This is a genomic window from Paenibacillus sp. LHD-117 (assembly GCF_030929555.1).
Classification (GTDB): domain Bacteria; phylum Bacillota; class Bacilli; order Paenibacillales; family Paenibacillaceae; genus Pristimantibacillus.
On the sequence record NZ_JAVFVT010000033.1, the window covers coordinates 1 to 84714 of the forward strand.

Consider the following 84714-nt stretch of genomic DNA (forward strand, 5'->3'; position numbering starts at 1 on the left):
TTTGGTGGCGATGGCGGAGGGGAACCACGCGTTCCCATACCGAACACGACCGTTAAGCCCTCCAGCGCCAATGGTACTTGGACCGCAGGGTCCTGGGAGAGTAGGACGTCGCCAAGCACGAATAACCTGTCGCAGAATACTGCGGCAGGTTTTTTGTGCGTTCGGGGAACTTTGGGATTGACGTAGTCCTCCATCCCAAAGTCCCCGGGCGACGTTCCTCTCCCGTCTGGGAGAGTGTCTAACCCGTTTGATCGAAGCAATTCGACGATGTGGGACCCGGCCTTTAGAGGAAGGGTTAGACGCCGACCGGGGATGAATATGCTTCGTAGCTTATTCATCCCCGGTGCGGAATGGACGTCGCTACTCACGGAAGCCAGGATACAAGCAAAGATACAAGCAAGGATACAAGCAAAGATACAAGCAAAGATAAACAAGACCTGCCGTTTTTGTCACGGACGATCTTGTTTTTTTTATTTCGCAGCTTAGCTTCACTCCCCCTTCGGGAGAGTATCTGACGCTCCGGCAGTATTGCTTTACAGGTAAAGTTCAAATAAAACGATTGTGTTATTGCTACCATTATGTGGTCATGTTAAAGTATCGGGTATATCGAATATGGCTGAGGAGGATGGATATGGAGCAGAATATACGCATCGACCGACTGGAGATGGACCGGTTCGAAGAGGGCATGGAACTGGCGCAGTTTGCGTTTCAATTCGTAAGATCGCCGCAAGAGCTGGAGGAGATCAGGAAGAGGACAGAGGACGAGCCTTCCGATCGGTGGGCCGTATTCGTAGAGGATCGGCTCGCGGCACAGGCCGTGGTGCTGGAGCTGGAGACGTACATAGCGGGCAAAGCTTTTGCGATGGGAGGCGTCGCGGCCGTGGCGACTTGGCCGGAGTACAGGCGGCAAGGGTTTGTCGGGAAGCTGCTGGTCCATGCTCTCGCCGAGATGAATAAGAAGGGGCAAACATTGTCGTTTCTACACCCGTTCGCGTTCGGTTTTTATCAGAAATTTGGCTGGGCACCTTACACGGAGAATAAGTTGTATACGCTGATGCCCCAGCAGTTGCCTCCGCGCACGGCGAGCCCAGGGCGCATCGAACGGGTGATCGGCTACGATTCGTTGTATGAGCCGTACGAAACTTTCGCCGCACGTTACAATGGCACGTTGAAGAGAACGGAGAAATGGTGGAACTACCGCATCAACGTACAGAAGCCGGCGAAGATTGCGGCTTATCGTGACAGCCAAGATATTGTGCAAGGTTATATCATATATGAAGTATCGAAGAAGGAGTTGAAGGTGGATGAGCTTGTCTACCTTAACGAAGAGGCTAGAACCGCCCTGTGGACTTTCATTGCGCAGCACGATTCAATGGTCGAGAAGGTGACGTTAACGGCGCCGATCGACGATACGCTGATTGATCATCTGCCGGATCCTCGGATCAAGCAGGAGGTGGTACCGTATTTCATGGCGCGCATCGTGGATGTGAAAGGGTTCCTTGAGCAATATCCGTTCTTGCCTCAAGATGAAGCGACAGAGTTCGCCGTTCAAGTGGCGGATGAGCATGCCCCATGGAACAACCAAACGTTCCGCGTGAAGATCCCGTCGTCCGGCCAGGCGTCGGTTACGGCGAATGAGCTGGACACTGGCGGGTTCGGCGAAAATTCCATTCTTCGGACGGATATCGGCGCATTAACGATGCTGATGTTAAGCTACCGTTCCGGAGTCCAATTATCGGGTTCAAAGCGGATTCAAGGCGATCCCGAAACAATAAATCGCTTACAAGCGCGAATACCCGAACGAACGACGTACCTCCCTGATTTTTTCTGAAGATTGGGAACTTTCCGTATTCGGAAAAAGGGTGGAAAAGTGGGATTTATCGCCTTCCAACCAGCCTTGACAGCCCCTACCCCCTCTGCTAATATTGCAATAATATATTTGAGAGGCACTGAAAATAAGGGAGGAAATTACTCGTGTGGGAAACGAAATTCGCTAAAGAAGGGCTTACGTTCGACGACGTATTGCTTGTTCCGCGCAAATCAGAGGTACTGCCTAGAGAAGTCAACATCTCCGCTCGTTTAAGCGCAGGCATCAAGCTCAACATCCCGCTCATCAGCGCAGGCATGGATACCGTAACGGAAGCCGCTTTGGCGATTGCGATTGCTCGTGAAGGCGGAGTCGGCATCATTCATAAGAACATGTCCGTGGCGCAGCAAGCGGAAGAGGTCGACCGCGTGAAACGTTCGGAGAGCGGCGTTATCACGAATCCATTCTCGCTCACTCCGAATCATCATGTCTATGATGCCGAAGAGCTTATGGGCAAATACCGCATTTCCGGCGTACCGATCGTGGATCAGGACAAGAAGCTCGTCGGCATTCTGACCAACCGCGATTTGCGCTTCGTCCATGACTATTCGATCAAGATCAGCGAAGTCATGACACGCGAGAACCTTGTTACGGCGCCAGTCGGAACAACGCTGCAAGAGGCGGAAGGCATTCTTCAGCAGCACAAGATCGAGAAGCTTCCGCTCGTGGATGAGGAGAACACGCTTAAGGGTCTCATCACGATCAAGGATATCGAGAAAGCCATTCAATTCCCGAATGCCGCGAAAGATACGCAAGGCAGATTGCTTTGCGGCGCAGCGGTTGGCATTTCGAAGGACACGATGGATCGCGCGGAAGCGCTAGTGAATGCCGGCATCGACGTACTGGTCGTCGACTCCGCTCACGGCCATCATATCAATATTATCGAAGCGGTTCGCAAAATTCGCGCGTCTTATCCGGATCTGACGATCATCGCGGGCAACGTGGCGACGGGCGAAGCGACGCGCGACCTGATCGAAGCAGGCGCTTCGGTCGTCAAAGTCGGCATCGGGCCGGGCTCCATCTGTACGACCCGCGTTATCGCGGGAATCGGCGTTCCGCAGATTACGGCGATCTACGATTGCGCATCCGTAGCTCGGGAGTATAACATTCCGATTATCGCGGACGGCGGCATTAAGTACTCCGGCGATATCACGAAGGCGATCGCGGCGGGCGCGAGCGCGATCATGATCGGCAGCTTGTTCGCCGGCACGGCGGAGAGCCCGGGCGAGACGGAAATTTTCCAAGGCCGCAGCTTCAAGGTATACCGCGGCATGGGCTCCATCGGCGCGATGAAGGAAGGCAGCAAGGACCGTTACTTCCAAGAGAACGAGAGCAAGCTTGTTCCGGAAGGCATCGAAGGACGCGTTCCTTACAAAGGACCGCTCGCCGATACCGTTCATCAGCTTCTTGGCGGACTTCGTTCCGGCATGGGTTATTGCGGCACGGCTTCGCTCGAAGAGCTGAAGAACGATACGCAGTTCGTGCGCATTACCGGTTCCGGGCTGCGCGAGAGCCATCCACATGACGTTCAAATCACGAAGGAAGCGCCAAACTACTCTTTGTAGTACCCATTTAAGAGAAAACCCGTCGAACGGGATTCGAAACCAGACAGAGCTAGCCGGCAACGGCTGCGATGTCTGGTTTTATTTTGCAAAGCCCTAAAATTGGATGAAGGAATCCTCATCCGGCTCCAGGCATAAGAGGTTTAATTGTGCCTCTCTCCTATGTTACAATTATGAGCGGATAAACCAATGGGGAAATGGGGAAACGAGTGTGAAAGTAATGGGAAGGCCGGTTCGGTTGTTATCAGTCATCGCTGCTTGCCTTGCAGTATGGGTAACGGTGTCGTCGCTTGGCGCATCCACTGCGCTTGCTGTAGGTTTCGACAATAGGCCAAGCACGGAGAATTCACTGGGACTGCAAGTCAAATCCGCGATACTTATCGAAGCGGAATCCGGTCAAGTGTTGTTCGAGGTCAATCCGGATCAACCTTTGCCGATTGCAAGCATGACGAAGCTCATGACGGAGTACATTGTTCTTGAAGAAATCTCTTCGGGACGACTGACGTGGGAACAGGTTATTTCGGTGAGTCCGGAAGCTGCGGATACCGATCCATCCGAGTCGCAGATTTATCTTGCGGAGGGCGATCAGCATTCCGTTAAGGACTTATATATAGCAATGGCGGTTGGCTCGGCCAACGACGCAACAAAAGCGCTGGCTTCTTACATCGGCGGCAGCTTGGATGCCTTCATCCAGAAGATGAACGAAACAGCGGACAAACTCGGCCTGAAGAGCGCCGTGTTCACGAGCGTAACGGGCTTTGAGGACACGACGGTGATGTCCGCGGGCGATATGGCGAAGCTGGCTCGAATTATTTTGCAGGAGCATCCTGAGTTCTTGGAGTATTCCAGCATTCAGGATTACAAGTTCCGCGAACGCGACGAAAAGCCGATGATCAACTTTAACTACATGCTTGGTGCGAATGTAAACAATGATAGCTTGAGGTTCCTAGCCTACGAAGGCGTGGATGGCATGAAAACCGGATTTATCGATGCTGCCGGCTACAATTTTACCGGAACGGTGAAACGCGGCGATTTGCGCTACATTAGCGTCGTGATGGATACGAGCACAAAAAATACGCGTTTCCACGAAACGGCGAAGCTGTATAATTACGCATTTGCCACTTTTGAGAAGAAAACGGTTCTTCCGCCAAAATCCGTGGTAGAAACGCTCGAAACGGTCAAGATTAAGAAAGGCGTTCAAAAGTCGGTTCCCGTCGTGACGGAGAAAGACATTACGTTCATGGTGCAGAAGGGCGTCGAACCGGAGATCTCTATGACGAAGTCGGAGCTATTGCCGGAGAGCGAGTTGGTGGCTCCGATCGCGGCCGGTACGAAGGTCGGCACGGTGACGTACACGTACAAGGATAAGCTGACCGGCAAGGATTTGAACTACACGGTTAATCTGGTCACGACAGAGGAAGCGGAAAAAGCGGGCTGGTTCAAGCTGTTCTTCCGCGCCATCGGTGCTTTCTTCTCGAATCTGTTCAACAGCATTCTTGATCTGTTCTAATTCATTTTGGTTATCATTAATCCGACCTATTCGCAAGGATTATAGGCTTGTCGATTGAACGGCATTCCTGTAAAATAAGTGGTTAGTACTACTTCGGTATCATACATTCCAGAATGGATGACTAATAGGAGGAAGAAACAGATGGAGACAGGTACATCGCGCGTAAAACGCGGTATGGCAGAGATGCAAAAAGGCGGCGTCATCATGGACGTTATGAACGCCGAGCAAGCGAAAATAGCGGAAGCGGCAGGCGCGACGGCGGTTATGGCGCTTGAGCGCGTGCCTTCGGATATTCGCGCGGCAGGCGGCGTTGCCCGTATGGCCGACCCGACAATCGTGGAAGAGGTCATGAAGGTCGTTTCCATCCCGGTCATGGCGAAAGCGCGTATCGGCCACATTGTCGAGGCGAGAGTTCTCGAATCGATGGGCGTTGACTACATCGACGAGAGCGAAGTGCTTACCCCTGCGGATGAAGTGTTCCACATTAGCAAAAACGAATTTACGATTCCGTTCGTATGCGGAGCCAAGGACCTGGGCGAAGCGCTCCGCCGGATCCAGGAAGGCGCGGCCATGCTTCGCACGAAAGGCGAACCGGGAACGGGCAACATCGTGGAAGCCGTTCGCCATCTCCGTCTGATCAATGGTCAAATTCGCAAGGTACAAGCGTTGTCGAAGGACGAGCTGTACCACGAAGCGAAAGTGCTTGGCGTTCCTTACGAGCTGCTGCTCGGCGTTCACGAGAGCGGCAAGCTGCCGGTCGTTAACTTCGCAGCGGGCGGCGTAGCGACGCCATCCGACGCGGCGCTTATGATGGAGCTGGGCGCTGACGGCGTATTCGTAGGATCCGGCATCTTCAAGTCGGACAGCCCCGAGAAGTTCGCTCGCGCGATCGTCGAAGCGACAACTCATTATCAAGACTACAAGCTGATCGCGGAAGTGTCGAAAAACCTCGGCACGCCGATGAAAGGCATCGAAATTTCCAAACTGGATGCCGCTTCCCGTATGCAGGACCGCGGAATCTAATCACTATGCAGCCGGCCAAGCCCTTGAGGCTTGGCCGGTCCTTTAAAGGAAGGCGAATCAGAGATGAGAATCGGTGTTCTAGCGCTGCAAGGCGCTGTTGCGGAGCATATTCGCAGCTTGGAAGCGGCCGGCGCGGAAGCGGTAGCCGTCAAGCGAACCGAGGAGCTTGACGAGCTGCAAGGCCTGGTTATTCCGGGCGGAGAAAGCACGACGATCGGCAAGCTAATGCGTAAGTACGGCTTCATGGAAGCCATCAGGTCTTTCTCTGCCCAGGGCAAACCGATCTTCGGTACTTGCGCGGGGCTAATCGTGCTTGCGGATCAGATCGAAGGGCAAGAAGAAGCCCATCTGAAGCTGATGGATATGACGGTAGCGCGCAATGCGTTCGGCCGTCAACGCGAAAGCTTCGAGACGGATCTGCCCGTGAAAGGGATCGACGAGACCGTACGCGCCGTCTTCATCCGCGCGCCGCTGATCAAGTCGGTCGGACCGCAGGTAGACGTCTTGTCCACCTATAACGACGAGATCGTTACGGCAAGGCAAGGTACGCTGCTCGCGGCATCTTACCATCCCGAGCTGACGGATGATTACCGGCTGCATGCCTACTTCGTGGATATGGTGAAGGAAGCCGCTGCCGCGGGTTCGAAGGCGTAAGCGAAACCGGATTCGAAAAGAAACGATAGACGAGACTACTCCTTATGAGGGGAGCAACGGAACGTGTTAGATGTTAAAGTATTGCGTTCGGACCTTGCCAAGGTCGAACAAGCATTGAAGAACCGTGGCGCATCGCTTGAGCTTGTAGCGGGATTCACCGAGCTTGATGTGAAGCGCCGGGAGATGATCGGCGAGACCGAGCAGCTGAAGAACCGCCGCAACGTCGTCTCCGGGGAAGTCGCCAAGCTAAAGAAGTCCGGCGGCGACGCCGAAGCGCTAATTCTGGAGATGCGCGAAGTCGGCGACCGGATCAAAGCGATCGACGACGAGCTGCGCGAGCTGGAGACTGCGGTAGAGCAGATCCTGCTGTCGATTCCGAACATACCTCACGAGAGCGTACCTGTCGGCGGATCGGAAGAAGAGAATGTGGAGATTCGCCGCGTTGGCGATCTGCCGGCGTTCGGCTTCGAGCCTAAAGCCCATTATGACATTGCTACCGAGCTCGGTATCCTGGACTTCGAGCGCGCTGGCAAAGTAACGGGCTCACGATTCACGTTCTACCGCGGCTTAGGCGCCCGTCTGGAGCGCGCCTTGATCAGCTTCATGATGGACCTGCATAGTGACAACCATGGCTATGAAGAGGTACTGCCTCCTTATATCGTCAACCGGGACAGTCTGGTTGGCACCGGTCAGCTGCCGAAGTTCGAAGAGGATCTGTTCAAGCTGAAGGATACTGAATATTATTTGATCCCGACGGCGGAAGTGCCGGTTACGAACATCCATCGCGACGAGATCCTCGACGCCGAAGATCTTCCGAAAAACTTCGTTGCTTATAGCGCGTGTTTCCGCTCCGAGGCGGGCGCGGCCGGTCGCGATACGCGCGGTCTGATCCGCCAGCACCAATTCAACAAGGTTGAACTTGTTAAGCTGGTGAAGCCGGAGGATTCGTACGACGAGCTCGAGAAGCTGACGAATGAAGCCGAGAAGGTGCTGCAGCTGCTTGGCTTGCCTTATCGCGTGCTTGCGCTCTGCACGGGCGATATGGGCTTCACGTCGGCAAAGACCTATGACATCGAAGTATGGATTCCAAGCGCGAACACGTACCGCGAAATTTCCTCGTGCTCGAACTTTGAGGACTTCCAGGCGCGCCGCGCCGCGATTCGCTTCCGCAGGGAAGCGAAGAGCAAGCCGGAATTGGTCCATACGCTGAATGGCTCCGGTCTGGCGGTAGGCCGCACGGTCGCGGCTATTCTGGAGAACTTCCAGCAAGAGGACGGCTCCGTCGCGATCCCTGAGGCGCTTCGGCCTTACATGGGCGGCGTATCGGTCATTTCGGCGAAATAAAGATTCAAGGAATGGTTAAGCGTACCATGGGGCAAAATAGAAGTTGCTTATCAATTTTGTCCTATGGTACAATGATTTCTGTTACGCTTACATGTGGAGAGGTACCGAAGCGGTCATAACGGGGCGGTCTTGAAAACCGTTAGGGCGCAAGCCCACGTGGGTTCGAGTCCCACCCTCTCCGCCAGTTATGAATAATCTACCATTAAGGCGCGAGGTGGGATGAGAACGGGCCGTTAAGCGAACATGCCAAAAGGCATGTTCGTAGGCCCCGGCGTGATAGTCGCATTCCCGTGACCGTTCATTAGGTCACGGTGCGACGGAGCGAGTCCCACCCTCTCCGCCAGTTTATTTCAAACGAGATCCGTCAGGGCAGCAGCTGCCTTGACGGTTTTTTTGCGTCCTCGCGCAGAATAAAAGAAGGCTTTCCTTCGCATCTTAAGCTTGTGGAGGTGCTATCAGTGATGGCCAAATCAGATGAGCTTCGTATCGATCCGCAGCAGCTTGCGGAGGCATGGCATCGCACGCTTCCGGAGACCATGAACGCCTCCGACCGATGCGACGTGCAGAAGGACGAATCGGACCCTGACGCTCTGCGAGTGACGATTCATTCGGCAGGGCATCAGATGTATGAGTTTGATTTTAAAGTAACGTATGTGGATAGCCGGGAAGTGGCCGTGGAATTGATCGACGTGGAGAAGGATAATGTCGCGATCGACGAGCGGACGGATCCGATTCAGCAGCTTATCCATGATTATAAGCGGCATATTCATGAATGCGCTCAGGCGTTGCAGTCGCTAACACACGCATAGGAGTGAAGGGACATGACCAAAGCGAAAGGCTCTGCGGATAAAAACCTGTCGAACGTCGTTGAAGCGTTGGATGTGGAGCCGGTAAACAGCCATCATGCGCAGCAACTGCAGCAGGACAAAAACGACCGCCGACATAAGGACTCGCTCAATTTCGACCAACCGTCGGATTTGGAGCATCAGCGAAGTTAATTTTGGGAGGAAGCAGCGATGTCAAAACCAGAAAGATATCCGGTACCGGATAGCGTACCCCATAATCAGAAAAATCGTCAGGATCGCGATGGGAACGGCGTGCAAGCGCCTTTGTCAGGCTCCAAGAAGACGAAGCAGCATAATCATGTAAGCCATAACAACCGGCAAGGGTAGTAGGCGGCTAAAAGGCGAAAGCCCGGTTCAGCAAACGATGCTGGATCGGGCTTTGCTTATGCGCGGGCTTCGCGCTCCAGGATGATTAACGCGCGGTGGAACAATCTGCTGACGAACCGATTCGGCTTGTCTACTTCTAATGCTCCTAAATTTCGTATAAAATGGAGGTGCTGACAAAAAAATAAATGGAGGGGAATCATGAAACAAGCTGGGCGTTTGGGGTTTATCGCACTTATTTTACTTACGCTAATCATTGCCGGATGTACGAACAATACGCCGCCGAAAGCGGCGCTGCAGGAAGCCATGATGAAGACAATGGAGGCGGACTCCTATAAGCTGGCCATGAACATTCAGCTTGACGAGCTGGAATTGCCTGCGGTACCGGAGGCCGAAGCGAGCGGTCTGCCGATGGCAAGCCTGACTGGCATGTTCCAAGACGCGATCATTAACGTGGATGCGGTCTATGCGAAGGATCCAATGCGCATGGATATGAATATGGAGCTCGTATTGCCGGGAATGATGGAGATGAAGGTTGCCATTCCGATGATCATGACCAAAGATATGCTGTACGTGAAGCCGCCGGAAATCCCGATGCTTCCGCTGCCGGAAGAAACAAAAGGGAAGTACGTCGCGATCGATCTGAAGGAGCTTGCCAAGCAGCAAGGCGCGGAGCTGAACATTGATCCGGGCGCGCAGCAGAAGCTTGCTCAGGAGCTGTCCAAGGCGGTCCTGGAGCATTTTGACGAGAAAACGTACTTCAGTGAAGTGAAGGCCGCCGATGCAGGCTTGCCGGAAGGCATGAAGGCCGATCAAATCGTGAAGTTCGCCATTACCGAGGAGAACTATCCGCAGACGGTGGAGACGATCGTGAACGACGTTCTGCCGCAAGTGCTGGACATTCTGCTCGCGAACGAAGCCTACCTGGAGGCGCTGCAGGTGCAGAAGGCCGATCTGGAGAAGGCGAAGGCGGACTGGGAGACCAACAAGACGGAGCTGCTTAACGTCCTGCAAAATGACCTGAAAGTGAACGCGCTCGAGATGACGGGCGCGATCAAGGACAAATACATGGTGTATCAGAGTGGGAAGCTTGGTCTTGAAATGACAGATGCGGAAAGCGGTCAGAAGACAAAGCTTGGCGTCTCGTTCTCGGGGGAATATTCGGAGATCGGCAAGTCGCCGGCGTTCGAGGAGCTGCCGACGGATACCATAACGCTGGAACAATTGATGGGCTTGTTCAGCGCCCCTGCGGGCATGTAATCCACGAGAGGTAGCGAATCGATTACAAACAACACCCCCGCCGTGCAGCAGTTGCTGCGCGGCGGGGTTGTTTGCGTTTGAAAGCCTGCGGAGCAGGGCGGGTGGTTAAGCGACAATCATGGATTGTTTTAATAGTTCTTTCATCATCTGGGCGGCCTTCACCTTCACGTCTAGGCAAGGCGAAATATCGAGGCTGTATCGCCCGGCGCGGATCAGTGCCCGCAGCTCCTCCGCCGTCTCGCAGCGCTCGTGCAGCCGATTAATCACGCTGCCGAACTGCAGCGGCTGATGCGAATCGCTGCCGGCCGTGACGGGCAGGCCAAGCGCGCTCGCCAGCTCCCTTACTTCATCGGCCATACCGTTGCCATATTCGTACAGATCCTTGGCGTTGACGTCGAAGCTGTCCAATCGGCGGAGCAGCTCCGGCGCATGATGCGTAAGCGGCGTGCTCTCACGCTTCGGATGGGCGCCGATGCGAAGCAGAGGCATGCCTTCGGTACGGTCCAGCAGCTCGGCGAGGGGGATGAAACGGTCTTTCTCTACGTGGTCCTCCAGCCCGAAGCGAAGCGAACGGATGAGCTCGCGGTTGCCGATCATGAGAATATGTCCGCGATCCCGCACGTCGATTTCCATGCCGCTGAATACTTTAAGCCCCTCCACGAGGTAGTAGTCCCCTTGATAATCGAAGCTGGCGTCGAGCTGATCCAACATATCGAAGAAGTTTCGCGTATTAAAATGCTCCGTCAGCGCAACGGCATCAAGACGGTTGTCCTTCGCTTCCCGCACCATCGACAGGAAGTAGTCGAGCGAGAACTCGGTTTTTTTGGATAACTTGCCGTGAGTATGCAGATCGATGTTCATTGTCATCATGTCAGGCTCTCCGTTTCTGTTTATTGGATCGTGAAATAATGTCCGAGCACAAACAATCCGGCCATGTAATGAACGGTAAACCCGAGGAACGCGTAGTCGGATGCGGTCACCCGCAAATAGGCGAGCTTGAGTCGTTTCGCCTCTTGGCTGACGAGCGAATACGTGAATCCGCGGACCTCAAGCGCTTCAACTGTCGTCCGCGTCCGTTTCGCCGTATTGAGGATGAGTGGATAGAAGGCGATGATGGACAGCCGAATCATGTACAAGATCGAACGCCAGCGCAGAAAACCTTTGTTCTCCGGCGACTTGCCTCTAAGACGATAGGAATGGATCAAGTTGTGATACTCCTCGATCAGAATCGGCAGCATCCGGTAGCCGTAGGAGACGCCGAAGCTGAATTGCGCGGGCATGCCGAGGCTCAGCATCGCGTCGCTCAGCTTCTCGGGATCCATGCTAGAGAAGACGGCGACGCTGGCGAGCGTGATGACGAGAATTTTCATCGTCAAAGCGAGCATGGAGAACACGCCTCCCAGACTGCCGCCGAACAAGAGCGAGGTCAGCACGATATACATCGTTTCGCTGAGCAGGCCGATGCCCATAATGATGAGCACGAGCGGGCTTACTTTGGAAGAGAGAGTGAGTACGATCATCGGCAGAAGCATCCCGAGCAGGATGACCTTATTGTGGATGAACCATGGCGCGACGGCGAAGAAGCTGTACCAAAGGATCAGCATGCGCGGATCGAAGCGGGACAGGAAGGTGGACTGGCGGCCGAAGGCGGTCCGCATCAGCTCCAGCTTCACTTGCTCGACGCTGAGCTTATCGAGCATCGATCGTTTTAAGGCTTCCATACGGCAACTCTCCTTTCCATGCATCGGTTGGTTTGGCGCTCGATGCCCGCATTGGCGATAAACAGTCGACGAACTGATCGACGGAGAGCGGCACCGGATGTATGCCGAGCTCGCAAGCCAATGTCGTAATCTGCGGCGGGACAAGCCCGGCTCGCTGAAGCAACGCGGAATTTCCAAATAACGTCTGCGGGTCCGCGTCCATGATGACGGTGCCTTGATGCAGCACGATGACGCGAGTCGCCCATTCCGCGACAAGCTGCATATCATGCGTCGCAATGACGCTAAGCTTGACGCGGCCTTGAAGCTCCGTCAGCATTGCGCCGAGCTCTCTGCGGCTGGCAGCGTCCAGGCTGGCGGTCGGCTCGTCGAGCAGCATCACCTCTGGCAGCATCGCAAGGCCGATCGCAAGCGTCGCGCGGCGCTGCTGTCCGCCACTGAGGAGGCGGCCGTCCCTCTCTTGCAGGCCGGTTAGGCGCATGCGCGACATGATTTCGTCAATGAATGTCGGGTCATTTAGCGACTTCCGCGCTTTCAAAAAATATTCCACGTCCTTGCGGACGGTATCTTCAATAAACATTTCCTCCGGATTCTGGTGAATATAGGCCACGAAGTCCGCGAGTTTCTCCGGCGTAACTCGGGCCGTGGGATGGCCGCACACCGTTAATTGCCCTTCATTCGGCTTGCGAAGCCCGGAGATGAGCCGCAGCAGCGTCGACTTGCCGGCGCCGTTGTTGCCGACGAGGGCCACGCGGTCGCCAACATTTAGCTGCAGCGATAATTGGCGGATGACAGGATGCCGCTCTCTCGTAATGGTTTTGTAGCCGTAAGAGACGTTGTCGATCTGGACAAGCGCATGGCTGGTCTTATCGGGATTGCTATCGTCGTCGGCGGTCGGCGGGTTGTCGTGAGGCTCTTCCTCGCTGATAATCCTAAGCCGAACATTCGCATCGAAGCGTGCCTTGTGCTGGCGGAAGTAGTCGACGCCTTCCCGAAGCGTGACGGGGTGAAGCCGAGCTTGCGGATTTACGGCATACGCGGCCAGCGTGACCTGCGGTGGCAGGATATGGAGCGCGGCCAGCTCCTCCACGGCGGACAACGATTCGCTTACGGGCTTCATCCATCTGACTTCGCCGCCGTCCATAAGGACGACTTTGCTGCAATAATCGGCGATGAACTCGGTATGATGTTCGATGACGATAATCGTTTTGCCGTGGCGTTCGTTCAGCAGCTTCAGCTTCTCATAGATCAGGCGCGCGTGGTAAGGATCCAGCTGCGCGACGGGTTCGTCGACGATCAGGATGTCCGGATCCAGCGACATTGCGCCGGCCAATGCCGTGAGATGTTTCTGACCGCCGCTCAGCTGCCAGATCCACTGGTGTTTCAAATGTTCGAGCCCTAGCATGGCCAAAGCTCTCTCGCCGCGATCCTTGTAATCCGGATAACCGAAGTTGAGGGGAGCGAAGATCGCTTCGTCGTAGACGGTCGGGCGGACCAGCTGATTCTCGAAATCCTGGAAGACGTAAGAGACCTTCCTCGACAACGTTGAGACGGATTCCATGCCTGCCGATAACCCGGCAACTTCGATATCGCCTTCCAGGTCGCCTACGTAATAGTGGGGGATGAGGCCGTTCAACGTTTTGCACAGGGTAGACTTGCCGCTCCCGTTCGTGCCCGCGATTGCAATGAATTCCCCTGCCTCGATCGCGAGATTCACGTTCCGCAAGGAAGGATTCTCCGCACCCGGGTAACGGAAGCTTACATTCCGCAAACGGATGATGGGAGCCGCCGCCGGCGGCTCCTCCGTCGCAAACATTTGCCGATCCGGTGATTCGATCATTGCTTCACGTCCCGGGGGGCGGAGACGGCTTGCTTCTTGCCGCGCGTCATGGCGATCAAGGTGACGACGAACACGAGCAGTGCCGCCCCGATGGATACCCAGATGAAACCTCCGCCGAATTGCTCTAAGAACTCCGGCTCCCAGACGGCGAAGTTGATGTCGGATTCCGACATGAATTCCGCGGCGGTGGCCAAAGCCATGAGCAGGATGACCGTGATGACGAGCCGCGGACGCAGCACCTCTCCGAACTTGATGGGGATGCGGCCGTCTCGAGGCTTCATGCCGAGAAGCGGCTCGATTTTACCATAAAGGCGCGGTACGAGATACAGAACAGGCAGAAGGGAGAAGAAAACGCCCGTTATGGCCATCGCGTTCAGGAAGCCGATGCCTTCGATGAGCAGGATGCTCTCCGGAATGCCGGGCAGCGTCTCGAGATCTTCGATGCCGACCCACACTTTGCCCATATCGACGAGAGCGCCCAGCAGCTGGCAGATGCCGACCGCTGCGAATGAAGCGATGGCAAGCTGCTTCCGGTTGCACGGATCGCTGACCAGCATTCCGGCTATGTACATGCCAAGCGTGAACACGATGAATTTCTCCAGCTCGCCCAGACCGCCGAACTGTCCAAGCAGCAGCTCGCCGAAGATGACTTCGCCGAAGGAGGCGCCGATCGCGGCATAGAGCGGGTGGAATAGGATGCAGAGCGTGAGGGGGATGAAAGCAAAATACTCCACTTTGAGCTCGATCGGTCCCACTTGAATGGAAGGGATAAGCTCGGAGAACATGTTGGAGATGCCGTATAGCGACATCGACAAGATGAACACCATCAGTTTCTGGGATTGCGTAAGTTCGTATCGGCGCTTCTGCGCAGAAAGCATTGGATTTCCTCCCTAATCTAGGTTCACTTCTCCTTCAATATAGGGGTGAACTGTTAGGGCATCGTTAACGCGATTTGTGACTATTGTAAATTAAATTGCAAATATGAAATTATGCAAAATATCTTTCATGTCCTTTCATCGCGTGATATACTGGCACCAATCCAGGACGATGGACCACGAACGAAAGCGGAGACGGAGGGGGTCGCATGCAGATGACGGGATTTCAATTTCAAATGGACGTAAGCGGCTTATCGAGGAGCCAGCAGGCGATCGCCAACTATATTGCAGGTGCGCTTCAGCGTATTCCATATTGCACGGATGAAGAGATCGCGGAGAAGGTCGGCGTCAGCACGGCAACCGTGTCCCGATTCTGGCGCGCGATCGGCTATCAGAACTTAAAGGATTTCAAGAAAGCGTTGCAGCAGGCCGGGCAGAGCGGCCAGGCAACGCCCGCGCGCAAGATGGAGCATATTCTGAACAAGGTCGAGCATATCGAAGCCGACATCGTGGGCGAATTAATCGAAATCGCATCCTCGAACCTGGCCGAGACGGCGAAGCGGGTTGAGCGAGGTCAATTCGTCGGAGCGTCGGAGGCGCTTCACGCCGCGCGGAAGATCTACTTGCATGGCGGAGGGGCAGCTTCTTTCTTGACGGAGCTGCTTGCCTTCCGACTGGAGCGCATCGGCTTGGAGACGCAGCGGTTGGCGGCGAGCGGTAGCGAACTGCTGGAGGGGCTCATGCACGCGGGATCCGAGGACTGCGTCGTACTCTTCGGGTTCGTGAAGCGGACGCCGGAGCTGACTGTCCTGCTGGACCATCGGCGGGAAGCGGGGTATCGTACGGTGCTCATCACGGATCTGCTCCTCTCGGATATGCTGGAGGAGAGCGATTACGTGCTGCAGCTGGATCGGGGCAAGCTGGAGGGTTTCCATTCCATGACGGCCCCGGTAGCGATCGTCGAAGCGTTGACGGTGGCCGTCACCCAGCGTCGCGGCAGAGAAGGCATGGATAAGCTGGAGAAGCTGCATGCGCTGCGGAAGCGGTATGCGGCGCAGCTGCCGAAGTAGCGGGCAGGCTCGGCGGCAAGGCCGTGCGCATAACAGTAGAGCAGGCTGTCTCGAACGCGGGACAGCCTGCTTGCGTTGTTTATTTGAAGAATCGAATGGTGAGCGGATAGCGGTAGAAGCTTCCTTCGTTCGCGCGGACCGAAGCGATGATGACGACGATGAGCCAGAAGATGCCGATGGCGGCTAGCAGGAAGAAGCCGATAATCACGAAGCAGAGAATGCCTGCGATGATGCCATAGATGAAGATGCTGATCTGGAAGTTCAGCGATTCCTTGCCATGCGCATCGACGTAAGGCGACTGGTCTTTCTTGATGAGCCAGATGACGAGCGGACCGAGCACGGAGCCGAGCGGAATGATGAACGTGCTGAACGCTAGCAGGTGGCATAGCATGCCGTAGGTTTTTTCTTCTTTTGACGGACCGGAATAGTGATGCATCAGGAATTCCTCCTTGAATCATGGGTTAGGTGCGGCGGCAGTCCCGACAAGCGGAGGCCGACGCCGTGGCTACTTCATAATATATGCGACGGGATAATCATGAAAGTCCTAAACATAGGCCAGAGTAGTTCAAAAGTTCCGTTTCTTGAAATTGGATACAAAGTCCCACTAACAAAGCGCAATTATCTTTTATAATAGATTCAAATAGTTCGACATTTTCCTACATAATCCTTGAAAAGGTGATGATAACCTATGATTTCCCCTTTTTTTCGTAAGAAGGGTACCCAGGAAAGTCAGGAGGATCGGTCGCAAGAACTAGCGAAGCAGGAACCGGCTTCAGCAGGTCCTACGGAGCCGTCCGCCGAGACGGCCCAATCACCTCAGGAATCGATTTTCATCCAAAAGTCCAGAATGGACAAAAAGTCTCTCGACCTGGTGCTCGCCGTAGAACAAATGATTCAGGCCAAACAGCATACGGAGATGCAGAATGGCGAGCTTCAAGATCGGCTTGCGCATGCGGGGGGCAATATCGATCGCTTGAATCGCGACGTCAAACATTTGACGAAGGTGATCGATGAGCGGGAGAAGAGCATTCTCGAGCTGGAGCAGAAGATCGTCGACAAAAACATGAAGGTCGATCAAGTCGCGGAGGACTACAGAGAGCTGGAGAGAAGACTGACCGCAGAAATCGAAGACCTGAAGAGCGTCATCGAGCTGGAGAAGCAAAAGTATGAATCGCTGCAAGGCAAACATAACGATGCTTTGGCGGACAAGAACAAGCGGATTCATGAACTCGAGGAGAAGATCGGCAGACAAGACGTCGAACACCAGCATCTGAAGCAGAAGTACGAGACGACGCATCAAGAGAAGGTCTATCTCGCGAACATGATCAGCGACTTCACGAACCGGATGTCCGCGCCGATCGGAAGAGAAGGCTAACGATGAGGGCCGATTCCTTGCAGACGATTGAGCTGCTGGCGCTAGAGGACAAGCAGGGCCGCTACATCATCAAAGTTGGCGTGGAGCGGGATGGCGGACAAGCCGGCAAGCTGCGGGAGCTCGAAGTCGAGCTAGATGAAGAGACGTATCTTCAGCTGTCGAAGCTGAATCCCTTATCGGCAGAGCGCGTACGGTTATCTCCTTATGCGAAATACGATCCGTTCCGGCGTACATATTACAGCTCGCTCGTTAAGTTGAATAAAACGAGCAGTGAAAACTATTACTTCGATTGTTCCGTCGCCTACGAAACGATGCTTGGCGAATGGAGACGCGGGGAAGCCGTTGGCGCAACGGCCGAACAAGAAGCGGCTGCACCTCGGCTGGCGGCTAGCGGCGTGGCAGCCGTGGCAGCGGCATCGTTCCGGATTCCGCTTGGCTCCATCGGCGAGATGGGGACGGCTCTTCGCTTGCGCTCCGGCCGTTATGCGATCGGCACGCTTCGGCTTCTCATGTTGACGTGCATGTTCCTTCTCGTATGGTTCGAGGTCGAAGGGCAGCTCTATATCGACGACGCGAAAGCGCTCAGCGAGCATCAAGTTATCGTCAGCGAAGGAGCGGGAGCCGGCGCGAAGCAGGGCGGCGCGGTTTCTTCGTCGCCTGACTCTGCTTCGGGAACCGCAGCGAATACGGTGTCGGCCAATGAAATCGATGCGGTGATTCCGCAGACTCCAGCGGATGGAATAGCCGATGCGACCGCGGCCAAGCAGCCGGCAGACGTCGAGACGCTTGTAGAGTCCATTACGCTGGACGGCGAAGCGCCTCTCTATAGTTTGCCGGAAGGTTACGTGGCCTTGACGTTCGACGACGGTCCTTCGGATTATACGAAGGCGATCGTCGATCTGCTCCGGGAACGCGGCGTGGCGGGCACGTTCTTGTTCGTCGGCAAACACGTTGAGCGTTATCCCGCGGAAGCGGGCTACGCGGCCGAGCAAGGGATGGCCGTCGGCAATCATTCCTGGGATCATAACAATCTTGCGCACGCGAAGATGGAAGACATGTCCGCGAATATCGCAAAAGCGAACGAAGCGATAGCGAAGATCAGCACCGCGCAGATCTCCGTCTTCCGGCCACCGTATGGCGCCATGAACGACGAGCTAGAAATTGCGACGACGGAGCTGGGCATGAAGATGCTCATGTGGAACCGCGATCCGCAGGACTGGAAGGCGGAGACGCCCGATGACATCGTCCGCTACTTCAAGGAGCTGGGCGCATCCGGCGGCATCTACGTCATGCACGAGAAGAAGGCAACGCTAGACGCGCTGCCTGACATCATCGATTATTTGAAGGAACAGCAGCTGAAGTTTGCGGTATTTCAATAACGGACGGTCCCGAAGGGCGATGGGTAGCGCTCTTGGGACCGTTTTTTGAAATATAAGAAAGTATAAGTTTTCACTATACTGGGCTTCTATTTCTCGGAATGAAACGCGCCACGCCACCAAAGGACGGCGATAGCCGTTTCACCTTGGTTGTCCTCGGTTTGGTTCTTCGGGCTACTCCCCGTCCTTGAGCATCTTCTCCTTGCGGAAATCGTTCGGCGTCATCTGCGTCAGCTTCTTGAAGACGCGGCTGAAATATTTTTCGTCGTGGTACCCGATCATCTGCGCGATTTGCGTCATGCGCAAATGCGGATTCAGGAGCAGGATCTTCGCCTTCTCGACTCGGATGCGATTGACGTAATCGATAAGCGTTTCTTGGAACTCGCTTTTGAATTTACGCGATATATATTCTCGATTCAGATGAAACCGTGCCGAAATATCTTGCAGCGTAATGTCCTGCGTATAATGCGCCTCGATATAACGGGCAATTTCGCGCATCGGGTTGCTGCTCAGCGTTTGCATGGAAACAAACATTTTCGAGAGCTCGATCAAGCTGTCGGCGAACACCTGCTGGAGGAGGGGTAAAGAAAGCCGGCCGGACGCATCCAGAGGAACGATGAACGGACGATTCTCCGTAGGCTGCGGCTGCGCGCCGTCGTATCCAAGGAAAAATTCCTCGACCCAGCCGGCCCGCGCCGCATTAAATTCATCCCACCACATCTTCAGCTGTTCCATCGAGATATGATTCATCTCGCCAATCGCTTGAAACCACTCCCCGAGCACATGCCGGATTTGATCCGGATTACCGCTGCGTACGGCTAGCCGTATTTTTTCCTCGTGTTTGCCGAAACGAATCGTGCCGATCCGCCAAGGCGACGACGGATTGTATTCGTGAATACGCTGGCCAGATTCGAGCAAATTACGTTTGCCCAGCGCGTCGGACGCTTGGGTGTACGACTTATGAAGCTCGCTCAGGACCGAGCCGGACGTACTTAAGCCAAATTCCACGGTGCTTTGCAGCGTCCTTTCGATTCCGTTCGCGATCTTCCGAAGCCAATCCGGCGCGGTATCGGGCTCGTCCCATAGGAGAATGACGATTTCGAACGGCCGGTTCCAATTGCGGAAAGCAATGCCCCGACCTGCGGGCTGCAGAAAGTCGCTGCAAATATTGAGCAGGGAAAAGAAAAGCAGATCCAGGCTGGCGGCGTATTTGTCGCGGATCGGCTGCTGCAGCGTATTCAGGTCGAGAACGGCAACCCGGCAAGACCGAATGCCGATGAGCTGCGGAAATTCGCGCATATACGATTCTCCGGGAGCCGGCGCATTGCCCGCAGCCGCGTCCGACAACAGCCGGGACAACAGCTTGTCGCGGTACATGGGCCTCATCTCGTTAACCTCAATATTCTTCTCCTGATACTGGAGCCGTTCCCGGTTCGTTTCCTTCCAGCTTAAGACCGCCTTGTTCACGGCATCATGCAGCTGCTTGCGATCGATTGGCTTGAGCAAGTAGTCGATTCCCCCGAATTTGACCGTATGCCGAACGAACTCGAAATCGTTGAAGCCGCTGATGACGATTTTTTTGCAATCGACGGCATTCTGCTCCATCCATTCCATAAGCTCGATTCCCGATTTCATCGGCATCATCATGTCCGTTATGACAAGCTGGGGCTGATGCTCCTGAATGAGCGCGACGGCCTCGGAGCCGTCTTCGGCTTCCAGTACGGTCTGAAACCCGAACGCCTCCCAATCGACGAGCTTAAGAACGGTTTTTCGGACATGCTTTTCATCATCGACGATTAATGCTTTCATGGCGTCATCTCCTCCTGCTGCGGAATAGGCAAAGTCATCGTTATTCGGAGACCGCGAGGTTCGTTCTGCTCGAGCTGCAGGGCGGCTTGTTCTCCGTAGTGCAAGTGAAGCCGGTACATGACGTTCATCAAGCCGATCCGGTCGCCGCTATCGGCGGATTCGTGCCGGATCCCGGACAGATCGGTTTGGATGGCGCCGAGCCGCTCTTCGGAGATGCCGCTGCCGTTATCTTCGACCGTAATGCGCAGCATGCCGTTCGTTATTGTCGTAGCGATTCTCAGCATGCCGGTATTTTGCGAAATGTGAAAGCCATGCTTGAAGTAGTTTTCGACGAGCGGTTGAATGATCATCTTCGGGATCGGAACCGATCCCGCCCCTTCGTCAAGCGCATACTCGATTTTCAATTTTTCGTCGAAGCGCTGCTGCTGCAGCAGCAAATAATGATGGACGTAATCGAGCTCCTGCGACAAGGGGACGATCATTTCTTTCGTATTCATGCTGTAGTGCATCATCTGCCCAAGGGAGGAGACAAGGTTGTATACTTCCGGAGCGTCGTTATCCAGAGCGGAAGCACCAATGGACTGCAGCGCGTTGTTGATGAAATGCGGATTGATTTGCGCCTGCAGCATTTTGAGCTGCGTCGTCTTGTTGGCCAAGTTCAGCTTGTACTCCCGGAAAATCAACTCATTGATCGTATTCATCATCGTACGGAAACGCGTGGCCAAGATGCCGAATTCATCGTTCCGGACAATGTCGATCGGCTCCTCAAGCTGGCCGGTTTGGATTTTGTTGATGCTGCGGATCAATTGTTTGATCGGGTTCGTGAACCGGATCGAGACAATGAGAACGGCCACGGTCGCCACGGATAAGAACAGCACGGCAATGACGGTATTGATCATCGTCAGTTTATTCGCCTGCGCGGACAGGTATTGGTCGGGAATACGTTTGACGATTGTCCAGTCCAAGTAAGGCGTTTGAATTTGATCGTAAAGAAGGATGCCGTCGTAGCCGGATTTGTCCTTCTCCATGCTGCCCGAGGCCGCTTCTCTTTCGAAGATGCGATCGATCCATGCGTGTTCCGGCCGCTCGCCGATAGCTTCGCCGTCCGAAGCGAAAATAATGGTGCCATCGCCGTCGATAATGTAGAGGTCTTCCTGCTGTGGATTATAAAGCTGCGCAGTCAGTTCGCGAAGAGCCTCCACTTGCACGTCGATCGCCAGCAATCCGATCCGCTCGGAGGTCGGAACGCGGAACAGTGGGCGGTAAATCGAAAAAACAAGCTCCTCCTTGTTCGGCTTGATTTGCTGCACGCCGTAATTGTTGCTCGGGTGAGTCGGTATCGTAATGGCGCCGTAAGGGGAAATATCCGTTATATTCGGCAGCGCTTCGGCATGCCCGTATGCGAAATTGTTGGCATTCATCAAGAAGCCGTTTTGCCCGTTATCGAGAAACAGATAAACCTGATAAATATTGTTCGCCGCTTTGGATACAAGCTGGAGCGCCGTATAGACGTAAGATCGGTCTTTATTGTCGGCGACGCCTTTCGCTAAGATGTTTTCCATCGTCGTATTGGAATACAGAGTCAACGAAGCGTTGCTCACCACGTCCAGGTAATTGGAGATGTTCGTTTTGCCCTCGGAGATGAGCCGGGTGTTCTCTTCGATCGACCGTTCCTTCACCGATTCCTTCGTATACACGTGCGTGACGATGATCGATGCGGCAATGGGTACCACTATGGAAATCAGCATTAGCGCAATCAGTTTGTAGCGCACGCTTGTTGTCAGCAATCGCATTCCGATCCCGCCTCTCTCTTGTTAGCGTTTTCATATTCTAACATCGCCGAGTCAAAATCGTCCACCTATCTTCTCAAATTAGGGAGTGGGAATCGTTTCATGCCCTCTATACAATAAAGGTACTTCACACATCCTAGATAGGAGGAAGCTTGTTATGAAAAGATGGTTGACCTCTGAGCCGATCCAACAGTCGGTGTTTGTAGGTCCTGCCCTGTTGGTGTATGCCATCGTCATGGTGCTCCCGTTCTTGCTCGGTATTTATTATTCATTCTCCGATTGGAACGGCGTATCCAGCCAGATTGATTGGGTCGGACTGAAGAATTACAAGACGATACTGACGGACGACCCCGACTTTGGACGTTCCTTCTGGTTTACGGCCCGGTTCACCGTTGCCGTCGTGCTTCTTAGTAATGTGATCGGCTTTATTATCGCCTATTTATTGTCGAAGCCGCTGAAATCGCGGAACATGCTGCGGACGATCTTTTTTATGCCGAACGTGCTTGGCGGTTTGTTATTGGGTTTCATATGGCAGTTTATCTTCACGCGAAGCTTCTCCGCGATCGGACAAGCAAGCGATATCGGATTTTTTAACCTATTCTGGCTCGGAACGGAGACGACGGCTTTCTGGGGGCTCGTTATCGTCAGCGTATGGCAGGGGGCCGGCTATTTGATGGTCATCTACATCGCCGGGCTGACGAACGTGCCGAGCGATATGATGGAAGCGGCCGCGATCGACGGTGCGTCGGGGCTGCAAATTTTGCGCCATATCGTGCTGCCGCTGATTATGCCCGCAGTGACGATCTGCTTGTTCCTCAGCATTTCTTGGGCGTTCAAGTCGTTCGACCTAAACTTCTCGCTAACACAGGGCGGACCGTACAAGTCGACCGAATCGGTCGCCATGAACATTTACTACGAGGCATTCAAGAGCAACCGATATGGACTCGGTACGGCGAAAGCGGTCATATTCTTCGTGGTCGTTACGGTTATTACGATGGTCCAAGTCTCGATCACGAAGAAGAAGGAGGTGGAGATGTAATGGGAGAGCGATCGTACGGCATCAAGTGGTTTTCGGTCGAAATCGTCGTTCTGCTGCTGGCGCTACTATTCCTTGCACCCTTTTACTTCGTCCTCGCGAACTCGTTCAAAGGTTTCGCCGAGCTGCTCGCGGATACGTCGGGCTTGCCGCAGAGCTTCACCTGGGACAACTACAAGCGAGCCTGGGAGGTGTTGAATTTCCCGCGTGCCTTCCGAAACTCGCTTCTGATTACATTGTTTAGCGACCTGTGCATGATCGTCGTGGCTTCGATGGCGGCCTACCGGCTGCTGCGCCGTCCGACGAGGATCAACCGGTTATTGTTCTCCTTGTTCGTCGCGGCGATGGTCGTTCCGTTCCAGGCGGTCATGATCCCGCTCGTGAAGGTCGGCAACTGGCTTCATTTCCTGAACAGCATCCCCGGTATTATTTTGTGTTACACCGGTCTTGGCGTTTCCTTCTCGATCTTCCTGTATCATGGATTCATGAAATCGATTCCGCTCGAGGTCGAAGAAGCGGCGCTCATGGACGGCTGCAACCCGTACGGCATCTTCTGGCGGATCGTCTTCCCGCTGCTGAAGCCGATGACGATTACCGTGATGGTGCTGCAAAGCTTGTGGATGTGGAACGACTTCCTGCTTCCACTGCTCATTCTGCAGAAGCCGGAGCTTCAGACGATCCAACTCGCGACGAACTCGCTGTTCGGGCAATACTTGAAGCAGTGGGACTTGGCCCTTGCGGCGTTGGTCATGGGCATGATACCGATTCTGGCTTTCTTCCTGGTTCTGCAAAAACACGTCATTCAAGGCATTACCGCCGGCGCGGTAAAAGGGTGATTGGATGCGCCGGCAGTTGACCGGCAGTCCACCGGCAGAGCAAATTTGTCCACCTAAACAGTCAATGCGATGAGTGTCGGAGCGTTGGACCGCTGAACTACAATTGGGCTTGTAACCAAACAAACGATAAAGGGGAGGCAAGGCAGGATGAAAAAATGGCTAACGGCAATTAGCGCGGTGGCGCTGGCAAGCTCCTTATTGGCGGGCTGCGGCGGCGGCAATGAAGAGTCTGGGAATGACGCGGCAAGCGGGGAGAAGCCGGCGGGCGAAGTAGTGACGATCAAGATTATGAACTTCAAGGTCGAGATCGCCGAGCAATTCAACAAGCTGAAGGAAGAATACGAAAAAGAGCATCCCGGCGTCAAGCTTCAAATCGATACCCTCTTGGGCGGAGACGACTACAATACGCAATTGAAAGCGCGTTTCGCTTCGGGCGAAATGCCGGATATATTCAACAACGAAGGTTACAACCAGATGGACGCATGGGTCGAATATTTGGAGGACTTGTCCGATCAGCCTTGGGTGGAGCACGAGATCGCTATCGCGAAAGAACCGACGACAAGAGACGGCAAAGTTTACGGCATGCCGGTCGGACTTGAAGGGCTAGGCTTCCTGTACAACAAGGACTTGTTCGCCAAGGCGGGCATTACCGAGCTGCCGAAGACGCTGTCGGAGCTCGAAGCGGTTTCACAGAAGCTCCAGGCGGCAGACGTGGAGCCGTTCGTCAACACGTTCGACACGTGGTTCGGACTGGGCTTCCACAATTTGAACAACGCGTTCGCGAAGCAGTCGGATCCGAACGCCTTCATCAAGGGCTTGGACGAAGGTACGGCAACGATCGCCGATAACGCCGTCTTCCAAGATTGGACGAATCTGTTCGACGTCTTGATCAAATACGGCAACAAGAACGCGTTGACGACGGATTACAATACGCAATCCACGCTGTTCGCCACCGGCAAAGCGGCGATGAGCCAAGGCGGCAACTGGCTGCAGCCCGTGCTGGACAAGCTGAATCCGGGAATGAACGTGGGCATCCTGCCGATGCCGATCAACGAAGACGGCGCGGCAAACGACAAATTGTTTGTGGGACCTGCCAACAACTGGGTGATCTACAAAGACTCTCCGGTGAAGAAGGAAGCGAAGGAGTTTCTGAACTGGCTTGTCTCCTCGGAAACCGGCCAGAAGTATTTGACCAAGGAATTCAAATTCATTCCGGCGTTCTCGAATATTAAGACGGATCCCGCGGATCTCGGCGCCGTCGGCGCGGAAGTGCTGAAATATATTGAAGAAGACAAGGTTCTGGGCTGGCATTGGGCCAAGTACCCGGACGGGGCGGCGCCGGAATTCGGTTCGTCGATGCAGAAGTACATTTCCGGCAAAATCGACAAGGACGCGATGCTGGGCGAGTTCCAGGCTGCATGGGACAAAATGAAATCCAGATAACATCGGCATAAGGAAGCTTCAAAATCATTTTTAATTATTTTAGGAGGTCATATCGATGAGCTTACAAATTGGATTGCAACTTTATTCCGTACGGGACGAGCTGGAGAAGGATTACTGGGGAACGCTGGAGAAGCTTGCCGCTATCGGCTATCGCAATTTGGAGATCGCGAATCACAACGCGGATGCGGGCCTCGAGCCGAACCCGACCGAGCTTCGGAAACGGCTGGATGCGCTGGGGATGAAGGTTGTATCGAGCCATATCCATCCGCTTGACCGTTACGAGGAAATTATCGCTTACAACAAGGAGCTTGGCAGCACGGCTATCGCGCTCGGCATCGCCTTCTTCAAGAACAAGCAAGAAGTGCTGGAATGCTGCGAATTGCTGAACCGCCATGGCGAAGCTTACAAAAAAGGCGGACTGGACTTCTACTATCATAACCATTTCCAAGAATTCCAAAAGTTCGACGGCGAATATGTGATGGACATTATTCTGAACAATACAGACAAGGATCTCGTCAAAGTCGAATTCGATACGTATTGGGCCGTACGGGGCGGCGTCGATCCGATCGCTTACCTGAAGAAGCTTGGCGACCGCTGCGATCTTATTCATCAGAAGGACTTGCCGGCAACGGCCAAACCGGCGAACTTGCTGGAAGTGACAGGCGAAGACGCCGACATTACGTTCGATCGGTTCCTGGAGCTGCAGCAAGCCGACCAGTTCTCGGAAGTGGGCGAGGGCTCGCTCGATATCGCGGGAATCATCGGCGCGGCTCGCGAGATCGGAGCTGCCAAGTATATCTTTGTCGAACAGGATCTAACGACTCGCAACCAACTGGAAAGCGTGGAAATCAGTTACCGTAACATATCAAGACTGTTCGAAGCTTAAGCGGATAGATAGGAGGAGAGAGTTGCATGAGGAAAGTGAAAGTAGGCATCATCGGCTGCGGCAACATCAGCCCGATTTATTTCGAAGCGGGGAGCAAATTCGACATTATCGAAATCGCAGCTTGCGCCGATTTGGACCTTGCGAGAGCGAAGGAGCGGGCGGAACAGTACGGCGTGCCGAAAGCGTGTACGGTCGACGAGCTGCTCGCCGATCCGGAGATCGAGATCGTCGTGAATCTGACGATTCCTCACGCCCATGCGGAAATTCATCTCCGGGCACTCGAAGCAGGCAAGCACACGTACGGGGAGAAGCCGCTTGCGGTTACGATGGAAGACGGGCAGCGCATTCTGGCACTCGCAAAGGAGAAGAACCTGCTTGTTGGTTCCGCCCCGGACACGTTCCTCGGCGGAGGCATCCAAACCTGCCGCAAGCTGATCGACGACGGCTGGATCGGCAAGCCAATCGCCGCAACCGCGTTCATGTTATATTCGGGACCGGAGAGCTGGCATCCGAATCCGGGTTTTCTGTACGAAGTCGGCGCAGGACCGATGTTCGACATGGGGCCTTATTATTTGACAGCCCTGGTCAACCTGATCGGACCGGTCCGCCGCGTATCGGGTTCGGCTCAGATGACATATCCGGAGCGTACGATCACGAACGACATTGACTACGGCAAAAAAATTCCGGTCGAAGTTCCGACCTATATCGCGGGCACGCTCGACTTCGAGAACGGGGCGGTTGGCACCATCATTACGAGCTTCGACGTCTGGGGATCGAAGCTGCCGCACATGGAAATTTACGGTTCGAAAGGTACTTTAATCGTTCCCGATCCGAATACGTTCGACGGACCGGTCTACGTGAAACGGCATAACCAAACCGAGTTCATGGAAGTGCCGCTGACGCACGGCTTCACGGAGAACAGCCGCGGACTGGGCCTTATGGATATGGCTTACGCGATCATCAATGGAAGAGAGCATCGCGCGAACGGCGAGATGGCCTATCATGTACTCGAGCTGATGCACGGCATCCACATCTCCTCGGAGCGGGGCATGCACTACACTGTCGAAAGCGGCTGCATGCAACCTGCTGCGCTGCCGACCGATCTGCCGAGGAACGGGCTAGACGGCTAACTCTGATTTTAAGATGGATAAGCTTTGAACCGGAAGGCAGGGTTCCGTACGCTCGCGGCGGAAATCCTGTCTTTTGTTTTGGATAGGAGGGGGATATTGGTGGCTCAGAGGTATGCGGTATTGCTGGTTGTCATCGCATCCGTATGCTACGGACTGCTTGCGACCTTAACGAAGCTGGGGCTTGCGGGCGGACTGCATGTGGGTCAAATCAATGGCGTTCAGTTCATCTTCGGCACGATTCTGCTTTGGGGAACGGCCATATGGAAGCATCGGCATTGGCAGAAGCCATCGTCTCGGGCGATCTTGAAGCTGCTTGCGGTCGGCACGCTTATGGGGATGACAAGCGCGTTCTACAATGCGGCCATTCAGTTCGTGCCGGCTTCCATCGCCGTTGTTCTGCTGTTTCAATTCGTCTGGATCGGCGTGTTGTATGAGTGGATCTTTCGGCGCGTTGCGCCGAATGGTCAAACGCTCGTTTCCATTGCGATCTCAATCGTAGGGGCTTTGTTCGCCGCCGATGTGTTCCACGGAAAGCTCCTCCAGATTTCGCCTGCAGGGGTATTGCTGGGCCTTGGAGCAGCATTCTCATACGCGGGGACGCTCTACACAAGCGGGAAAGTCGCGATGGAAGTGAGCTCCTGGCTGCGCGGACCGATCATCGCGACGGGGGGATTGGCATTCATTTTGTTGCTTTATCCGCCTGTTGACCTTTTTAAGGGGGCGGCATGGGGCGGGTTTTGGCCGTTGGCCGGATTGCTTGCTCTTCTGGGCATGCTGGTGCCGACGCTGTGCCTGATGTTCGGCACGCCGCCGATCAGCACCGGACTGACTACCGTGCTGGGATCGGCGCAGCTGCCGGTATCGGTCTTCATGGCATGGACGATATTCGCTGAGCGGGTGTCCGGGCCGCAATGGCTCGGTGTTGGTCTGATCATCGCGGGAATCGTCGTCGCGCAGTGGAATCGAGAGGCTGGGGGGAAGCCGGCGGGCGGAAGCTCCTTACGAATGTAAAGGCGATACTTGGAATAAGGCAATTAAGTTAGGAAAAAGACCGGTCCGAAGGGCATTTGACTGCCCTTCGGACCGGCTTCCTTTTCCCGATATGATTTATCGCTCGATGGTTTGCTCCTTGGCTGTTCTGCTAAGACGCTTTAGCTCCAGCCGCTTGCAATGCCTGAACAAGCTCGTCAAGTTCTCTCCACTTTGCAAGGTATAACAGGCGATCAAGCAAATCTTGCGATAACACGCTGAGATCGGCACCGTGTTCTACAAGCGCCGCCACGTTCTTCATGGCCACCATATCCGGATTCCAGCTCGCCACTTCGCTTGCGGTGACGAGAATAGGAACGTAGTGTTCGCCATGTTTTTCGCGGATCGTATCATCTAACGATAAGTCATAGAATTGAATATTCGTTCCGGATACGAATACCCGTTGGAATACGATAGCATTGGGGTCAAATCCGCTTTCTAATAGAAATAATACGACTTCATGATTAAAAAAGGAGTACTTCACGGCATTGGCCAGAATATCCGGCGTCTTCTCGGCTCCGTAATCGAGCAGCAATTGAACGATTTCGAGATCTACCGGCTTATCGACTTTAACGCTGTTGCCAGCCGCATCGAATGCGGACACTTTCCAATTCTCCGTACTGAACAGCAACGGCATATCCTTTAGAAGCGTGGCATTCGGCGAAACCCCTAACTTCAACAGAGCCTCGACCGCGTATTTATGGCGATGGGAGATCGCGTTCATCAAAGTAAAGTCGGAAGCGGAGCCAGCAGCGATAATAACGTCGATAATCGCATTAGAACGATTGTATTGAAGAGCCAAGAGTAACGCGTAATCGCTATTTTGAGGATTCAACAAAGGTTTTAATTGCTCTGGCGTCACATCGGACCGGGCAATCACTTTCTTAAGATCGCCTTCAACGGCTTTCGCCGTTTTCACGATAACCGTTCTGGAAACGGAATCCCATTCGACCATGCCCCCGAGCGATTCGCTCACGAAACGCGCCGATACATAGGTGACGCCCTTCTCTACAAAAGGCGTTTGGGCCATGACCGTGTCTTCCCCGTCAATCTTGGCATTCTTGGAGCCGATTTGCAAAATAACGGTCGTCTGATCTTTGGTTGCCGTAATCGTCTTGGTTGCCGGATCATATTGAATGGTTGCCCCGAGCGCTTCGAAAAGATTGCGGAATGGCACCATGACCGAACCGTTCTTCATGACTGGCGCGGACGAGAAGGATTGTTTCTTTCCGTCGATGGTAACAGCGATGCCGGGCACTGACGGAGCCGCTGCGGAAACGGATGCTCCGCTTACTAGCAGCAGCAAAGAGATTACCAAACATAGTGTTCTTTTCAAATTCAAATCTCCTGACTCTAGTTGGAATAGGTTGTGATGTCGAATAATCACCTATTATGCATTATACTGTCGCAGGAATATTTAAGTAAATAGTGGATATTTTTAGGGAGATCAAGATCGCTAGAGTTGTTGTTTCGCCTTTTTAGGCCACAGGCTGAAGCTGAAGCTATACAGGAAATCGAGACCGACAACCAGCGACCATAGCCGGAGCGTGCCGAGCAGGTTCTCCGTCCGTCCGGCGTCGTCGACATACCAGATCATGCCTAGCAGCACAAGGCAGCCGATCGTCCAAGCGAGCAAGTGATGGAACCACATGCGCCGTTCGTAAGCGGCATGTTCGGCTCCGTGTTTGGGCTTCGGAGTCGGAGCAGGCCCGCCCGCGAACCGGTGAGCGAACCGTGCGTCAGCCCATGCAATCATTTTGTGGCCGTAGGCGATGGACACGCCGATATAGATGGCCGAGAGGCCGTGGATCGGCGTGGCGGTCGCTCCGCCTCGCAGGTCGAGGACCGTGGCAATGATCAGGATCAAATCGACAATCGGCGTCAGGATGAGCAGCGTTGCTCCCAGCGTCTTTTGGCGAAGCAAGTAGCGACATGCAAGTCCGGCGAGCACGAGTACCCAAAACCCGATCTCGCACCCAATAATAAAAGCGGTAATCATCAGCGTCGTTCCTTTCGTGATTCCATTTTTAATAATACAACTGTACTATAAAAATCGTTGATTTCATTTTCGCACAACTGTATTAAAAAAGCAATCCATGATACACTAAGGACATGCCAAAAATCGTGAATCATGATCAACGCAGGGAACAACTCGCGGAAGCGGCTTGGCGCGTGATACGCCGGGAAGGATTGGAAGGAGTATCCGTGCGTAGCGTCGCGGAAGAAGCGGGGATGTCCCTCGGTTCGCTGCGACATTATTTCGTCACGCAATCCGAGCTGCTTGCTTTCTCCATGCGGCTTGTTTCCGAGCGTGTAGAGAAGAGAATACGGAACCGCGTAAGGAGCGAGGATCTGCGACAGGATATCGAGGCCATCATACGGGAGTTGGTGCCGCTCGACGAGGAACGTCTGGCCGAATGCGAAGTGTGGCTCGCGTTCATCGGAAGCACGCTTGCATATCCGAGCTTGCGCGCTTTAAGCGAAGAGGTGCACGACGCGTTATACCATTTGTTTCGCGAAATCGTAGACGCCCTCATCCATTTGAAGCTGGCGAAGCCGGGCCTCGACGCGGGCCTCGAAGCGATGCGGCTGCACGCCTTGGTGGACGGACTCGTCGTTCACGGCGTGATGCGCGCGCGGAAGGTGACGCCCGATGAGATTACGCGGACCGTGGCGTATCATTTGGATAGCATAATGAAATAAGAACCCACCTTCGGCGGTCAACCTTAGGGCGGGTTCTTGCTTTTCTGCTCACGTTATTTGACTTTCATGAACGACGCCGAACATGCCGGTCATTCCTTCATGCTTATTGAAACCGAATCGATTATAAAATGACTCTTTCCCGCTGGATGAAAACAATCCAATAAATGATTTTTCCGGTGCGTTGCTCTTTAAGAAATTAGTGATTTCAATCATGATTAAATTTCCAATCCCCTTATTTTGATGCGAAGGAACAACGGCTACGTCTTGAATATAGAAGTAGATTTTTCCGTCCCCAATTACTCTGCCCATACCAACGATTTCATCATCCAATAGGATAACCACACCAAATAACGATTGCTTTAATGATTCTTCCGCAACGTCAAAGTTCATGAAGTCTCTCCAGCCAACAGCGCAACAAACGGTTTCATATTCGGCTAGAGTCGGCATTCTTAAAACGGCTTTGTATTCGTTGTTCATATCGTTCACCTGCTTTAATTTAGTTCAATTATTTTATATTCGGTTATGTTTTGATCCAAAAACGAGGCTTCTATTTTCGAGGGAAGCTCGTCTATGCCAATCTTCACGATCAGCTCCTCTTTTACTTCTTCGTCGCTAACCGCCATGTCGAGGCTGTCGATTCATTGTGAACAATTTGATTTTCTGCTTGATGGGAATTCAGGTTGGTAAGTGGGGGCTTTCCACCCGCTTCTAACGGTTGCCAGTGCGCTTATTTCGTCTTAAACGCCATTCCCAAAATTGTAAGGGTTGCCAGCGAGCTTATTTCATCGAAATCAGCCCCATTATGCCGTTTTAGTGCCAAATAAGCTCCACCACAACCGTTATAATTTCAAACCAGCCCAAAAGACGCATTTAGCCTCACTGACAACCGTTACAGAATCTAACACACGACTCGTGGCCACTACCACGACGATTGGAGTCGACACGTGTTGTCCACATTAAATCGACAGCCTCATGTCGCTTGTTATTTCCACTAACAGTTTTCCTTTATCTTTTCTAATCTCGGCTACAGGATACGTATACATGCCTGATTTGCTTAGATTCGAATAGAGAATTACATGGTTATCATCCTGAATAAAATAGATATTCGGTTCAATAAGCTGTTTAATGGTTTGTTGCACCTGGGGGGTTAATTCCTCGAAAGTCGTTTGTTCGTAATTGATCTTGCTTGATTGATTATGAACGATGAGATACGAAATAAAAACAATAGATAGTAGGATGAGGACGACAAGCGAGACGACGCTTCTTTTCATTGGTTTCCCCACTTATTCCACATTATTTTTGTTGTAGATTCTTTCCATCCAATTCCAAGTCCAAAATCCAAATGGTATTCCAACAATCGAAAAAATGATTAATGAAGTAAAAAGCGAATTCATAAGTTCTTTGTTGAAAATAATTGCATCATTATCCAAGTATGATGTCAGTAATGTAAATAAAATTGCAGTAGGAATCCCCCATCCCAAAATTCCATTTACAATAATATAATTTCTTTTTCCTTTAGCTCTTATTTTGGCCCATTTGTTTTTTTGATTTTCTTTCACTTTTAAAATCCTCGCTTTCGTCTGCGTGAATACCACGGGATCTTGGTTATAACCCGAATTATAATGAGCGCCGTAAGGGAAAACAAGATCGGAAGGCGGTCAAATGACGGTCATCTCAAAATAAATTGCCCCGACGATCAAACCGATTTGACGGCTCGTTCGTTACCTCCAATGGAAACGCAAAATACGAAGGAGGTAATGATTTATGAAAGCCAAAAAAATAATGCTCGCTTTCTCTGCCATCGTCCTATGTTTGAGCTTCATTCTCGCATTGGGCGCATCAGCCGAGGAACAGACTGCAAGAACCGTGAAGACCGATGCCGAAACCGCCGCAGAGCTTGGCCTGCTGCTGGGCGACGGGAATGGCGTGAACGAAACGTACTTAGCCAAAAAATCAAACAGAATGCAAGCCGCCATCATATCTCTTCGACTACAAGGCCTGCTGGATGAAGCCATGGCCTACACCGGCACCGGCAATTTCTCTGACGCAAACAAGGTCAGCAAAACCAATCAGGCTATTCTCGCCTACCTGAAAAACCATCCGGAGCTCGGCTGGTCCGGCATCGGCAACGGCAAATTCGATCCGCTTGCAGGCATAAGCTCCAAACAATTGTACAAGGTACTGCTCGAGATCGCGGGTTACAAATCGGAGAAAAACTTCCTCTATGCGGAGACGGAGACGTTCGCCGGGGAGAAGGGTTTGCAGCAAATTGCGGGCACGGCATCCCTGACGAATGCCCATATCGCAACAGCGCTCGTCGAAGCGCTGAACGTTGCTACGTCCGGCGGAACATCGCTGTTCGCAGAATTGCAGGAGAGAGGCGTAATCGCGGAAACCGCCGCGCTGCCCGACGATCAAATTCGGCTTGCAAAGAGCGACAAGGTGGGGACGTACTTCACCGACCAGAATGGGCGTGCGCTTTATTTCTTCACGAAGGATGCCGAGGACCCGAATTCCTGCCAAGGTCAATGTCTCGTGAACTGGCCCGTATTTTACGCAGAGAATCTCCAAATTCCGGGTCAATTGAATCCGGACGACTTCTCGGTGCTCACGCGCTCCGACGGAACCAAGCAAACGGCCTACAAAGGCTGGCCTTTGTACTACTTTGTAAAAGATGCGGCAGCAGGCGATACGCTAGGCGAAGCTGTCGGCGGGGTATGGTTCGTGGCCAAATCCGACTATGCCGTTATGCTCGGCACCTCCGTGGAGCTAGGTAATTACTTGACGGACGATCAAGGACGCACGCTGTACTACTTTGATAAAGATACGCCGCAAACGAGCGTGTGCGAAGGGACATGCCTTGCAAACTGGCCGGCCTACGAGGCAGCTGGAGCAAGCGCCATATCGACATTGCCGGCTTCCGATATCGGCTCCATCACTCGCCCCGACGGGTCCAAACAAACGACGTACAAAGGGTATCCGCTGTATTATTTCGTCAAGGACACGAAGCGCGGCGATATACTGGGCCAAAATGTAAACGACGTGTGGTTCGTCGTCGACCCGGCCAAATTTACCGGAACGACCGCGCCGCAGGTCAAAACATACCGCATCGATATTAAAGAATTTTCGTTCGGAACGGAGCCGCTGACGGTTGAAGCCGGATCCCAAATCATCTTCACGAATTTCGACGATATGAAGCATAACGCTGTCGCGCTGGACGGCGCCTTCGAAACCCCGCTGCTCGCCAAAGGAGAATCTTTTACGATTAAACTGGATAAAGCCGGAACGTACAATTATTACTGCGAGCCGCATGCGAAATTTATGACCGGTCAAATCATCGTGAAATAATTGGAGGTCCTATATGCGAAGACAGACTCGGGTATTCACGCTTCTCCTCCTTGGCTTGTCCTGTCTCGTCATCTTGTCAGCTTGCGGATCGAATGCGCCTGAAGAGCAGCAAGCGAATACGGCTTCGGCATCTCCCGTTATTTCTTCGGAGCCGACGCCGGCAGAAACGCAGGAAGCGACAATCGCGCCTACTGATTCTCCCACACCGGATAAAACGGCTTCGCCGACAGCCAAGCCTTCCGGCAATGCGCATGAGGGCGGACATTCATCCGGCAATGATGCCGGCGCAAAAAATACAGAGGCGCCGCCTAAGCAAACGGCAACCCCGAAGCCGAAGCCTTCGGCAACACAGCCGGCGAAGGAAACGCCATCCGCTAAGCCGGAAGGACAGGTGCATATCGTGGAAATTGTCGATTTTGCCTACTCGCCAGCAGAGCTGACCGTCAAACCCGGGGACAGCGTCAAGTTTATGAATAAGGATCAAATCGGCCACACCGCTACCGCTGATGACAAAACCTTCGATACCGGATCTCTCGACCTGGATGAGTCCAAGGTAATTTCCTTCACCGAAGAGGGCGAATTTTCGTATTATTGCCTGCCGCATCCGGGGATGAAGGGGACGATCATCGTCGAAGCCGAATAATCGAGCTGAGGGAAACCGTTTACGGTTTCCCTTTATTTTAGTAAGATGAGATTTATTTAAGCCTGTTCTGGAGGCCGACTGGTATGCGGGATCTATCCGATTATGAGCTTATGCTGCTCATCAAGAAAAAACAACATAAAGCGCTCGCTATTTTATATGACCGATATGCGACACTTATCTATTCCTTTGCCATGAAAGCGCTGAAGGATGAGCAGGCGGCCAGAGATACCGTCCAATCGGTGTTCATGCGGCTATGGACGACCGAATCGGACTACAATCCCGACAAGGGCCGGTTCTCCAGCTGGCTGCTGACGATAACCCGCAACTTGACGATTGACTGGCAGCGGAAGGAAAGGCGGGAAAATGCGGGGCTTGTCCCTCTCGAGCCGGAGCAGTTGGAGCGAATACCGGATGAATTCGCGGTATCCCCGGAAGAAAGCGCCATGAAAGGTACGCAGAGGGAGAACATTCGCAGCGCTTACCGGCATTTGTCCAAGCAGCAAATTATGCTTCTTGAACATTTTTATTGGCAGGGCTTCAGCTTAAGCGAACTGGCAACGATCTATAATCAGCCGCTCGGAACGGTCAAGAACCGTCTGCATCAGACATTAAAAATATTACGAAGACATCTTCTGGCGGAAGGGGAGGGAACATGATGCGTGACAATGGGCAAACACAAGTCTGCGACATGTGCCTGGATTATATATCCGGCGTATGCTCTGACGAAGATAAACGAGCATTCGAGCGCCATCTTCCTGACTGCGCCGACTGCCGAGCTGACATCGAAGAGCTTCGTCTTGTATGGGAGGCGTTCCCGGATCATATGGAACGAATCGAACCGCCGAAGGATTTGAAGAAACAAGTGATGGATGCCGCACTAGCCGCGGACGGGAATCGGAAGCCAGCAAGCAGACGGTCCTCTGCGAAGCGTCGGATGACCCGAGCATTCGTCGCTGCTGCCGCGCTTATTTTTATCGTAGGCTCTGTCTGGAATTATGGCTTGTACCGGGAACGGATGGCGGCTCCGCTTCCTATAGAGCAAGCCTTAAACATTCCCGCAGCGCAAATCGAACAATTGGTTTCGCTGAAAGCAGAGGATTCGGAGCCCGCCCGTGCCTATGGCGTCGCCTGCATCGTCAACAACGGACAAAGTAAGCAGTTCATCGTCTATGTATTCGGAGCGCAGGCTACGGTCGACTCGCAAGCTTATCAGGTGTGGCTGCTGCAGGATGGTCAGAAAAGGAGCGCAGGCACCTTCCGCGTTGACGAGAAGGGCATCGGCGTATTGGCAATGCCGATCGCGTCAAGCAGCCTGACCTTTGATTCGATCGGCATCACCCTCGAACCGGATGACCGCGGCGACCAGCCTCGCGGCGACAAAAAGTTCGGCTCCGTCTAATGGATAAGCACCCAATCGCAGAAGCAGCCCCTTCAGGTTTATGACCTTTGGGGGCTGCTTCTCTGTTTTATTCCGCTTCTTGCACTTTTCAGGGGCCTCAACGGCATACAGTTCTTTCAGCAGGGAAACTTATGTCAGCTTGATCGAGACGACGCGTTCGCCGCCATTGTCTTCCAGCTTCATAAAGGATTCGGGCCCGGCTTCAAGCTCGAATGAAGCGACTTCGTCATACTCGCGTCTGAAATCCAGCAGGTAACGTGTCCCGCCGAACCGGTAGGCAACCTTGAAGCCAGGCCAGTCGGAAGGCACGCATGGATTCAAGATCAGCTTGTCGCCTTGCTTGCGAATGCCGAGAATCCATTCGATGCCGCTCTGATACATCCAGCTGGATGCGCCGGTATACCAGGTCCAGCCCGCATGTCCCTGATGCGGCTCGGCCGTGTACACATCTGCGGCCATGACGTATGGCTCGCCATAGTAGGTTCGTACCTCGCGGTCGGTTCGCGTATGGTTGATGGGATTCAGCATGCGGAACAGCTCGAAAGCCTTGTCGCCGCGGCCTAGCTTGCTCCAAGCGACGATGCTCCAGATGACGCCGTGCGTATACTGCGCGCCGTTCTCGCGAATGCCCGGCGGATACCCCTGGATATAGCCGGGACTCGGCTCGGTCCGGTCGAACGGCGGCGTCAGCAGCCTCGCGACAGCCATCTCGCGATCGACCAGCTCGCGGTCGAATGACTGCATCGCTTGCAGCGCCCGATCCTCGGGCGCAGCGCCGGAGATGACGGACCAGGACTGCGCGATGGCGTCTATTCGGCATTCCTCATTATAGAGCGAGCCGAGCCAGGCGCCTGCGTCCGTGAATGCTCTACGGTACCATTGTCCATCCCAGCCATGCTTATGGATGGCGTCTGCAAGCTGGTTCCGTTCGCGCAAATATTGCTCACCTCGCGCTTCATCCCCGCGCATTAAGCACAACGGCTCAAGCCGGCGCAGCACTTCGCACAGAAACCAGCCCAGCCAGACGCTTTCGCCGCGGCCTTCGTCGCCGACAAGATTCATACCGTCGTTCCAGTCGCCGACGCCGATATGAGGCAAGCCATGCTCGCCGATCCGCGACAATGATTTGTCAACGGCTCTCATGCAATGCTCGTAGACGGTTCCGCTATGTTGCGATCGGATTGTCTCCTCGTAGCGTTCGTGCTCGCCTTCCCTTAATGTGTCGCTTGTAATGTAAGGGGCAATCTCGTCCAGAATCGAAGCGTCTCCCGTATGCTCGATGTATCGGCTGACGGTGTACGGCAGCCAGAGCAGATCGTCCGAGAACAAGGTGCGGATGCCGCGGCTTGTCTCCTCATGCCACCAGTGCTGCACGTCTCCTTCCTCGTACTGGTGGGACGCGCTGAGCAGAATTTGTTTTCTTGTCAGCTCCGGTCTGGTGTGGAGAATGGCGAGGGAATCCTGCAGCTGGTCCCGGAAGCCGAAAGCGCCGCCCGCTTGATAGAAGGCCGTGCGCGCCCACATCCTGCAAGCGAGCGATTGATACAGCAGCCAGCCGTTCAGCAGAATGTTTGTCTCCTGGGAAGGCGTGTCGACGACGATCTGGCCAAGCGTCTCCTCCCAATATCGCGAAGTCTCCTGCCAAGCTTCGTCACAACTGCTGGCGATGGCGTAGCGCCTGGCGAGCTCGGCGGCGTGATTACGGGAGGTGCCGCATCCAAGCAATACAATCACCTCTGTCTTCTCGCCTGCCTGCAGGATCAGCTTGCGCTGAACGGCTCCGCAGCTGGCGTAGTGAACTCCGGCTTGCTTATCCAGTCGGGTGCGTGACAGTGCGGCTGGCTGGAGCACGCTGCCGTTGCGACCGATGAAGCCGAGCTGATCGGATGTCCAAGACACTTCCTGATCGTCGTCATCGCCCTGTTCCGTGAAGACGCCTAGGAAAGGAGTCGCTTCCCGGAAAATTTCCTGATAGCGGTTCTGCGCAGTCAAGATTTCGGCATCCTCGTCCCATTCGCTGGAGATGAAGGAGGCGTTGCTCTGTCGCTGCACGCCGATCACCCATTCCGCGTAATACGTAACCGACAACTTCCTAGCCGCTCCGGAATCGTTTCGCAGCTTGAGGCGCATGATTTTGACGGGATCCTCCATTGGCACGAACATCGAGAGCTCATGACGGATGCCCCCGCGAACATGCTCGAAGACGGTGCTGCCAAGGCCATGCGTGACGAGATACGGCGCTGGATCCTCTCCGGCTGATGGCGTCAGCGCCCACGCTTGTCCTGTATCTTCGTCTCTTAGGAAACCGAGCTCGCCGGGCGGGTCGAGCACAGGATCGTTCGACCACGGAGTCAGCTTGCACTCCCGGCTGTTGCGCCAGAATGTATAACCCGTGCCAAGCTCCGATACGATGGCTCCGAAGCCTGGATTGGACAACACATTGATCCATGGAGCGGGAAGATGATTACCGCCTTTGATCAAGAGCTTGTATTGCTTGCCGTCCGGCGTGAATCCGCCCCATCCGTTGTAGAACAAGACGTCCCGGGGATTGAGGGAGACGCTGCCGGATGTCCCCACAAGATTCCGTGAATGGTCTTCGGGAGTCCGGAGAAGCGCATGCTCCGTATTTTCGGCTGCTGCTGTGCCGGCGCGAGCCTTCCTGCTCGGTCCACGCTCCGCTGCTCGCTTCAGTCCCCGCACCCCTTCGCCCGCCTCGCCGCTGCGCCGAAGCAGCTTCAACTGGACAGCCAAGGACGGTCCGTTCGCCCTCAATGTCAATCGAGCGACGGCAAGAATAAGCGTCAGATTGTCTGCCGACAGCTGCATGGCCGGGATGACCACAATGCTGCCATGACCAGCTCCGAATCGGTCTATGCCATGCTCCACAGCTCGGCTGAGCGCATCCTGCAGTTCCTGTTCATAACCTTCCTCTGATCCATTGAGGAGAGCAAGGTCGAAGCGAATGCCGAGTCTGCGCAAATATTCATGTCCCGCCAGCAGCTTCATGATGAAGGGCATCCGACTGCGGTTGTCGATCTCCGCGGCGACGAGCGGTCTGTCGCCAGAGATGCCGAACGCCCACAGCCCTGGCTGCCCTTTGACATTCGCTTCTATCCGCAAGCTTCGGTCGCCGCTGAGGGGAGGCGTATAGAGCACCTGAGCTGCTAGCCGCTGGAAGACGAAGGCGTCCGCCAGCTCCAGACCGAGGCTGCGGAGCTCGATGCGGCTGCGAGTCCATGCGAGCTGGAAGGCTCGCTCCACGGCCTGCGGCTTCGTCAGGCTCGCTGCCGCCTCCAACGCGACTTCTCTGGTCGAAGCCACAGAGGTAACCGCGTAGAGAACGGCTTGACGTCCCGGTTCAATCCCTACTCGCCTGCGCATGACGAATGCGGGATCGGCGACGGAGCCTGTTTTCCCCTTGAGGCGAGACCGAATGCTCTGAGGCTCCTCTAGGCGGTAGCCGCGTCCAATGAATGCCGCACGATCGGTCTCGAACTCCAGCCCGCCGACCGTCGCTCCTTCCGCGGAGAGGGAGTGGGCTGCCCATAGCGCTTGATCCTTCGCCTCGCGCGTGCGGCGGCTGGCAACGAGACAGCCGCTGCGCTCTTCATATGCTGTACGAATGAACAGCTTGCTGAACGCAGTGTGGGCATCATCCGCGATGGGATTCGCCAGGGCGAGCTCCACGAAGGTGGTCACTTCCAGCAGCTTGGGCTCGTTGCTGTTGTTCGTCAGCGTAATGCGCCGGATCTCCGCATCGCTCTCAGGCGACACGCATATTTCCATGCGAGCCGACACGTCATCGAAGCTTTGTTCGAATGTCGCTTTGTCAGGCTCGAACCGGACGCGCAGATGCTGAGTTTCAATGCGGCTTGGCTGGAAGGAGGGGGACCATAAGCTGCCTGTCGAGACATCTCGAATATAGATGAAGGAGCCCCAAGAATCCCGCACAGGATCCTCTCTCCAGCGCGATACCGACAGGCCTTCGTAGCTGCTGTAGCCGCTGCCGCTTGCCGTTATGACGGTACTGAAGCGTCCGTTGGATAATAGGCATGCCTCCGGCGTGGCCGTATGCGGCGAGGTGAACTCGCGAACCGCTTCAGTCGTCGGCTCGTTCTTCTCGCGCTCCTCCTGCAGCCGATGCAGCGCGGGATGGCGAATCAACTTGGTACGCACCGGGATCCGCTCTTGCAGCAGCAGTTCGGCGGCGCGCACCTCCTTGTTCCGGTGAAAGCGGTCAATCATGGAATGAGGCAATAGCAGGTTGGCCAAGGTGAGCATGCTCATGCCTTGATGATGCGCCATGAAGCTCTGAATGACGGCATGCTTGCCGTCTTGCTTCAGCCGGCGGGAAGTGAAGTCCAGCGCTTCATAATAGCCGTATCGGCCGCGTCCTCCCATCTTCTCCATCTGATTAAGCGCGTTCATCCCTTCGACGCGCGCGTAAGGAAGGGCCATAATCGTAGCGTACGGAGCGAGGACGAGATCCTGCTCCAGCCCGCGCTTGAAGCCTAGTCCCGGTACGCCGAATGCGCGGTATTGATAGTTCAATTGATGATCGAATGCGTAGTAACCCGACTCGGAGATGCCGAACGGTACGCGCCGCTCTCTGGCGTATTGAATCTGACGGTCGACCACGGCCTTGTAGGTACTGTCCCAGACGGTATTCCGATAGGTGCGCATAAGCAGCCAAGGCATCATATATTCGAACATCGTGCCGGACCAGGAGAGCAAGGCGGGCTTGCCGGCAACCTTGGTCATCGTCCTGCCAAGCGCGTTCCAATGCGAGACGGGCACCTGTCCCATGGCGATGGCGACGAAGCTCGCTTGCCGCGCTTCTGAAGCCAGCAGGTCATACAACACCTCGTCGCGCTCGCGCCTGGCGACGTGATAGCCGAGCGAGAACAGGTTGCTTCGCGAATCGTGAAGCGGACGGAAGTCGGGATTCCGCACCAGCGCGTCGATGCGGCCCAACAAGCGATTGCCGCGGTTCATAAGCTCTGAACCGCCTCGCGAACCAAGCTCGTCGGCGAACGCGACCTCGAAGCGGCCGCCTCCGTAGCGGTTCGGCCCGTCTTCACGGGTACTGCCGGCGCTGCCGCCCCAGTCGACTCGCATCCACTCCAGCAGGCCTTCCTTGACCGCTATAAGCGAGGCGACCAGATTGCCGGAATCGACCGTCGAGACATACACGGGCAGGAGGGGAGCAAGAGATTCGGTATCGTACCAATTGTAGAGATGGCCTTCCCACTTCTCCAATCGTTCTATTGTCTCGATCGTCCGATCCAGACGTTCCACGAGCCCCGCCGTATCGATAAAGCCGAAGTCTCTGGCTGCGACCGCGCACAGCGCGTACATCCCGATATTGGTAGGGGATGTACGGTGGGCGACGCCTCGGTCCGGTTCAAACTGGACATTGTCCGGCGGAAGCCAATTGTTCCTCTCCGTCACGTAATCCTCATAGAAGGACCAAATGTCGCCAGCTAGCTTGTGAAGCTCCTCACGCTGTTCCTGAGAGAATTCGGATTCGACTCGCTCGGGGGACCTATCAAGCCATTTCACTGCAAGCGGAGCAACACACCATAGCAAAGCCAGAACGAGTCCGATCGTCGTTACTGCTGTCGATATCCCAGGCATCAGAAGAACGCTTGCCGCCAGGAGCGCGGTTAACAGATAGCCTCCAGGCAGTCCCGACAGGGGCGGCGCTCCCTTGCTGTCCGCAAGCCTCTCGACCTCAGCCTGGTTCGTCCATTCCAGCAGCCGGCGCCTTGACAACAGCAGCCGATACAGTGTCCGCATAATGGCGTCGAGCAGCATGGCGCTTTGGAAGGGGAGCGTCAGAAGGGTGAGGCAGACATGGGCGGCTGTTCGCAATAGAGAGGAAGGACGGCGAATCCAGTGCGAGACGGCCAGCAGCGCGCGAAATACCGGAAGCAGCATCGTTAGCAGCATGATGACATACCATGCCATGGCCGAACCGGGGAGCGATCCCGCAAGCAGCAGCATAGCCAGCAACGCGGGCTGCAACAAGCTTCGGCGCATATTGTCGGCAATCTGCCAGCGCGTCATGAGCGACAAGACGGTCGGGATGCGCTTTCCGCGAGCGTTGCGCGCAGACTTGGCAAGCCACGGCAGCAGCTGCCAATCTCCTCGCGTCCAGCGATGGAGCCTCTTCTGCTGCGATAGGAACGTCGGCGGATGATCGTCGATCAGCTCGATATCCGACAGCAGGCCCGCCCGGAGGAAGCCGCCTTCCAGCAGGTCGTGGCTGAGCACTGCGTTCTCCGGGATTCGTCCCCCCAGCACGCAGTGGAAGACATTCACGTCAAATATGCCTTTGCCCGTGAAGATGCCTTGACCGATGGCGTCCTGATAAGGGTCCGACACTGCAAAGGCGTAAGGGTCGAGCCCAGGCTCCGAGGCGAACAACGCCGTCAATCTGGACTTGCGCGCGCTCTCGTACGTCATTCCGATCCGCGGCTGAAGCACCCCGTAGCCTTCAACGACCTTCTGGCCGCTTTCATCGAGACGCGCTCGGTTATAGGGCAAGTGAATCGCGCCGATCATGCGGCGCGCGCTTTCCAGCGGGAGTCTCGTATCTCCATCGAGCGTGATGACGTACTTAATATCGCCTAGCTGACTTTCGTCGCCAGTTACGGCATCGAAGCTGGTATGCCGGTCGCCTCTCAGCAGCTTGGTGAATTCCTCCAGCTTGCCTCGCTTGCGTTCCCAGCCCATCCATGTCCGTTCCGACGGGTTCCACAATCTCTTGCGGTGGAAGAGATGGAAGGAGGCGTCGGGGTATTCCCGATTGAGCCGCTCGATACCCGATTCAGCGGCGCGAATCAGCTCGTCATCCTCCGGCAGCTTCTCCGTCTCGGCGTCCTGGAGATCGCTTAATATGCCGAAGCGTACATGAGGTTCCCGGTTGGCCAGATAGTGCAGCTCCAGCCTGTCCAGCGTTGCCGCAATATGGTCTACCCGACTCCAAATGACGGGGATGACAACCATCGTGGCCGCGTCTGCCGGCACACCCTTAGAGAAGTCGTAGCGAAGCAGCCGATCGGGTCTGGTGACGCGTTCGATCAGCCAATGCACGGCTGTTACCGCCCACTCGCTGGCGGGAATGAGAAGCACCGCGATGGCAAGCGCCAGACTGCCGGCAGTAACGGGCGCATCCAAGCCGCCGACGGTGATCGCTAGAGAAGCGGCCAGCGCGGTCAAAGTGCCTAGCGCGATGAGCTGCATGTATAAGCCCGAAGCACGCCGCTTGAAGCCTGCCTGCGGCAGGGCGCCGGTCTTGCCGCATAGCTTGAGAGCAGCCTGAAGCAGCCGCATTCCGCGTGAGTCTAGCAAATAATAGGCAGCGAAGCATTGTCTTGGCGGCAGCTGCATCGCCTCAGACTCCACGGCAGCCTCCGCTTCATGAACCGAGCTGGCCTCATTGGCCAGTCTTACGGCTTCTGACGCTACCAGATTCTCCGGCACGGCCATCCTGCGGGCGAGGAGCTCAACGCGATAGCGCAGCGTGTGGCGGCTTCCGCCGTCCAGCCGGGGATAATCCCCCGCATGTTCGGTACGAAGCGTCCGTTCAATGATGCTGATGCGCTCGAAGAGCTCGCTGAAGTCCCAGCGGGAGAGCTTCCTTAAGCTGCTTATGACATTGCCGGCGCTGACTTGGTACTCGGCTTGCAGTCTGTATTCGTATGAAAGGATGGAGTCCAGATCTTCAGGCGAGTTCTCCAGCTTGCAGACCAGCCATTCCCCGACATGGGCGGTATCTTCCGCATGTTCACGCAAATGTTTGATCAGATGGACGATCATTGCTCCGGAGAGAGGCAGCTCCAAGCGTTCCGCGTCAAGGGCGGCTTTGAACGTCTCAGGTGTCAATTCGGAAGCGGATATGCCCGCCAGCATTCTGTCCACCTGAGCGCAGACCGCGCGTCGTTCCTGAAGCGGCTCCACGATAGAAGACAGCCTGCGAATGAGCTCCATCTTGAGGAAGAGCGGCAGAGACCAAGCTTCTGCCGCCGTAAGGACGGAGATCTCCTGATAAGCGTCCAGATAATCGGCGAACAAACTTTCGTCCAGCACTCCGTCAACGTATTCCAGATAAGATTCGCAGAGGGAAGCCGTCCGAGTTCTGGCGCCTGCTCCCAGCGTCGGCAGCCGCTTGGCTGGCAACTCCGTCAGCGCTTCTTGGATTTCTCCAAGCTCGGCTTCGAGAAACTCGGAATGGTCGAGGAGCCACTCATCTGCAGGTTGTCCGCAGACAGCGTTCCCGTCATTTAATTCGGCGATATATGCGCGAAGCTCCCGTATATCTTCCTCCATTCGGTTCCACAGCGCTGCCGAAGAGATCCTTTTGCCACTGGGATCATGCTCCAGAGCGAGCTTGTGGGCGTGCTCCCGCATTTTTTCCAGATTCATTCCCATTTTTTGTAATCCCCCATGGGTGTCATTGTCTATAATTTCACTTCATTACCATTCCGCTAATTGGCGAAATTTATAAGTCGATATGGAGAAAGAGTTTCATATTTTTGCTAGCCGAAATATCGCTTGACAAGTAGCAAGAATAGGAAAAACAGCAGCAGCTTAAGAAGCGACATGTTTCGGTAAGCGCTCGAGGTGTAAGATTGTTCTCAATAGCCGGCATAGACTGAATAGGAAATTGTCTCGGTCGGTGTACCGATTGACGGAAGCGAAATAAGTATGGCGGAGGGATGGCAAGATGAGAGAACGAACCGAAGAAGACAAGTTGGCGTTCTACGATAAAGTGATGGGCATGGACGTATTCGACACGCATTCGCACCTGGTCGGGGATACGCTCGGTGCGCGCAGAGATCAGGCATAACCTCGATGCCTACAAGGAGTCGGGCTGCCCGGGCATTATGAACACTTTTCCGGCATATGCCGCAAGCGTCAATCGCCGCTACACGATTGGTCCAGGCAGCAGCGGGGACGAAATTTTGATGGAGCTGCTGCATGAAGTATGCGCCGGAGCCGCGCGGAACGGCTTGTTCGTCCAGTTCTTTCTGGGAGTCGAACGTTCCTGGTGCGGGGAGGCCGTACCGGCGAACGATACGCAGCGGATTCTGAAGCTGTCGGCACTATTCGACACCTACCGCTGCGCATTCGAGCTAGTACCGGCCTCGAATCTGAACAATCTGGATGCGGTGCAAGCCGCCTGGGATTTCCCGAACGTCACGTCGGGGGGGGGGGATGTGGTGGTTTAATTTTCGCAGAAGCACATATCGGGACAGTATGCAGTATCGGCTGTGAGGCGCTTCCCGCCAGTCAAAGCTCCATCGTCGTATCGGATGCGTGCAACATCGAATGGTGCTTCGGCAAGGTATGGGCGATCAAGCGGATTGCGGCAGAGTTTTTGTGGGAGCAGATGGAGTCGGGCTGGTTAGACGAAGAGACGGCGCTTCATACGGCGGAGGAGTGGCTGTACCGGAGCGCCGCCCGAAGGTACGGCTGCGAAGGCCATTCGTCCACGTAAGCGGACCCGGAAGATCATCGCGATGTTGCAAGATGATAATAACGATGGGGAGAAGAAAAGAGCAACGCGATTGAAGGCGATAATGGTCGGGCTCGGAAGCTCGGGCTTCAGCTGGTATAAGAGGCTGAGGGATAGAGGCTTGCTTCTTGCCGTCGTGGAAACGGGCCACGCCATGAAGGAGAAGATGGGGAACGATCCTTTTCCATTCTAAACGTCTCGGAAGGATGTTCTCGATCGGGAGATGCGGATTTTCTTGTCAACGCTACGTCTCTCCCGCCGCGCATACGCCTGTCAATTATGCGGCATTCGACAATCCCCACGCATTCTGTAAATCCGAATGATGTCCGAAGCAGAATGCGTCTAGCTTCTTCATCCAAGCGTAAAGCTGACGGCGATTAATTGTGGTTGGCTTTGCACCAATGGGTTGCCTTCTGGCCACTTGCACGGAACGCCTTGATCTGCACTTCCCATTTCATTCGAATCTCGTCTCTACCCATAGAAAAATCCTCCTCTGATTGGCTTCTGAGGAGGATTATCTCATAGCGACTGCGCGATTCGAAGGTGGGGAAGATTTGACGCTTACTTTAATAAAACTGGCTGTAATTAAAAGGGCAAGATATCCTAAGACCGAATGTATTCTTCTACCCAGCTTGCATCTGGGTAGAAGAAACAGAGCAGTCGGCTTAAGACCACTCTGTTCCTCAAAGGTATAGGGTCTATTTATCACCATTATGTTCCGAAATAGGCGGATTCCAAGTGAGCATATCGAAGACGACCCATTTTCCATCCGGGTTTATAATCGTAATCTTAAATTGATGTTCCCCCGATTCTGCCGCTTGTTTTCCTCCAAACTTAAAATCGACTACATAACTTTCGTAAAGCTCCTCAACTACATACTCAGTAGGCTCTCCATCAATATATTTCGCATGGTTTTTTTCTCGTTGTTCTCTTTCTGCTTGTGTTTCTTCTACCCCTTCAGGAGAAAAAACATCTTTCTCAGTCCAATTGTTTTCTTCAATTACTTTTTTCCAATATTCTTGATTGAGTCGTACAGATTCTTCGTAAGAAATTTCTTTACCCGTACTTTTCTCAATCATTTTTGCTTTATGGTCTGGTGCCGGTATCTTTGTGAATTCATAATCTACATTCTGCCAAGCATTTTCTCCAAAAAGGGATACGACCGAATCATGTTGATATTTATAAAATGGAGTAAAATCTAGTTCGGCATGATTTTGTGGAGGAATTTTATCGGGTAGTGTGCCTGCCTCATTGGGATCAGACTCTGTGTTGCCTGCACTCGCATTTGGCCATAGCTCCCGCATTTCAGAGTATTTCTCCTGCTCCATGAGTGAAAGATAGGTTTTTACAACTTCATCGCGAGGATCCTTGCTGGCAGGCGATTCAGTAACCGAAGAACCAGGTGTTGTAGTATCGATTGCGCTTGGTTGATTTGAATTCGTATAAATCGTAATGACATAAAATAAGGCAGCCACCAAAACGAATAATAATAGAATTGGCACAGTTAGTTTAAGAGTTAATTTTTTCATAAGTACACCTCTTCATCTGTAATTTAGTTACGGACCAAATTGAGCAGTGTCATATCCCGGTTGACGCTGAAGATGCAACCAATAAGAACCGTCACGTGGCATTGTCTCAATTTCGTACCCTCCAGATTTTCCATTTGACACTCTAGTTCTCCAGTATGAAGTGCCTACAGCAATGGGAGTACTGCTTGTATATTTGAATTCATTATATACACTGTTGTATAAGCTTTGTCCGCCAGCGTCGAATGCACGTCCACGCATGTGAAAACTTCTGTCCCATGAACCATCCGTTGTACTATTATTTTTCCATGAACGGAATGCACTAGACACAGACATGGATGAGTTCCCATTATAGTGGAATCTTACGTTCTCCAGAGACTGTAACTGATTCACAGAAAACTTTAGTTGTCTGTGATAAGCAGTTCCACTTGTATAGGCAGATGTACACCATACTTCATTAACTTTAAAATTATCTGAAAGTTGTGTAGTTCCGAGGGAAGTCGTCCAGTTGGTGATCCATGGTCCACCTACAATATAATGATTAGAATCAGCGAAAGGAGTAGTGCTATTAACTCTGAAATCAAAAACCTTTACTTGATCTGATGCAGAATCATAGTGGATAACCAAGGAACCTAATTGAAACGCTGCTGCCGTCAATCGAACATAACGAACGCCATCAATCATTTGTGCAGCCTTTTCTGTGGTGCCGGACCAAGTTAACGTGTTAGTTTTATTAGTGCTGGTGGCAGGATAATTTATTGTATACTGATTTTCGGTTGTGAAGGATGTTGATCCATTAACAAACCTGATAATCTGTCCATTACGGGTAATCTTCCATGTGTTTCCACTGGATTCGGATGTAAAAGTTGCACCTAAGATTTGAACTAGATCATCGACTTTGACCATAGTATACCCATCAACATTCTTCCCAGTTCTAAGCACGGTGTTTGATGTGGCTGGAACCTCCCCTGTCCCCCCTCCGACATTAGAAAATAATATTGTTTGATTGGTCGTTGCTGCGTGAACTGAGTCTTGTGAAAAGAAGAAAAAGGCTATTCCCAAGACAGCGCTGATTAAAAAAACGGTTCCGTGTTTGACGAGTGGCTTAAGACACATTCACAATACCTCCATTAATAGAATGTAGGATCATATGTCCGCATAAGAAATATTACCTACTTATGGCAAGAATAGCATGCATTTCTTTTTTTGTAAATGAATATTTAATATATAAAGATAGTGTATATCAAAATGATTGTGCCTAAACTGTCGGCTGGATTTGGAGAAAAAATAGATATAGAACAACTTTCAAAAATATCGAATTCACTGTGATGTCTTCGTACAAAAAGTATGAGGTGATTCGCGTATTATTATGAAGTGGAACTCCCCTTCTGATGAAGGATGGATTGAATAAGCCGAAGGAGAAAAAGGTAGCGAGTTGCTTGTGAAGCCTCCTTTTTTGCTGTGGCGTGATGACTAAATGCGAAATCAACTGCATATCACTCGACAATTTATTATTAAGAACCTCTAACCCTAATCGGTATAATTTATTGTCTCGAATGGCACGCTGTCATTATTTTGAGCGATTTCTAAAACGACAGTTGCCTCTGTAGTGATAGGTCTTGAGTCGAACTCATCTTGAGGCTGCCTATACAATAAACACTTCCTTTCTTGATTTTGTTGCCATATTACAAAAAAATATTTTGTAGCCCAGTTACTTCTAATCATGGACATGTTTCCTTTGTCCTCCTGCTGTCCTACCGAACAACAATGGACAACCGTCCCTACAAGTCCCTCCCGCGCACACGCCTACAAAAACAAAAAAAGAACCGCACACCAGTGCGGTTCTTGAATGTTTATATATGGCGCGCCCGATACGATTCGAACGTACGACCTGCAGTTTAGGAAACTGTCGCTCTATCCTGCTGAGCTACGGGCGCGCAACATTAGTTATTTTAACACGAGTCTTTCTGGACGTGCAACCCGCAACCGCCGCAACTGCTGGCGCAGCTTCAAAGATATGCCGATAGATTATTCCACCCTCGGCTTCGCCGGATCGCAGTCCGGCTCCTTGATGTCCCCGTTTTCGAACAGCTTCCGCAAGTAATAACATTCCTCTCGGAACATATGGTTGGGCATAAGCGGGTCGATGCGGCTGAGCAGCTCTTCGGTGAGCTCCAGCTCTTCGATCTCCTTCAGGAACGTCATGAACACCGCCATCTCCAGATTGACGTCGGAATGGAATTTGCGAAGCGCGGGGTATTGCTCCCGCATGGTGCGGAAGTACCCCGCGAGCTCGATTGCCTTCAGATAATATTGGTTAAAATGTTTCTCGAACTTCTGGCTCTGCTCGATCAGCCTTTTCTCGACGCCGTCGAGGTCCGCCGCGATCGCTCCGGCATGGCCGGCCGCGTCCGGCAGCCATAACAGATCGTGATGCAGGGAAGGGAACGTCGGAACGCCTTTCCCCTCCAGCAGGGAATTCAAGACGCGCAAATACTCTTCCAGCTCGTTGACCATATGGTTAAAGAACGAGGGCGACATGGCGACGGTGACTTTCCCCAGCAGCTGCCGATCCAGCAATTCAAGCTTGAACGCGCGGAGCTGCGTCGCCGCCTCCAACCCTTTGCCGTTCATTTCGGAAAGAGAGACGGACTGTTCTCTGGCTTGCTTCAGCAGCGTGTCGAACATGGTGATGAACTGCGCGGCTCTCCGGATATCGATTAATTCTTTCGGCGACAAGGCGTTATAGATGAATCTCGAGTGGTCGCCCAATATTTGCAGCCAGAACCGATGTTCGAACCAGGCTTTCTCGTCCATGCGCAGCATCCCTCCGCAAAGCTGTTGTTTATTTTAAGCTATGGGAGGGGGGCTTGTCTTATGTCATCGGATTTGTCCAAGGTGAAACTTATACTTTCTTATATTTCAAAAAAAGCCCTCGACGCCTAAACGTCGATGGCTTTTAATTGTTTGCCGGATAAGGTAATCGACTTCTCCACCAATACTTGCATGGCGTCGACGCTGACTTCGGCCGATTGGCGGCTGAGCTTGATGCAGGATAACTCGGTGCAGGCAAGGATGACGCAGCGGCAGCCTTGGTTCACGACCAACTCGTCGATCAAAGCTTCGAGTTCATCCGGGGAGAAGTCCATGTTGCTCTTCACGTTTGTATAAATGATTTTCATCGTCTGTTCTTGGATTCGATCGTCATGCACATGAAGCTCCATGCCGTATTGCTCGCACACCTTGGCGTAGATGCCACTGCGGATCGTGCCGTTCGTAGCCAGGATGCCGATGCGGCTGCCCTTGCCGTACTGATCGTGGATGAGCTTGATCGTCTCCTCTACCATGTGAATGATAGGGACGCTCGTCATGGCTTGCATTTCGTCATAAAAGTAATGGGATGTATTGCAAGGTATCGCGATATGGGATACGCCGGCCAGCTCCAGCAGCTTCAAGTCCTTCGCCACCGCTTCCAGGAACAGCTCGCCTCTGCCTTCGAGGATGACGGTCGTGCGGTCCGGAGCGGTTGCATGGTTCAGGATGATCATGTCGAGATGTTCCTGGTCGCGGTCGGCGGCCGTGTTCTCGATGACTTTGTCGAAGAAGACGGCGGTCGCCTTGGGGCCCATCCCCCCGATCACGCCTAAGCTTTTATGTTCCATATGTGTGATGACCTACTTTTTCTTCAAAATAGTTGCGAAGCGCCGGCAACAAAAGCAGCCGCCGGTTAGGCTTGGCTGCTCATAATTTCGCTGACGATCTCCGCTTCGTTGAACGGGATCTCCGTCTTGCCGATCACTTGCGTCGTCTCGTGGCCTTTGCCGGCGATGAGGATGACGTCATCCTTCTCGCTCATGGCAATGGCGAATTCGATTGCTTCGCGGCGGTCCACGATGCCTCGGTACTTGCCGCCCGCGGCTTCCACCGCGGCGGATACTTCGGCGATGATCGCGTCGGGATCCTGATTCTTCGGATTGTCTGAAGTGACGACGCAGAAGTCGGCATGCTCCGCCGCCACTTTGCCCATCGCCTCGCGTTTGCCGCTGCCATCCTTGCCGGGCGCGGCGTAGACGCCGAAGACGAGGATGAGCCGGCCTTTGGTAAACGGCCTAAGCGTCGCGAGCGCCTTCTCGAGACTGTCTTCCGTATGGGCGAAGTCGATGACGATTTTGCGGTCCGCGTCCTGGTAGACAACCTCCAGCCGCCCTTTGATGCGCTCTACGGCGCGAATGCCCGCGGCGATCTGCTCCAGAGAAACGCCTTCGCAATACGCGCATGCGACTGCGGCCAAGCTATTGTACACATAGATGAGTCCTGGGAGGTTCACTCGAATGTCTACCTTGCCAGCAGGCGTGTGGGCTACGTAAGTCGTATGATCGGCCTCGTACCGGATATTCGTCGCAAACACATCTGCCAATGCCGAGGATGAGCCGTCCCCGATGCCGTATGTCATCAGTTTGGTGTCGTAATGGCGAACCTTGTCCGCCAGCCGGCGGCCATACTCGTCGTCGATGTTGACGACGTTATAATCGCTCGTCAGGTCGAAGAGCATCGCCTTCGCCTCGTAATATTCCTCCATCGTCCGGTGAAGCTCCAGGTGGTCGGGCGTCAGATTCGTGAAGACGCCGATGCGGAAGCGGGAAGCCGCGGCCCTCTGCAAGCTAAGCGCATGCGAGGAGACTTCCATAACGCAGTAGTCGACATCCGACAGGGCCATGTCCGCGAACATATGCTGGAGATGGAGCGATTCCGGCGTCGTCGGCGTCGTCGACTTCGTCGATAACGTTCGGTCGCCGATCATGGCGCCGATCGTGCCGATGACGCCGACAGAACGTTTCGTCCCTTCGAGAATCGATTTGATAAAATAAGTCGTCGACGTCTTCCCGTTCGTCCCGGTAATGCCGATCAAGCTCAGCTTCTCGGTAGGTTCGCCGTAGAACTTGGCTGCGGTAAGCGCCAGCGCCTTGCGCGTATCCGGCACTTTCAGCACCGTGACGGAGGCAGGCACGCCTTGAAGCGCGATGTCTCGTTCGACGATGATCGCGGCGGCGCCGTTCTCCATCGCTTTGGCTACATAGTCGTGTCCGTCTACGGTAAACCCCGCAATCGCGACGAACAGACCATTTTCGGCCACTTCACGGGAATCGAAGGCGATCGACATAATGTCGACGTCAAGCTCGCCCTGCAGGGCGACAAAATCCAGCTTTTCCATTAAGGAACGCAGCAGCATGCCATCAGCCCCTTCTCTTCTATTAGCTTATTTACGAATCAGCTTGCTCATGACTTTGCCGCCAATGATAGAAGCGTAGGCAAGGCCTGGCTTCGGGTCGCTCCAGCGCCAGATGGCATTCGCCTTCGGCTTGAACAGGGAACGGAACACTTGCCCCGGCGTCAGCTGCTTCGTCTTGATATAGTCGCGTACCGCGAGCATATCCTCGTAGAAGTACCAGAACACGCGTCCCGTATTCTTCGTGATCGCTTTCGGCTCAACCGGCGAGCCGGTCAGCTCCCTATACGTGATGTACGGGAAATTAAGGCCTACTTCATATAATAAATTGTTTAAGTTCGTAATCCGAACGTTAATTTCGATCAAATAATACTGTCCCGTCTCCGCGTCCTTCTTGAATTCGATCTCGGCGAAGCCCTTCCAGCCGATCGCCTCCAGGAACGGAGCGCCGATCTCGAACAACTCGGGCACATGGCGCTGGCCTGTATAGACCGAGGCGCCGAAGTTGATCGGATATTGACGGAACTTCTGGCAAGTGAGCCAGTGCGTCACTTTGGAATCCTGATTCAAATAGGCGTCGAACGTGTACATATGGTCATCGAAGCCCGGAATGATTCGCTGGACGATCACTTCGAGTCCGGCTTTCTTCGCCTTCTCCAGCGCTTCGTTCAATTCTGCGTGGTTATGCACCTTGAACAGCTTGCGTCTGAACTTGGCTACGAAGGAGGGCGAGTCCGTCGGCTTCACGACGCAAGGGAATTTAATCATGGCATCGATCTTCTGGGCGAAATCTTCTTCGCCGACGCGGACCGTCTCCGGCACGTTCACGCCATGCTCCTGCGCCATGCGGTGGAGCACTTCCTTGTTCATGGCTTTCGTATACAGCCCTTGCTCCGTCTGCGGGATCAAGTAAAGCTCGCGAAGCTCGTCCAGATACTCGTCGATCACCTCGACATAGGAGTCGTGGCAAGGAATCAGCACGGGCTTGGCCGACTGTTTCTTCGCGTAATCCTTCAGAAATGCGATGAACGCGCTCGTCTCGTCCTTATAATGAGGGGAGATGAGGCGTTCGGATGTATATTTCGACAGCGCGCCGTAAGCTTGTTTCTCCGAATAATCGACAGCGACGGTATGTATGCCATGTTCGCCGAGACACCGGATGGTGCTGAGGCCGATGTAATAATTGCAACCTAGAATAACCGCTTTATTGTTCACAAGAGATCAACCCGCTATCCATTAGTATATGAAGACATTTTACTGCATCGCTTCTTATATTACAATTGCGGTCGGATGCCGCCGGAGATCGGGAAGAGAGAGGTGTAGGTCTATGGATCTACGAAAAAGGAATATATGCCCGCAGCTGTCGAAACATGCCTGAAAATTATAGCCATTCGTCGACAAGTTTTTACAAACTCTTCGGTTATGACGGAGTATAATGGAACTATTCCTAACACGTCTGCCAGATAAGGAGTGTGCCTCGAAGCGATTATGGATAAACAACACCTGCTGACTCAGTTGCAATCGCTTAGGCTCAAGCTTCACGAAATCGCCGAGGCGCGAGGCAGTTTGACAGACCCGGCCGTACTCGCAATCAGCGAAGAGGCCGACCAGCTCATCGTCGCGCTGCAATATTTGCAACGCGAGGAATTCGAGCATTCGTCCAATCTAAGAGATACAAAAAAATAGATGCTTCTCAACGATTTCGTAACTTTCGGAAAAATCGGGTAAGCAGCATAGCGCATTCCGCTTGCAGGACGCCGCTTGTGAGCTCCGTTTCGTGATTGAAACGGGGCTCTTGTAGTAGGTTCATAAGCGTTCCGGCGCAGCCGGCCTTCGGATCGACCGTGCCGTAGACGACGCGCTTCACGCGGGATTGGACAATGGCGCCGGCGCACATGGGACAAGGCTCCAGCGTGACGTACAGTGTACAATCGAGCAGCCGCCAGGCGCCGATCCGGTCGCAGGCGTCGCGGATGGCGACCAGCTCCGCGTGAGCGGTGGGGTCATGCGTGGTCTCCCGGAGATTGTGTCCGCGCCCAATGATTTCATTGTCCCGGACGATGACCGCGCCGATGGGAACTTCGCCGATCGCTTCGGCTTTCTCGGCTTCTGCGATCGCTTCCAGCATCCAATCGCGATCTTCTTGCTCTCTTCTCATAGTTGGGCTCCTATTCTAGCGATAGATTGATTTATTCAACGAACAAATATTCCGATGTTAACATGCAGTGGATAAATCTGTGGATAACTTTCGGATTATCAACAAAGTTACACACAATCCATCCACGTTTGTGTATAATGTATGTGGGTAGTGTGAATGGAATGTGGATAGTCATAAAGTCGCAAGTCTCCCCGATCATCTCGCGAAGGATGTGTCGTTCATTGTCGATTAAGTCCAAGCTGACGGCGGCAATCTCGCTCATGCTGGTATCCGTTGTCATTCTGTACCACTTGGTAAGCGAATATTCCATGGTACAAGGTTTCAAGCAATTGATGGCCGAGTCCATGCGCAATTCCGCCGAGCAAGCGGAGCAAGCCGTAGCCGATTACGTGAACCGGACGAACGCGTACGGTGAAAACAGTCTTCCCGGCCTAGAGGCCATGTTCCGGCAAATTCGCAGGGTTAATCCAATGATTAAGGAAATCACGGTATTTCGGGAAGATTCGAACGATATCGCTTTCGGTACATACGCTTATATCGATGCTAACAACGATCCCTTCATCGCGCAAGCGCTGCAGGGCAATTCCTTCGAGTATAAGGAAACCAAGTATAACGGCGATCCTCATTTCCGCAGCTACTATTCGAGTGGAAAGTTACAGGGCTACGTCGTCAGCATCGTGTACGACCAGTCGATCATGAACCAGATGGTCGGAATGAAACGAAATAACGCCCTCCTCTTCACGGGATTGTTCCTGCTGCTGATGATGGTATTGATTTACGTGTTGGTCGGGTTCATGATCCGGCCGCTTAAGGATATTTTGTGGAAGGTTAACGAAGTATCTTCCGTTCGGTTCCATAAGCCGATCCAAATCAAGCGCAAGGACGAATTCGGCTTGCTCGCGCTGAAGATTAACGCAATGTCCCAGAATCTTAGCATCTATATGAGCAAGCTCCGGAAGGCGTTCGAAGAGAACCGGCGGATGAAGGAACATCTGGAGTCGTTCATTAACCATTCCTACGATGCGATTCATCTGATGGATTTGGACGGCAAAGTGATCCAAATCAACCGAGCGTTCGAGCAGCTGTTCGGATACGAAGAGTCCGAGGTGCTTGGGATGCGGTTCCCCACCGTGCCCGATACGCACAGGATGGAGAAACGCCAAATGATCGGCCTTCTGCTCGCGGGCAAGAAGCTTCCCGCCCAAGAGACCGTACGCATGACCAAGTCCGGCGAAATCATTCCCGTCAGCGTCATGGTGTCTCCGATTCGGGATTCGGACGGTACGATCCGGGCGTTCGCGAGCATTTGCCGCGATATGCGCAGCCGCAACCGAATGGAGGAGCTGCTTCGCCGTTCGGAGAAGCTGACGACGGTAGGCCAGCTCGCCGCGGGGGTCGCGCACGAAATTCGTAATCCGCTCACGACGCTTCGCGGATTCCTGCAGCTGCAGCAGCAGAGCCAGAAGCTGAATGTGTCTCACGTCAATCTAATGTTATCGGAGCTCGACCGCATTAACCTGATCGTCGGCGAATTTCTGATCTTGGCGAAGCCGCAAGCGACGAAATTCGTGACGAAAGACGTGAGGGACGTCCTGAACGACGTGCTTGTGTTCCTCGACAGCGAGGCGCATCTGCATAACATCGAGTTCAGGACCGTCATTACGGAAGAAGAATGCCGAATCTCCTGCGAGGAGAACCAATTGAAGCAAGTGTTCATCAATCTTCTTAAGAACGCGATCGAAGCGATGCCCGGAGGCGGCTCCGTTCATATCTCGATCCAGCGGAAGAGCGATCGCATCGCGATTTCCATTACGGACGAAGGCGTCGGCATCCCGGAAGAGCTCATCTCGAAGATCGGAGATCCGTTCTTCACGGCGAAGGAGACGGGCACGGGGCTAGGCATCATGGTGAGCCAGCGCATTATTAACAGCCATCAGGGCACGCTCGATATTCAGAGCCAGGTGAATGTCGGCACATCCGTAAAGGTGACGCTGCCTGCGCAGAAGCCGGAACGGAAAGAAGATCTCCCGGCAGCGCAATAAGCAAACTTGCCATTAAGCGGCGTAAATATAGCAGCTCTAGCTCATAAAGAGAAGGAGAGGGTCAAGTATGGGGCGAAGAGCGATCATTGCCGGTGCGACAGGATTGGTGGGCGGAGAGCTGGTCAAGCTTCTGCTTGGACAGAAAGGGTATGACGGAATTACGGTGCTTGTGCGTAGAAGAATCAACATCGCGCATCCGAGACTGACCCAGCTTGTCGTCGATTACGAGCAGCTCGGCGCGTTGCCGGCGGAGCTGTTCACGGGAGCCGATGTTTACTGCGCGCTGGGCACGACAATGAAGAAAGCGGGATCCAAGGCGAATTTCGAGCGGGTCGATTACCATTATCCGATGGAGCTGGCCAAGCTGGCGAAGCGCGCAGGCGCGGAGAAGTTGTTGGTCGTAACGGCGGCGGGGGCGGATACGGGCTCCATGTTCTTCTATAGCAAGGTGAAAGGAAGGCTGGAGACCGATCTCCAATCGCTGTCGTTTCGTTCGCTCCATCTCTTCCGCCCGTCCCTTATCCTCGGCGACAGAAGTGAATTCCGACTGGGCGAGCGCGTGGCATCACGATTAATGGGCTCTGGTTCCTTCTTATTCGCGGGTCCGGCACGCAAGTACAAGCCCGTTCGCGCGGAGATCATTGCCCAGGCAATGGCGTCGGTGGCGCTGGCGACGCGGGATATCCCGACAGTGATTCCGTCCCACGAGCTGGAACCGATGGCCGCGATGTTGCGGAAATAAACAAGTTAGTGTAGCATACGCTACAGCGAGGTGAGACAGCGGTGAGAATCAATAAATTTATAAGCGAGACCGGCTTCTGCTCCCGCCGGGAGGCGGACAAGCTAGTCGAAAGCGGTAAAGTAACCATTAACGGCGAGATTGCCATATTAGGCAGCCAGGCCGAACAAGGCGACGACGTTCGCGTGAACGGCAGGCGCATCGGCGAACAGCGGCGTCATGTCTATATCGCATTAAACAAGCCTGTTGGCATTACGAGTACGTCGGAGAGCCATATCAAAGGAAATATCGTGGGTTTTGTCGGCCATGCCGAACGAATCTTCCCCATAGGACGGCTCGACAAGGATTCGGAAGGGTTGATCCTGCTCACGAACGACGGGGATGTCGTCAACCCGATTCTTCGGTCCGAAGGGAAACACGAGAAGGAATATATCGTCACGGTGGACAAGCCGCTCACGGACGCCTTCGTGAAGGGCATGTCCCAAGGCGTCAAAATACTCGGAAGCCTGACGCTGCCTTGCAAGGTGACGCGAGCCGGCGAGCGGATGTTCCGGATCATCTTGACGGAAGGCCGCAATCGGCAAATTCGGAGAATGTGCGAAGCGTTCGGATATCACGTCCGCAAGCTGAAGCGCGTTCGGATCATGAACATCCATCTAGGCGAGCTGCCGGTGGGCAAGTGGCGCGATTTGACGGAGGACGAACGCAGGGAGCTGTTCGGTTTGCTCCAATACAGTCCGCAGTAAGCAACCGAATACGAGCGCGAGCTCACAAGCAAACAACCCGGCATCAAGTATGCCGGGTTGTTTGCTGTATCTATGCACTTCCGCTATTGAGCCGCAGTGCCGTCTACCTTCAAGGTTTGCGGGTTCGCTTGATTCACGTACGTATGGAGGATCGAAACTTCGACGCGGCGGTTCTTCGCCTTGCCCGCCGCCGTATCGTTCCCCGCGACCGGATGGTATTCGCCGTAGCCGATCGCGCTGAATCGTTTCGGATCCAGCTTCTTGTTCTCCAGCATGACATCCATGAAACGAACGGCGCGCATGGAGCTCAGATCCCAGTTGGAGCGGAACTGAAAGTTGTTGATCGGCGTATCGTCCGTATGGCCGGCGACGATGACGTCGTAATTCGGATATTGCGTCAGCATTGTCGCGATGGCGGTCGCAAGCTCCTTGGATTCCGGCTTGATGCTCGCTTGCGCCGGAGCGAACAAGGCGTTGTCGCTGATCGTAATGAGCAGCTGCGACATGTTCAGCTTCGTCTCCAGATCGGAGGTTAGGCCATTCTTATCGATATAATCGTCGATCTTTTTCTTCAGATCCTCAAGCTCGGCTTGCTCTTGCTTAATGAGCTCGTTCATCTGAGCCTCGGATTCCTGATTTTTCTCATCTTTTTTATCGTCGCCGGTCTTCTCTTTCTTGGTCGGATCTTCGCCTTCCTGCACGATGGAGGGTAGCTCGAGCACGCCGCTGCCGTTGCTGAGCGCGATGCTGAAGGCTTGCGACATCTCTTCGAATTTCTTCACGTCGATGGAATTCATGGAATACAACACGATGAAGAGCGCAAGTAGCAAAGTCAGCAAGTCGGCATAAGGAATGAGCCATGATTCGTCCACATGCTCTTCGTGATCGTCGTGCTTACGCTTTTTGCTCAACGGCCCCTTCCTCCTTCTCTCTTAACTGCTGACGCTCCGTCGGCGTGAGGAAGACGGACAGCTTCTGATTAATCGCGATGGTGGAGACGCCGGATTGAATGGACAGCAGCCCTTCCAGCATCATCAGCCGGATTTGAATCTCTTGTTTGGAGATACGTTTCAGCTTATTGGCAATCGGATGCCACAATACATAACCTGTGAATATACCTAGTAGAGTTGCGATAAAGGCGCCGGCGATCGCATGCGCGAGCTTATCCATGTCGCTCATCTCGGAGAGCGCGGCGACAAGGCCGACAACGGCTCCGAGTACTCCGAGCGTAGGGGCGTAGGTTCCGGCTTGCGTGAAAATTAATGCGCCTGCTTTGTGGCGATCTTCCGTCGCCGCGATATCTTCGAGCAAGACGTCGCGTACGAGATCCTGGTCATTGCCGTCGATGATCATGCGCATGCCGTTGCGGAGAAACGCGTCTTCGATTTCGTCGACTCGTGCTTCGAGGGCAAGCAAGCCTTCGCGGCGCGTGATGGACGCCCATTCCATGAAGCGGCTGATCAGCTCTTCGCGGGAGGTCAGCTTTTGCTCCGAGAACACGATTTTGAACAATTTCCCGACCTTCTTCAGCTCGGACATCGGGAAAGCAACCATGACGGCGGCGACCGTGCCTAGGATAATAATCATATAGGCAGCAGGATTAAGGAGCGACGACAAGTGTGCGCCTTTCAGCACCATCCCGCCCAACACTGCGACTAAACCTAACACAAGACCAATAATTGTTGAGTTTTTCATCATGCACCCCGTCCAGTATGTTTTCTATATTACGCTTGTCTACTTCTATTTATATCGTCAAAAGGGTATTCTGAGATTATAGTAATCGACAGCGAACCATAATTTAAGGAGATGTGTGGAACAATGGGAGTACGTCACGCGCGCGAATACGCGGATATATTGAAGGATTTGACGAATGCTGTAGGCGATATCGAAGGCAGCTATACGTTCTTCGAGATGGAGCCGGACGAATGGGAGGCGCTGCCGCCGACCGACCGGCACGAGGTGATGGAGGCGCTGGCGGACGATGTATTCTTCGGTCTCGGGGAGAATCCCGCGATTAAGGTGGGACAAGGCGAGATCGTATACAACAACAAACATCATATTATAGAAGTGATGCAAGGTGACAACGTCATTCACATCATCCGATTGATCTGACGCTCTTTGGCAAATGTGACAAATTCGAATCGAATTCTGTCGAATCTTTACAACGTTAAAGCTCTCCATTAGAATAGAACCAAATCTATATGGCATTTTAGCTGACATGCACATGACACTGGGGAGAGTAACATGATAGGTTCTCATTCGGCTGGCCCGTTGCCGCAAGCGCTTCGATTGGACGGGGAATCCATAGCGGCTTTCTATCAGCCCATCATCGCGCTCGATACGCGGAGGATTGAAGGTTACGAAGTTCTCGGGAGAGCGGTAGGGAAGGAGTCTCTGCGCAGTCTGGGCCCCTTCTTCGGCGATGGTTCCATCCCGATGGAGGATCATCTGCTGGTGGACCGTCTGCTGCGGGAGCAGGCAATCGCGAAGCATGCACTCGTGCGTAATCCCCCGCTTCTCTTCCTGAACCTGAAGCCGGCTTGGATTTATCAGCAGGGACAGACGGGCGAGCTGTTTACGCTGGATCTCCTGAGCAGATATAACGCGGACCCATCGCGGATCGTCATCGAAATTACGGAGGAGAGCTTTCAGGGCTCGATGGATGTCCTTCGGTCGGTCATCGACCGCTATCGGTCGCAAGGCTGCTTGATCGCGATCGACGACGTCGGAAGCGGATTCAGCAGCGCCGACCGTATCGCGCAGATTCAGCCGAACTTGCTGAAGATCGATATGCACATGGTGAAACGAAGCGCGACGCATAACGGCTATTATGGCGTGCTTCGATCCTTCTCCGAGCTTGCCGAACAGATCGGGGCATCGTTGTTGTTCGAAGGCGTGGAGACAACAGAGGATTTGGAGCGGGCGATTAGGTCCGGAGCGAGGTACGTGCAGGGTTATCTCTTCGCGCGAGCCGGTGCTGATTTCCTTGAAGCATCCAGCTTCGCGCCCGTCATCGAAAACGAGCTGGACCGGCATTTGAAGCGGTTCGCCATGACGGAGAGAAGATGGCAGCAGCAAGCGGAACGGCTGGCAGAGCAGCTGCAAGCGATCGTTCGGGACGCCGAAACGCCGGAGGCGGCCGACGAATGGCTGGAATCGCTGCTTCCGAATTTGGGGCCGGAATGCTCGAAGGTCTATATCTGCAATGAAGAGGGCATTCAGCTGTCCGCCAACTTCGGCCGCGCTGAGAATGGCGGGTGGCAGCGCGAAGAAGAGTATCGGCATGCCAACTGGAGCTGGCGGCCGTACTTCGTGCCGAATTTGGTGCAGTTGAACGATAGCCGCCGAGCGATCGTATCCCGCTCATACACCGATCTGGATTCGAGAGCCTGGATCCGTACCATCTCGGTGCTCGTCCGGCCCGGTCTCATCTTGTTCGCGGACAGCAAAGACGAGGAGAGCCCAGGGCTTGAAGATTAGGACGGATCGAAGACCATGCAGTGGAAGAACTCCATTCGCTCTTCTCCGGGCATCGGGCGCAAGTACGTATCGGCAATGGCGAAGCCGGCCTTCTCGTAGGCGCGAATCGCACGCGTATTCCAGACTTGCACTTCCAGGTCGATCTCGCACCCGGGCGAGCGCATGAGCGCTTCTTCCGCCATGCGGCGGACGGCGGCGGGGCCTAAACCCAGGCCGCATAGATCGGGACGCAGTCCCAGTCCGAGCCTTGTAACGTTACCCATCGGGAAGAACTGGGCATAACCGATGAGCGTAAGCCGTTCGTCCAGAAATGCGCCATATTGCTCCATCCGCAGGACGGGATCGCCGAATTCGATTTCGTCCTTTTGCATCTGTTCCCAGCTTGGCCAGTTGAAGCGTTCATAGGGAGGCTCGTACTTCCATTCGCAAACTTGAGCGGCATGAACCGGTTCCAGCGGCACGATAGTCAGCGCGGACGGATTTGGTTTATAATAAGTAGGGTTTGGTTGGTTATCTGAATGGTTCATCATTATTTGATTATAACAGACGGACGCTGCCTAGTGCGTACATAGGGTAAGGGGAATCGGCAACGTGAAGAAGCTGCTATGGATCGGTTGTTTATCGTATCTCGTCATTGGCATCGCCCACGTGGTGGGCGGATCGATATTGGAGCAGTTGATCGATTATTACGGCGTTACCTACAAGGATGGCGGACAATGGATCATGAACCAGTTCCTCGGCTTCATGGTGGGTGTCCTATTGGCGCCGACATTGACCTCGCGCATCGGGAAGCGCGGCGCCGTCCTGCTGGCCATGGGCTTGCTGACCGTAAGCGAGGCGGCTTATAGCTTGCTGCTCCCTTGGGGCTGGATGCTGGCGTTCGCGCCGCTCGCGGGGATCGGCTTCGGGATGACGGAGGCGATCGTCGGAGCGGCGGTCATCGATCTGATGAAAGGGAAAGCATCGGCGATGAGCCGGCTGGAGACGTTTTTCGGAATCGGCGCCCTCATTATCCCAGTAACGGCGGCATACTTGATTGGGCAGCATGTATGGCAGCTGTCGTTCCCGATTCTCGCCGCCATGGCGGGCATCACGTTCGTATTATGGCTGACCATGTCCTTCGGCGAATTAGACGGCCAGCTAGGCATGACTGTGAAGAGAAGCGATGCGGATGCGGACCGCGAAGGGGTTATAGGCATAAGCGGAAGCGTTGGTTCGCCTGTTGACGTCGAACAAAGCAATGCGAGAACGTTGGGCAAACGCGGCGGGCGGGGCTTGCTTGGCTATTCGGGCCAAATGCTGCCCTTCCTCGCGCTCAGCGCCTTGTTCTTCCTTATCTATGTCGGCATGGAGATGAGCTTCTCCAATTATCTTCCTTCGATCCTGATAACCAGATCGGGTATGGGGGAAGCGGGAGCGGCCGCGTCGCTCAGTCTCTTCTGGGGTACCGTCGTGCTCGGCCGCTTATTCGCGGGCATCATTGCCGACCGGATCGGTTACGCCAAATATTTGACGATTGCCACGATAGGCGCGGCTGCGGTGTTCGGCATGATGACGCTGTTCGGCGGAACGTTCTGGATGCTCGCGTTAATCGCGCTCAGCGGCTTATGTTTCTCCGGTATCTTCGGCATCGCGCTCGTGTACGCCAACGGGCTGCTGCCAGGCATGACGGAGCGTACGACCAGCTTGCTTGTCGCATTCGGCGGCATCGGCGGGGCGTTGTTCCCGCGGATCACCGGCTGGCTGATGGATCGTTACGACGTGGAGCTAACGGTCGGATACTTGGCTTCCCTCGTTGTCGTCATGCTGCTCCTGCTGGGGGCGATGCTCATGCAAGGACGCCGGTTGCTCAAGCTCTCCCCGCCTGCGCAGACCGAACCTCGTTAACGAATTCTCTGCAGGCAAGTAAGAAGCCGCTCCGACGAGGATTGTTCCTCCGTTCGGGAGCGGCTTTTCGTTCAAATATAAGAAAACTTGCTGCTTAAGTGATAAAAGAAGGCTGCCTGCCCGATATGCCATATCGGAGAGGCAGCCTTGCTTTGATTACCACATCAGAAAGTTTAAGTTCTTTATAGCGATAAAGCGTAAAAGAAGTTCTTTCTGATTGGCGATAAAAACTTCCGCTTAAACGCGGTCGCACATCCTCGAATTACTCCGATAGGAGTTTTTCTCATTTGGCGTCGACAGCGTAGGACTCGTATTCTTTTGCGTCCATCACGCGACGCGCGGTTACGAAGCGCGATTTGTAATAAGAACCGTTCAAGGCTTCGATCGTAACGCCGTATCTCGTGGAAGTGTGGGCGAAGTTGCCGTCGCCGACGTAGATGCCAACATGAGAAATGCCGCCGTCCACTTTGCCGCTTGTGTCGAAGAAGACCAGATCGCCCGGTTGAAGATCCGCCTTGGCGACTTTCGTGCCTACTGTTGCTTGGTCTACGGATCTGCGAGGAAGGTTGATGCCCATCTTCTCGAAGACGTAGCCGGTAAATCCGGAGCAGTCAAAACCTCTTGCGGTAGTGCCGCCGTACGAGTAAGGCGTTCCGACAACACCATCGATGATGCCGTCCATCTCGGAGCTTGCGAATGCGCTTCCTGCCTGGAATGCCAGCAGAAGCACAAGCCCCAGCAAAACAGAGCTAATCTTCTTCTTCAACTTGTGTTACTCCTTCCGGTGCCGACGAGGTTAGCTGTGGGGTTCGGTTGAAGGTTCCCTATGACTTCACAGGCGCTGTAGAAAACCAGACGTCGAAGTCAATTCACCCAGAGTGGTTCCCCCGTTTCCCTAGCGGGAATTAGGCAATATAATCCAAGCTTCTTTTCTAAGCAATATATTAATAGGAAAATGTAGATTCGTGTTGAATATGAGAAGATATTAATAATAGATTGATAGAATTGTGCAGCAGCCTGAAAATCATATCGAATCAAACGCTTCCAATGCGTGTAATTCTGGCGAATTTTGTGTATGATAAAGAGATAAAAACATAGTGTGGAAGGGGTAGGTCGCGAGTGGAGAACGCGCTGGAGAACAAAACATCATCCTCAAATTTTATAAAAAATATCGTCGTGGAAGATTTGAAGAGCGGCCGCGTGCAGGAGATTATTACTCGCTTCCCGCCGGAGCCGAACGGTTATTTGCATATTGGCCACGCCAAGTCGATCTGCCTGAACTTCGAGCTGGCGGACGAATTCAAAGGAAAAACGAACTTGCGCTTCGACGACACGAACCCCGTCAAGGAAGATACGGAATATGTCGACGCGATCCAAGAAGATGTGCGGTGGCTCGGCTTCGATTGGGAGGAGCTGCGGTTCGCGTCGGATTATTTCGAAGAGTTGTATAACCGCGCGGTACTGCTGATCAAGAAGGGCAAGGCTTACGTCTGCGACTTGACCGCGGAAGAGATGCGCGAGACGAGGGGCACGCTTACGGAACCGGGCAAGGAAAGTCCTTACCGGAGCCGCAGCGTGGAGGAGAACCTGGATCTGTTCGCCCGGATGCGCGCCGGCGAATTCAAGGACGGCGAGCGCGTCCTGCGTGCGAAGATCGACATGGCATCGCCGAACATCACGATGCGCGATCCGGTGCTCTACCGAATCTCCCATTCGCATCATCACCGTACGGGCGACGCTTGGTGCATTTATCCGATGTACGACTACGCCCATCCGCTCAGCGACGCGATCGAAGGCATCACGCATTCGATCTGCACGCTGGAATTCGAAGATCATCGCCCGCTCTACGATTGGGCGATCGCGGAATGCGAGATGGAGAGTACGCCTCGCCAATACGAGTTCGCCAGGCTGAACATTACCAATACGGTCATGAGCAAGCGGTACCTGAAGCAGCTCGTGGACGAAGGCGTCGTGGACGGCTGGGACGATCCGCGGATGCCGACCATTAGCGGCATGCGCCGCCGCGGCTATACACCGGAGGCGATTCGCGCGTTCTGCCGCGAGATCGGGGTGGCGAAGAGCAACAGCGTCGTGGATGAGCGGAACCTGGAGCATTTTATCCGGGAAGATCTGAAGCTGAAGGCGCTGCGCACGATGGCGGTGCTGCGGCCGCTCAAAGTTATGATCACCAACTATCCGGAAGGACAGACGGAGCTGCTGGACGCGGAGAACAACTCGGAGAACGAAGAGATGGGCACGCGCCAAATTCCGTTCTCCCGTGAAATTTATATCGAACGCGACGATTTCATGGAGAATCCGCCGAGCAAGTATTTCCGCTTGTTCCCCGGCAACGAGGTACGCCTCAAGCATGCGTATTTCATCACTTGCCAAGAGGTCGTGAAGGATGAGAACGGCGAAGTCGTCGAGCTGCGCTGCACGTACGATCCGAAGACGAAGAGCGGAAGCGGATTTACCGAGCGGAAGGTGAAGGGGACGATCCATTGGGTCGAAGCGTCGCAAGCGGTGCCCGCGGACTTCCGGCTGTTCGAGCCGCTGATCACGGACGAAGCACAATCTTCGGACAAATCGTTCCTGGAATGCATCAATCCAGATTCGCTGCAGGTGGAGCGCGGATACGTCGAGCCGAATATGAAGGATGCGGCGGGGGGAGACAAGTTCCAATTTTTCCGCCATGGCTACTTCAGCGTGGATCCGAAGGATTCTTCGGACGGGAAGCTGGCTTTTAACCGGATCGTGTCGCTCAAGAGCTCATTCGATCCGTCCAAAGCATAGAAGCGAGCGTCGGCATAAGCCTGTCAAGCCTCCCCGCTTGGCAGGTTTTTTTGGATAGGGGTGTGCGGCTCGCTACAACTGACAACTATCGCCCGGCATTCCTGCAAAAATACATGATTCTCGCACGAATGAGCTCGCTATTACCAACTTTCCTGCAATTGTGCATCAATTCTATTGAAAAATGGACTTTTCATCTAAAAACTGGCGAAAGATGATGTATAAATGCAGTAATGCCTCAAACGGCGCGGTTATTCCATTCCGATTGATGCAGAAATGCAGGATTTTAGGAACGCAGAAGTCCGGGAATGTAGAAGTCGAGGAAACTCAGAAGTCCAGGAACGCAGAAGTCCGGGAATGTAGAAGTCGAGGAAACGCAGAAGTCCCGAAAACGCAGAAGTCCAGGGAACGCAGAAGTTCAGGAAACGCAAAAGTCCAGGATAGTAGATATGCAGAACTGCGAATGTTCGGTGCAGACATGACTTTTTGTCGGGCGGCGTTCCACATTTCTCGCAAGGAGGGGCGAAGTATGACGGATTCGAAGGATGCAGGCAAGCGTGTGCCGAGCTGCCATGGTCTCATTCTCGCCGGAGGACGGAGCTCGCGCATGGGGCAAGACAAGGCGTTGTTGCCCGTGGAGGGCAAGCCCCTGCTTGCACGGCTGGTCGAAGCGATGAGGGCCGCCGTACCGGGCGACATTGCGGTAGCGGTGGGAACGCCGGAACGGGGAGCGCTCTATCGTGAGCGTCTCGGGCCGCTGTCCGCTGGAATCGCGTTCGTCGCGGATCGGGTCCAGGAAGCTGGACCTGTCGCCGGCATCGCGGCTGGTCTTGCGGCGCTGCCGGAAGGGTATGTCTATACGGTTGCTTGCGATTCGCCGGAGCTGTCAATCCGCTGGCTGGACAGGCTTCGGGCAGAGGCGGACGGCAACGCCGTCGCCGTTGCGGCGCTGGGGGAGCCTCTTCATGCGCTGTACCATACAAGAGCCGTCCGCTTCGCGGAAGAGGCGCTGGCCGAGGGCGATTACCGCCTGATGTCGCTGCTGCGGCGATCAGATGCCGTTCTGCTTGAACTATCGGAGCGGGAGAAGGCGGAGTACGGCTTGTTTAATTTGAATACGCCGGAGCAGTACGAGACTTATCTATCCGGCAGGAATCATATAATGGAAGATAGAAACGAGAATGCGGCGGAAGCGAACGGAAGGCGGAGAATGGCAGCGATGACGGACAAAGAAGAACGTTATGAAGTTGTGGATGCGTCAGAACATGATTTGGCGCGGATCGTGGAAATTTATAATTCGACGATCGCCGGACGGGTGGTCACGGCCGATCTGGAGCCAGTGTCGGTGGAGAGCAAGCGGGCGTGGTTCGATGCCCATTCGCCGGAGGAGCGGCCGATCTGGATCGTTCGATCCAAGGACGACGGCGAAATAGCGGCATGGCTGAGCTTCCAGTCGTTCTACGGCAGACCGGCGTATCGGGCGACGGCGGAGATTAGCATTTATATCGCGGAGGAGCATCGCTCGCAGGGGCTCGGCTCATACTTGATTCAGAAGGCCATCGATGCGAGCCCGAAGCTTGGGCTGACGACGTTGGTCGGATTCATCTTCGGCCATAACGAGCCGAGTCTGGCGCTGCTCGCGAAGTTCGGCTTCCAGCGTTGGGGGTTCCTGCCGAAGGTTGCGGTGCTAGACGGCGTGGAGCGGGATCTCGTCATTGCGGGGCTCCGCCTAACGTAATGCCCGGCGTTGGCGCCAAGAGGGGAGGTGGCCGCGGTCAAGCTGTTTCGCAACGCTTATAGCAGCAACATTTTATTCAACGGTTTTTTATTGCTGTGCACGGTCATTTATACGGCTATCATGTTATTTTTGTTGTTTTATCGGAGCCGCCATGTCTATGACGGGTATGCGTACAATTTGGTGCCGTTCGATACGATCGAGCGCTACGTCGTGTATCGAGACCATTTTAACTTCGATACTTGGTTCAAAAATTTATTCGGCAACGTCGTCTTATTCATTCCGATCGGGGCGTTCCTACCGCTGTTCGACAAACGGTATCGCTCCGGCTTCCGGATGGTGACGGCATGCGTGACGATCATCGCTTGCGTGGAGATCGCGCAGATGCTGCTGCATGTGGGCAGCTTCGATATCGACGATATACTGCTCAATACGGCCGGCGCCTGGCTTGGACTTATGCTGGTGCGGCCGTTCATGAAGGAAGGGAGACTGATCAAGTGAGCAAGTTCTGGAGTCCGCTTGCCGCTTCACTCGTGCCTTACGTACCGGGGGAGCAGCCGAAGGACAAGAAGTATGTGAAGCTGAACACGAACGAAAACCCGTATCCTCCGTCCCCGGCCGCGCTAGAAGCGATGGCGGACGCGGTGAACGGCGACCTTAGGTTATATCCTGATCCGACCGCAGACGAGCTTGTCCGGGCAGCCGCGGATTATTGCGGGTTGTCACCGGCGCAGACGTTCGTCGGCAACGGCTCGGACGAGGTGCTGGCATTCGCTTTCGCGGCGTTCTTCGACCCGGCGAAACCTGTATTGTTCCCGGACATTACGTATAGCTTCTATAAAGTGTACGCGACGCTGTACGGCCTGTCGCCGAAGCTCATTCCGTTAGATGACGAGTTCCATATTCCGCTCGAGCAATTCGCCGGCGAACATGGCGGCATCATCATGCCGAATCCGAACGCGCCGACGGCGCAGCTACTCGCGCTTGAGGAAATTCGGGACTTGCTGGAGCGAAACCCGGACAACGTCGTCATCATCGACGAGGCGTATATCGACTTCGGCGGCGAATCGGCGGCCAGCTTGGTACCTGAATACCCGAATCTGCTGGTCGTGCAGACGTTGTCCAAATCGCGTTCGCTGGCGGGATTGCGCGTTGGACTTGCTTTCGGCTCCGAGGAATTGATCGATGGCTTGAACCGGATCAAAAATTCGTTTAATTCCTACACGATGGACCGGGTCGCGCTGCGCGGCGCGGTGGCGTCGCTTCGGGACGAGGCGTACTTCCGCGAGACGACGGCCAAGGTCGTGGCGACCCGCGAGCGGGTCACGGAGCAAGTGCTGGGGCTGGGCTTCCGGGCGACCGATTCGAAAGCCAATTTCTTGTTCATCTCGCATCCGCGTTTTCCGGCAAGCGAGCTCTTCGCGAAGCTCCGGGAGCGGGGCGTGCTGGTGAGGTACTTTAACTCCCCGCGGATCGACAATTACTTGCGGGTAAGCGTTGGCACCGACGAAGAGATGGACATGTTCCTGGCCGCTCTTAAGGGGATTGTATCGGATTAGACCCATGCGGACATAACGGAGAGAGAAGGCAAAACAACAGCCATGCAAGGCACCCGGATGGGACGGGGCTTTGCATGGCTGTTGGCGTTGCTTGACGGGCGCCGGCGGCGCATCGTCCGCGGGAGTATCGGAAGGCCCTCGCGGAGTCTGCCGCGCGCTAGGCGCCCGCGCGTGAATGGCGGTTGTGTCCTATCGGAGATTCCGCCGCGCAAGAATACTGGACTCCGGTTCGTTCGATGGACCGGATGTCACCGGTTTATTGCGCGATCGTCGTGTCGTCGATGCGCGCTCTGCCGCCTTGGCCGATCCACGTGCGCTTCCAGCTGCCCTGGACGACCGCGATCAAGACGATACATGCGAGCGCGATCCCGCTCAGGATGAGGAAACCAGACGTATACGAGCCAGTCGAAAGCTTCAGATTGCCAAGAATCTTAGGTAAGAAGAACCCGCCGACGCCGCCGGCCGCGCCGACGATGCCCGTCACGATGCCGATCTCCTTCTGGAACCGCTGCGGGACGAGCTGGAATACGGCCCCGTTGCCCATGCCGAGCGCCATCATGGCCACGAAGAGCAGCGCGATCATCATGCCGAGCGGTGGAAGCGATGAGACGCTGGCCAACATGATGCCGACGATTCCATAGAGCACGAAGAGCATCCGCACGCCGCCGAATCGATCCGACAGCCAGCCGCCGACTGGGCGGAAGAAGCTGCCCGCGATGACGCATAACGTTGTGAAGTCCGCCGCGCGGATTGGATCCAGACCATACTGAGTGTTGAAGAAAATTGTCAGGTAGTTCGCCAAGCCGACGAATCCGCCGAAGGTTACGCTGTACATGATGCAGAACATCCAGGCGTCGCGCTGCTTCAGAATCGCACCGTAGTCACGGAGCTTCTTGGGCTCAGGCTGGTTCGGGCTATCCTTGGCGATGATGCTGAACACGATGAAGACGAGGACGATCGGAATTAAGGCAAGGCCAAACACCGCTTGCCAGCTGCCGTAGTGTTCGGCGATGCGATTGGCGAACAGCGTGGCGAATACTGTGCCGCTGTTGCCGGCTCCCGCGATGCCCATCGCGAGTCCTTGATACTGCGGCGGATACCAGCGGCTGGCGAGCGGAAGCGCCACGGCGAAGGAGGCGCCGGCCACGCCCAGCAGCAGAGCCACGACATACAGCTCGGAGAGCGAGTTGACGAATTGCCAGCCGTAGACGAGCGGTACCATCGTGATGATCATGCCGAGCTGACCTGTGCGCTTCTGGCCGATGCGGTCGGCCAGGAAGCCGAAGACGAGCCGCAGAATGGAGCCGCCAAGGATCGGCAAGGCAACCAGGTTCGCCTTCTGGGCGGCATTCATTTCGTATTCGCCCATAATAATGACGGCAAGCGGTCCGAGGAGGACCCAAATCATGAAGCTGACATCGAAATACAGGAACGAGCTAAACAGGGATGGGGAATGGCCGCTTTTCAAAAATCCTTTACGTTGAATCATAGTTACGCATCTCCTCTCCAATATGGAACGCATTTTCTGTCTAACCGCCTAAGAATCTGAAACCTTCCGAGCATGTCGGATGCGTGAATTCTTATTGGCGGCGGAACTTGCCCCGTGCTTTCGAAGCGTCTTTGCTTCGCTAAGCTTTCGGATCGCTCGTCTCCGAGTGGCCGAAGTTGGGGTTTCCTTATTTCTGTTGTAAGTATGCCGATCTGGAAACATAAAAAGCCGCACGCAATCGCAAAGGATTGTTGTGCGGCTTCATTGCCACGGCGGCACGTCATTGTGCACGCTCGAATATGATTGGTGGGACTAACATCCTTCCATGGGCAGCCATCAACTTTGAAAACCTGCCATGGAAGTATTCTCACCACAATAGAATTTATAACTTTCCGAGCACATCGGAAGTACAAATTCTTATTGGCGATAATAGTTACCTCTAAACGCGGTCGCTCCTCTTCGAAGAACCTCGATAGAAGTATTTTCACTTATCTGCATTATAGGATGCAAGTTAGAGTCATGTCAATATATCTAACATAGAAATTTTTACCCGTGGATAAGCTGATAGACTTTCACGATGTTGGCGGCGACTTCCCCGATTCGCTTGCGCTCGTTCATGGCTTGCTTACGTAGGAAGTCATAGGCTTCGTTCTCGGGAATGCCCTTAATCTCGCTTAGCACCGCCTTCGCTTGGTCGATCCACTTGCGCTCTTCCAGACGCAGCATGAGGCTCTCTCTCTCTTCTGCCCATCGCTTGCGCTGCTTCCATCCATGAACGCCGAAGCTAAGCGCGTGGCCCATCTCCGCGGGGCACATGGTAGGGAAGAGCAGTCCGTCAAGCGCATAACCCCATTCGTCCTGCCCAGGCGCTTCCTCATCGAGGAAGCTGTTGAACCAGAAGGTGGGCAGCTTCTTGGTTCTCGCCACCGCATGCTGAAGTTTCAGCATGTCTGCCGCGGGAGCGTGGATCACGACGGCGTCAGCAACCATGACAAGGCCCAGCGCCTCGGCTTCCGTCTTGACGCTGTGCAGCGTCTTGCAGTTGCGTTTGAGGCTGTCCATAGGGGTACCCTTAGCCTTAGGCTCAATGAACAGAATGATTTTCAGCATGCTTGACTCCACCTCTTCATCGCCCGAATCGTCGGTCTTAGGAAATTTGTAAGTAAATATAACACAGCTTATGAGGTCTGTCGATGGTTAGTAAGGGCAGGTTCCGGGTTCGTGGGAGATAAAAAACAAGGAACATAGTTGCTTTAATGTTAGCTTATATGGCAAATGCGGAAAATTGGGTTTGGTTTTTTATTTTATGTGTTAGATATATTGACATAGACGAACTTTCGCAGGTATACTTGCAGTAATTATTTAAGTCGGCACAACGGCGTGTCGCATCCTATTTTGGCAAAGAAGCCTATCTTGTTATGCAAGGCGCATAGCAGGATAGGCTTTTCATGTTTTACGAACGTAGGAGGGGACCACGATGAAGAAACTGGTGATGGTTGGCAACGGCATGGCGGGCGTGTCCTTTGTGGAACAACTGCTCAAGCTCAACCCGAAAAGGTATGAAATTACAATTATCGGCGCCGAGCCGCATCCGAACTACAATCGGATCATGTTATCTTCCGTATTGGCCGGAGACGCGGAGATGAAAGATATTGTTTTGAACGATTGGGATTGGTACAGAGACAACGGCATTTCGCTGCACACTGGCCAGACGGTAACGGGAATCGACACGGAGGCGCGCACGGTCATTACCGACGGAGGCTTCGAATTCCCATATGACGAGCTGGTGCTGGCAACGGGTTCGCTGCCGTTCATGCTGCCGCTGCCGGGCGCGGATAAAAAAGGCGTTATCGCTTTCCGTGATATTAAGGACTGCGAGACGATGATCGAAACGGCCAAATCATACCGCAAGGCAGTTGTCATTGGCGGAGGATTGCTCGGGCTGGAAGCCGCGCGCGGTTTGCTCAACCTTAATATGGAAGTAAGTGTCGTACATGTGACGAATAATCTGATGAACCGACAGCTGGACGAGACGGCCTCCACGATGCTTCGCGATGAGCTGGAGAGCCAAGGCATGAAATTCTTGCTTAATAAGCACTCCGAAAGCATCGTCGGCGGCGATCGCGTAACCGGCCTCAGATTTAAGGACGGAACGGTAGCGGAAGCGGATCTGATCGTCATGGCGGTCGGCATCGTGCCGAACGCCGAGCTGGCGAAGTCCAGCGGCATTCACGTCAAACGCGGCATCGTGGTCGACGATTACATGGGCACGAACGTGCCGAACGTGTACTCGGTCGGCGAATGCGCCGAACACCGCGGCATCTCGTACGGTTTGGTCGCTCCGCTCTACGAGCAAGGCGCCGTGCTCGCGAAGCGGCTTGCGGGCGTAGAGAGCGATGGTTATCAAGGAACGGTACTTTCCGCAAAGCTTAAGGTATCCGGCGTGAACGTGTTCTCCGCAGGCATCTTCCTGGATGAGCCGGGTACGAAGGCGTTGCGGGTTCAGGACGATTTGGACGGCATTTATAAGAAGGTCGTATTCAAGGACGGCAAGGTCATCGGTTCCGTGTTGTTCGGCGATACGTCGGATAGCTCCCGAATTTTCTCCTACATTAGAAGCGGGGAAGATTTTAAAGGCCGGGAGAAGGAAGTATTGTTCGGAGCGTCGGGCGGGAAAGGCACCAGCAACACCGACCTCGTCGCGGCGATGAGCGGCGATGAGATCGTTTGCGGCTGTAACGGCGTCACGAAGGACACGGTTGTGGAGTCCATCATGGAGAAGGGCTGCGTAAGCATTGGCGAGATTAAAGCCTGCACGAAAGCATCCGGTTCCTGCGGAGGATGCAAGCCTCTTATCGAAGCGATTCTAGAGGCGACGGTCGGGGCTGACAACGTGACGGCCGCGAAGGAAGGCATCTGCAGCTGCACAACGCGCTCGCGAGAAGAAGTTGTGGAAGCGATCAAGGACATGAGGCTCATGACGACCAAAGAAGTGATGCACGTGCTGGAGTGGCATAATCCGGAAGGCTGCTCGAAGTGCCGGCCGGCGATCAACTATTACCTCGGCATGATATGGCCGGAGGATCACGAAGATGAGCCTGAATCCCGGTTCGTCAACGAGCGGAACCACGCCAACATTCAGAAGGACGGCACCTTCTCGGTCGTTCCGCGTATTTACGGCGGCGTTACGACGCCGGAGGATCTGAAGCGCATTGCCGACATTGCCCAGAAGTACGAAGTGCCGCTCGTCAAGATTACGGGAGGCCAACGGATCGACTTGCTCGGCGTGAAGAAGGAAGATCTGCCGAACATGTGGAAGGACCTCGATATGCCGTCTGGTTACGCGTACGGCAAAGCGCTGCGTACCGTCAAGACCTGCGTGGGCAATACGTTCTGCCGCTTCGGCACGCAGGATGCGATCAAGATGGGCGTCGATATGGAGAAGAAATTCGAGAGGCTGAGCACGCCTCATAAATTTAAGATGGCCGTATCCGGATGTCCGCGGAACTGCGCGGAGGCGACGATCAAAGATCTCGGCGTCGTCGCGATCGACGGCGGTTGGGAGATTTATGTCGCCGGCAACGGAGGCACGCGCGTAAGGGCGGCCGACTTGCTCGTGAAGGTGAAGACGGAGCAAGAGGTTATGGATTGGACGGCCGCTTACCTGCAATACTACCGGGAAACGGGGAATTGGAACGAGCGTACGAGCGAATGGTCGATACGGATCGGTCTCGATACGATCAAGAACGCGCTTGCGAGCAAGGAAGACCGAGACGCGCTAATCGCCCGGATCGACAAGGCGCTTGCCCTGACGCAAGATCCATGGCAACAAATCATTGAAGACGATGGTCTCCGCAAGGCGTTCGACGCTTTGACCGGACCTGTGAATTCCGAAGCCGCGGCAGCCGGCGAGTCCAAATGAGAGAATAGGTAGGGGGAAGAGAACCATGACGGAATTAATTGTCGCGCATATATCGGAATTCCAGGAGCGCAGAAGCCGCGTTTTGAAGCTCGAAGGGGTCGAAATCGCCGTATTCAAGTTATCGGATGGAAGTCTAAAGGCGATCGAGAACAGCTGTCCGCATAAACAGGGGAAACTGTCGGAGGGAATGGTGTGCGATCATCATGTTTACTGCCCGCTGCATGATTGGAAGATTGACTTGAACGACGGCAAGGTGCAGGCGCCCGACGACGGCTGCGTGACTGCATTCCCGGTTCGGATCGATGAGATTGGCAATGTGTTGCTTTCCGTGAACCTTTCTAACATAAGAGCATCATAGCATCATAGTTAGCGACTGAATGGGGAGGGCTGCAGATGGGGACAGCTCGATTGGAAGGCATAACGGTTGCAGTAACGGGTCCTCGCAAGGCGGAAGAGATTAGCCGCATGATTGCCAAGTTCGGCGGCAAGACGGTCATTCGGCCCGCGCAAGGAACGGTGTTCCTCGACGATACGATCATTGAATCGCAGCTGAGAGATTTGATCGCGAGACCGGCGGATTGGCTTCTGCTGACGACCGGAGTGGGCGCGGAGGCGCTCCTCCAGACGGCGGATCGCCTAGGACTCTCCGATGCGTTCCTGAGCGCGCTTGGCCGCATGAAGGTGGCGGCGCGCGGCTACAAGACGGTGAACGTGCTGCGCAAGCTTGGCATTACGCCCGTCATCCGGGATAACGACGGTACGACGGCAGGCATGCTCGCGGAGATGGAAGACATCGATCTTCGCGGCAAACATGTCGTGCTGCAATTGTACGGAGATCCGGCGCCCAAAATTATCGGCAAGCTTCGCGAGCGCGGCGCGATCTGCGAGGAGCTGCTGCCGTATCGGCATGTGCCTCCGATCGACGATTCCGTCGAACGTTTGATCGAAGAAGCGCTTCGGGGCGAGGTGAACGCGATCGCGTTCACGAGTACGGTGCAAGTGCGCTGCCTCATGAATACGGCGGCGGTGTTAGGCAAGCGGGAGGCGCTTCTCGAGGCGTTCGATAACGGCTTGCTCGCCGTCGCGGTCGGGAAGGTAACAGCTGAAGTGCTGACGGAAGAAGGCGTGGACCGTGTGCTCTATCCGGAAGAAGAGCGCATGGGCAGCATGGTGGTGGCGATATCCAAATACTACGGCAGCATGGCGGGCGGCGAAGAATCGGAAGTAGCCTCGGTGTCCGGCGAATGCTCCGCCGCGGATTCGGGAGCGTGATCGGTATGGGCGGCAAAGGATTTGTATATCTGACCGGCGCGGGGCCGGGAGATCCGAAGCTGATTACGCTTCGGGGCCTTGAGACCATCCGGCTGGCGGATGTTATCATCTACGACAGGCTCGTGTCGGAGGAGTTGCTGAAGGAAGCGAGGGTCGACGCGGCGCTGCTATATGCGGGGAAGGCTTCGGGTCATCATTCGATGGCTCAGGAAGACATTAATGAGCTGATCGCCGTTCATGCCGAGCGGGGGCTGACGGTTACCCGGCTGAAGGGCGGCGATCCGTTCGTCTTCGGAAGAGGCGGCGAGGAAGCAGCTTACCTGGCGGAGAGGGGCATCGGCTTCGAGATCGTGCCCGGCATCTCCTCTTCCATCGCGGCGCCCGCGTACGCGGGCATTCCGGTCACGCATCGGAAGGTTGCCGCTTCGTTCGCGGTCATTACGGGCCACGAGTGCGTGGACAAGACCGGCGCCTCGGTCGACTGGTCATGGGCGGCAGGCGCGGAGACGCTTGTCGTCCTGATGGGATTGCAGCAGCTGCCCCGCATTACCGAGCGTCTGATCGCCAATGGCAAATCGCCGGATACGCCGATCGCGCTCATTCAGAGCGGCTCGCGCGACGAGCAGCGCGTCGTCGTCGGCACGCTGCAGGACATTGGGGCGAATCCGGAGACGGGAGAGCTGTCCAGTCCGGTCTCCATTGTGATCGGCCCCGTCGTGGAGCTGCGAGAGCAGCTTGCTTGGCGAGAAGCCGCAGCGGCGCTTGGGTAATAACGGCGAACAGCGATAATGCATAACGAAAGAGCAGCCATAGACGGCTGCTCTTTTCATTTGCCAGCTCATAAGTAGCTGTACTAAAAAAAATGAAAGTAAACTTCCAAGCAAATTGAAATAAGTATTCCGGCGCCATTTGTTATCCTTGTGCTACAGCAAGGCTGCGAATATGGACTGCAGAGACTAGGCCGTGCACAAGAATTGGACAAAGCACTGCGATGAACCCGGGAGGTGAAGCGTAGCGGAGGCAACGAGTCTAAGCCAACGCAGTTGTTTATTCATGCAATCGCTTACACGGACCGGGGCGAGGTCCGTTTGCAGGGTCATTTTCATTTATGAGGAATTCGGAGGAGCGGATATGAGAACTTATTTGTATGGGGCATGCAAGCTCATTCTGGCGTTAATGATTGCTTTTCCCGTCATGTATCCGGGATATCCGGCTGCCTATGCGGCGGAGCCGGAAAACGACGGGGGCTGGAGTACCAATATGACAGGTTGGGCGAAGAAAGAAGGGGACGATTGGGTCGATGAAGAAGGCGGCAAGCGGCTCGCGTCGCCTGGCAAAAACACGATGATGCTCGCCGAAGGAATGCGGGGCAGCCTTCAATATGAAGCCGATCTGACGCTGAAAAACATGAACGGCCATGTATCGCTTGTATTTCGCGCGAACAGCAACGGCTGGGATTCCTACAAAGTGCAGTTGGAGCCGTCCAAAAACGAAATTCGGCTGGTCGGAGGAGGTCTGTTCCAAACCTATGCGCCCGCTGAAGCGCTGGAGCTGAATAAGGCTTACTCTGTTCGGATCGTTGCGGAAGAATCCCGGATCCAAGTTTTTTTCGGGTCAGCGGATCAGCCGATCTTCGACTTGGAGAACCAGACGTACGGCTCCGGACAGATCGGCATACTTGTCTGGGACAGCGACGTACTGATTCGCAACGCTTACGCCGAAGACATCATTCCCGTAGAGCCGGGATTCCGCACGAATCTGACGGGCTGGAGCTATTCCGGAGACGCCGGCCAGCATAACGATTCGCCGGAAGGTCTCCGGATGTCTTCTGCCGGCAATTATTTTGCGTTGGCCGAGCAGGAAATGGAGCATTTCGTTCTCGATGCGGACGTTTCGTTCGAAGAGGAGCAAGGCTTGGGCTCCATCGTATTCCGATCGGGCGATAACGGCTGGAGCTCCTACATGGTTCAACTGGATCCGGCTGCGGACAAAATCCGGTTGGTTAATGCCAACGATCAAGCGCCGGGGCGGCTGTACTTGGAAGCGGAAGCGGAGATCAGACCGAATACGGCATACCGTATTCGGATAAAGTCTGACGGCAACCGGCTCAGCCTATTCTGGAACGGAAGCGGCGAACCTGTCTTTTCCGTTATTGACAACGCTCACGCGAACGGGCGAATCGGCATGCATGTGTATAACGGGACAGCGATCTTCCAAAACGTAACGGTCCGTCAATTAAACGGGGGCTTTGCCGAGGTTAGCGAAAATCTAGGCGGATGGACGACCAATGAAGACGGGCTGTTAGAGGAAACGGCGGAAGGACTCAAGCTTGCGTCGCAGGGCAATTTCTTCGCAATTTCGGATCGGATTGCCGGAGACTTCGCCTTTGAAGCGGATGTGAGGCTGGATAGCTTCGAAGGCTTGGCGTCCCTTGTCTTTCGGTCGGATCAGAGCGGGTGGCGCTCCTACATGCTTCAAGCCGTAACCGTCGCATCCTCGCCCGGAACCGGCGTTCTGCGGCTGCTGAACGCCGACGACGGAGCCGCGAACCGTCTGTTCGAGGAAGAATCGGTTGCGCTCGCGCCTGCCGGACAGTTTAACCATCTGAAGGTTGTCGCTCGCGGTTCGTCACTTCAGGTTTTCTGGAATGGTGGCGAAGAACCGTTGATAACGGTCACGGATTCGTCCTACGCGAGCGGCCGGCTCGGTCTGCATGTCTATGACGGAAGCGCTGTGTTCCAGCATATTTTTTTGGATGGATTAAGCGAGACCTACCCGGACGTGATTACGAATCTCGAAGGCTGGAGAATCCGCGAGAACGGAACGGTTTCTTCAAGCAAGAACAGTCTCCTTCTTCAATCGGATAGCCATGTCACGGCGCTTGCCGGGACCGCCGGCAGCGATTTCGTATATGAATCGGATCTGACGATCGAGTCGGATGGCGCATCCGGCGGCTTGATCTTGCGTGCCGATTCCGCAGGGCGGCAAGGCTATCTAGTACAGGCGGATCATAAGACGCAGAAGCTTCGGCTGTTTTCTTTGGACGGGGGCAACGGCATGAATTGGCTTGCGGAGGAGCCGATTGATATAGAAGCCGGCCAAACGTATCGTTTGCGCGTCACAGCGGATCAATCGAAGCTGCAAGTGTATTGGAACGGAAAATACGATCCCGTGCTGGAAGCGGTTAGCGGTATGTACGTCTCGGGGTTCCTTGGCCTTCATGCGTATGAAGGGAGCGTCAGATTCCAGAACATTAAGGTTAGCGGAATGTCAACGAATGTGACGGAGTGGCAATCCTATGGCGGATCGTGGAAACCGCACTTGAACGGGTTGCAGGGCACTCAAGAAGGGGAAAGCTTGTCAGCGCGCATGGCCGAAGCTCCTTCGCCGCTTGCGAATACGCGGGATAAGGTTCTGGAAGCCGATCTTATCCTCGACGAGAACACGCCTAACGCTGCGGCCGGGCTGTTGCTTCACGCGAATGAGGACGGAACCGAAGGCTATTTGCTGACGATTGGTCCGGGTAACCGCGTCGCCTTGCAGAAGCGGGAAGGGAATGCATCGACCGTTGTAAGCGCCAGCGACAGCATTCCTCTTGCGCCAGGCAAGCCGCATCATATCGAGATTGTTGCCGAAGGCTCCCGCATAACGGCTTATGTGGACGGATACGAGACGCCTGCCGTCGATGCGAGCGGCTTGAACGCGGAACAAGACAACCGTTCCTTCGGTATTGCGGTGACGGGCGGGACGGCTTATTTCCAGAACGTCTACGCCTATGACCTGAAGTCGTATTACGAGGAATTGTACCGGCCGTAATACCATTATTCGCCGGCTAACGGTTCGGCAAGCGATCCGAACGGGCTTGTCTATTTCAATGGCGAATACCACCTGTTCCATCAGGACGGAGGCCAGTGGGCGCATGCGATCAGCACGGACCTCATCCATTGGAAACGCATGCCGATTGCGCTGAATTGGAATGAGCTGGGGCATATATGGTCAGGTTCGGCCATAGCGGATACGACGAATGCATCCGGGCTGTTCGGCGACTCCGGCGGCCAAGGTCTCATTGCTTATTACACGTCCTACCATCCGGACAAACCCGGGGGCAATCAGAAGGTGGGGATGGCATACAGCAAGGATAACGGGCGCACATGGGCTTATTACGGCGAAGAAGCAATCGTTTCGAATCCGGGAGGGCCGGTTGGCGGCTGGGACTTCCGGGACCCCAAGGTTGTAAGGGACGAGGAGAACGACAGATGGGTGATGGTCGTATCCGGCGGGGACAATATTCATTTCCTGACCTCGACCGATTTGATCCATTGGCAGCGCACCGACCAATTCGGCTTCAATGAGATTGCCGTGGGGGGAGAGTGGCAGGAGGGCGTGTGGGAATGCCCCGATTTTTTCCCGCTTACGGTGGATGGAGGACCGGAGAAGAAATGGGTGCTGATGATCAGCACAGGCGCGAGTCCGAAAACAAAAGGTTCGGAGAGCCGGTATTTCATTGGAGAATTTACGCCGGAAGGCAAATTCGTTAATGACAATCCCGTTCGCACCGTGTTGCGGATGGAGTTCGGCAAAGAAATGTACGCTTCTATGTCCTTCGACAATGCGCCGGACAATCGGCGGATCTTATTGGCTTGGATGACGAACTGGGATTACCCGTTCAGCTTTCCGACTTCCCCGTGGAAAGGCATGATGACGGTGCCGCGCGAGCTGTTCCTTGCGGAAACGGACGAAGGCCTGCGGCTTGCCCAGAAGCCCGTGCGGGAGCTGGAGTCTCTCCGGGGTACCCCTGTTGAGTGGACCAATGAAGAAGTGAACCCGGATACGCCTAACGTATTGGCTGAATTCGCAGGCAGCGCCTACGAGCTTGAAGCGGTTGTCGAGCTTCCCCAATCGGGAGCGGCAGAGGAGTTCGGCTTCAGGGTGCGGGAGGGCGGCGGGCAGGCGACGGCGGTCGGCTATCGGAGCGGCTCGAATACGCTGTTTGTCGATCGCGCGGCTTCGGGCCGCAATGACTTCTCTGACAAATTCACGACGCTGCATGAAGCTAAAGTAAAGCCGGTCAACCGAAGGATCAGCTTGCGGATGCTGGTGGATGAGTCTTCCTTGGAAGTATTCGCCGACGGAGGGAAGGCGGCATTCTCCGATCTGATCTTCCCTGACGGCGCTCGGACAGGTCTCAGCTTCTATACGAAAGCCGGCACCGCGACTCTGGTATCCGTGAAGATCTATCCGTTGGCGAATGTATGGAAGCCTGCGCCGTTGAACGGAGCTCCGGCCTCGGAACTCCGGCTGGACCGGGATTTGCTCGAAATCGGCGTTGGAGACCGCCGCAATGTGTATGGCAGCATTTTGCCTTATACCGACCAGAATTCGAAGCTTGTATGGACATCCGGCAATCCCGCCGTCGCGAGCGTTGCGCGCGCGGCCGACGGCAGCGCGATCGTCGAGGGGCTGTCCGCCAGCTCCGCTACGGTTACGGCGGCCACGGCTGACGGCTCGCTCAGCCGGTCGATGACGGTTACGGTAGGTTCCTTCGCTTCGAATTTGAGAGGCTGGAAGGCTTATCCCGCATCGCAATGGACGCCAACCGCATACGGCATTAGGGGTTCCTATGGCTCTGACGCCAATTATATGTCTGATCGTCTAGCAGCCGACTTTACGTATGAAGCCGACGTCCGCATGTCGACGAAGGGCGCCGGATCGATGTTGTTCCGGGCGAACGCAGACGGATCGGCAGGGTATTATTTTAATATCGATCCTAATATGCGAATGCTCCGATTGTTCTACAGGGCGCCTGGCAAAGGGGATGTCGAGGAACGGCAAGTGCTGGCAAAGGTCCCGATGCTGATCGAAACGGACAGGACGTACCGCGTCAAGATTGAGGCGCATGGGAAAAACATTCGGATTTATTTCGACGACGCGCCGGTGATCGAGCTTGAGGACGACACTTACCATCAAGGCTACTTCGGCTTAAACGTGTTCGACGGTCAAGTGTATTATCAGAATGTGCAGGTAACGGGCGAAACGCCGACCGATACGAAACAATATCGGTTAGTCAATGAACGCGACGGCCGCGTATTGACGGTCGGCAGCCAAGACCATTTCTCCCGGGCGGTCGTAAGCTCTCCTGCGAATGCAGTGCACGAGAAATGGATAACCGTGGGGAGCGCGGGAGAATCGGTAACGATCCGTTCGGCGACGTCGTGGAAATCGCTGGACTGGGATACGGGGCAAAATAGAATCCAGTTGTACCCTTACCTCGGCTATGACAATCAGCGTTGGCTTATTCTGAACCGCGCGGATGGGGCAGTTGCCATCGTATCGGCGAAGGATCCCGGCCAAGCGCTGCAAGCGGAGCCAAGCGGCGAGGTCAAGCTTGCCCCAAGGGACGATGCCGAAGCCGGTCAAGGCTGGCGGATGAAGGGGATTCTGCCTCCGAACGAGCCCGGGGGACAAGACGGAGAGGAGGGCAGCGATGCCGCATACGAATCTAAGGTTCGACAGCTGGCGAACGGCATGCCCGCCGACTTCGCCGTCGTCGATCGGGATTTATCCGCCGATCGCCCCATCCATGTGATCAAGCTGGACTCCGCCAATCTGCAGTCCTTCTTGGAGAAACTTCCGAAGCTGAAGCTCGATCTTCGCATCCAGGAGGAGGGCGATGTTCGGATCACCGGACTGTCCGCCGCGGATGTTCAGAGATTGGCAAAAGCGGGTGCAGAGCTGACCGTGCAAACGCCGGTTGCGACCATTTCTTTTCCTATCGGAAGCATTGACATGGAGGAAGCAATAAGCGCCTTCGGGGAAGCGAAACCAAACGAAATTACCGCTCAGCTCACGATGAAAGAAGCTGATCAATCGCTGGTTAAACAGGCTCAAGAGAAAGCATCCGATTACGGATATGCGCTGCTCAGCCGCCCCTTCGAGGTCGGGATTACATTCGGTTACAAAAGCGTGCAAAGGAACGTGAACTATGATGCGTATATGCAGCTCCGAATAAATCTGCCTGACGGCATAGGCTCCGGCCAGTCTGTGACGGCCGTTGCCATTCAGCCGGACGGAAGGGCGGAACATGTGCCTGCGGTTACGGTAGATGAGGGAGGCGCTCGCTACGCGCTGCTGCATGACAGGATCAATCCTCGCGTTTACGCATTGGCAACGAAGAGGTCGTTTTTCCGAGACACCGCAGGCCATTGGACGGAGGGACTTGCAATCAGCATGGGCGATCGAATGATTATGAATGGCGACGGCCAAGGGGAGTTCAACCCGGATCTGCCCATAACCCGCTCGGAATTTGCCACTGTGTCCTCTCGCGGACTCGGATTGATGTCGCCGGTTGAAGGGACGATCCCGTTCAATGATTCGCCGAGCGCAAAGTGGGATTATTCGACGATCCAAATTGCGGCGCGGTTTGGAATCATGAACGGTTTTGACGACGGCACATTCCGGGGCAATCAGCCCATGACGCGCGAGCAAGGTATCGTGGCCGTCTACCGAGCTCTCGTTCTCATGAAGGGAGACGAGGTTCAGCCGCTGGACGATCATGCGAAGCGCGAAGCCTTATCCGGTTACCAGGATGCTGCGCAATTGTCGGATTGGGCGAAGGATGCCGCGGCTTACCTGATCCATCATGGCATCGTGGCCGGCGACGGCAAAGGCAGGCTAAATTCCGGCGAAACGATGACAAGGGCGGAAGCCGCCGCGTTGATTTACAAGCTGTTGAGAGATAACGGTTGGATTGACTAAAGCGCGATGAAGGACAGGGCATGGGTTGCATGCCTTGTTCTTTTTTTGTGCGCGCGTGCCCAGCTAAGCACGCATCTTCTAGCCGGTGAAAGTCCGGTCGCGGGAGGGGCCAAGCCCCCGCGTAGCTTGGATACTTACGTATGGCGAAATCTGTGCGTAAAAGCGTATC

70 protein-coding genes, 2 tRNA genes, 1 rRNA gene, 2 pseudogenes and 1 riboswitch are annotated in these 84714 nt (G+C 54.5%); of the genes and pseudogenes, 48 read left to right on the forward strand and 27 right to left on the reverse strand.

The window, feature by feature from the left end:
* The 12 genes from rrf to RB620_RS22385 all read left to right on the forward strand — a co-directional run bounded on the left by rrf (position 1) and on the right by RB620_RS22385 (position 10389).
* Positions 1-117, forward strand: a 5S ribosomal RNA gene (gene rrf, locus RB620_RS22330).
* A gap of 514 nt (positions 118-631) precedes the next feature.
* Positions 632-1831: a GNAT family N-acetyltransferase gene (locus RB620_RS22335; RefSeq protein ID WP_308098242.1), complete on the forward strand. Its 1200-nt coding sequence runs from the start codon at positions 632-634 to the stop codon at positions 1829-1831.
* A gap of 143 nt (positions 1832-1974) precedes the next feature.
* Complete coding sequence (guaB, locus tag RB620_RS22340; protein ID WP_308098244.1) at positions 1975-3432, forward strand: IMP dehydrogenase; 1458 nt, start codon at positions 1975-1977, stop codon at positions 3430-3432.
* Positions 3433-3649: 217 nt separating this feature from the next.
* Entirely contained in the window at positions 3650-4939 is a 1290-nt protein-coding gene (locus RB620_RS22345) for a D-alanyl-D-alanine carboxypeptidase family protein (RefSeq protein WP_308098365.1), read from the forward strand.
* Positions 4940-5080: 141 nt separating this feature from the next.
* A complete protein-coding gene (gene pdxS, locus RB620_RS22350; protein WP_108991719.1) occupies positions 5081-5962 on the forward strand; it encodes a pyridoxal 5'-phosphate synthase lyase subunit PdxS in 882 nt (293 codons plus the stop codon).
* A 63-nt stretch (positions 5963-6025) separates the two neighbouring features.
* A complete protein-coding gene (gene pdxT, locus RB620_RS22355) occupies positions 6026-6616 on the forward strand; it encodes a pyridoxal 5'-phosphate synthase glutaminase subunit PdxT (protein WP_308098247.1) in 591 nt (196 codons plus the stop codon).
* Between the two features lie 63 nt (positions 6617-6679).
* Positions 6680-7960: a serine--tRNA ligase gene (serS, locus tag RB620_RS22360; protein ID WP_308098248.1), complete on the forward strand. Its 1281-nt coding sequence runs from the start codon at positions 6680-6682 to the stop codon at positions 7958-7960.
* 95 nt (positions 7961-8055) lie between these two features.
* Positions 8056-8144 (forward strand) — tRNA-Ser (locus tag RB620_RS22365).
* A gap of 277 nt (positions 8145-8421) precedes the next feature.
* Positions 8422-8769, forward strand: a complete 348-nt coding sequence (locus RB620_RS22370; protein ID WP_308098250.1) for a hypothetical protein — start codon at positions 8422-8424, stop codon at positions 8767-8769.
* 12 nt (positions 8770-8781) lie between these two features.
* Positions 8782-8958: a hypothetical protein gene (locus RB620_RS22375; protein ID WP_308098252.1), complete on the forward strand. Its 177-nt coding sequence runs from the start codon at positions 8782-8784 to the stop codon at positions 8956-8958.
* An 18-nt stretch (positions 8959-8976) separates the two neighbouring features.
* Positions 8977-9132 (forward strand): small acid-soluble spore protein P, encoded by a 156-nt coding sequence (locus tag RB620_RS22380; RefSeq protein WP_308098254.1) that lies wholly within the window; start codon positions 8977-8979, stop codon positions 9130-9132.
* A 198-nt stretch (positions 9133-9330) separates the two neighbouring features.
* On the forward strand, positions 9331-10389 hold the full coding sequence (locus tag RB620_RS22385; RefSeq protein WP_308098256.1) for a hypothetical protein: 1059 nt from the start codon (positions 9331-9333) through the stop codon (positions 10387-10389).
* 105 nt (positions 10390-10494) lie between these two features.
* On the opposite strand, the gene RB620_RS22390 is transcribed toward RB620_RS22385, so the two are convergent.
* Genes RB620_RS22390 through RB620_RS22405 form a run of 4 tightly spaced genes read right to left on the reverse strand, consistent with a single transcriptional unit; the run spans position 10495 to position 14825 of the window.
* Entirely contained in the window at positions 10495-11259 is a 765-nt protein-coding gene (locus tag RB620_RS22390) for a PHP-associated domain-containing protein (protein WP_308098259.1), read from the reverse strand.
* A gap of 20 nt (positions 11260-11279) precedes the next feature.
* The gene (locus tag RB620_RS22395; RefSeq protein WP_308098261.1) at positions 11280-12110 is read right to left on the reverse strand and encodes an energy-coupling factor transporter transmembrane component T family protein; all 831 of its coding nucleotides are present in this window, start codon (positions 12108-12110) and stop codon (positions 11280-11282) included.
* Positions 12079-13947, reverse strand: a complete 1869-nt coding sequence (locus RB620_RS22400) for an ABC transporter ATP-binding protein (protein ID WP_308098263.1) — start codon at positions 13945-13947, stop codon at positions 12079-12081. The genes RB620_RS22395 and RB620_RS22400 overlap by 32 nt, the downstream gene beginning before the upstream one ends.
* Positions 13944-14825, reverse strand: coding sequence for a DUF8171 family membrane protein (locus RB620_RS22405; RefSeq protein WP_308098264.1), 882 nt, complete (start codon positions 14823-14825; stop codon positions 13944-13946). The genes RB620_RS22400 and RB620_RS22405 overlap by 4 nt, the downstream gene beginning before the upstream one ends.
* Before the next feature lie 212 nt (positions 14826-15037).
* Between RB620_RS22405 and RB620_RS22410 the strand changes: the two genes are divergently transcribed.
* On the forward strand, positions 15038-15892 hold the full coding sequence (locus tag RB620_RS22410; RefSeq protein ID WP_308098265.1) for a MurR/RpiR family transcriptional regulator: 855 nt from the start codon (positions 15038-15040) through the stop codon (positions 15890-15892).
* A gap of 79 nt (positions 15893-15971) precedes the next feature.
* On the opposite strand, the gene RB620_RS22415 is transcribed toward RB620_RS22410, so the two are convergent.
* Positions 15972-16328: a DUF4870 domain-containing protein gene (locus RB620_RS22415; protein ID WP_308098266.1), complete on the reverse strand. Its 357-nt coding sequence runs from the start codon at positions 16326-16328 to the stop codon at positions 15972-15974.
* Between the two features lie 252 nt (positions 16329-16580).
* On the opposite strand from RB620_RS22415, the gene RB620_RS22420 reads away from it, so the two are divergent.
* Both RB620_RS22420 and RB620_RS22425 read left to right on the forward strand, forming a co-directional pair.
* Entirely contained in the window at positions 16581-17267 is a 687-nt protein-coding gene (locus RB620_RS22420; protein ID WP_308098267.1) for a hypothetical protein, read from the forward strand.
* Between the two features lie 2 nt (positions 17268-17269).
* Positions 17270-18646 carry a polysaccharide deacetylase family protein gene (locus RB620_RS22425; protein WP_308098268.1) on the forward strand — a complete coding sequence of 459 codons (1377 nt, stop codon included), beginning with the start codon at positions 17270-17272 and terminating at the stop codon, positions 18644-18646.
* Between the two features lie 171 nt (positions 18647-18817).
* Here RB620_RS22425 and RB620_RS22430 read toward each other — a convergent pair whose 3' ends face one another.
* Together RB620_RS22430 and RB620_RS22435 are read right to left on the reverse strand one after the other, a co-directional pair.
* A complete protein-coding gene (locus RB620_RS22430; RefSeq protein WP_308098269.1) occupies positions 18818-20452 on the reverse strand; it encodes a response regulator in 1635 nt (544 codons plus the stop codon).
* Entirely contained in the window at positions 20449-22245 is a 1797-nt protein-coding gene (locus RB620_RS22435) for a cache domain-containing sensor histidine kinase (protein ID WP_308098271.1), read from the reverse strand. Before RB620_RS22435 ends, RB620_RS22430 begins: the two co-directional genes overlap by 4 nt.
* Positions 22246-22399: 154 nt before the next feature.
* Between RB620_RS22435 and RB620_RS22440 the strand changes: the two genes are divergently transcribed.
* The 6 genes from RB620_RS22440 to RB620_RS22465 all read left to right on the forward strand — a co-directional run bounded on the left by RB620_RS22440 (position 22400) and on the right by RB620_RS22465 (position 28584).
* Entirely contained in the window at positions 22400-23281 is an 882-nt protein-coding gene (locus RB620_RS22440; protein WP_308098273.1) for a carbohydrate ABC transporter permease, read from the forward strand.
* The gene (locus RB620_RS22445) at positions 23281-24114 is read left to right on the forward strand and encodes a carbohydrate ABC transporter permease (RefSeq protein ID WP_308098275.1); all 834 of its coding nucleotides are present in this window, start codon (positions 23281-23283) and stop codon (positions 24112-24114) included. The genes RB620_RS22440 and RB620_RS22445 overlap by 1 nt, the downstream gene beginning before the upstream one ends.
* A 147-nt stretch (positions 24115-24261) precedes the next feature.
* On the forward strand, positions 24262-25557 hold the full coding sequence (locus RB620_RS22450; protein WP_308098277.1) for an ABC transporter substrate-binding protein: 1296 nt from the start codon (positions 24262-24264) through the stop codon (positions 25555-25557).
* Positions 25558-25612: 55 nt separating this feature from the next.
* A complete protein-coding gene (locus tag RB620_RS22455; protein WP_308098279.1) occupies positions 25613-26443 on the forward strand; it encodes a sugar phosphate isomerase/epimerase family protein in 831 nt (276 codons plus the stop codon).
* Between the two features lie 26 nt (positions 26444-26469).
* Positions 26470-27573, forward strand: a complete 1104-nt coding sequence (locus RB620_RS22460) for a Gfo/Idh/MocA family protein (RefSeq protein WP_308098281.1) — start codon at positions 26470-26472, stop codon at positions 27571-27573.
* 99 nt (positions 27574-27672) lie between these two features.
* On the forward strand, positions 27673-28584 hold the full coding sequence (locus tag RB620_RS22465; RefSeq protein WP_308098284.1) for an EamA family transporter: 912 nt from the start codon (positions 27673-27675) through the stop codon (positions 28582-28584).
* Positions 28585-28714: 130 nt separating this feature from the next.
* On the opposite strand, the gene RB620_RS22470 is transcribed toward RB620_RS22465, so the two are convergent.
* The gene (locus RB620_RS22470) at positions 28715-29938 is read right to left on the reverse strand and encodes a stalk domain-containing protein (protein ID WP_308098286.1); all 1224 of its coding nucleotides are present in this window, start codon (positions 29936-29938) and stop codon (positions 28715-28717) included.
* Between the two features lie 120 nt (positions 29939-30058).
* A complete protein-coding gene (locus tag RB620_RS22475; RefSeq protein ID WP_308098288.1) occupies positions 30059-30601 on the reverse strand; it encodes a hypothetical protein in 543 nt (180 codons plus the stop codon).
* Between the two features lie 125 nt (positions 30602-30726).
* On the opposite strand from RB620_RS22475, the gene RB620_RS22480 reads away from it, so the two are divergent.
* Positions 30727-31305 carry a TetR/AcrR family transcriptional regulator gene (locus RB620_RS22480; RefSeq protein WP_308098292.1) on the forward strand — a complete coding sequence of 193 codons (579 nt, stop codon included), beginning with the start codon at positions 30727-30729 and terminating at the stop codon, positions 31303-31305.
* Between the two features lie 48 nt (positions 31306-31353).
* On the opposite strand, the gene RB620_RS22485 is transcribed toward RB620_RS22480, so the two are convergent.
* Positions 31354-31782 (reverse strand): GNAT family N-acetyltransferase, encoded by a 429-nt coding sequence (locus tag RB620_RS22485; RefSeq protein WP_308098294.1) that lies wholly within the window; start codon positions 31780-31782, stop codon positions 31354-31356.
* 806 nt (positions 31783-32588) lie between these two features.
* Positions 32589-32864: a hypothetical protein gene (locus tag RB620_RS22490; RefSeq protein ID WP_308098296.1), complete on the reverse strand. Its 276-nt coding sequence runs from the start codon at positions 32862-32864 to the stop codon at positions 32589-32591.
* Positions 32865-33069: 205 nt separating this feature from the next.
* Between RB620_RS22490 and RB620_RS22495 the strand changes: the two genes are divergently transcribed.
* The 4 genes from RB620_RS22495 to RB620_RS22510 all read left to right on the forward strand — a co-directional run bounded on the left by RB620_RS22495 (position 33070) and on the right by RB620_RS22510 (position 36695).
* The gene (locus RB620_RS22495; protein ID WP_308098298.1) at positions 33070-34653 is read left to right on the forward strand and encodes a plastocyanin/azurin family copper-binding protein; all 1584 of its coding nucleotides are present in this window, start codon (positions 33070-33072) and stop codon (positions 34651-34653) included.
* 13 nt (positions 34654-34666) lie between these two features.
* Positions 34667-35296: a cupredoxin domain-containing protein gene (locus tag RB620_RS22500; protein ID WP_308098300.1), complete on the forward strand. Its 630-nt coding sequence runs from the start codon at positions 34667-34669 to the stop codon at positions 35294-35296.
* Between the two features lie 83 nt (positions 35297-35379).
* Positions 35380-35952, forward strand: coding sequence for a sigma-70 family RNA polymerase sigma factor (locus RB620_RS22505; RefSeq protein WP_308098302.1), 573 nt, complete (start codon positions 35380-35382; stop codon positions 35950-35952).
* Positions 35949-36695 (forward strand): anti-sigma factor, encoded by a 747-nt coding sequence (locus RB620_RS22510; RefSeq protein ID WP_308098304.1) that lies wholly within the window; start codon positions 35949-35951, stop codon positions 36693-36695. Before RB620_RS22505 ends, RB620_RS22510 begins: the two co-directional genes overlap by 4 nt.
* 129 nt (positions 36696-36824) lie before the next feature.
* On the opposite strand, the gene RB620_RS22515 is transcribed toward RB620_RS22510, so the two are convergent.
* Positions 36825-45131 (reverse strand): glycoside hydrolase family 94 protein, encoded by an 8307-nt coding sequence (locus RB620_RS22515; RefSeq protein ID WP_308098306.1) that lies wholly within the window; start codon positions 45129-45131, stop codon positions 36825-36827.
* A 295-nt stretch (positions 45132-45426) separates the two neighbouring features.
* On the opposite strand from RB620_RS22515, the gene RB620_RS22520 reads away from it, so the two are divergent.
* From RB620_RS22520 to RB620_RS22530, 3 genes are all read left to right on the forward strand, one after another.
* Entirely contained in the window at positions 45427-45549 is a 123-nt protein-coding gene (locus tag RB620_RS22520) for a hypothetical protein (RefSeq protein ID WP_308098308.1), read from the forward strand.
* Positions 45527-45931, forward strand: coding sequence for a hypothetical protein (locus RB620_RS22525; RefSeq protein ID WP_308098310.1), 405 nt, complete (start codon positions 45527-45529; stop codon positions 45929-45931). The genes RB620_RS22520 and RB620_RS22525 overlap by 23 nt, the downstream gene beginning before the upstream one ends.
* Before the next feature lie 291 nt (positions 45932-46222).
* Positions 46223-46411, forward strand: a complete 189-nt coding sequence (locus RB620_RS22530) for a hypothetical protein (RefSeq protein ID WP_308098312.1) — start codon at positions 46223-46225, stop codon at positions 46409-46411.
* 505 nt (positions 46412-46916) lie between these two features.
* On the opposite strand, the gene RB620_RS22535 is transcribed toward RB620_RS22530, so the two are convergent.
* The 8 genes from RB620_RS22535 to RB620_RS22570 all read right to left on the reverse strand — a co-directional run bounded on the left by RB620_RS22535 (position 46917) and on the right by RB620_RS22570 (position 54186).
* Entirely contained in the window at positions 46917-47747 is an 831-nt protein-coding gene (locus RB620_RS22535; RefSeq protein WP_308098313.1) for a hypothetical protein, read from the reverse strand.
* 27 nt (positions 47748-47774) lie between these two features.
* Entirely contained in the window at positions 47775-48860 is a 1086-nt protein-coding gene (locus RB620_RS22540; protein WP_308098315.1) for a D-Ala-D-Ala carboxypeptidase family metallohydrolase, read from the reverse strand.
* A 414-nt stretch (positions 48861-49274) separates the two neighbouring features.
* Positions 49275-49475 carry a hypothetical protein gene (locus RB620_RS22545; protein ID WP_308098317.1) on the reverse strand — a complete coding sequence of 67 codons (201 nt, stop codon included), beginning with the start codon at positions 49473-49475 and terminating at the stop codon, positions 49275-49277.
* 129 nt (positions 49476-49604) lie between these two features.
* Positions 49605-49681: transfer RNA gene (locus RB620_RS22550), tRNA-Arg, on the reverse strand.
* Between the two features lie 91 nt (positions 49682-49772).
* On the reverse strand, positions 49773-50561 hold the full coding sequence (locus RB620_RS22555) for a DUF2935 domain-containing protein (RefSeq protein WP_308098319.1): 789 nt from the start codon (positions 50559-50561) through the stop codon (positions 49773-49775).
* 125 nt (positions 50562-50686) lie between these two features.
* Complete coding sequence (gene cuyB / locus RB620_RS22560) at positions 50687-51406, reverse strand: cysteate racemase (RefSeq protein WP_308098321.1); 720 nt, start codon at positions 51404-51406, stop codon at positions 50687-50689.
* 65 nt (positions 51407-51471) lie between these two features.
* Positions 51472-52974 carry a UDP-N-acetylmuramoyl-L-alanyl-D-glutamate--2,6-diaminopimelate ligase gene (locus RB620_RS22565; RefSeq protein WP_308098323.1) on the reverse strand — a complete coding sequence of 501 codons (1503 nt, stop codon included), beginning with the start codon at positions 52972-52974 and terminating at the stop codon, positions 51472-51474.
* A 27-nt stretch (positions 52975-53001) separates the two neighbouring features.
* Positions 53002-54186, reverse strand: a complete 1185-nt coding sequence (locus tag RB620_RS22570; RefSeq protein WP_308098324.1) for a carboxylate--amine ligase — start codon at positions 54184-54186, stop codon at positions 53002-53004.
* A gap of 273 nt (positions 54187-54459) precedes the next feature.
* Here RB620_RS22570 and RB620_RS22575 point away from each other — a divergent pair, with 273 nt between their 5' ends.
* The gene (locus RB620_RS22575; protein ID WP_308098325.1) at positions 54460-54657 is read left to right on the forward strand and encodes a Spo0E family sporulation regulatory protein-aspartic acid phosphatase; all 198 of its coding nucleotides are present in this window, start codon (positions 54460-54462) and stop codon (positions 54655-54657) included.
* A gap of 7 nt (positions 54658-54664) precedes the next feature.
* Here the strand turns inward: RB620_RS22575 and tadA are convergent, their stop codons facing one another.
* Entirely contained in the window at positions 54665-55129 is a 465-nt protein-coding gene (tadA, locus tag RB620_RS22580; RefSeq protein ID WP_308098327.1) for a tRNA adenosine(34) deaminase TadA, read from the reverse strand.
* 221 nt (positions 55130-55350) lie between these two features.
* Between tadA and RB620_RS22585 the strand changes: the two genes are divergently transcribed.
* From RB620_RS22585 to rluF, 3 genes are all read left to right on the forward strand, one after another.
* Positions 55351-57171 (forward strand): PAS domain S-box protein, encoded by a 1821-nt coding sequence (locus RB620_RS22585; RefSeq protein WP_308098329.1) that lies wholly within the window; start codon positions 55351-55353, stop codon positions 57169-57171.
* 67 nt (positions 57172-57238) lie between these two features.
* Complete coding sequence (locus RB620_RS22590; RefSeq protein WP_308098331.1) at positions 57239-57913, forward strand: NAD(P)H-binding protein; 675 nt, start codon at positions 57239-57241, stop codon at positions 57911-57913.
* 41 nt (positions 57914-57954) lie between these two features.
* The gene (gene rluF, locus RB620_RS22595) at positions 57955-58656 is read left to right on the forward strand and encodes a 23S rRNA pseudouridine(2604) synthase RluF (protein WP_308098333.1); all 702 of its coding nucleotides are present in this window, start codon (positions 57955-57957) and stop codon (positions 58654-58656) included.
* Positions 58657-58739: 83 nt separating this feature from the next.
* Here the strand turns inward: rluF and motB are convergent, their stop codons facing one another.
* Together motB and motA are read right to left on the reverse strand one after the other, a co-directional pair.
* Positions 58740-59567: a flagellar motor protein MotB gene (motB, locus tag RB620_RS22600; RefSeq protein ID WP_308098335.1), complete on the reverse strand. Its 828-nt coding sequence runs from the start codon at positions 59565-59567 to the stop codon at positions 58740-58742.
* Positions 59551-60351, reverse strand: coding sequence for a flagellar motor stator protein MotA (gene motA / locus RB620_RS22605; protein WP_308098338.1), 801 nt, complete (start codon positions 60349-60351; stop codon positions 59551-59553). Before motA ends, motB begins: the two co-directional genes overlap by 17 nt.
* 123 nt (positions 60352-60474) lie before the next feature.
* Here motA and RB620_RS22610 point away from each other — a divergent pair, with 123 nt between their 5' ends.
* Both RB620_RS22610 and RB620_RS22615 read left to right on the forward strand, forming a co-directional pair.
* Positions 60475-60768 carry a hypothetical protein gene (locus RB620_RS22610; RefSeq protein ID WP_308098341.1) on the forward strand — a complete coding sequence of 98 codons (294 nt, stop codon included), beginning with the start codon at positions 60475-60477 and terminating at the stop codon, positions 60766-60768.
* 132 nt (positions 60769-60900) lie between these two features.
* Positions 60901-62136 carry an EAL domain-containing protein gene (locus RB620_RS22615; RefSeq protein WP_308098343.1) on the forward strand — a complete coding sequence of 412 codons (1236 nt, stop codon included), beginning with the start codon at positions 60901-60903 and terminating at the stop codon, positions 62134-62136.
* Here the strand turns inward: RB620_RS22615 and RB620_RS22620 are convergent.
* Positions 62133-62666, reverse strand: a complete 534-nt coding sequence (locus RB620_RS22620; RefSeq protein WP_308098345.1) for a GNAT family N-acetyltransferase — start codon at positions 62664-62666, stop codon at positions 62133-62135. The two genes, RB620_RS22615 and RB620_RS22620, sit on opposite strands and share 4 nt — an antisense overlap.
* Positions 62667-62727: 61 nt before the next feature.
* Between RB620_RS22620 and RB620_RS22625 the strand changes: the two genes are divergently transcribed.
* On the forward strand, positions 62728-64023 hold the full coding sequence (locus RB620_RS22625) for an MFS transporter (protein ID WP_308098347.1): 1296 nt from the start codon (positions 62728-62730) through the stop codon (positions 64021-64023).
* A gap of 283 nt (positions 64024-64306) precedes the next feature.
* Here the strand turns inward: RB620_RS22625 and RB620_RS22630 are convergent, their stop codons facing one another.
* Positions 64307-64789 (reverse strand): C40 family peptidase, encoded by a 483-nt coding sequence (locus RB620_RS22630; RefSeq protein WP_308098349.1) that lies wholly within the window; start codon positions 64787-64789, stop codon positions 64307-64309.
* A gap of 4 nt (positions 64790-64793) precedes the next feature.
* Positions 64794-64945: riboswitch (cyclic di-AMP (ydaO/yuaA leader) on the reverse strand.
* Between the two features lie 209 nt (positions 64946-65154).
* Here RB620_RS22630 and RB620_RS22635 point away from each other — a divergent pair.
* The 5 genes and pseudogenes from RB620_RS22635 to hisC all read left to right on the forward strand — a co-directional run bounded on the left by RB620_RS22635 (position 65155) and on the right by hisC (position 70107).
* Positions 65155-66816, forward strand: a complete 1662-nt coding sequence (locus RB620_RS22635) for a glutamine--tRNA ligase/YqeY domain fusion protein (protein WP_308098366.1) — start codon at positions 65155-65157, stop codon at positions 66814-66816.
* Between the two features lie 526 nt (positions 66817-67342).
* Positions 67343-67858 (forward strand): annotated as a pseudogene (gene mobA / locus RB620_RS22640) (molybdenum cofactor guanylyltransferase); the annotation flags it as partial.
* A 174-nt stretch (positions 67859-68032) separates the two neighbouring features.
* Positions 68033-68551: a GNAT family N-acetyltransferase gene (locus RB620_RS22645; RefSeq protein ID WP_308098367.1), complete on the forward strand. Its 519-nt coding sequence runs from the start codon at positions 68033-68035 to the stop codon at positions 68549-68551.
* A 27-nt stretch (positions 68552-68578) separates the two neighbouring features.
* Entirely contained in the window at positions 68579-69049 is a 471-nt protein-coding gene (locus tag RB620_RS22650; RefSeq protein WP_308098351.1) for a VanZ family protein, read from the forward strand.
* Entirely contained in the window at positions 69046-70107 is a 1062-nt protein-coding gene (gene hisC / locus RB620_RS22655; protein ID WP_308098352.1) for a histidinol-phosphate transaminase, read from the forward strand. The genes RB620_RS22650 and hisC overlap by 4 nt, the downstream gene beginning before the upstream one ends.
* 256 nt (positions 70108-70363) lie before the next feature.
* Here hisC and RB620_RS22660 read toward each other — a convergent pair whose 3' ends face one another.
* Together RB620_RS22660 and RB620_RS22665 are read right to left on the reverse strand one after the other, a co-directional pair.
* Positions 70364-71596: a nitrate/nitrite transporter gene (locus RB620_RS22660; RefSeq protein WP_308098354.1), complete on the reverse strand. Its 1233-nt coding sequence runs from the start codon at positions 71594-71596 to the stop codon at positions 70364-70366.
* A gap of 546 nt (positions 71597-72142) precedes the next feature.
* Positions 72143-72706 carry an ANTAR domain-containing response regulator gene (locus RB620_RS22665; protein WP_308098356.1) on the reverse strand — a complete coding sequence of 188 codons (564 nt, stop codon included), beginning with the start codon at positions 72704-72706 and terminating at the stop codon, positions 72143-72145.
* Between the two features lie 367 nt (positions 72707-73073).
* Here RB620_RS22665 and nirB point away from each other — a divergent pair, with 367 nt between their 5' ends.
* The 7 genes and pseudogenes from nirB to RB620_RS30420 all read left to right on the forward strand — a co-directional run bounded on the left by nirB (position 73074) and on the right by RB620_RS30420 (position 84545).
* Positions 73074-75518: a nitrite reductase large subunit NirB gene (gene nirB / locus RB620_RS22670; RefSeq protein ID WP_308098358.1), complete on the forward strand. Its 2445-nt coding sequence runs from the start codon at positions 73074-73076 to the stop codon at positions 75516-75518.
* Between the two features lie 25 nt (positions 75519-75543).
* Positions 75544-75876, forward strand: a complete 333-nt coding sequence (gene nirD, locus RB620_RS22675) for a nitrite reductase small subunit NirD (protein WP_308098360.1) — start codon at positions 75544-75546, stop codon at positions 75874-75876.
* A 35-nt stretch (positions 75877-75911) separates the two neighbouring features.
* Complete coding sequence (locus RB620_RS22680; RefSeq protein WP_308098362.1) at positions 75912-76790, forward strand: uroporphyrinogen-III synthase; 879 nt, start codon at positions 75912-75914, stop codon at positions 76788-76790.
* Positions 76791-76795: 5 nt separating this feature from the next.
* Positions 76796-77560, forward strand: a complete 765-nt coding sequence (gene cobA, locus RB620_RS22685) for a uroporphyrinogen-III C-methyltransferase (protein WP_308098363.1) — start codon at positions 76796-76798, stop codon at positions 77558-77560.
* A 361-nt stretch (positions 77561-77921) separates the two neighbouring features.
* Entirely contained in the window at positions 77922-80606 is a 2685-nt protein-coding gene (locus RB620_RS22690; RefSeq protein ID WP_308098364.1) for a 3-keto-alpha-glucoside-1,2-lyase-like domain-containing protein, read from the forward strand.
* A 15-nt stretch (positions 80607-80621) separates the two neighbouring features.
* A pseudogene (locus RB620_RS22695) lies at positions 80622-84086 on the forward strand (GH32 C-terminal domain-containing protein); the annotation flags it as partial.
* Positions 84087-84125: 39 nt separating this feature from the next.
* Complete coding sequence (locus tag RB620_RS30420) at positions 84126-84545, forward strand: S-layer homology domain-containing protein (RefSeq protein WP_374121450.1); 420 nt, start codon at positions 84126-84128, stop codon at positions 84543-84545.
* Positions 84546-84714 lie beyond the last annotated feature (169 nt).

What these genes read in the sequence shown, in the direction of transcription:
- RB620_RS22620 (WP_308098345.1), bottom strand. Translation starts at nt 62,666, where the DNA reads ATGATGAACCATTCAGATAACCAACCAAACCCTACTTATTATAAACCA.
- RB620_RS22400 (WP_308098263.1), bottom strand. Translation starts at nt 13,947, where the DNA reads ATGATCGAATCACCGGATCGGCAAATGTTTGCGACGGAGGAGCCGCCG.
- RB620_RS22425 (WP_308098268.1), top strand. Translation starts at nt 17,270, where the DNA reads ATGAGGGCCGATTCCTTGCAGACGATTGAGCTGCTGGCGCTAGAGGAC.
- RB620_RS22660 (WP_308098354.1), bottom strand. Translation starts at nt 71,596, where the DNA reads ATGATTCAACGTAAAGGATTTTTGAAAAGCGGCCATTCCCCATCCCTG.
- RB620_RS22690 (WP_308098364.1), top strand. Translation starts at nt 77,922, where the DNA reads ATGAGAACTTATTTGTATGGGGCATGCAAGCTCATTCTGGCGTTAATG.
- RB620_RS22555 (WP_308098319.1), bottom strand. Translation starts at nt 50,561, where the DNA reads ATGGACGAGAAAGCCTGGTTCGAACATCGGTTCTGGCTGCAAATATTG.
- RB620_RS22455 (WP_308098279.1), top strand. Translation starts at nt 25,613, where the DNA reads ATGAGCTTACAAATTGGATTGCAACTTTATTCCGTACGGGACGAGCTG.
- motA (WP_308098338.1), bottom strand. Translation starts at nt 60,351, where the DNA reads ATGAAAAACTCAACAATTATTGGTCTTGTGTTAGGTTTAGTCGCAGTG.
- cobA (WP_308098363.1), top strand. Translation starts at nt 76,796, where the DNA reads ATGGGCGGCAAAGGATTTGTATATCTGACCGGCGCGGGGCCGGGAGAT.
- RB620_RS22335 (WP_308098242.1), top strand. Translation starts at nt 632, where the DNA reads ATGGAGCAGAATATACGCATCGACCGACTGGAGATGGACCGGTTCGAA.
- RB620_RS22395 (WP_308098261.1), bottom strand. Translation starts at nt 12,110, where the DNA reads ATGGAAGCCTTAAAACGATCGATGCTCGATAAGCTCAGCGTCGAGCAA.
- pdxS (WP_108991719.1), top strand. Translation starts at nt 5,081, where the DNA reads ATGGAGACAGGTACATCGCGCGTAAAACGCGGTATGGCAGAGATGCAA.
- RB620_RS22440 (WP_308098273.1), top strand. Translation starts at nt 22,400, where the DNA reads ATGAAAAGATGGTTGACCTCTGAGCCGATCCAACAGTCGGTGTTTGTA.
- RB620_RS22390 (WP_308098259.1), bottom strand. Translation starts at nt 11,259, where the DNA reads ATGATGACAATGAACATCGATCTGCATACTCACGGCAAGTTATCCAAA.
- RB620_RS30420 (WP_374121450.1), top strand. Translation starts at nt 84,126, where the DNA reads ATGTCGCCGGTTGAAGGGACGATCCCGTTCAATGATTCGCCGAGCGCA.
- RB620_RS22535 (WP_308098313.1), bottom strand. Translation starts at nt 47,747, where the DNA reads ATGAAAAAATTAACTCTTAAACTAACTGTGCCAATTCTATTATTATTC.
- RB620_RS22430 (WP_308098269.1), bottom strand. Translation starts at nt 20,452, where the DNA reads ATGAAAGCATTAATCGTCGATGATGAAAAGCATGTCCGAAAAACCGTT.
- RB620_RS22680 (WP_308098362.1), top strand. Translation starts at nt 75,912, where the DNA reads ATGGGGACAGCTCGATTGGAAGGCATAACGGTTGCAGTAACGGGTCCT.
- RB620_RS22485 (WP_308098294.1), bottom strand. Translation starts at nt 31,782, where the DNA reads ATGAACAACGAATACAAAGCCGTTTTAAGAATGCCGACTCTAGCCGAA.
- RB620_RS22435 (WP_308098271.1), bottom strand. Translation starts at nt 22,245, where the DNA reads ATGCGATTGCTGACAACAAGCGTGCGCTACAAACTGATTGCGCTAATG.
- RB620_RS22665 (WP_308098356.1), bottom strand. Translation starts at nt 72,706, where the DNA reads ATGCTGAAAATCATTCTGTTCATTGAGCCTAAGGCTAAGGGTACCCCT.
- RB620_RS22510 (WP_308098304.1), top strand. Translation starts at nt 35,949, where the DNA reads ATGATGCGTGACAATGGGCAAACACAAGTCTGCGACATGTGCCTGGAT.
- RB620_RS22610 (WP_308098341.1), top strand. Translation starts at nt 60,475, where the DNA reads ATGGGAGTACGTCACGCGCGCGAATACGCGGATATATTGAAGGATTTG.
- RB620_RS22590 (WP_308098331.1), top strand. Translation starts at nt 57,239, where the DNA reads ATGGGGCGAAGAGCGATCATTGCCGGTGCGACAGGATTGGTGGGCGGA.
- RB620_RS22540 (WP_308098315.1), bottom strand. Translation starts at nt 48,860, where the DNA reads ATGTGTCTTAAGCCACTCGTCAAACACGGAACCGTTTTTTTAATCAGC.
- RB620_RS22495 (WP_308098298.1), top strand. Translation starts at nt 33,070, where the DNA reads ATGAAAGCCAAAAAAATAATGCTCGCTTTCTCTGCCATCGTCCTATGT.
- RB620_RS22460 (WP_308098281.1), top strand. Translation starts at nt 26,470, where the DNA reads ATGAGGAAAGTGAAAGTAGGCATCATCGGCTGCGGCAACATCAGCCCG.
- RB620_RS22370 (WP_308098250.1), top strand. Translation starts at nt 8,422, where the DNA reads ATGGCCAAATCAGATGAGCTTCGTATCGATCCGCAGCAGCTTGCGGAG.
- RB620_RS22645 (WP_308098367.1), top strand. Translation starts at nt 68,033, where the DNA reads ATGACGGACAAAGAAGAACGTTATGAAGTTGTGGATGCGTCAGAACAT.
- RB620_RS22380 (WP_308098254.1), top strand. Translation starts at nt 8,977, where the DNA reads ATGTCAAAACCAGAAAGATATCCGGTACCGGATAGCGTACCCCATAAT.
- RB620_RS22530 (WP_308098312.1), top strand. Translation starts at nt 46,223, where the DNA reads ATGTTGCAAGATGATAATAACGATGGGGAGAAGAAAAGAGCAACGCGA.
- RB620_RS22445 (WP_308098275.1), top strand. Translation starts at nt 23,281, where the DNA reads ATGGGAGAGCGATCGTACGGCATCAAGTGGTTTTCGGTCGAAATCGTC.
- nirB (WP_308098358.1), top strand. Translation starts at nt 73,074, where the DNA reads ATGAAGAAACTGGTGATGGTTGGCAACGGCATGGCGGGCGTGTCCTTT.
- RB620_RS22575 (WP_308098325.1), top strand. Translation starts at nt 54,460, where the DNA reads ATGGATAAACAACACCTGCTGACTCAGTTGCAATCGCTTAGGCTCAAG.
- RB620_RS22520 (WP_308098308.1), top strand. Translation starts at nt 45,427, where the DNA reads ATGAGAGAACGAACCGAAGAAGACAAGTTGGCGTTCTACGATAAAGTG.
- pdxT (WP_308098247.1), top strand. Translation starts at nt 6,026, where the DNA reads ATGAGAATCGGTGTTCTAGCGCTGCAAGGCGCTGTTGCGGAGCATATT.
- RB620_RS22475 (WP_308098288.1), bottom strand. Translation starts at nt 30,601, where the DNA reads ATGATTACCGCTTTTATTATTGGGTGCGAGATCGGGTTTTGGGTACTC.
- RB620_RS22450 (WP_308098277.1), top strand. Translation starts at nt 24,262, where the DNA reads ATGAAAAAATGGCTAACGGCAATTAGCGCGGTGGCGCTGGCAAGCTCC.
- cuyB (WP_308098321.1), bottom strand. Translation starts at nt 51,406, where the DNA reads ATGGAACATAAAAGCTTAGGCGTGATCGGGGGGATGGGCCCCAAGGCG.
- nirD (WP_308098360.1), top strand. Translation starts at nt 75,544, where the DNA reads ATGACGGAATTAATTGTCGCGCATATATCGGAATTCCAGGAGCGCAGA.
- RB620_RS22615 (WP_308098343.1), top strand. Translation starts at nt 60,901, where the DNA reads ATGATAGGTTCTCATTCGGCTGGCCCGTTGCCGCAAGCGCTTCGATTG.
- RB620_RS22500 (WP_308098300.1), top strand. Translation starts at nt 34,667, where the DNA reads ATGCGAAGACAGACTCGGGTATTCACGCTTCTCCTCCTTGGCTTGTCC.
- RB620_RS22505 (WP_308098302.1), top strand. Translation starts at nt 35,380, where the DNA reads ATGCGGGATCTATCCGATTATGAGCTTATGCTGCTCATCAAGAAAAAA.
- RB620_RS22415 (WP_308098266.1), bottom strand. Translation starts at nt 16,328, where the DNA reads ATGCATCACTATTCCGGTCCGTCAAAAGAAGAAAAAACCTACGGCATG.
- RB620_RS22405 (WP_308098264.1), bottom strand. Translation starts at nt 14,825, where the DNA reads ATGCTTTCTGCGCAGAAGCGCCGATACGAACTTACGCAATCCCAGAAA.
- RB620_RS22345 (WP_308098365.1), top strand. Translation starts at nt 3,650, where the DNA reads ATGGGAAGGCCGGTTCGGTTGTTATCAGTCATCGCTGCTTGCCTTGCA.
- RB620_RS22385 (WP_308098256.1), top strand. Translation starts at nt 9,331, where the DNA reads ATGAAACAAGCTGGGCGTTTGGGGTTTATCGCACTTATTTTACTTACG.
- RB620_RS22565 (WP_308098323.1), bottom strand. Translation starts at nt 52,974, where the DNA reads ATGCTGCTGCGTTCCTTAATGGAAAAGCTGGATTTTGTCGCCCTGCAG.
- RB620_RS22545 (WP_308098317.1), bottom strand. Translation starts at nt 49,475, where the DNA reads ATGTCCATGATTAGAAGTAACTGGGCTACAAAATATTTTTTTGTAATA.
- tadA (WP_308098327.1), bottom strand. Translation starts at nt 55,129, where the DNA reads ATGAGAAGAGAGCAAGAAGATCGCGATTGGATGCTGGAAGCGATCGCA.
- RB620_RS22375 (WP_308098252.1), top strand. Translation starts at nt 8,782, where the DNA reads ATGACCAAAGCGAAAGGCTCTGCGGATAAAAACCTGTCGAACGTCGTT.
- RB620_RS22420 (WP_308098267.1), top strand. Translation starts at nt 16,581, where the DNA reads ATGATTTCCCCTTTTTTTCGTAAGAAGGGTACCCAGGAAAGTCAGGAG.
- RB620_RS22515 (WP_308098306.1), bottom strand. Translation starts at nt 45,131, where the DNA reads ATGGGAATGAATCTGGAAAAAATGCGGGAGCACGCCCACAAGCTCGCT.
- RB620_RS22410 (WP_308098265.1), top strand. Translation starts at nt 15,038, where the DNA reads ATGACGGGATTTCAATTTCAAATGGACGTAAGCGGCTTATCGAGGAGC.